This window comes from Paraburkholderia translucens (assembly GCF_020881035.1).
GTDB lineage: Bacteria > Pseudomonadota > Gammaproteobacteria > Burkholderiales > Burkholderiaceae > Paraburkholderia > Paraburkholderia translucens.
On the sequence record NZ_JAJITC010000001.1, the window covers coordinates 1 to 115,343 of the forward strand.

At 65.0% G+C, this 115,343-nt stretch carries 101 protein-coding genes and 2 pseudogenes (1 of these 103 running past the window's edge); 59 read left to right on the forward strand and 44 right to left on the reverse strand.

Annotated features, from left to right (window positions below):
- Positions 1–459: 459 nt before the first annotated feature.
- Positions 460–8,805: a hemagglutinin repeat-containing protein gene (locus LJ655_RS00005; RefSeq protein ID WP_230559208.1), complete on the reverse strand. Its 8,346-nt coding sequence runs from the start codon at positions 8,803–8,805 to the stop codon at positions 460–462.
- A gap of 532 nt (positions 8,806–9,337) precedes the next feature.
- Positions 9,338–10,024, reverse strand: a complete 687-nt coding sequence (locus tag LJ655_RS00010) for an HAD family hydrolase (protein ID WP_230559209.1) — start codon at positions 10,022–10,024, stop codon at positions 9,338–9,340.
- 202 nt (positions 10,025–10,226) lie between these two features.
- On the opposite strand from LJ655_RS00010, the gene LJ655_RS00015 reads away from it, so the two are divergent.
- The 6 genes and pseudogenes from LJ655_RS00015 to LJ655_RS00040 all read left to right on the forward strand — a co-directional run bounded on the left by LJ655_RS00015 (position 10,227) and on the right by LJ655_RS00040 (position 15,029).
- Positions 10,227–10,544, forward strand: coding sequence for a YXWGXW repeat-containing protein (locus LJ655_RS00015; protein WP_230559210.1), 318 nt, complete (start codon positions 10,227–10,229; stop codon positions 10,542–10,544).
- A 250-nt stretch (positions 10,545–10,794) separates the two neighbouring features.
- A pseudogene (locus LJ655_RS00020) lies at positions 10,795–11,373 on the forward strand (RNA polymerase sigma factor); the annotation flags it as partial.
- A complete protein-coding gene (locus tag LJ655_RS00025; protein ID WP_230559212.1) occupies positions 11,370–11,786 on the forward strand; it encodes a hypothetical protein in 417 nt (138 codons plus the stop codon). The pseudogene LJ655_RS00020 and the gene LJ655_RS00025, both read left to right, overlap by 4 nt.
- Positions 11,783–12,295: a periplasmic heavy metal sensor gene (locus LJ655_RS00030; RefSeq protein WP_230559213.1), complete on the forward strand. Its 513-nt coding sequence runs from the start codon at positions 11,783–11,785 to the stop codon at positions 12,293–12,295. The genes LJ655_RS00025 and LJ655_RS00030 overlap by 4 nt, the downstream gene beginning before the upstream one ends.
- Before the next feature lie 83 nt (positions 12,296–12,378).
- A complete protein-coding gene (locus LJ655_RS00035) occupies positions 12,379–13,875 on the forward strand; it encodes a DUF1800 domain-containing protein (RefSeq protein WP_230559214.1) in 1,497 nt (498 codons plus the stop codon).
- A 5-nt stretch (positions 13,876–13,880) separates the two neighbouring features.
- Positions 13,881–15,029 (forward strand): DUF1501 domain-containing protein, encoded by a 1,149-nt coding sequence (locus LJ655_RS00040; RefSeq protein ID WP_230559215.1) that lies wholly within the window; start codon positions 13,881–13,883, stop codon positions 15,027–15,029.
- 141 nt (positions 15,030–15,170) lie between these two features.
- Here LJ655_RS00040 and LJ655_RS00045 read toward each other — a convergent pair whose 3' ends face one another.
- The 3 genes from LJ655_RS00045 to LJ655_RS00055 form a co-directional block, all read right to left on the reverse strand.
- Entirely contained in the window at positions 15,171–15,551 is a 381-nt protein-coding gene (locus LJ655_RS00045) for a BON domain-containing protein (protein ID WP_230559216.1), read from the reverse strand.
- A gap of 688 nt (positions 15,552–16,239) precedes the next feature.
- Positions 16,240–17,445, reverse strand: coding sequence for a DUF6402 family protein (locus LJ655_RS00050; RefSeq protein ID WP_230559217.1), 1,206 nt, complete (start codon positions 17,443–17,445; stop codon positions 16,240–16,242).
- A gap of 397 nt (positions 17,446–17,842) precedes the next feature.
- On the reverse strand, positions 17,843–18,202 hold the full coding sequence (locus LJ655_RS00055) for an acyl-CoA dehydrogenase C-terminal domain-containing protein (RefSeq protein ID WP_230559218.1): 360 nt from the start codon (positions 18,200–18,202) through the stop codon (positions 17,843–17,845).
- Positions 18,203–18,234: 32 nt separating this feature from the next.
- Between LJ655_RS00055 and LJ655_RS00060 the strand changes: the two genes are divergently transcribed.
- Positions 18,235–18,384, forward strand: coding sequence for a hypothetical protein (locus LJ655_RS00060; protein WP_230559219.1), 150 nt, complete (start codon positions 18,235–18,237; stop codon positions 18,382–18,384).
- Positions 18,385–18,463: 79 nt separating this feature from the next.
- Here the strand turns inward: LJ655_RS00060 and LJ655_RS30030 are convergent, their stop codons facing one another.
- A complete protein-coding gene (locus LJ655_RS30030) occupies positions 18,464–18,598 on the reverse strand; it encodes a hypothetical protein (RefSeq protein WP_268991283.1) in 135 nt (44 codons plus the stop codon).
- Between the two features lie 344 nt (positions 18,599–18,942).
- Between LJ655_RS30030 and LJ655_RS00065 the strand changes: the two genes are divergently transcribed.
- The 4 genes from LJ655_RS00065 to LJ655_RS00080 all read left to right on the forward strand — a co-directional run bounded on the left by LJ655_RS00065 (position 18,943) and on the right by LJ655_RS00080 (position 23,401).
- Complete coding sequence (locus LJ655_RS00065; protein WP_230559220.1) at positions 18,943–20,070, forward strand: VIT1/CCC1 transporter family protein; 1,128 nt, start codon at positions 18,943–18,945, stop codon at positions 20,068–20,070.
- 256 nt (positions 20,071–20,326) lie between these two features.
- The gene (locus LJ655_RS00070; protein ID WP_230559221.1) at positions 20,327–21,502 is read left to right on the forward strand and encodes a quaternary amine ABC transporter ATP-binding protein; all 1,176 of its coding nucleotides are present in this window, start codon (positions 20,327–20,329) and stop codon (positions 21,500–21,502) included.
- Complete coding sequence (choW, locus tag LJ655_RS00075) at positions 21,495–22,397, forward strand: choline ABC transporter permease subunit (RefSeq protein WP_230559222.1); 903 nt, start codon at positions 21,495–21,497, stop codon at positions 22,395–22,397. Before LJ655_RS00070 ends, choW begins: the two co-directional genes overlap by 8 nt.
- Before the next feature lie 11 nt (positions 22,398–22,408).
- Positions 22,409–23,401: a GlxA family transcriptional regulator gene (locus tag LJ655_RS00080; protein ID WP_230559223.1), complete on the forward strand. Its 993-nt coding sequence runs from the start codon at positions 22,409–22,411 to the stop codon at positions 23,399–23,401.
- A gap of 9 nt (positions 23,402–23,410) precedes the next feature.
- On the opposite strand, the gene LJ655_RS00085 is transcribed toward LJ655_RS00080, so the two are convergent.
- A complete protein-coding gene (locus LJ655_RS00085; RefSeq protein ID WP_230559224.1) occupies positions 23,411–24,493 on the reverse strand; it encodes a GlxA family transcriptional regulator in 1,083 nt (360 codons plus the stop codon).
- A 310-nt stretch (positions 24,494–24,803) separates the two neighbouring features.
- Here LJ655_RS00085 and LJ655_RS00090 point away from each other — a divergent pair, with 310 nt between their 5' ends.
- Genes LJ655_RS00090 through LJ655_RS00115 form a run of 6 tightly spaced genes read left to right on the forward strand, consistent with a single transcriptional unit; the run spans position 24,804 to position 31,783 of the window.
- Positions 24,804–26,198 (forward strand): L-serine ammonia-lyase, encoded by a 1,395-nt coding sequence (locus LJ655_RS00090; protein ID WP_230559225.1) that lies wholly within the window; start codon positions 24,804–24,806, stop codon positions 26,196–26,198.
- Between the two features lie 38 nt (positions 26,199–26,236).
- A complete protein-coding gene (locus tag LJ655_RS00095) occupies positions 26,237–27,481 on the forward strand; it encodes a sarcosine oxidase subunit beta family protein (RefSeq protein WP_230559226.1) in 1,245 nt (414 codons plus the stop codon).
- A gap of 17 nt (positions 27,482–27,498) precedes the next feature.
- Positions 27,499–27,843 carry a sarcosine oxidase subunit delta gene (locus LJ655_RS00100; protein WP_230559227.1) on the forward strand — a complete coding sequence of 115 codons (345 nt, stop codon included), beginning with the start codon at positions 27,499–27,501 and terminating at the stop codon, positions 27,841–27,843.
- Positions 27,840–30,842, forward strand: a complete 3,003-nt coding sequence (locus LJ655_RS00105) for a sarcosine oxidase subunit alpha family protein (protein ID WP_230559228.1) — start codon at positions 27,840–27,842, stop codon at positions 30,840–30,842. The genes LJ655_RS00100 and LJ655_RS00105 overlap by 4 nt, the downstream gene beginning before the upstream one ends.
- Positions 30,832–31,488, forward strand: a complete 657-nt coding sequence (locus tag LJ655_RS00110; RefSeq protein ID WP_230559229.1) for a sarcosine oxidase subunit gamma — start codon at positions 30,832–30,834, stop codon at positions 31,486–31,488. The genes LJ655_RS00105 and LJ655_RS00110 overlap by 11 nt, the downstream gene beginning before the upstream one ends.
- 31 nt (positions 31,489–31,519) lie before the next feature.
- Positions 31,520–31,783 carry a hypothetical protein gene (locus LJ655_RS00115; protein ID WP_230559230.1) on the forward strand — a complete coding sequence of 88 codons (264 nt, stop codon included), beginning with the start codon at positions 31,520–31,522 and terminating at the stop codon, positions 31,781–31,783.
- Positions 31,784–31,795: 12 nt separating this feature from the next.
- On the opposite strand, the gene ampC is transcribed toward LJ655_RS00115, so the two are convergent.
- A complete protein-coding gene (gene ampC, locus LJ655_RS00120; protein WP_230559231.1) occupies positions 31,796–32,977 on the reverse strand; it encodes a class C beta-lactamase in 1,182 nt (393 codons plus the stop codon).
- Positions 32,978–33,249: 272 nt separating this feature from the next.
- On the opposite strand from ampC, the gene fdhA reads away from it, so the two are divergent.
- Positions 33,250–34,449: a formaldehyde dehydrogenase, glutathione-independent gene (gene fdhA, locus LJ655_RS00125; RefSeq protein ID WP_230559232.1), complete on the forward strand. Its 1,200-nt coding sequence runs from the start codon at positions 33,250–33,252 to the stop codon at positions 34,447–34,449.
- 66 nt (positions 34,450–34,515) lie between these two features.
- Here the strand turns inward: fdhA and LJ655_RS00130 are convergent, their stop codons facing one another.
- Positions 34,516–35,511, reverse strand: coding sequence for a GlxA family transcriptional regulator (locus LJ655_RS00130; RefSeq protein WP_230559233.1), 996 nt, complete (start codon positions 35,509–35,511; stop codon positions 34,516–34,518).
- 77 nt (positions 35,512–35,588) lie between these two features.
- Positions 35,589–35,951, reverse strand: coding sequence for a hypothetical protein (locus tag LJ655_RS00135; protein ID WP_230559234.1), 363 nt, complete (start codon positions 35,949–35,951; stop codon positions 35,589–35,591).
- On the opposite strand from LJ655_RS00135, the gene LJ655_RS00140 reads away from it, so the two are divergent.
- The 10 genes from LJ655_RS00140 (at position 35,933) to LJ655_RS00185 (ending at position 48,330) form a co-directional block, all read left to right on the forward strand.
- Positions 35,933–37,207, forward strand: a complete 1,275-nt coding sequence (locus LJ655_RS00140; protein ID WP_230559235.1) for a serine hydroxymethyltransferase — start codon at positions 35,933–35,935, stop codon at positions 37,205–37,207. The two genes, LJ655_RS00135 and LJ655_RS00140, sit on opposite strands and share 19 nt — an antisense overlap.
- Before the next feature lie 18 nt (positions 37,208–37,225).
- Positions 37,226–38,197, forward strand: a complete 972-nt coding sequence (locus tag LJ655_RS00145; RefSeq protein ID WP_230559236.1) for a dipeptidase — start codon at positions 37,226–37,228, stop codon at positions 38,195–38,197.
- 44 nt (positions 38,198–38,241) lie between these two features.
- Positions 38,242–38,781, forward strand: coding sequence for a DUF5943 domain-containing protein (locus LJ655_RS00150; protein WP_230559237.1), 540 nt, complete (start codon positions 38,242–38,244; stop codon positions 38,779–38,781).
- Positions 38,782–38,806: 25 nt separating this feature from the next.
- Positions 38,807–40,870, forward strand: a complete 2,064-nt coding sequence (locus LJ655_RS00155) for an NADH:flavin oxidoreductase (RefSeq protein ID WP_230559238.1) — start codon at positions 38,807–38,809, stop codon at positions 40,868–40,870.
- Between the two features lie 2 nt (positions 40,871–40,872).
- Positions 40,873–42,789, forward strand: a complete 1,917-nt coding sequence (locus LJ655_RS00160) for a (Fe-S)-binding protein (RefSeq protein WP_230559239.1) — start codon at positions 40,873–40,875, stop codon at positions 42,787–42,789.
- Between the two features lie 4 nt (positions 42,790–42,793).
- Positions 42,794–43,990, forward strand: a complete 1,197-nt coding sequence (locus tag LJ655_RS00165; protein ID WP_230559240.1) for an electron transfer flavoprotein subunit alpha/FixB family protein — start codon at positions 42,794–42,796, stop codon at positions 43,988–43,990.
- A complete protein-coding gene (locus LJ655_RS00170; protein ID WP_230559241.1) occupies positions 43,987–44,763 on the forward strand; it encodes an adenine nucleotide alpha hydrolase family protein in 777 nt (258 codons plus the stop codon). The genes LJ655_RS00165 and LJ655_RS00170 overlap by 4 nt, the downstream gene beginning before the upstream one ends.
- Before the next feature lie 73 nt (positions 44,764–44,836).
- Positions 44,837–46,123, forward strand: a complete 1,287-nt coding sequence (locus LJ655_RS00175) for an aromatic ring-hydroxylating oxygenase subunit alpha (RefSeq protein ID WP_230559242.1) — start codon at positions 44,837–44,839, stop codon at positions 46,121–46,123.
- A 34-nt stretch (positions 46,124–46,157) separates the two neighbouring features.
- Complete coding sequence (locus LJ655_RS00180) at positions 46,158–47,291, forward strand: FAD-binding oxidoreductase (protein ID WP_230559243.1); 1,134 nt, start codon at positions 46,158–46,160, stop codon at positions 47,289–47,291.
- Between the two features lie 181 nt (positions 47,292–47,472).
- On the forward strand, positions 47,473–48,330 hold the full coding sequence (locus LJ655_RS00185; RefSeq protein WP_230559244.1) for a glycine betaine ABC transporter substrate-binding protein: 858 nt from the start codon (positions 47,473–47,475) through the stop codon (positions 48,328–48,330).
- A 57-nt stretch (positions 48,331–48,387) separates the two neighbouring features.
- Here the strand turns inward: LJ655_RS00185 and LJ655_RS00190 are convergent, their stop codons facing one another.
- On the reverse strand, positions 48,388–49,290 hold the full coding sequence (locus LJ655_RS00190; protein ID WP_230559245.1) for a LysR family transcriptional regulator: 903 nt from the start codon (positions 49,288–49,290) through the stop codon (positions 48,388–48,390).
- Positions 49,291–49,399: 109 nt separating this feature from the next.
- On the opposite strand from LJ655_RS00190, the gene LJ655_RS00195 reads away from it, so the two are divergent.
- Together LJ655_RS00195 and LJ655_RS00200 are read left to right on the forward strand one after the other, a co-directional pair.
- A complete protein-coding gene (locus LJ655_RS00195) occupies positions 49,400–50,041 on the forward strand; it encodes a glutathione S-transferase family protein (RefSeq protein ID WP_230559246.1) in 642 nt (213 codons plus the stop codon).
- Between the two features lie 41 nt (positions 50,042–50,082).
- A pseudogene (locus tag LJ655_RS00200) lies at positions 50,083–51,039 on the forward strand (pyridoxamine 5'-phosphate oxidase family protein); the annotation flags it as partial.
- Positions 51,040–51,109: 70 nt separating this feature from the next.
- Here LJ655_RS00200 and LJ655_RS00205 read toward each other — a convergent pair.
- On the reverse strand, positions 51,110–51,514 hold the full coding sequence (locus LJ655_RS00205) for a helix-turn-helix domain-containing protein (RefSeq protein ID WP_230559248.1): 405 nt from the start codon (positions 51,512–51,514) through the stop codon (positions 51,110–51,112).
- Between the two features lie 657 nt (positions 51,515–52,171).
- Between LJ655_RS00205 and LJ655_RS00210 the strand changes: the two genes are divergently transcribed.
- From LJ655_RS00210 to LJ655_RS00220, 3 genes are all read left to right on the forward strand, one after another.
- A complete protein-coding gene (locus LJ655_RS00210; protein ID WP_230559249.1) occupies positions 52,172–52,627 on the forward strand; it encodes a hypothetical protein in 456 nt (151 codons plus the stop codon).
- A 712-nt stretch (positions 52,628–53,339) separates the two neighbouring features.
- Complete coding sequence (locus LJ655_RS00215; protein ID WP_230559250.1) at positions 53,340–53,999, forward strand: hypothetical protein; 660 nt, start codon at positions 53,340–53,342, stop codon at positions 53,997–53,999.
- A gap of 301 nt (positions 54,000–54,300) precedes the next feature.
- A complete protein-coding gene (locus tag LJ655_RS00220) occupies positions 54,301–55,767 on the forward strand; it encodes an amino acid permease (protein WP_230559251.1) in 1,467 nt (488 codons plus the stop codon).
- A 117-nt stretch (positions 55,768–55,884) separates the two neighbouring features.
- Here the strand turns inward: LJ655_RS00220 and glnA are convergent, their stop codons facing one another.
- Both glnA and LJ655_RS00230 read right to left on the reverse strand, forming a co-directional pair.
- The gene (gene glnA / locus LJ655_RS00225; RefSeq protein ID WP_230559252.1) at positions 55,885–57,390 is read right to left on the reverse strand and encodes a type I glutamate--ammonia ligase; all 1,506 of its coding nucleotides are present in this window, start codon (positions 57,388–57,390) and stop codon (positions 55,885–55,887) included.
- Positions 57,391–57,471: 81 nt separating this feature from the next.
- The gene (locus LJ655_RS00230) at positions 57,472–57,675 is read right to left on the reverse strand and encodes a hypothetical protein (RefSeq protein ID WP_230559253.1); all 204 of its coding nucleotides are present in this window, start codon (positions 57,673–57,675) and stop codon (positions 57,472–57,474) included.
- Between the two features lie 556 nt (positions 57,676–58,231).
- Here LJ655_RS00230 and LJ655_RS00235 point away from each other — a divergent pair.
- The 3 genes from LJ655_RS00235 to LJ655_RS00245 are packed head-to-tail and all read left to right on the forward strand — an operon-like array spanning position 58,232 to position 64,120.
- Entirely contained in the window at positions 58,232–59,440 is a 1,209-nt protein-coding gene (locus tag LJ655_RS00235; protein WP_230559254.1) for an efflux RND transporter periplasmic adaptor subunit, read from the forward strand.
- Between the two features lie 11 nt (positions 59,441–59,451).
- Positions 59,452–62,646: a multidrug efflux RND transporter permease subunit gene (locus LJ655_RS00240; protein ID WP_230559255.1), complete on the forward strand. Its 3,195-nt coding sequence runs from the start codon at positions 59,452–59,454 to the stop codon at positions 62,644–62,646.
- On the forward strand, positions 62,639–64,120 hold the full coding sequence (locus LJ655_RS00245) for an efflux transporter outer membrane subunit (RefSeq protein WP_230559256.1): 1,482 nt from the start codon (positions 62,639–62,641) through the stop codon (positions 64,118–64,120). The genes LJ655_RS00240 and LJ655_RS00245 overlap by 8 nt, the downstream gene beginning before the upstream one ends.
- Positions 64,121–64,183: 63 nt before the next feature.
- On the opposite strand, the gene LJ655_RS00250 is transcribed toward LJ655_RS00245, so the two are convergent.
- Positions 64,184–65,602 (reverse strand): trypsin-like peptidase domain-containing protein, encoded by a 1,419-nt coding sequence (locus LJ655_RS00250; protein WP_230559257.1) that lies wholly within the window; start codon positions 65,600–65,602, stop codon positions 64,184–64,186.
- 311 nt (positions 65,603–65,913) lie between these two features.
- Between LJ655_RS00250 and LJ655_RS00255 the strand changes: the two genes are divergently transcribed.
- From LJ655_RS00255 to LJ655_RS00280, 6 genes are all read left to right on the forward strand, one after another.
- Positions 65,914–66,435 carry a 2,4'-dihydroxyacetophenone dioxygenase family protein gene (locus tag LJ655_RS00255; RefSeq protein ID WP_230559258.1) on the forward strand — a complete coding sequence of 174 codons (522 nt, stop codon included), beginning with the start codon at positions 65,914–65,916 and terminating at the stop codon, positions 66,433–66,435.
- 106 nt (positions 66,436–66,541) lie between these two features.
- On the forward strand, positions 66,542–67,843 hold the full coding sequence (locus LJ655_RS00260) for an MFS transporter (protein WP_230559259.1): 1,302 nt from the start codon (positions 66,542–66,544) through the stop codon (positions 67,841–67,843).
- Between the two features lie 13 nt (positions 67,844–67,856).
- Positions 67,857–68,585 (forward strand): SDR family NAD(P)-dependent oxidoreductase, encoded by a 729-nt coding sequence (locus LJ655_RS00265; RefSeq protein ID WP_230559260.1) that lies wholly within the window; start codon positions 67,857–67,859, stop codon positions 68,583–68,585.
- A gap of 50 nt (positions 68,586–68,635) precedes the next feature.
- Positions 68,636–69,484 carry an IclR family transcriptional regulator gene (locus LJ655_RS00270; RefSeq protein WP_230559261.1) on the forward strand — a complete coding sequence of 283 codons (849 nt, stop codon included), beginning with the start codon at positions 68,636–68,638 and terminating at the stop codon, positions 69,482–69,484.
- A 154-nt stretch (positions 69,485–69,638) separates the two neighbouring features.
- The gene (locus tag LJ655_RS00275) at positions 69,639–70,682 is read left to right on the forward strand and encodes a rod shape-determining protein (RefSeq protein ID WP_230559262.1); all 1,044 of its coding nucleotides are present in this window, start codon (positions 69,639–69,641) and stop codon (positions 70,680–70,682) included.
- A 22-nt stretch (positions 70,683–70,704) separates the two neighbouring features.
- Positions 70,705–71,223 carry an SLATT domain-containing protein gene (locus LJ655_RS00280; RefSeq protein ID WP_230559263.1) on the forward strand — a complete coding sequence of 173 codons (519 nt, stop codon included), beginning with the start codon at positions 70,705–70,707 and terminating at the stop codon, positions 71,221–71,223.
- A 16-nt stretch (positions 71,224–71,239) separates the two neighbouring features.
- Here LJ655_RS00280 and LJ655_RS00285 read toward each other — a convergent pair whose 3' ends face one another.
- Positions 71,240–71,935: a YceH family protein gene (locus LJ655_RS00285; protein ID WP_230559264.1), complete on the reverse strand. Its 696-nt coding sequence runs from the start codon at positions 71,933–71,935 to the stop codon at positions 71,240–71,242.
- Positions 71,936–72,129: 194 nt separating this feature from the next.
- Here LJ655_RS00285 and LJ655_RS00290 point away from each other — a divergent pair, with 194 nt between their 5' ends.
- Both LJ655_RS00290 and LJ655_RS30035 read left to right on the forward strand, forming a co-directional pair.
- Entirely contained in the window at positions 72,130–72,360 is a 231-nt protein-coding gene (locus LJ655_RS00290) for a BON domain-containing protein (protein ID WP_230559265.1), read from the forward strand.
- An 85-nt stretch (positions 72,361–72,445) separates the two neighbouring features.
- The gene (locus LJ655_RS30035; RefSeq protein ID WP_268991284.1) at positions 72,446–72,574 is read left to right on the forward strand and encodes a hypothetical protein; all 129 of its coding nucleotides are present in this window, start codon (positions 72,446–72,448) and stop codon (positions 72,572–72,574) included.
- A gap of 60 nt (positions 72,575–72,634) precedes the next feature.
- Here the strand turns inward: LJ655_RS30035 and LJ655_RS00295 are convergent, their stop codons facing one another.
- From LJ655_RS00295 to LJ655_RS00310, 4 genes are all read right to left on the reverse strand, one after another.
- On the reverse strand, positions 72,635–73,333 hold the full coding sequence (locus tag LJ655_RS00295; RefSeq protein WP_230559266.1) for an HAD family hydrolase: 699 nt from the start codon (positions 73,331–73,333) through the stop codon (positions 72,635–72,637).
- Positions 73,334–73,425: 92 nt separating this feature from the next.
- Positions 73,426–74,454, reverse strand: coding sequence for a phosphogluconate dehydrogenase (NAD(+)-dependent, decarboxylating) (gene gnd, locus LJ655_RS00300; protein ID WP_230559267.1), 1,029 nt, complete (start codon positions 74,452–74,454; stop codon positions 73,426–73,428).
- 225 nt (positions 74,455–74,679) lie between these two features.
- The gene (locus tag LJ655_RS00305) at positions 74,680–76,023 is read right to left on the reverse strand and encodes a sugar efflux transporter (protein ID WP_230559268.1); all 1,344 of its coding nucleotides are present in this window, start codon (positions 76,021–76,023) and stop codon (positions 74,680–74,682) included.
- A gap of 234 nt (positions 76,024–76,257) precedes the next feature.
- Positions 76,258–76,554: a DUF2628 domain-containing protein gene (locus LJ655_RS00310; RefSeq protein ID WP_230559269.1), complete on the reverse strand. Its 297-nt coding sequence runs from the start codon at positions 76,552–76,554 to the stop codon at positions 76,258–76,260.
- A gap of 215 nt (positions 76,555–76,769) precedes the next feature.
- On the opposite strand from LJ655_RS00310, the gene LJ655_RS00315 reads away from it, so the two are divergent.
- From LJ655_RS00315 to LJ655_RS00325, 3 genes are all read left to right on the forward strand, one after another.
- Positions 76,770–77,090, forward strand: coding sequence for a thioredoxin family protein (locus LJ655_RS00315; protein WP_230559270.1), 321 nt, complete (start codon positions 76,770–76,772; stop codon positions 77,088–77,090).
- Between the two features lie 56 nt (positions 77,091–77,146).
- Positions 77,147–77,566, forward strand: coding sequence for a secondary thiamine-phosphate synthase enzyme YjbQ (locus LJ655_RS00320; protein WP_230559271.1), 420 nt, complete (start codon positions 77,147–77,149; stop codon positions 77,564–77,566).
- Between the two features lie 98 nt (positions 77,567–77,664).
- The gene (locus LJ655_RS00325; protein WP_230559272.1) at positions 77,665–78,684 is read left to right on the forward strand and encodes a class I fructose-bisphosphate aldolase; all 1,020 of its coding nucleotides are present in this window, start codon (positions 77,665–77,667) and stop codon (positions 78,682–78,684) included.
- A gap of 108 nt (positions 78,685–78,792) precedes the next feature.
- On the opposite strand, the gene LJ655_RS00330 is transcribed toward LJ655_RS00325, so the two are convergent.
- A complete protein-coding gene (locus LJ655_RS00330; RefSeq protein ID WP_230559273.1) occupies positions 78,793–79,074 on the reverse strand; it encodes a hypothetical protein in 282 nt (93 codons plus the stop codon).
- Positions 79,075–79,228: 154 nt separating this feature from the next.
- Positions 79,229–81,373, reverse strand: coding sequence for a hybrid sensor histidine kinase/response regulator (locus LJ655_RS00335; protein WP_230559274.1), 2,145 nt, complete (start codon positions 81,371–81,373; stop codon positions 79,229–79,231).
- 202 nt (positions 81,374–81,575) lie between these two features.
- Here LJ655_RS00335 and LJ655_RS00340 point away from each other — a divergent pair, with 202 nt between their 5' ends.
- Positions 81,576–83,186, forward strand: a complete 1,611-nt coding sequence (locus tag LJ655_RS00340) for an FAD-dependent oxidoreductase (RefSeq protein ID WP_230559275.1) — start codon at positions 81,576–81,578, stop codon at positions 83,184–83,186.
- Between the two features lie 28 nt (positions 83,187–83,214).
- Here the strand turns inward: LJ655_RS00340 and glgX are convergent, their stop codons facing one another.
- Entirely contained in the window at positions 83,215–85,431 is a 2,217-nt protein-coding gene (glgX, locus tag LJ655_RS00345) for a glycogen debranching protein GlgX (RefSeq protein WP_230559276.1), read from the reverse strand.
- A gap of 163 nt (positions 85,432–85,594) precedes the next feature.
- The gene (locus LJ655_RS00350; protein WP_230559277.1) at positions 85,595–86,056 is read right to left on the reverse strand and encodes a response regulator; all 462 of its coding nucleotides are present in this window, start codon (positions 86,054–86,056) and stop codon (positions 85,595–85,597) included.
- Between the two features lie 625 nt (positions 86,057–86,681).
- Here LJ655_RS00350 and LJ655_RS00355 point away from each other — a divergent pair.
- From LJ655_RS00355 to LJ655_RS00365, 3 genes are all read left to right on the forward strand, one after another.
- Entirely contained in the window at positions 86,682–87,584 is a 903-nt protein-coding gene (locus tag LJ655_RS00355) for a YihY/virulence factor BrkB family protein (RefSeq protein ID WP_230559278.1), read from the forward strand.
- 212 nt (positions 87,585–87,796) lie between these two features.
- Positions 87,797–88,879 carry a cell division protein ZapE gene (gene zapE, locus LJ655_RS00360; RefSeq protein ID WP_230559279.1) on the forward strand — a complete coding sequence of 361 codons (1,083 nt, stop codon included), beginning with the start codon at positions 87,797–87,799 and terminating at the stop codon, positions 88,877–88,879.
- Positions 88,880–88,940: 61 nt separating this feature from the next.
- On the forward strand, positions 88,941–89,336 hold the full coding sequence (locus LJ655_RS00365; RefSeq protein WP_230559280.1) for a tautomerase family protein: 396 nt from the start codon (positions 88,941–88,943) through the stop codon (positions 89,334–89,336).
- 59 nt (positions 89,337–89,395) lie between these two features.
- Here LJ655_RS00365 and tkt read toward each other — a convergent pair whose 3' ends face one another.
- The 4 genes from tkt to LJ655_RS00385 all read right to left on the reverse strand — a co-directional run bounded on the left by tkt (position 89,396) and on the right by LJ655_RS00385 (position 92,949).
- Positions 89,396–91,474, reverse strand: a complete 2,079-nt coding sequence (gene tkt / locus LJ655_RS00370) for a transketolase (protein WP_230559281.1) — start codon at positions 91,472–91,474, stop codon at positions 89,396–89,398.
- A 152-nt stretch (positions 91,475–91,626) separates the two neighbouring features.
- The gene (locus tag LJ655_RS00375; protein ID WP_230559282.1) at positions 91,627–92,172 is read right to left on the reverse strand and encodes a cupin; all 546 of its coding nucleotides are present in this window, start codon (positions 92,170–92,172) and stop codon (positions 91,627–91,629) included.
- A gap of 59 nt (positions 92,173–92,231) precedes the next feature.
- A complete protein-coding gene (locus tag LJ655_RS00380; protein ID WP_230559283.1) occupies positions 92,232–92,558 on the reverse strand; it encodes a hypothetical protein in 327 nt (108 codons plus the stop codon).
- A gap of 145 nt (positions 92,559–92,703) precedes the next feature.
- Complete coding sequence (locus tag LJ655_RS00385) at positions 92,704–92,949, reverse strand: DUF6723 family protein (RefSeq protein ID WP_230559284.1); 246 nt, start codon at positions 92,947–92,949, stop codon at positions 92,704–92,706.
- 177 nt (positions 92,950–93,126) lie between these two features.
- Between LJ655_RS00385 and LJ655_RS00390 the strand changes: the two genes are divergently transcribed.
- Positions 93,127–93,411 (forward strand): hypothetical protein, encoded by a 285-nt coding sequence (locus LJ655_RS00390; RefSeq protein WP_230559285.1) that lies wholly within the window; start codon positions 93,127–93,129, stop codon positions 93,409–93,411.
- Here LJ655_RS00390 and LJ655_RS00395 read toward each other — a convergent pair.
- The gene (locus LJ655_RS00395; protein WP_230559286.1) at positions 93,408–94,085 is read right to left on the reverse strand and encodes a MarC family protein; all 678 of its coding nucleotides are present in this window, start codon (positions 94,083–94,085) and stop codon (positions 93,408–93,410) included. The two genes, LJ655_RS00390 and LJ655_RS00395, sit on opposite strands and share 4 nt — an antisense overlap.
- Before the next feature lie 277 nt (positions 94,086–94,362).
- On the opposite strand from LJ655_RS00395, the gene LJ655_RS00400 reads away from it, so the two are divergent.
- The gene (locus LJ655_RS00400) at positions 94,363–94,578 is read left to right on the forward strand and encodes a DUF3311 domain-containing protein (protein ID WP_230559798.1); all 216 of its coding nucleotides are present in this window, start codon (positions 94,363–94,365) and stop codon (positions 94,576–94,578) included.
- The gene (locus LJ655_RS00405; RefSeq protein ID WP_230559287.1) at positions 94,575–96,050 is read left to right on the forward strand and encodes a sodium:solute symporter family protein; all 1,476 of its coding nucleotides are present in this window, start codon (positions 94,575–94,577) and stop codon (positions 96,048–96,050) included. Before LJ655_RS00400 ends, LJ655_RS00405 begins: the two co-directional genes overlap by 4 nt.
- A gap of 66 nt (positions 96,051–96,116) precedes the next feature.
- On the opposite strand, the gene LJ655_RS00410 is transcribed toward LJ655_RS00405, so the two are convergent.
- Both LJ655_RS00410 and LJ655_RS00415 read right to left on the reverse strand, forming a co-directional pair.
- A complete protein-coding gene (locus LJ655_RS00410; protein WP_230559288.1) occupies positions 96,117–97,298 on the reverse strand; it encodes a GGDEF domain-containing protein in 1,182 nt (393 codons plus the stop codon).
- A complete protein-coding gene (locus tag LJ655_RS00415) occupies positions 97,255–98,085 on the reverse strand; it encodes a hypothetical protein (protein WP_230559289.1) in 831 nt (276 codons plus the stop codon). The genes LJ655_RS00410 and LJ655_RS00415 overlap by 44 nt, the downstream gene beginning before the upstream one ends.
- Positions 98,086–98,544: 459 nt before the next feature.
- Here LJ655_RS00415 and LJ655_RS00420 point away from each other — a divergent pair, with 459 nt between their 5' ends.
- The gene (locus LJ655_RS00420; protein ID WP_230559290.1) at positions 98,545–99,612 is read left to right on the forward strand and encodes an aromatic acid exporter family protein; all 1,068 of its coding nucleotides are present in this window, start codon (positions 98,545–98,547) and stop codon (positions 99,610–99,612) included.
- Positions 99,613–99,634: 22 nt separating this feature from the next.
- Here LJ655_RS00420 and LJ655_RS00425 read toward each other — a convergent pair whose 3' ends face one another.
- The 13 genes from LJ655_RS00425 to cbiE all read right to left on the reverse strand — a co-directional run bounded on the left by LJ655_RS00425 (position 99,635) and on the right by cbiE (position 111,295).
- Positions 99,635–100,033, reverse strand: coding sequence for a cupredoxin domain-containing protein (locus tag LJ655_RS00425; RefSeq protein ID WP_230559291.1), 399 nt, complete (start codon positions 100,031–100,033; stop codon positions 99,635–99,637).
- A gap of 36 nt (positions 100,034–100,069) precedes the next feature.
- Complete coding sequence (locus LJ655_RS00430) at positions 100,070–101,014, reverse strand: metallophosphoesterase family protein (protein ID WP_230559292.1); 945 nt, start codon at positions 101,012–101,014, stop codon at positions 100,070–100,072.
- A 172-nt stretch (positions 101,015–101,186) separates the two neighbouring features.
- Positions 101,187–102,128: an aldo/keto reductase gene (locus LJ655_RS00435; RefSeq protein WP_230559293.1), complete on the reverse strand. Its 942-nt coding sequence runs from the start codon at positions 102,126–102,128 to the stop codon at positions 101,187–101,189.
- Positions 102,129–102,175: 47 nt separating this feature from the next.
- On the reverse strand, positions 102,176–102,790 hold the full coding sequence (locus LJ655_RS00440; protein WP_230559294.1) for an HAD family hydrolase: 615 nt from the start codon (positions 102,788–102,790) through the stop codon (positions 102,176–102,178).
- A 56-nt stretch (positions 102,791–102,846) separates the two neighbouring features.
- Positions 102,847–104,022, reverse strand: coding sequence for an epoxide hydrolase family protein (locus tag LJ655_RS00445; RefSeq protein ID WP_230559295.1), 1,176 nt, complete (start codon positions 104,020–104,022; stop codon positions 102,847–102,849).
- 100 nt (positions 104,023–104,122) lie between these two features.
- Entirely contained in the window at positions 104,123–104,950 is an 828-nt protein-coding gene (locus LJ655_RS00450; protein WP_230559296.1) for a DUF4148 domain-containing protein, read from the reverse strand.
- 199 nt (positions 104,951–105,149) lie between these two features.
- Positions 105,150–105,566 (reverse strand): DUF4279 domain-containing protein, encoded by a 417-nt coding sequence (locus LJ655_RS00455; protein WP_230559297.1) that lies wholly within the window; start codon positions 105,564–105,566, stop codon positions 105,150–105,152.
- A 424-nt stretch (positions 105,567–105,990) separates the two neighbouring features.
- Positions 105,991–106,626 carry a carbonic anhydrase gene (locus LJ655_RS00460; protein ID WP_230559298.1) on the reverse strand — a complete coding sequence of 212 codons (636 nt, stop codon included), beginning with the start codon at positions 106,624–106,626 and terminating at the stop codon, positions 105,991–105,993.
- Positions 106,627–106,958: 332 nt separating this feature from the next.
- Entirely contained in the window at positions 106,959–107,234 is a 276-nt protein-coding gene (locus LJ655_RS00465) for a DUF1488 family protein (RefSeq protein ID WP_013091756.1), read from the reverse strand.
- Positions 107,235–107,486: 252 nt separating this feature from the next.
- Positions 107,487–108,215 carry a precorrin-4 C(11)-methyltransferase gene (cobM, locus tag LJ655_RS00470; protein WP_230559299.1) on the reverse strand — a complete coding sequence of 243 codons (729 nt, stop codon included), beginning with the start codon at positions 108,213–108,215 and terminating at the stop codon, positions 107,487–107,489.
- A gap of 19 nt (positions 108,216–108,234) precedes the next feature.
- Entirely contained in the window at positions 108,235–108,975 is a 741-nt protein-coding gene (locus LJ655_RS00475) for a cobalt-precorrin-6A reductase (protein ID WP_230559300.1), read from the reverse strand.
- A complete protein-coding gene (locus LJ655_RS00480) occupies positions 108,972–110,072 on the reverse strand; it encodes a cobalt-precorrin-5B (C(1))-methyltransferase (RefSeq protein WP_230559301.1) in 1,101 nt (366 codons plus the stop codon). The genes LJ655_RS00475 and LJ655_RS00480 overlap by 4 nt, the downstream gene beginning before the upstream one ends.
- Positions 110,072–111,295 carry a precorrin-6y C5,15-methyltransferase (decarboxylating) subunit CbiE gene (gene cbiE, locus LJ655_RS00485; RefSeq protein WP_230559302.1) on the reverse strand — a complete coding sequence of 408 codons (1,224 nt, stop codon included), beginning with the start codon at positions 111,293–111,295 and terminating at the stop codon, positions 110,072–110,074. The genes LJ655_RS00480 and cbiE overlap by 1 nt, the downstream gene beginning before the upstream one ends.
- Positions 111,296–111,609: 314 nt before the next feature.
- Here cbiE and cobG point away from each other — a divergent pair, with 314 nt between their 5' ends.
- The 4 genes in view from cobG to cobJ are tightly spaced (at most 12 nt apart) and all read left to right on the forward strand, a layout consistent with a single transcriptional unit that may run on beyond the window.
- Positions 111,610–113,055 (forward strand): precorrin-3B synthase, encoded by a 1,446-nt coding sequence (gene cobG, locus LJ655_RS00490; protein WP_329959667.1) that lies wholly within the window; start codon positions 111,610–111,612, stop codon positions 113,053–113,055.
- Complete coding sequence (locus LJ655_RS00495; protein ID WP_230559303.1) at positions 113,048–113,674, forward strand: precorrin-8X methylmutase; 627 nt, start codon at positions 113,048–113,050, stop codon at positions 113,672–113,674. Before cobG ends, LJ655_RS00495 begins: the two co-directional genes overlap by 8 nt.
- 12 nt (positions 113,675–113,686) lie before the next feature.
- Complete coding sequence (locus LJ655_RS00500; protein WP_230559800.1) at positions 113,687–114,418, forward strand: precorrin-2 C(20)-methyltransferase; 732 nt, start codon at positions 113,687–113,689, stop codon at positions 114,416–114,418.
- Positions 114,415–115,343: the 5' portion of a precorrin-3B C(17)-methyltransferase gene (gene cobJ / locus LJ655_RS00505; RefSeq protein WP_230559304.1), read on the forward strand. 844 nt of this gene lie beyond the right edge of the window; the window shows 929 of its 1,773 coding nt (coding positions 1–929); the start codon lies at positions 114,415–114,417; its stop codon lies off the right edge, out of view. The genes LJ655_RS00500 and cobJ overlap by 4 nt, the downstream gene beginning before the upstream one ends.

Genomic DNA, 115,343 nt, shown 5'->3' on the forward strand with positions numbered 1-115,343 from the left:
GCGAACCGCCTCAACCTTGAATTCCAGCGTGTACCGCGCCCTCGGGTTACCCATTGCTCAATCCTCCGTCACTGAAGTTTTACACACTCTCAGTAACGGATACGTTTTTTGAGGGCAAGGTCATAGCTCGATTCATCTTTCGTTGGACAAACAATGTGTCTTAGTCCATATACACCTTCATGTTCGCGTGGAAACCATCCATAGTTGTCCGACACGATTTCTCCGCCGCATAGAAAGCATCGGTCCGGCCAGCCATGTGCTCGCCACCTAGCTAACACCTCGAAAGGTGCGCCGTGTGCGTGCGCGGTCCACTCCTTCCTTGAAAATCCCAACATCTCAACGACGGGAGGGTCGGCTGCGGTTAGCCTGTCCATGTACCAGTCATAGACTTGCTCTGCCTCGTCAGGCGTTAGCCGACGGGCGATCAGATCATCAAGCAGGTCGCGCTTTTTCAATTGATCACCGATTCAATCTTCTGCCTGGGACGGCAGGTTTATACAGGTCACCGGTAACAGGGTCTGCTGACCCTAAGTGACGTCCTCGTTTGTCATAGACTTCAATGTCGTTGTGAGTGTAGTCCCACTCGTAAAACCGAACGCCATCCGTTTTGACGCCATTCCCAGCAGGTCGCAAGTCCTGCCATACGGGACTATCCGCTTTCGAGGGATTCGACTGACGAGCGCTGTCGCCGTTTCCGCCAATCGCCGTAACGACATAGTCAACCAGCCCCTCAGCCACGTCCACAACCGGCGGCGTCTTGAAAATGTCGTCGATCACACTCGATCCCGAGGGCGTCGCTGTCGGCGTACCCGCCTTGATGGTCGGATCAAGCTCGGTGGCAGGATCGGCGATCACTCCATCGCCCTTGCTAGCCGTTTCGGCCCTGAAGCCAGCCAGCTTGCCAAGTGCCTCCAGCCACCCAGGCAATAGCGAAGTCGACGGGGCTACCACAGAGAACTGATTGTTTTCCCCTTCGATCTGCCCCGCACCAGTCGCCGTCGCCGCATTCGTCCCCGACGCCGTTGCTATCCCGGCAACCAGACTCGTCACCAGATTCTCGCGCGCCTGACGGTCTTCCGCCGACATCCCGTCTGTTGGCCCGAGCAACGTGCCGAGCAGCGAACTCGCCGCCGCCCCCATCGCGCCAGCACCGCAACTCTGGCTGCTCGCCGCGGCACCCGCGCAACCGACGATTGCATGCAGCGCAGCACGTGCTGTTTCGCCATCAACCGTGCTGTCCTTGGCCAGATAGTCCGCAATCTGCTTGACCCCGCCCGCACCGAGCTCCTGCAGATACGCCACCGTTGCACTCTGCGCAAACTGCCCGATACTACCGGTCACATTCCCACCCGCCGCCACACTCAGCGCCGTCAGCACCTGACGATACGGTCCACCCGGCCCCCACTCGGCATTGAGCTGATCGGCCTGCTGCTGCGCCGCCGCGCGCTGCTCCGGCGTCAGATTCGGATCGTTCGCGGCAGCCTTCGCCGCATCCGCTTCCTTCGCGCGATTCGTGACGAACGTCCCCACCTGATTGATGAACTGGCTCGTGATATCGAACCCGGCCTCGATCTTATCCTTATCGAAGATCGGTGCGACCGACCCCAACGTGTCCGACGTATCCCGGCTGATGCCGGCCACCGCTTCCTCGGCCGTCTGCCTGGTCAGCTGCTGCTGTTTCGCGCCATCGGTAATCGTGATCGCGCCGCCGCTGATCGCGCTCTTCGTCGTGCCGCTCGCGTCGCCGGAGGCGCTCATCACGATCGGCGGCGCCATCGAAAGGCCGCCGCTCTTCGGCAGCGTCGTGCCCGGCACCGGGTTGACGTTGTTGGCCGTCCCGCTCTGGCTCTTGCCGATGTCGCCACCATAGCCGCCGCTGATGCCCACCGACTGTCCGCTGTATTCAGCCGTATTCTCGATGTCGCTATGCGTAAGCGTCGCAGTCGTCAGACTGTTGACGCCGCTCTGGACCGCCGCATCGCTGCTGGAAATCACAGCGCCCTTGAGGTCCGTATTCCCCTTCACATTGATCTGGAACCCGCCGTCGCCCGCACCAATGCCGGATTGCTCGGTCACGCTCGCATAGTTGCTGTTCAGCTTCTGCTGGCTGACGCTGCCCGCCACGCTCGATGCGCCATAGCAGATCGGCGGCACGCACACGCTCACCGACACGCCGCCGCTCTGTTGTTTCGAGTTATAGGTGCTCGTGTCCTGCAGGCTCTCGATGTTCAGGTTCCCGCCAACGTTGGCCACCACCTGCTGGCCGTCAGCCGCCGCACCCTTCAGGTTGGTGTCTCCGCCCGATTGAAGCGTTAGCGTATTGCCCGCGGTGACGTGCGTGTTGGTCCACGTCGAATCGCTACCATTGTGATTGCCCTTCGTACCTGATACGCCGGCCTGGAACGAGATGCCATTCGATTTGCCAACACCGAACGTCACGCCGATACTCGCGCTCGATCCGCTGTTGCTACTCTGCTGGCTATCAGTGTTCTGCGCGGCCTGCAGGTTGATGGCGCCTTCGGCATTCAGGGTGGCGTTGTTGCCCGCACTGAGACTGCTACCAACGACGTTGACATCACTGGCCGCACCCGCGCCGGCTGCCGCGATGTTGAGGTTATGACCCGCCGATACCGTGCTGCCAACCGCGGTACTGGACGACGCAGTCGAACTGCTGTTGCTATGGCTCGTACCGAGCGACACGTTGATGCCAACGCCGCCGATCGCCGTCGGATCAGTCACGACTGCGTCATAGGCATTCTTCGCAGCAAGTCCCGTGGTCGCCGCAGCGAGCGCATCGAGCCGCGCGTCGCCGTTCGTCTGCTTCACGTCCTTGCGCATCTGATTGGCGGTCTGCACCGCCGCGATGACCGGATTGCCGATGCCCGCGGAAATTGCAGTCTGTTTGAACGACTGCTGCTCGTTCTGCGTGGCGGTGTCGTATGCGGCATCGATCGTTACGCTCTTGCCGGCGAGGTTCAGATCGTTGGCGGCATGCAGCGTGCTACCGGTCGCATGCAGGTCGTTGCCCGCCGTGATATTGAGGTTACCGGTCAGCGAGCCGACCATGCTGCCCGTGTTCGCCACCTGGCTTGCCTGCTGCGCGTCGGTGGTCGTGCGCGTGCCGATGGTGTACCCCTGCAAACCGCCGTCGAGCTGGTTCAAGGGATTGAGGCCCGACAGGAAGCCGTACTCCTTCTTCTGGGAACTGCTCTGCGACTGGAGGGTGTCCTGCGAGGTCGTGATGTTGACGTTGCCTGTCGCCGCAAGCGTCACGTCGTTTGTGCCGACCACATTGCTGCCCTGGATGGTCAGGTCGCGACCCGCCTTGACGGTCACCGTATCACCCGACACCACACTCGCCACGCCAATATTCGCCTGCGTGGCCTGCATCGTGTCGGTGGTCGAACCGCTGACGAAACTGCCGCGCTTCGATTGCACAGCCTGATAGCTGTCGTGTTCTTCGCGCGCCTCGTTGATCGTCACGTTGCCGGTGGCCGCGATCGTTGCCGTACCCGTGCCGTTATCCACGCCGTTCGTCATGCCCGCTGTCAGGCTCGATCCGGTGAGAGTTACATTACCGCTGCCCGCATTCGTGCTGACCGCGCCAAGCGTGGCGTTGCCGCCCGCTGTGAAGGTCGTGCCGACCGCGTGCTCGTCGTACGTATTGTCGACTTCCTTGCGGGTCTTGTCGTCAGTAGCGACGTTGTCGTAATTCGCGGTATCGGTGACAGTGGTCGCCGTCAGGTTGCCGCCCGCGACGACCGCCATGTCGCCGCCTGCCGTCACCGTCGCGCCCTTGAACACCGCATCGTTGCCGCTTTGCATGGCGAGGTCGCCGCCAGCGGTAATCGCGCTGGTCTCGTTGGTGAGGCTGTTCTCTTCCCAATGATGCTGATCATTCTGCGTCACCGATTGCAACGTGGCGGACTGCACCGCGTCGACGGTAATGTCATGGCCCGCGCTGATCTGCGCATTACCGCCCGCACTGATATTCGCACCACGCACCGTCAGGTCATTGCCCGCCGCAATCACCATCTCGCCGGTCGACGCGATCGTGCCCTGCGCACCGAGCAGGGTCTGACTGACCTTGCTGTCGCCAGCCGCCGAGCTGCTGACGCCGTTGACATCGACCAGCGTCGTATTGACGATGTCGTTGCCCGCCAGCACCGCGACGCGGTTTCCGCTGATCATGCCCGAGGCATTCACGACATCGTGCGCCGCGGAGAGAACCGTCGTTCCGTCCGCTTCGCTGCTGCCGATCGAGCCGCCACGGTTCAGGATGTCGGTGGCGCTCACCACCGTCTGCGCGCCGCCCTTGATCACACCCGAGTTGGCCGCACTGCCGGTAGCGTGAATCTGCACGTCATCCGCCGCAATCAGCGCACCGGTGGGTTGCAGGTCATTTGCGTGGGTCTGCGCGAGATAGACGACAGGCGCCAGCACCTGCTGTGTCGTACCATCGGGCAAGGTCACGGTCTGGTTCACCAGCCACACGATATCGCTCGTGAGCGCATCCATCTGCGCTGCCGTCAGCGCAATGCCAGGTTCCAGCCCGAACTGCTGCGCAACGTTCACGCCGTTCGTCATCAGCGCCCGGTATTCGTCGAGGTTGCTCGTGTAGCCCTGCAGATAGACGCGACCAGTCAACTGTGTGATCTGCTCACGCACGAGCTGCTCCTCATACATGCCGTCACCGAGCCGCTTCTCCACGGTCTGCGGATTGAGCCCAAGCTGCTGGAGCATGTAGTCGCTGGAGATGAAGCTCGTATAGCTCGTCAACCGCGGATCGGTCACGACCAGGTACGGCGCACCGGGCGCAGCCTGGTACGTGTACAGCCCGCTCGTTGGCAGTTTGATGTCGAGCGCGCCGTTGTTCGCGACGGTCTGCGGTGCGTCGACCTTTGTGCCCGTCATCAGCTGATTGGCGCCCAGCGTTCCGCCGGTCGCGCCGGTCGCGGAGTCTGCCGCCGCGACATTCGTGTTGTTGACGTTCGTCGCGCTGATCTGCACCGCGTTGTTCGCGATGATCGTGCCGCCCGTGCCGCCGATCGCCACGGGCGCGAGCACGACCGACGGCTCGACGACGGTGCCCACATCCTGCGTGATGTCCTCGTTCCACGCGTAGGTGGATACGATGTCCTGACGCTGGTACTGGTATAGCGTCTGCCCGGTGTTGTTGACCGTGGTGCCGCCGTAGTTGCCAGTCCCATTGCCGATTTCACCGTCCTGCTGGCTCGAGCCGATCTGGATCGAGCCGCCCGCTGCAATTGCGCTGTGGCTATTGTTGATCGTGCCGACATTCGCGAGCGTCATGTTGCCGCCCGCGAGCAGTTGCGCCTGCCGTGCCTGTCGTCCCGTCACCTGGTCCTGCTGCGTCGTGGTGGTCGTATCGCGCGCGATCTCGACGCGCTGATAGCCCTTATGCCCATCGCTGCGTGTCGCGTACTCGGTGGACGGGAGGTAATTGACGTTCGGGTTGTAGCCGTCCCAGTAGTTGACGGTGACCGATCCGTCGCTGTTCGTCGTCAGCGTGTTGTACCAGATCGTCTGCTGCTGGCCATTGACGCTGACGACCAGCACGTTGTCGGCCGCGTTCGGGCCGGCGGTCTGCGAGACGATCTGCGAGGCGGAATAGGTCGCGTCGATTGGCGCGCTGTAGCCGTTGTCCCACATCTGCTGCGTGCAGTACCCCTTGTCGCTATTGCCTGTCGCGCAGGCCATGTACTTGTCGCGCTTGGTCTGATGGACGGTCTCGACGCCGGTCGTCACGGTTTCGACGGTGGGAGCGGGGCGCGTGTTGGTCAGCGTCTGGGTGGCGACTTCGAGGTTGCCCTGGGCTTCGATGGTGGACTGGTCGTTGGTGACCGAATGGCTGCGGTTCGCGAGTAGCCCATTCGCATCGCGTGTCGTGTCGGCGGCGATGTGGATATCGCCAAGGCTGAACATGTTCGCGCCGGCCGAATTCGCAATGTCGCCGGGCGAGTAGAGGTTCAGGTCCGAGGCGGCGGCCATGATGGCGGCCGCGCCAGTGTTCACGATGGAGCGGCTCCCGGTCAGCGTGACCGTATTGCCGATGATCGCCGCGGTATTGGTCAGCGTCGCGCTATTCGTCGTGACGCTATCGCCTTCGATGCGGCCTTCGTTCGTGATGGCATTCGCTGCGTTCACGATAGTGCTAGCCGAGTTGAGGTCAGCGCCGGCCTGGTTGTCCACGTTTGCAGCGTTGACCGTCAGCGCATGGACGGCGCCGAGGCTGCCCTGATTCGTGAAGTTGCCGGTGGTGGTCAGCGTGAGGTCATGGTTCGCCTGAACCCGGGTTGCCGATCCTTGCAGGTAGTCGCCATTGACGGTGATCGCGCCATCGTTGCCCGCGACGATGCTACCGTCGCCGGTGAGCTGATTCGTCGTGACGCTCAGGTTCTGGTCACTGCCGATGGCGCCGCCCTGGTTCGCGAGCGTGCCTGCGGCGATCGCGACGCTGCCCCCGCTGCCCGCGTCGTTGCCGATACGGCCGGCCGCATTGTCGAGCGACGCGACATTCAGTGCGAGCCCGCCATTGGCATGCAGCGAACCGTTCTGATTGACAAGCACCGCGCCGGCCCCCTCGAACGTGAGGTCGTTCGCGCCCGAGAGCGAGCCGCCGCTGTTGTCGGCCGATTGCGCGACGTTCAGCTTCAGGTCATGCCCCGACACGATCTGCGCGCCGGCGGTGTTCGACAACGTTCGCGCATCGATCGTCACATCGCCATTGCCGCCGATCAGGCCCGCGCCGGCAACGCCAATCGTGTTGGCGTTCGTCACCGTCGTCGCATTGACGCTCGTCGCGCCGGTGCCGATGTTGGCGATGCGCCCGTTGGTGTTGTCGATCGATGCACCAGAGACGTTCAGTGTCGCCGCCGTGTCGTTCGCTTCGATCTGGCCGCCGGTATTGTCGAGCACGCCCTGTGCAAAAACGTTGACCGCGCTGTTGCCCTGGATGAATCCGGCGCGGTTGTCGAGCGACGCTACCGTGAGCGCGGCCGTGGACCGGCCCGCGAGCGTGCCGCCCCGGTTCGACACCGCAGCCGCGTGGATATCCAGCGCGCCGTTCGTCGCCAGCGTGCCGCCGCTGTTCGACAGCACGCCGGTGTCGACCGACAACGTGCCGTTGCCGGAGCTCGTGATCGTGCCGTGGTCGTTGATCAACGCGGCGGGGCCGAGCGCGAGATTCGCGCTATTGGTCTGGAGCTTGCCGCCCGTGTTGTCGAGTGTGCCGGAGACGTGGACGCTCGTCGCGCCCGTGCCGGTCTGCGTGATCGTGCCGTTGCGGTTCGTGAGATTTGCGGCCTCGATGCCGAGTTGAGCGGCGTCAAGCGTCGCGAAACCGGTGTCGAGCGTGCCTGCTGCGCGGGCCGTCAGCGCATTGCCGACTCGGATCTTCGCACCCGATGCATTCAGGTCGCCACCAGTCGCCGTCAGCGCGAGATCGCCATTCGCCGCCGTGCTGCTGCCCGCGAGACTGATCGCGGCGCCCCGAAGCGTAGCGTTGCCGCCGGCGGCATTGGCCCCGGTCGCCGACAACGTGCCTGTCGTACTCAGGTTCAGGTCTCCCGACTGGGCAATCGAACCATCACTGTTGATGCCCGCACCGAACGTTCCATTCGCCGCGATGCTGCCAGCGCTCACGTTCAGATTCTGCTGCGCCGCCAATGTGCCGCTATTGGTCAGCACCCCCGGCGTACTGACGGACACCGACTGCTGCGCATACGTTGTCCCGCTGTTATCGACACCGCCCGCCGCCGACACCGCCAGATTACCGCTCGCGCTCGTCTGTCCCGCGAGAACCAGCTTCCCCTGCGTGGTCAGGGTGAGATCGCCGGCTTGCGCCGCAATGACGCCCGCATTCGAAACGCCCACGCCGTTCTCGGTGCCGACGAGCTTGATCCGGTTCGCGTACATGCCGCCGAGCTGACTCACGTCGATCGACACGTCCGGCGCCGCGCCACTGCCCGCGATAGGTGTCGCGCCCAGGGTGTCATGGTCGACCTGGTTCGCACCCGCGACGACATCCAGCGTATTGGCATAGATGGATGCGTTCGCCTGCACCGCTCGCGCAATCAGATCGACCTGATCGACGTTGCTCGCGTTCAACCCCGCGCCCTGCACGGTGATGTTGCCGCCGGTGACGCTGAATCCCTTCAGATTGCCGCTCGCGTCGAGCAGGGGCGTGCCGGTGGTGAGGATGCCGCGCGTGGTGTTGATGAACCCGCCGCCATCCACCACGATTCCCGAACCATTGGAAAGCACGACCTCCGCCTTGCTGCCCGCCACCTCGAGATAGCCGCGCAGCTGGCTCGGTGAAATGCTGTTGACCTGGTTGAGAATGATCCGCGCGGATTGTCCCGGCGCGAGATTCGCATTGCCATCGATCATGCCCGCTTGCTGCGTCTGCACGATGGTCGGTGAATTGTTCAGGATGACACCGGGCGTCTGTACATCGAACTGCGAATACGTATTGACCGACACCCCCGCGCCGCTGGGGGTGTTGATGTTCACCTGAGGCAATCCATTGGCCGTACTGATGATATTGGGCGCGTGCGCACCGCCCCCGACCACCTGTGCATCGACGAGCGAAGGCACGACGCCGAGCGTCAGCAGGGCGGCAAAGGCCGCAGGTCGCATTGAAAACAGCGAGAGGAGGGTCGCGGAGCGCGAGGCAGTGGTCTCGCCCGCATTGTTTTTGCCTGTGGTGCTTGCGGTTTCCGCAACTGCAACGAGCATCTCGCGGCACCGGCTGTAGACCAGCCGGAACATCTTCGTATTCATTGTCCGTCGCGATGATTTTTTGATCGGACGGGAAGTTATCGCGGAAGAGAATTGGACAGGGTTAAATATTGTTAGCTTGATGCCGGGTCGCTACAGTAAAACGCAATTCGGATTGATCCGATAGACGGATATGTCTTCTTCAATACCACCGAAACGGGCGAGCACCACACGGCCGCGGCGTGCCGCGGTGGCTTGACAGACGAAACGTTGGGCAAGCGAATGGAAATCGTCGGGATGGCTAATGAAACGAACCGGACCGCATCGATTACAACGCCGTCGTACGCGACGGCGCAGGGCCAGTTGCTTACAGCGGCACGATTTTGACCGGCTCCGGATGGCAGACCGGAATGTAGACCGGCTCGCAGCCGTAATGTACCGGCTGGCAGGGGTTGTAGTACGGCGGGCTGCAAAGCGGCGGCTTGTCGCCGTAGCACGAAGGCGGGTGTTCGCGCCATCTTCATACCCGCAAACTGGTCGCCCTCAGCCAACTTGCGACAGACCGGTGTCGTTCACGCTCCAACACGTCGGCCGCTCAGCGCGTGACCCATCCCGCGAGCAATTCCGGTAACTCGGCCATCTCCCTGAACACATGCACCGCGCCCGCTCCATGCAACGCGGTCGCGCTGCTATGCCCGAGGTGGTGCGGGCAATAGCCGAACACGGTCGCGCCAGCCGCGACGCCCGCGGTCGCGCCGGTCACCGTGTCCTCGATCACCGCGCAGCGCGCCGGCGCGACGCCGAGTCCGGCGGCCGCAGCGAGGTAGACGTCGGGAAACGGTTTGCTCCGGGGCATCTCGTGGCCACTGAAGATCTGTCCGTCGAAGCAGTCGAGGATGCCCGCCTTCACGAGCTGCAATTCGATCTTCACGCGATCCGCGCCCGACGCCACCGCAATGCGTCCGTTCAACGTACGCTGCAGCGCGCGCACCGCGGCAGGCGCGCCGTCGATAGCGCATAACTCGTTGTCGAGCGCCACGTTGCGCCGCTCGCGGAATTGGGTCAGCCACTCGGCCGTGATCGCGAATCCGGTGCGTGCCTCGATCAGCGCAGCCTCGTCCTTGACCATCTTGCCGACGAAAATGCGCATCGTCTCTTCGACGCTCAAATGCCAGCCGAGCTCGCCGAGCATTTCGGTGAGCACGCGGTTCGTGATGGGTTCTGAATCGACGAGCACGCCGTCGCAGTCGAAGAGTACGGCGTCGAAAGGAAAATCGGCCATCGGGCAGGGTACAGAGGAGGTTCGCGAAGCGGGAAAGCATACCGCATCGTGCGGGTCCGTCGCCGGGCGGGTGAGCGGCAAGCTATTCTCGTGCTCATTTTTTTTGGAGCCAGCGACGGATTTTTCTCACTGCCGCGTTCAAGTGGAAACGGAGCCGTTCGTGGCTATGACCTGTTCCAGCTTTGAAAGGGAGAAAACCCACATGAACACCAACCGCATGATTCGACTACTGGGTCCCACGCTCGCTGCCGCCCTGTGTTGCGCGGGCACACTGACGGCCGTGCCCGCTGCCGCGCAAGTGATGATCGCGCCGATGGCGCCACCGCCGCCGCGCATCGAAGTCCTGCCCGCGCCGCGGGACGGCTATGTGTGGGATCAGGGCCGCTGGCGCTGGGATCACGGCCGCTACGAGTGGGTGCCGGGTCACTGGCAGCCGGTGCGCGTCGGTTATCACTGGGTGCCGGGGCATTGGGCGCAACGCGGGCCGCACTGGCGCTGGATCGAAGGACATTGGGCGTAAGCGAGGTTCGCCATGAAAACACTCGTGATGATCCTGCTGGCGGCATCGCTCGCCGGCTGTGTAGTCTATCCGGCACGTCCGGCCGTGTACCGCCCGGCGGTCGTCGTATATTGATCGCGCACGTGACCCCAGCCCGGGGCGAGGCGTAGCGGCACGAAACCATAACGACACAACGGTTTAAGGAGCGGTGGCGAGTGAACGATGTTGATCCCGTGATGCGGTCGTCACGCGCGCGTGCGATGTCGCAACGGAGCCGCGCGTCTTGAGCGAAGCCCCGCCCGATCCGGACGCCGAGCTGATCGCGCAGGTGGGCCGCGAGGAGCCCGGCGCGGTGCGCTCGCTGGTCGCGCGCAAGCTGCCGCGGCTGCTCGCACTCGCCACCCGCATGCTCGGCGATCGCATGGAAGCGGAGGACGTCGCGCAGGAGGTATTCGTGCGAATCTGGAAACAGGCGGCGCGCTGGCGTGAAGGCAAAGCAAAGTTCGACACGTGGATGCATCGGGTCGCGCTCAATCTTTGCTATGACCGTCTGCGCGGCCAGCGCGAAGACCCGTGCGACGAGCTGCCCGATTTCGTTGATCCCGCCGCGCCACCCGATGCGCGGCTCGAAGCAAGCGCCGAGCACGCGCGCGTGCGCGCGGCGCTCGCCGCATTGCCGGTGCGGCAGCGCGAAGCGCTCGTGCTGACCTATTACCAGGAGATGTCGAACCTCGACGCTGCCGCCTTGATGGGCGTCAGCGTCGATGCGCTGGAAAGTCTGCTGACCCGCGCGCGCCGCAGTCTGCGCGCTCAGCTGGCCGGCAGCGGCCTTAGCAAGGACAAGTCATGACGCCCGAAAGATTCCATCAGATCGTTGCAGCGTACGGCGCTGACGCGCGCCGCTGGCCGGAGCGGGAACGCGAGGCCGCGCAGGCATGGGCGCGCGCGCATCGCGTCGAAGCCGACGCGGTGCTGAGCGACGCGGCCGACCTCGACGCATGGCTCGGCGTTGATCATATCGAGCCGCCGAGCCTCGCACTGCAGCGCCGCATCATCGACGCCGCGCCGTCGCGGCGCCGGGCCGCGCGCTGGCGCCTGTGGTGGTCGGGCGCGGCGGTGGCGGGCGTCGGGCTGATCGGCGGCGTGGCCGGTGCGCTCGCGGTGTCGTTTTTCGTGCTGACCGAAACCGCGCCGGTCGTGCATGAACCCTCGTATCTGACATCGAGCTTCGGCGGCACCACCACCGATTGGAGCGGCGAATGAACGGACGGTCGTGGAAACTTGCGCTGCTGGGCTCCGCGGCGCTCAACGTGTTTCTGCTCGGCGGAATTGCCGGCGGCGCGTATCAATGGTTCGCCGCGCACGGCGCGAATCAGCCGGCAGCGGCGCAGGAGCAGCGCGCGCTGCGTTTCGCTGCGAAGCCACTGCCGGCCGAGCGGCAGCAGGCGTTTCTCGACGCCCTGAAGAACGCGCGTCGCGAAGGGCGGCAGTATGCGCGCGAGGGGCGCGAGGGGCGTCGCGAGGTGCTGCGTCTGCTGGCCGCGCCGCAGCTCGATCGCGCGGCGCTCGATGCCGCGCTCGCGCGCACGCGCGCGGCAGACAGCAGCCTGCGCGCGATGGTCGAAGCGAGCGTTGCCGATTTCGCGGCCACGTTGACGCCCGAAGAGCGCGTCGAGTTCGCCGACAGTCTGAAGCTGCGTGGGCAATGGCGCGAACCGCAGCCGGCGCCGAACGCGAAGACGCCGGCGGCGAATGCCGCATCGGGGGAATAAGACAATGCATGCGATTGCGACGGGTTCCGGCGTGTCGGCCGTTTAACGGATAGGCAGGCGTCTTACACGTCGACGAGGATCGTATGGCCAACTCTCCGAACTTGAATGCCGCGGCGGTCGCACTGAACCGCTTCGGTCTCGGCGCGCGCGCCGACGAGACGCCGCCCGCCGAGCCGAAGGGCTGGCTGCTCGCGCAATTCGAGCAGTACCAGCCGCGGCCGGCCGCGTGGGCGCACCAGCCCGATTCGATCGCGTTGTCGACCGAGCTTTTGCGGCAGCGCATGCAGATCGAGCAGCAGGCGAAACAGACGGCGGCCGAGGGGACCCACGCGGGCAGTGCCGCGATCGACACCGCAGCCGCCAGCCAGAGCGGCGCACAAGCTGCCAGACAATCCGAACGAAAGGCGCTGCGCGTCGAAATCCTCGACATGTACCGCTCGTCCGTCAATGCGCGCGTCGCCAGCGCGCTGACCACGCCGACGCCGTTCATCGAACGGCTCGTGCATTTCTGGGCAAATCACTTTGCGGTCTCGACCGAAAAGCCTGGCGTCGCGGCGCTCGCCGGGTCGTTCGAAGCGGAAGCGATTCGCCCGCACGTGCTCGGCCGTTTCGAGGACATGCTGGTGGCCGTCGAGCGTCATCCGGCGATGCAGTTGTTCCTCGACCAAACCCGCTCGGTCGGCCCCGACAGCATGGCCGCGCTGCGCGCCGCGCAACGCAATCCGGACAACCGACGCGGACTGAACGAGAACCTCGCGCGCGAGATCATGGAACTGCATACGCTCGGCGTGCGCAGCGGCTATAGGCAAAACGACGTGACCGAGTTCGCGCGCGCCCTGACCGGCTGGAGCCTCGTCGGCAATCCGGGCAGCGGCGGAGCCAACGCGAACCGCCGCGCGCTGGAGCAGACCGGCGAACCCGGCAGTTTCGTGTTTCGCCCCGCGCTGCACGAGCCCGGCTCGCGCACGATCATGGGACGCAGCTACGACGAAGCCGGGGAACAGCAGGCGCTCGCGATCCTGCACGACCTCGCGCACGCACCGGCCACCGCGCGGCACATCGGCACGAAGCTCGCCCGTCATTTCGTCGCCGACAATCCGCCGCCCGGTGTGAGCGATCGTCTCGCCGATGCGTTCGTGCGTAGTGACGGCGATCTGCCGGCCGTCTATCGCGCGTTGATCGACACGCCGCAAGCGTGGTCGCCGGGCGCGGTGAAGTTCAAGACACCGTGGGAGTGGACCATTTCGTCGATGCGCGGACTCGGCTGGCACGACCTCGGCAACCTGCAGAGCGCGCCGATTCTCACGCAACTCGGCCAGCCGGTCTGGCGTCCCGGTTCGCCCGCCGGCTACGACGATCTTGCCGCGAGCTGGGCCGCGCCCGACGCGCTCGTGCGCCGCGTCGAAGTCGCGCAGCGCTTCGCCGCGCGCGTCGGCGACCGGCTCGATGCGCGCTCGCTCGGCCAGACCTTGCTGGCAGGCTCGCTCAGCGAGCCGACGGCGACCGCGGTGTCGCGCGCGGAAAGCGCGTCGACGGCGATCGCGCTGCTGCTCGTATCGCCCGATTTCCAACGGAGATGAATGCCATGCTGTCACGCCGCCGGTTTCTGAGCGTCGCCGCCGCTGGCGCCGGCGCTCTGCTTGTGTCGCCGCGTATTGCGTTCGCGCACGTCGCGACCGACCGCCGCTTCGTGTTCGTGATCCAGCGTGGCGCGGCCGATGGCCTGAACATCGTCGTGCCGTACGCCGACCCAGCGTATGCGACGCTGCGCGGGCCGCTCACGATCGATGCCTCGGCCGCGCCGCATCTGGATGGCACGTTCGCGTTGCATCCCGCGCTCGCGCAAGTGGCGAAGCTGTACGCGGATCGCGAAGCGCTGTTCGTGCATGCGGTCGCCTCGCCCTACCGCGACCGCTCGCATTTCGACGGACAGAACGTGCTGGAAACGGGCGGGACGTCGCCGTATCAGATGCGGGACGGTTGGCTCAACCGGCTCGCCGCGCAACTGCCCGCCACCCGCGAGAACGCCATCGCGTTCGCGCCGACCGTGCCGATGGCGTTGCGCGGGCCGGCCGCGGTGACGTCGTATGCACCGTCGGCGTTGCCGCAGGCGCCTGACGATCTGCTCGCGCGCGTGTCGCAGTTGTACGAGCAGGATGCGCAGTTGCGTCCGCTGTGGGAATCGGCGATGGCGGCGCGCGGCCTCGCGGGCGATGCAGGCGCGCGTCAGGACCCGGCGAGCCTTGGCAAGCTCGCGGCGACTTTTATGGCGCGCGACGACGGTCCGCGTATCGCGATGATCGAAACGGGCGGGTGGGACACGCACAGTGGGCAGAACGCGCGGCTTGCCAATCAGCTGAAGGCGCTCGACACGATGCTCGCGGCGTTGCGCGACGGTATGGGGTCATCGTGGAGCAAGACCACAGTGCTGGTCGCGACGGAATTCGGCCGGACCGCGGCCGCGAACGGCACGGGCGGCACCGATCACGGCACCGGCTCGGTCGCGATGGTGCTCGGGGGCGCCGTGCAGGGTGGCCGCGTGATCGCGGATTGGCCGGGCCTCGCGCCGCATCAGCTTCACCAGTCGCGTGACCTGAAGCCGACCGCTTCGCTCGATGCGCTGATCTCCGGCACGGCGAGCGAAAGTCTCGGACTCGATCCCGAACGCACCGCGGCGGCGCTGTTTGGCCGGACCGCTGCTGGCAAGCCGATGAGTGGCGTCGTGCGAGCGTGATGCTCTAATCCCACGCAAGGGTGCGTACGCGCAGGTGTGCAGAGATGTGGTGGGATGGGGGCGGCGTCGAGGTGCATTGACGGGAGACGCCGCAAGTAGCGCATGTGCGCGGCGCTCCCTTAGCGAGCCAAAGGCCGACGTTCAGCCTCCTCCGCCTCCGCCGCCGGCCGGAACGACCAGCGTGAGCCTGTTGGTCACCGAGGTCACGCCCGGAACGCCTTTTGCGATGTCGGCCGCCTGCTGGATCATGCTGCCATCCGGCACCGAGCCCGTCAAAGTCACCGCGCCGCTGCGCGCCCGCACGAACACGTTCGACACGTTGAAGCCCTGCGCCCTCGCGAGCGCGCGCCGCACATCGCGGCCGAGCTTGCGATCCGCCGCGCGGTTCGACGTGGCATTCGTGGCTGGCGCGGCCGTCGTGGCGGCGGGCGCCTGATCATTGGTTGCCTGGGCATACGCGCTGGATGCGCTCGCCACGCACAAGGCAATACCGAGCGCCTTGAAAAGATTGAGTGTTTTCACGTTTTCACCATCCTCGAAAAGTTGATGTCGCTTCGTTGCATGTTAGAAACACCGCGCTTTGCCGAGCTGGCCTGGACTCTGGGAAGCGCGCGTCTTATTGGGGAGTTCGGGATTTGGCGCTTCCGGCGCGCTTAAACAATACTCCACGCGAGACGCGCATGCCAAAAATGGCGCGCGCCGCCAAACTGCTCAATGACGGATGGAGGTTCGCATTGCGCTGATTTGGTCACGGCGAGGCACTCGTGCGAGCGAGTGTATGACCCGGCCGGCTATAGGTGCGGGCGAGCGGCCACCAGCCTGTCCCACGTCGACGGAGGTAAGGGAACGCTCGAGTCTCCTTCACCGCCATCTCCGCTGGAAAATTCGACGGACGGACCGAGATAACGGGGCGGCGAATACGGACTCAGGGAATATCGCAGTCCCGTTGACCAGAAAAGATCGGGGACGGGTGTGCGAAAAGTGCGTTGTGCGAGCAGCTTCCCGGTCTTTCCATCGAATACTCGGCCGACATACTCAGCGCTTCCCCTGCCGGCCGGAATCCATCGCAACAGGCAAAGCTCTGCCGTGTAAGCGCCGTTGACAGGTGCCGATTTCCGACACTCGCTTCCTTGCGGGGTATGGTCGAACAGACCGCTATAAAACAAGGCGATGACGCCAACCAGCAATGCAACGCGCCAGGAGATTCGTTTCATAGGTAGAGCACGATCGGCGGAAAGAGGGGAACGAAACGACGGTCGGAGTAGATGATGAAGTCGCCGCCGCGCTGATGCTTAGCCGCCCAGCGTCGGAAGTCGCTGTTATGGATGGGATAGTAAACCTGTCCTTTGATAACCGGATCGCCAAGTGTAACCGGCGATTCCACGTAGGGAATGTAAGGGGATGCAGCCCCCACGCCATCAAGCGGCATTACGATCACGCCATTACCGCTCCAATGCCCCAGATACTGCGACCGTTCCGTGGGTTCATCGGTAAACGTGAAGTTATCTTTTACGTAAGTCCATACACCTGTCACCTCGGCAGTCGTCCTTTGCGTATCAAGGGGGTCTCTCGACAGGCGGACATGACCAACAGCGGCATAGATGACGAACGAGCCAAGCGCCGCAGTCAAATCGTCGGGGACACCTGTTCGCGCGACATCTGCCATCAGTTGCAGCTTGATTTTTTCCGCGAATGTACCGTCAACTTCGACATGTTGAAACTGGAAAAACCGATGCAGGCGTTGAGGGTCATCGCGACTGATATCGCGCGTTGATAGCTCGCTTCTGTGCTTGTAAAAGTGAAGCTTCTTGTGAAGTACCCGAAGTGCCGCGGGCGAGCGGATTGCGTCGTTGACCAGGTAGTCGTATTTGTGTCTGGCACGAGGGAACTTTAGTACCCAGTCCATTTTTACCGTGGTCGTGTCGTACATATCAGGTGGATATGGTTTGCCATGCTGATTGATTTCATTAAATTCGTCACTGGGGCTAGGCGAATAGTTCAAGCGGCCAGCAAACCATCGCTCCATTAGCTTCGCGCCGATAGGCATCATTTCCTTGCGGAGGGCGTTCGGAATTTCCTGGATATCGAATGGTGGCACTGTCTTTTTCGGGGCAGGGGACTTCGCCGGTTTGGTTAGCTTGGGCGGCGCTGGAGTGTCCAACCACTCCCTGAAACGGGAAACCGAATGAGCGACCTTGAGAAGGTCGTCAATCATTTTTACTGTTGGATCAGGTTTAGGAAGCTTGAGTGGGCTCGGGGCGGATTTCGCCGCGGCGACAGGCGCGGGCGGAAGCGGAGGCGGAGCGCTGTCCGTGGAAAGCGAGACCTCATGCACGGCACGAGCTCCATCCTGCTTCTTCCAACGCCATAGCAGCTTGTTGATCTTGAAATAAGCAAATTCGTCGTCGTGTTTCATGGGCGTTTGTGGCTAGTAAAGCGGGGCTCATGAGAACCTGCTCGCCTCAAACGTTCGAGTTCGAGCATTGGGAATCGAGCGTGGCCGCGATGCAGCCGATCCGCGCCACTATTATTCGCGAGTGAACTCGACGAGAAAGCCGGAGGATTCTGAAAACGAGGCTGTCGGGGCGTTCCGCTGTCCAGAGGCCAGCGCCGAGCGGCCTGCTGCATTGCGCGCGCCTTTTAGCCGGCGGCGAGTGCCAATCATGGCGATCAATGTGAGTGGGCCGTCGTTCAAGCTCTCGAACGAGTTTCTGCTCGAAGAGGTTTGGCCGCGCCTGATCGGCGTGGTCACAGAACAGGAAATCGCCTGTCGCATTGCGCGGCAGCGCGATTCATTTCTATCGCGCGCTCGGTCAGAACCACTGCGGCGCCATGCCGAACGTTGTATCGTCGAGCGTGCGCAACAGCGCCAGCATTGGCGGCACGCGCGGCAGCTCGCAACGGAAGAACCACTGGCACGCGTGCAGATTGCCGGGATAGAAATCCTCATCCGCCGCGCCGTTCGCGCGCGGCAGCGCGTCATTGACCACCAGCGCCTGCCGCAGCCAGGTCCACGCCAACACGACATGTCCTAATGCTTCGAGGAACACGTTCGCGTTGGCGAGCGTGCGGTCTTTATCGCTTGCGGGCGCGGGCAGCAGCGCTTCGAGCGTGCCGCTCAAATCGCGCCAGGCGGCGCTGAGCGCATCGGCGTGGGGCCTGTAGCGGTGCATACTCGCGCGCGGCGTCGATCGTTTGCAGCACCTTGCGGGGCAAGCAGCTTCAGCACCGCGCCCTGTTTCATCGTGACCTTGCGGCCGAGCCGGTCGATCGCCTGAATGCCGTGCGTGCCTTCGTGAATCATGTTCAGGGGATTGTCGCGATAGAACTGCTCGACCCGGATTCGCGCGTGTAGCCGAAGCCGTCGTGGATCTGGATCGCGAGGCTGTCTGCTTCGAGACACCATTGCGACGGCCACAACTTGACGACCGGCGTCAGCAGATCGAGCAGCAGCCAGCTTCGGCGCGCGCGCTGTCGCTTTCGACGGTGCTCTGTTCATCGACGAGCCGCGCCGTGCAAAAGCTCAACGCGCAAGCTCTTTCCACATAGGCCATTTGCGCGAGCAGCATGCGGCGCACGTGCGCATGCTCGATGATGATCAGGCGTCCTGCATCGATGAAAGCTCGTTTAAAGGTATGCCGCTGTGCACAATGGCATCGCGAAGCGCACCAGTTTATACCCGTGGTGTTCCTCGCGAGCGAGGCCGCCCGGCACATCACCGGTCAGTATCTGGCGGTGGATGGCGGTCGATCGTCGTCTGAGCCGGCAGCTTGTTCTGGCGCCGCGCCCAGCGTGAGCGGCTGTCCATAAACAGTATTGCTTCTCGCTCACCTCGCGCTTCCGGGCCTTTGGCTCCCGCGGCCGGATCGGTTACGCTTTGTCATCAGCAACGCGACCGGCAGGGCACGTGATCATGGCCACGAAGCACGAAGTCAGGCGTTACAAGGCAAATTTCTTCGACGAACTGCACAGCGCCGCCCTCTACGAGACGCTCGCGAGCGTCGAGAAAGACGAGACCCGCAAGCAGGTCTATCAGGACCTCGCGCAATCCGAACACAGTCACGCCCAGGTGTGGGCCGACAAGCTCAGGGCCAACGGTATCGAACCGAAGGGCCGTGGTCATGCGGTCAAAACGCGTCTGATGAAGGGGCTCGTGCGCCTGTGCGGCGCGGACTTCGTGCTGCCGACGCTGGCTGCCGCCGAATACGCGGACCGCAACAAATACCGGGGCCAACTCGACGCGGGCCGCATGTCCGCCGACGAACATCATCACGCGGCCGTCGTGCAGACGCTCGCAGGTACCCATGATTCGAACCTGTCGCCCGGCAGCCGTATCGCGGCCGCCGAGTCGTGGCACAAGGGCGCCGCGTCGGGCAACGATCTGCGCGCGGCCGTGCTCGGCGCGAACGATGGCCTCGTGTCCAACTTCTGTCTGATCATGGGCGTCGCCGGCGCGGGCACGGACAACAAGGCGATCCTGCTGACCGGCCTCGCCGGGTTGATCGCCGGGGCCTGTTCGATGGCGCTCGGCGAATGGCTGTCGGTCACCAATGCGCGCGAACTCGCCAGCACCCAGATCGCCAAGGAAGCCGAGGAAATCGAGGAGCAACCCGAAGCGGAAGAACACGAGCTTGCGCTGATCTACCGCGCGAAAGGCCTTGACGCGAACGAGGCGAAACGCGTCGCCGCGCAGATGATGCGCGACAAGGACAAGGCGCTCGACACCCTCACGCGCGAGGAGCTCGGTCTCGATCCGGCGGAGATGGGCGGCAATCCGTGGTCGGCGGCCGGCGTCTCGTTCTGTCTGTTCTCGGTCGGCGCGATCTTTCCGGTGATGCCTTTTCTGTGGACGAATGGCACCCGTGCGATCGTGCAGTGCGTCGTGCTGAGCATGCTCGCGCTCGCGTCGATCGGCGTGTTCACGTCGTTGTTCAACGGCCGCAGCGCGGGGTTTTCGGCGTTGCGCCAGATCGTCATCGGGCTGATCGCGGCGGGCTTTACGTTCGGCGTCGGGCGCTTGCTCGGCGTGTCGATTTCCTGAACGGACCGGTTCGCCAGCGCCGGGCGGCCGCGGCCGTTCGCCAGCGCCGCCTTCTCTGTCGCGCAGCCCGCCCGCGGCTTGATTCGCGCCAACCCTTTGTTCCGCAAGGCTTTTCTCGCCGCGTCGCGTGCTTACGGTGCACGCGGGTGTCGCATTTCCTCATGTGCTTGTCGGAATTAGTCGGCTAGCCGCACTTTTTTCTGGCAACTATGTAGGCACAGCGCGGACGGACGTCCGCACGCGAGGAGAGCATTCGATGAATTCCCCCAAGGTGGTGGTCGAAGGGCTGTGCAAGGTGTTCGGCAGCAACCCGAAACAGGCGCTCGCGATGCTGGCGAGCGGCGCCACGAAAGAGGAGGTGTTTGCCCGCACCGGTCAGATCGTCGGCGTGCACAACGCGTCGTTCGAGGTTCGGGAGGGCGAGATCTTCGTGCTGATGGGCCTGTCCGGCTCGGGCAAGTCGACGCTGATTCGCCTCATCAATCGGCTCGTCGAGCCAAGCGCCGGAAAGGTGCTGATCGACGGCCGCGATGTCGCGAGCGTGCCGCGCGCCGAGTTGACCGCGCTGCGCCGCAAGGACATGAGCATGGTGTTCCAGTCCTTCGCGCTGATGCCGCAGCGCAGCGTGCTGGCCAACGCGGCGTTCGGGCTCGAGGTCGCGGGCGTTGGCCGCAGGCAGCGCGAGGCGCGGGCGCTGACGGTGCTCGAACAGGTCGGCCTGGCACCGTTCGCGCAGAAACTGCCCGCCGAGCTGTCGGGCGGCATGCAGCAGCGCGTCGGGCTTGCGCGCGCGCTCGCGGTCAACCCATCGCTGATGATCATGGACGAGGCGTTCTCCGCGCTCGATCCGCTCAAGCGCAAGGAGATGCAGAACGTGCTGCTCGACCTGCAACGCGAGCAGCAGCGCACGATCCTGTTCGTGTCGCACGATCTGGAGGAGGCGATGCGCATCGGCACGCGCATCGCGATCATGGAAGGCGGCCGCGTCGTGCAGATCGGCACCCCGCAGGAAATCATCAAGAACCCGGCCGACGATTACGTGCGCGCGTTCTTCGACGGCATCGACACGAGCCGTTATCTGACGGCCGGCGACCTGATGCAAACCGACGACGTGCCGCTCATGCACGCGCCGCAGATCGACGCGTCGAGCGTGGCCGCGATGCTCAACGGCAGCGCCGACTACGCGTTCGTGCTCGACAGCGAGCGCCGGATTCGCGGCTTCGTGTGCCGCGACGCGACCGGCAGCGCCTCGCCGCAGCTCAACCAGATCGAATGCATTCGCCGCAGCACGCCGCTCAACGACGTGGTCGAGCGCGTGGTGGCGAGCCGCGCGCCGCTGCCGGTGGTCGAAGCGGACGGTTCCTACTGCGGTTCGGTCAACAAGACGAACGTGCTGAACGTTCTCACGCGCCATCGAGGTTCCCATGTCTGAAGTCATTCCACTTGGCGCCTGGGTCGATCACGGCGTTCACTATCTGCTCGATCACGACGCGAAGGCCTTCGACACGATCGGCAAGGTCATCGAGAGTTTCGCCGCGGCGGTCGAGCACGGCTTGCAGGCCGTGCCGATGTGGGCGCTGATGGCGTTTTTCGTCGGCATCGGCTTGTGGCGCGTCGGCTGGCGCTTCGCGGTGTTTACGCTGGCGGCGCTGCTGCTGATCTACGGCACCGGCTTCTGGGATCAGATGGTGATCACGCTCGGCCTCACGCTGTCGTCGACGGTGATCAGCCTCGTGCTCGGCGTGCCGCTCGGCATCTGGATGGCGAAGAGCCGCACCGTCGAGATGATCGTGCGCCCGGTGCTCGATCTGATGCAGACGATGCCCGCGTTCGTCTATCTGATTCCGGCCGCGATGCTGTTCGGTCTCGGCCGCGTGCCGGGCATCCTCTCGACGGTGATCTTCGCGATGCCGCCCGCTGTGCGCCTGACCGCGCTCGGCATCAAGCACGTGAATCACGAAATCGTCGAAGCGGGACAGGCGTTCGGCTGCACGCCGTGGCAACTGTTGTACAAGGTGCAGTTTCCGAATGCGCTGCCGTCGATCATGACCGGCGTGAATCAGACCATCATGATGGCGCTATCGATGGTGATCATCGCGTCGATGGTCGGCGCGGGCGGCCTCGGCAACGACGTGCTCGCCAGTATCCAGCGGCTCGATATCGGGCTCGGCTTCGAAAGCGGGATGTCGGTCGTGATGCTGGCGATCATTCTGGACCGCATCACGGAGAGCTTCGGCCGCGCGCCGGGCAAGGCACGCGCACCGCTGTTCGCGGGCTTGCGCCAGGCGATGAGAGTGCGTCGCGCGCCGGCGGCGCAACACGGCTGACCGATCGGCCCATGAAGCGTGACGCCATCGCCGCCCCCGAAGCCGATGCCCGGCTCGCCACCGTCGCGCACGTCGGCTTCCTGACGCTGCCGAACTTCTCGATGATCGCGTTCACGAGCGCGGTCGAGGTGCTGCGCATGGCGAACTACGTGGGCCGTGCACAGCACTACCGGTGGTCGGTGATCACGCCGGACGGCGAGCCCGCGCGCGCCAGCAACGGCATCGCGGTGAAGCCCACCACCACGCTCGCCGAGGCCGGTATGCCGGACCTGCTGTTCGTGTGCGCGGGCTGGCACGTGTGCGACTACGTGAACGACGAGGTCATCGCGCTGCTGCGCGAGGTGGCCGCCCAATGCGTACCGCTCGGCGGCATCTGCACGGGTCCGTACGCACTGCTCGCGGCCGGGCTGCTCGACGGCTATCGCGCGACCGTTCATTGGGAAGACATGTCGCCGTTGCATCGACGCTATCCGCACGTGCATTTCGACGACGAACTGTTCGTGATCGACCGCGACCGGCTGACCTGCACCGGCGGTACCGCGCCGCTCGATCTGATGCTGCACCTGGTCGGCCTGCGGCTCGGGGCGGCGGTGGCCGCGCAGGTGTCGGAGCAGTTCATCGTCGAGCGGATTCGCGGGTCAACCGACTACCAGCACATCCCGGTCGACGCGCGGGTCGGCCTGTCGCGCGCCGAACTGATCGAAGTGGTGCGGCTGATGGAAGCGAACATCGAGGAGCCGCTGTCGCTCGACGAACTCGCGCGGCTCGTCAAGCTGTCGCAGCGGCATTTGCAGCGAATGTTCAAGCTCTTCCTGAACGTGTCGCCGACGCATTACTACCTGAGCTTGCGGCTGCGCCGCGCGCGCGATCTGCTGCGCAATACCGACGCATCGATCGCGCTCGTCACCACGGTGTGCGGCTTTCACTCGCCGTGTCATTTCAGCAAGGCATATCGCGCGCAGTTCGGACATGCGCCGAGCGTCGAGCGTCGGCTGCCGGTGTAGCGGCCGAATTCAGACCGCCTGCGCGCGGCCCGGAAACGTTTCGTCGTAGCACGAGCCATCGTCGGCTTGCGCCGCCGTGCCGCGCTGCTCGCGATACATCATCGGCGGCAGGCCGAACTGCTTGCGAAATTCGCGTCCCAGGTGCGAGGCGTCGGAAAAGCCGCAACTCGATGCGATATCGGCGACGGTCTTGTCCGAACTCGTCAACAGCCACGCGGCGGTGCGCAGGCGCACCTGCTTCGCGTAGGCCTGCGGCGCCTTGCCGGTTTGCGCCTTGAAGAGCCGCTCGAGCTGACGCGGCGACAGATCGAGCTTGCGCGCCAGTTCGTCGAGCGGCAGTGCGCGTCCCACGTGCTGCTCCATCAGCAGGATCGCGCGCTTGACCTTCGGATGCGAGGCCGGAGCGAGTCCCGGCGGATGCGGCTGCGGCGCATTGCCTTTCTGCAGATCGTCGACGAGCAGGATGCGCAGCGCCTTCTGCACCGTGGCGGTTTCGAAATGACGCAGCAGGATCGCGGCGGCGACGTCGATCGATGCGCGCCCGCCCGAGCAGGTAATGCGCCGCCGGTCGATCACGAACAGCCGGTCGGCGACCAGCATCTCTTCGTCGACCGACGGAAAGCGCTCGATGAAGTCCCAGTAGTGAAACCAGCTCACGCAGATGCGATGGCCGTTGAGCACGCCCGCGCGCATCAGCGAGAACACGCCGGTACACATGCCGACCAGCGTCGCGTCGCTCGCTGCCGCGCGGCGGATGAACGCGAGCGTCGCCTCGCTCGCGGCCGGACCCGAGTGCAGCAGTCCGCCAACCACCACCACGTAGTCGAAGGCTTCCGCGGTCTCGAAGGTTTCCCACGGTGTGATCTGGATGCCGCAACTCGCGCGCACCGGAGCAAGGGTTTCCCCGATCACGCTCCACGAACAGCGCACCGGCTTGCTGAAGTCGCCTTCGTCGGCGGAAAGACGCAGCAGATCGACGAAACCCGAGAACGCCGTCAGCGTGAAGTTCGGCAGCAGGATGATGCCGAAGCGGATGCGCTGCCTGGCAGCTGCGTCGAGCGATGGAGGCGGAAGCGGTTCAGCGGAATTCATGCGCGCGGCAGGTAGGCGAAAAGAAACGGCGAAAGTAGAACGAACGTTGACCGCAAGGGTGAAAACAAGCATAGCACCGCGGCCCTTCAGCATCGCGGGTCACGTTCGCGGCGCTTGTCGCAAATGCGTCGGAAGTCATCGCAAATGCGTCGTGAGGCTTGTGGGGCGGGCCGTTTGCTGGCTCACTTGACGAAGGTATCCCACGGCGATGCCGTTTTTGTTCTATCGGTCTGGCCCGGCGTGCGGTGCAATAGGCGCACATTCCATCCCGGCCATCGCAACTCGCAAGGCACAACGCAGAAGGTACGCCATGAACGTCAGCGTCTTCGATCTGTTCAAGATCGGCATCGGTCCATCGAGTTCGCACACGGTCGGACCGATGATCGCCGCGTGCCGTTTCGCGTCGCATATCGAGGACGCGAATCTGCTCGGCTTCGTGCGTCGCGTGCGCGCCGAACTGTTCGGCTCGCTCGGCGCGACCGGCAAGGGTCACGGCACCGACAAGGCGGTGCTGCTCGGCCTCGAAGGCAATCTGCCCGACAGGCTCGATCCCGACCTGATCGAGCCGCGGCTGCGCGCGATTCGTGAGAGCAAACAGCTCGTGCTGCTCGGCAAGCACCCGGTCGCATTCGACGCGCGCGAACATCTCGGCTTCTTCCGCAAGCTGATGCCGGGTGCGCCGGGCTCGAGCGTCGTGCATCCGAACGGCATGCGCTTTCAGGCTTTCGACGAAAACGCGCAATTGCTCGTCGAGAAAGAGTATTACTCGATCGGCGGCGGCTTCGTCGTCAATCGCGAAGGCGATCGCGTGAACGGCCAGCGCGCGAGTGCGCAGGTGCCGTACCCGTTTCGCACCGGCGAGGATCTGATGCGCGTGTGCCGCGAAAGCGGTCTGTCGATCGCCGAAGTGACGTTGCGCAACGAATGCGCGACGCGGCCCGAGCACGAAGTGCGCGAAGGCCTGCTGGCGATCTGGCGCACCATGGCCGCGTGCGTCGACCGCGGCTGCAAGGAGCGCGGCGAATTGCCCGGCCCGATGCACGTGAAGCGCCGCGCGGCCGAGTTGTGCGAGCGTCTGCGGGCACGCTCGGAAGAGTCGCTGCGCGACCCGCTGTCGATGCTCGACTGGGTCAACCTGTACGCGATGGCGGTCAACGAGGAGAACGCGGCGGGCGGCCGGGTCGTCACCGCGCCGACCAACGGCGCGGCCGGCGTGATTCCGGCCGTGCTGCACTACTACGTGAAGTTCATGCATGCGGCGAACGATGCCGGCATCGTCGATTTTCTGCTGACCGCCGCGGCGATCGGCATCATCTACAAGGAAACCGCCTCGATTTCCGGCGCCGAAGTGGGCTGCCAGGGCGAAGTGGGCGTGGCCTGCTCGATGGCCGCCGCGGCGCTCGCAGCCGTGATGGGCGGCACACCTGCCCAGGTCGAGAACGCCGCCGAAATCGGCATGGAACACAACCTCGGCATGACGTGCGACCCGGTCGGCGGGCTCGTGCAGATTCCGTGCATCGAGCGCAACGCGATGGGCGCGATCAAGGCGATCAACGCGGCGCGCCTCGCGATGAAGGGCGACGGCAAGCACGTGGTCTCGCTCGACAGCGTGATCCGGACGATGCGCGAGACCGGCGCCGACATGAAGACGAAATACAAGGAGACGTCGCGCGGCGGACTGGCCGTGAACGTCATCGAGTGCTGAACCGCTGCACCGCACAGCAAAACCGCAAAGGACCGACGATGAGCCGCTATTCGATATTCAGCCTGCTGCGCAACGGGATGTCGTATCACGAGAACTGGGAGCGGCAATGGCGCAGCCCCGAGCCTAAGCGTGAGTACGACGTCGTGATCGTCGGCGGCGGCGGGCATGGTCTCGCGACCGCTTACTACCTCGCGAAGGAGCATGGCGTGCGCAACGTCGCCGTGCTCGAGAAGAACTGGATCGGCGGCGGCAATACGGCGCGCAATACGACGATCGTGCGTTCGAACTACCTGTGGGACGAATCGGCCGCGCTCTACGAAAAGGCGATGAAGCTGTGGGAAGGACTCGCGCAGGATCTGAACTACAACGTGATGTTCAGTCAGCGCGGCGTGATGAATCTCGCGCACACGCTGCAGGACGTGCGCGATACCGAACGCCGCGTGAACGCGAACCGCCTGAACGGCATCGACGCCGAATTCCTCACGCCCGCGCAGATCAAGGAACTCGAGCCGACCATCAATCTGAACAGCCGCTACCCGGTGCTCGGCGCATCGATCCAGCGGCGCGGCGGCGTGGCCCGGCACGATGCGGTGGCGTGGGGCTTCGCGCGTGGCGCGGATCAGGCGGGCGTCGATATCGTGCAGAACTGCCAGGTCGTCGGGATTCGCCGCAGCGGCAGTCAGGTGACGGGCGTCGACACGACCAAGGGCTTCATCAAGGCGAAGAAGGTCGCGGTGGTCGCGGCCGGCAATACGTCGACGCTCGCCGACATGGCCGGCGTGCGGCTGCCGCTCGAAAGCCACCCGTTGCAGGCGCTGGTGTCGGAGCCGATCAAGCCGGTCGTCAACACGGTCGTGATGTCGAACGCGGTGCACGCCTATATCAGCCAGTCCGACAAGGGCGATCTCGTGATCGGCGCGGGCGTCGATCAGTACACGGGCTTTGGGCAGCGCGGCAGCTTCCAGATCATCGAGGGCACGCTCGAGGCGATCGTCGAAATGTTCCCGGTGTTTTCTCGCGTGCGGATGAACCGGCAGTGGGGCGGCATCGTCGATGTGTCGCCGGACGCCTGCCCGATCATCGGCAAGACCGACGTGAAGGGGCTGTATTTCAACTGCGGTTGGGGCACGGGCGGCTTCAAGGCGACGCCCGGCTCGGGATGGGTCTTCGCGCACACGATCGCGCAGGACGAACCGCATCAATTGAATGCGCCGTTCTCGCTGGATCGGTTCTACACCGGTCGTCTGATCGATGAGCATGGCGCCGCCGCCGTGGCCCACTAGCCGACAAGGAGATACACATGCTGCTGATCGAATGCCCGTGGTGCGGTCCCCGCGCCGAAACCGAATTCTCCTGCGGCGGCGAAGCGGATATCGCCCGTCCGCTCGACACCGAATCGCTTACCGACAAGGAATGGGGCGACTACCTGTTCATGCGCAAGAACCCGCGCGGCGTGCATCACGAGCAATGGCTGCACGCGCAAGGCTGCCGCCGCTGGTTCAAGGCGCAGCGCGACACCGTCAGTTACGCGTTCCAGGGTTACGAAACGTTCGAGAGACCGCTGCTCGCGCTGGGCAGCAGCGACGCAGCGGCGGCCAACGCAACGACGGCACAGGCAAAGGCACGAGAGGGCAACGCATCATGAGCCAGAAAGACCGACTCCCGACCGGCGGACGCATCAACCGCGCGATCGCGCTCAACTTCACGTTCAACGGCGTGCAGTATCAGGGTTATCAGGGCGATACGCTCGCGTCCGCATTGCTCGCCAACGGCGTGCATTTCGTCGCGCGCAGCTGGAAATATCACCGGCCGCGCGGCATCGTGACGGCGGGCGTCGAAGAACCGAACGCGGTCGTGCAACTAGAGACGGGCGCCTACACGGTGCCGAACGCTCGGGCCACCGAAGTGGAGCTGTATCAGGGACTCGTCGCGGCGAGCGTGAACGCGAAGCCGAGCATCGAAAAGGACCGCATGGCGATCAACCAGAAGATCGCGCGCTTCATTCCTGCGGGCTTCTACTACAAGACTTTCATGTGGCCGCGCAAATTCTGGCCGAAGTACGAGGAAGCGATTCGCGATGCGGCCGGCCTCGGCACCGCGCCGCAACAGCGCGATGCGGACCGCTACGACAAGTGCTTCGCGCATTGCGACGTGCTGGTGGTCGGCGGCGGCCCGAGCGGGCTCGCGGCCGCGCATGCGGCCGCCTTGTCGGGGGCGCGCGTGACGCTCGTCGACGATCAGCCCGAGCTCGGCGGCTCGCTGCTGTCGTGTGACGCGCAGATCGACGGCAAGCCCGCGCTGCAATGGGTGCAGAAAATCGAGGACGAATTGCGGCAGTGGCCCGACGTAAAGATCCTGTGCCGCAGCACCGCGTTCGGCTACCAGGACCACAATCTCGTCACGGTCACGCAGCGCCTGACCGATCATCTGCCCGTGTCGCAACGCAAAGGCACGCGCGAACTGCTGTGGAAGATCCGGGCGAAACGCGTGATTCTGGCGACCGGCGCGCATGAACGCCCGATCGTGTTCGGCAATAACGATCTGCCCGGCGTGATGCTCGCGTCGGCGGTGTCGACCTATCTGCATCGTTATGCGGTGCTGCCGGGGCGCAACGCGGTCGTGTTCACGAACAACGACGACGGCTATCAATGCGCGCTCGACCTCAAAGCCGCCGGCGCGCAAGTCACCGTGATCGATCCGCGCACGGCTGAATCGACGGGGACGCTGCCCGCGCTCGCGCGTCGTCATGGCATAAAAATGATGAGCGGAACGGTCGTCACGGCGGCGCACGGCAAACTGCGCGTCGCGTCGGTGACGCTCGCCTCGTACGCGAAAGGGCAGGTCGGCGCGCAACAGGGGCAGTTGCCGTGTGATCTGCTCGCGATGTCGGGCGGCTGGAGCCCGGTGCTGCATCTGTTCGCGCAGTCGGGCGGCAAGGCGCACTGGCATGACGACAAGGCCTGCTTCGTGCCGGGCAAGGCGGTCCAGGCGGAGACCAGCGTCGGCGCGTGCGCGGGTGACTTCACGCTCGGGCAGGGGATCCGCTTTGCTGTGGATGCCGGTGTCGAAGCGGCCCGCGCGGCCGGGCACATCGTCGCGCGGCCTGCATCGCCGCAGGTCGCCGGCTTCAGCGAAACGAAGCTGGAGCCGCTGTGGCTCGTCGGCGGACGCGAGATGGCCACGCGCGGGCCCAAGCAGTTCGTCGATTTCCAGAACGACGTCGCCGCGGCAGATATTTTCCTCGCCGCACGCGAAGGCTTCGAATCGGTCGAACACGTGAAGCGCTACACCGCGATGGGCTTCGGCACCGACCAGGGCAAGCTCGGCAACATCAATGGCATGGCGATTCTCGCGCAGGCGCTCGGCAAGACCATTCCGGAGACCGGTACGACGACGTTCCGGCCGAACTACACGCCGGTCACGTTCGGCGCCTTCGCCGGCCGCGAACTCGGTGAATGGCTCGACCCGGTGCGCAAGACGGCGGTGCATGAATGGCACGTGGAACACGGCGCGGCATTCGAGGACGTCGGCAACTGGAAGCGTCCGTGGTACTACCCGAAGGCGGGCGAGGACATGCACGCGGCGGTCGCGCGCGAAGCGCTCGCGGTGCGCACGAGCGTCGGCATTCTCGATGCGTCGACGCTCGGCAAGATCGACATTCAGGGCCCCGATTCCGCCAAGCTGTTGAACTGGGTCTACACGAATCCGTGGACCAAGCTCGAAGTCGGCAAGTGCCGCTACGGCCTGATGCTCGATGAAAACGGCATGATCTTCGACGACGGCGTAACCGTGCGCCTCGCCGAGCACCACTACATGATGACGACCACGACCGGCGGTGCGGCGCGCGTGCTCACCTGGCTCGAACGCTGGCTGCAAACCGAATGGCCCGACCTGCGCGTGCGGCTTGCGTCGGTCACCGACCACTGGGCGACGTTCGCGGTGGTCGGTCCGATGAGCCGCAAGGTGCTGCAAAGGGTCTGCGACGACATCGACTTCGCCAACGCGGCGTTCCCGTTCATGACGTATCGCGAAGGCACGGTGGCGGGCGCGGCGGCGCGCGTGATGCGCATCAGCTTCTCGGGCGAACTCGCTTATGAGGTGAACGTGCCGGCGAACGTCGGGCGTGCGGTGTGGGAAGCGCTGATGGCCGCGGGCGCGGAGTTCGACATCACGCCGTACGGCACCGAGACGATGCATGTGCTGCGCGCGGAGAAGGGCTACATCATCGTCGGCCAGGATACGGACGGCTCGATGACGCCGCATGATATCGGCATGGGCGGGCTCGTCGCGAAGTCGAAGGACTTCCTCGGCAAGCGCTCGCTCGCCCGCTCGGACACCACGAAAGCCGGGCGCAAGCAACTGGTCGGGCTGCTTGCGGACGATGCGTCGTTCGTGATACCGGAGGGCTCGCAGATCGTCGCCGGTCCGTTCCAGGGGGACACCGCGCCGATGCTCGGGCACGTCACCTCGAGTTACTACAGCCCGATCCTACGGCGCTCGATCGCAATGGCGGTCATCAAGGGCGGTCTCGACAAGATCGGCACGCCCGTCACGATTCCGCTCGCGAGCGGCAAACAGATCGCGGCGAAGATCGCGAGTCCGGTGTTCTACGACAGCGAAGGAGCACGTCAACATGTGGAATGAAACAGGCGGAACGGTGTCGATCGTGGATCGCACGTTCGGGCGGCAAAGCGGCGCTTGGCAAGAGTCGCCGCTGGTCGGCGCTCAGGCGTTGCTCAAGCACCATCAGGCCAACGCAACGGCCGCGTTCCGGCTCGGCGAGCGGCCGTTTCTCGAACTCGTGAACGTGCGCGGCGATACGCGCGACGCGGCGTTCGTTCGCGCGGTGGAAGCCGTGATCGGCTGCAAGCCGCCGGAAAAGGCGAATACGGTCGCCCGCGGCAATGGCTACGACATGGCATGGCTCGGCCCGGACGAATGGCTCGTGCGCTCCGAGGCCGCTCACGACGCGACTCGCACGGCGCCGTTGCAGGCGAAGCTCGGCGCGGCGTTCACGGGCGTGTTCGCATCGGCGGTCGATGTCGGCAGCGGTTATACCGTGCTCGAAATCAGCGGCACGCGTGTGCGCGACGTGCTCGCGCGCGGCTGTCCGCTCGATCTGCATCCCAAACTATTCGGCGTGGGGCAATGCGCGCAGAGCCACTATTTCAAGGCGTCGATTGCGTTGCTGCCGACTGGCGCGGACAGCTTCGATATCGTCGTGCGCCGCAGCTTCGCGGATTATTTCGTCAGGATCATGCTCGACGCCGCCGAGCCGCTGATGTCCTGAGCGACGCGCGGTTTGCCTTGCTGACTTCATCATGACGTCGACACGTGCGGCCACCGCGCGTCTCACGGCGCGCGCATGCGACGAGCGCGACGCCAGCGCCGCACTCGCGCTGCTCGACCAAAGCATTGCGCTGCGTCACCGGCGTATTGCGCTGATCCGTTATCTGCTCGCGCGGCAGCTCGGCGCGCCGCTCGAAGCACGCCATCACGCCTACGTCGAAAAAATCGCGGCCCGCCTGAGCACGGATGCGCTCGTGCGCATCGCCGGCGCCGCGCGTGCCCGGCTCGGCCCATAACCGCACGGCGTATCAGTGGCCGCCGCCATCGAGCGCGGTGAGGATCTGATGCGCGGCGCTCACGCGCGCCTCGTTGGGGAAATTGCGGTTGGCGAGCATCACGATGCCGATGCGCTTTTGCGGCACGAACGCGACATACGCGCCGAAGCCGTTCGTCGAACCGGTTTTGTTGATCCAGACGTTCTGCTGCGGCGGCAGCGGCGGTTTGATTTCGGTCGCCGGCGTCCCGTTGAGGACCATCTCCGGCGAATTGCCCGCCTGCAACGTGCGCAATTCGACCGGATACGGGTACTGCTCCCAGATCAGATCCTGAGTCAGCACGCCGGCCTGGAAGTAGCCGGTATGCGTGTCCGTGATCGCGCGCTGGATCTGACTGTCGAGCGGAATCAGGTTCATGTTCGCCTGCACGTAACGCAGCATGTCGGCGGCGGTCGACTTCACCCCGTAGGCTTCGGCGGAAATCACGCCGCCCGTCAGGCGGATCGGCTCACCGTCTTTCGTATAGCCCTGCGCGTAGTCCGCCATTTTCGCGGCGGGGACCTGAATGTAGGTGCTCTTCATGCCGAGCGCCGGAAACACGCGTTGCTGCATCAGCGCGGTGAAGTCCTGTCCCATGGCCTTCGCGGTGATCAGGCCGAGCGTGCCGATACCGGGATTGGAGTAGGTGCGGAACGTGCCGGGCGCATGAGCGGGCTGCCAGTCGTGGAAGTACTGCAACAATTGCGCGTCGTTATGGATGTCGTCCGGCACCTGCAAGGGCAAACCGCCAGGCGTATGCGTGCCGAGGTTCAGCAAGCTGACTTTGCCGAACGGGCGGCCGCGCAGCGTCGGCAGATAGCGCTCCGTGCCGTCCGACAACGACAGCTTGCCGTCGAGCTGCGCATACGACGCGAGCGTCGCCGTGAAGGTCTTGCTGACCGAGCCGAGTTCGAACAGCGTATCGCTCGTGACCGGCTTGCCGGTTTGCGTCGACGCGACGCCGTAGTTGTACACGTAGGGCTTGCCGTCTTCGATCACCCCGACCGCCATCCCGGCGATATGGTACTTCGCCATCAGCGGCCGGATCGCGGCATCGACGGTGGGCTTGAGTTGCGCGGCGAGGGGCTCGGCCGCGTGGCTCGCGGGGGAGGTCGCACACAGCGTGAACAGTGCGAACGTGGCGGTTGAGACGAAATTGAGCGCGCGGGTTTTCATTGCAGACGGGTCCTGGGTTCTGGGTCGTGGTTCGGCGATCTGGCTGAGGCCGCCACTATCGGGCCTTTGCGAACGGCTCGCAAACGAGGATAAGTTGAGCGAGGGTAAAGAAAAAGTTGTGGGCGCCGACTCGCGCGAGGCCAATGTTGTCGGTTCAAGCCAAACGCGTGTCGCGTCCGGCACAGGTGCCGGTCCGGGCGGGCGCTACGCTCGTGGAACGGTGCGCCGCGCGGCGTGCATGGCGTGCCGCTCACGGACATGGAGACGAGACAATGAGCAGCAATCGCGGCGTCGTGTATCTGGGGCAGGGCAAGGTCGAAGTGCAGTCCATCGATTATCCGAAGATGGTCGATCCACGTGGCCGTTCGATCGGCCACGGCGTGATCCTGAAGGTGGTGAGCACGAATATTTGCGGCTCCGATCAGCACATGGTGCGCGGCCGCACGACGGCCGAGGTCGGCCTCGTGCTCGGTCACGAGATTACCGGAGAAGTCATCGAGGTGGGGCGCGACGTCGAAACCCTGCACGTCGGCGATCTGGTGTCGGTGCCGTTCAACGTCGCCTGTGGACGCTGTCCGACCTGCAAGGCGCAGCATACGGGAGTGTGTCTGAACGTTAATCCGTCGCGTGCGGGCGGCGCGTATGGCTATGTCGATATGGGCGGCTGGATCGGCGGCCAGGCCGAATACGTGATGGTGCCGTACGCGGACTTCAATCTGCTGAAATTTCCGGACCGCGCGCAGGCGATGGCGAAGATCCGCGACCTGACCTGCCTGTCCGACATTTTGCCGACCGGCTATCACGGCGCGGTGATGGCCGGCGTGAAGCCTGGCGCGACCGTTTATATCGCGGGCGCGGGACCAGTCGGCATGGCGGCGGCCGCATCGGCGCGCCTGCTCGGCGCGGCCTGCACGATCGTCGGCGACATGAACGAGGCGCGCCTCGCGCATGCGCGCAAGATGGGCTTTGAGACCATCGACCTGTCGAAAGACGCGACGCTCGGCGAGCAGATCGAGCAGATGCTCGGCAAGCCCGAAGTGGATTGCGCGGTGGATTGCGTCGGCTTCGAAGCGCACGGTCATGGCAGCAGCGGCTCGCATGAGGAAGCCCCTGCCACGGTGCTCAATTCGCTAATGGAAATCACCCGCGCGGCCGGCGCGATCGGTATTCCCGGTCTCTACGTGACTGACGATCCGGGCTCGGCCGATGCAGCCGCGCGCAAGGGTAGCCTCAGTCTGCGATTCGGGCTCGGGTGGGCCAAGTCGCATTCGTTCCATACCGGCCAGACGCCCGTCATGAAGTACAACCACAACCTGATGCAGGCGATTCTGTGGGATCGTCTACCGATCGCCGATATCGTCAACGTGACGGTGGTGTCGCTCGATGATGCGCCCGAGGGCTATCGGCAATTTGACGGCGGCGCGCCCAAGAAGTTTGTGATCGACCCGCATGGCTTGCTGAAGGCGGCCTGAGGTTCGTGGGCCGCTACGCGAGAGCGCTGTGTGCACTGCTGGGCACGCAGCGCGTGCGTGCATCGATCAAGCCGCCAGCACCGGCGCACTCGATAGTGAGGGCGCCTGGTTGCGACGCTCGCGCGTCGGCGCGGTGCCGAACGCGTCGCGATAGCTCTTCGAGAAGTGGCAGGCCGACTGGAAGCCGCACGCCATCGTGATGTGCATGATCGACATGTCGGTCTGCAACAGCAGCTCGCGCGCGCGCCGCAAGCGCAGTGTCAGATAGTAGTGCGTGGGCGTCATGCCCAGGTGCTCGCGAAAGAGCCGCTGCAACTGCCGTTGCGACATGCCGGCGAGCCGCGCGAGTTCTTCGCGCGACAGCGGCTCTTCGATGTTGTTCTCCATCAGCGAGATCACTTCGAACAGCGACTTGTTGGCCGAGCCGAGCCGCGCGACGAGCGGCATCTTCTGCTGCGCGGTGGTGTCGCGCACGTGTTCGACGATGAACTGCTCGGCGATCTGCGTGACGCGCGCGGTACCGACGCGCGGCCCGATCAGGTTCAGCATCATGTCGAGCGGCGCGACGCCGCCGGTACAGGTCACGCGGTCGCGATCGATCACGAACAGCTCTTTCAGAAAGCGCGTATCGGGAAACTCCTCCTTCAGCGCCGACATGTTTTCCCAATGAATCGCACATGCGTAACCGGCCAGCAGACCGGCGCGCGCGAGCGCATAGGTGCCCGTGCACAGACTGCCGAGCATGCAGCCCATGCGCGCGAAACGGCGCAGTGCGGACAGATGCTCGGCTGTGGTGGAACGCTGCACGTCGATGCCGCCGATCACGAACACGACATCCGGTTGACCGACGCATTCGACCGGGCCCGTATCGACGGACAACCCGTTGCTCGCCATGACCGGCCCGCCGGAGGGACTCACGATCGACCAGCGGTAAAGCGACTGGCCCGTCAGATAGTTCGCCATCCGTAGCACTTCGATCGCATTGCTGAAGGCGATCATCGTGAAGTTGGGGAGCGGCATGAATGCGAAGTGCGCCAGCGATGCCGTCCGATCGGTAGACATGAAAACCGCCATTTCTGAAATGAATTTCGCGCCGCTGTGAGGGAAGGCGGCACTGTTGATTCTGAAGATTAGGGCAACTACCGTGCCATCAGGCCAAACCCTTTGATGCTTCGCACAAAACCTGCAATAGCTGGAGCAATCGACTGATGAAAGGCTGCCCGCGCGGCACCATAACGGCGCCACCACGCCTGCGGCGCACCTGATCGGCGCAGAAAAACGGCCTGGTTGTGCAGCCCCGCGCGGACGAGCCAGGCCGACTTGTCGAAAAAGGACTCGCATGGCGGAAAAGGCAAAGAACGCGTCTGAATTGGTAAATCGACGCGCTGGCCGACCGTCAAGAATAGACGCAAGGCGAAGCGGTGGCGCTGCCCACCCCCGCAGGCCCCAGCGGCCTTCCCGTCAACGATCTCACGGACCTTCCATGTCGAACCCGAATCCATTTTTCGAAGACTCGCTAGCGGCGCGCGATCCGGCGGTGCGCGGCGCCATTCTGAAAGAACTCGAGCGCCAGCAGTCGCAAGTCGAGCTGATCGCGTCGGAAAACATCGTGTCGCGTGCGGTCCTCGACGCGCAGGGCTCCGTGCTGACCAACAAGTACGCGGAAGGCTATCCGGGCAAGCGCTACTACGGCGGCTGCGAATACGTCGATGCGATCGAGACGCTCGCGCTCGATCGCATCAAACAGCTTTTCAACGCGAACTTCGCCAACGTGCAGCCGCATTCCGGCGCGCAGGCCAACGGTGCGGTGATGCTCGCGCTGACCAGGCCGGGCGACACGGTGCTCGGCATGTCGCTCGACGCAGGCGGCCATCTGACCCACGGCGCGAAGCCGGCGCTGTCGGGCAAGTGGTTCAACGCAGTGCAGTACGGCGTGCGGCGCGACACGATGTTGATCGACTACGAGCAGATCGAGGAGTTGGCGCAACGACACAAGCCCACGCTGCTGATCGCCGGCTTTTCCGCCTATCCGCGCGCACTGGATTTCGCGCGGCTACGGGCGATCGCCGATGGCGCCGGTGCGAAGCTGATGGTGGACATGGCGCATATCGCGGGCGTGATCGCTGCGGGCCGTCATGACAATCCGGTCCCGCATGCGCACGTGGTCACGTCGACCACCCATAAGACCTTGCGCGGTCCGCGCGGCGGCTTCGTGCTGACGAACGACGAGGAGATCGCGAAGAAGATCAACTCCGCCGTGTTTCCGGGCTTGCAGGGCGGCCCGCTGATGCACGTGATCGCCGGCAAGGCGGTCGCGTTCGGCGAGGCGCTGCAGCCGGGCTTCCGAACTTATATCGACAACGTGCTGGCGAACGCGCGGGCGCTGGGCGAGGTGCTGAAAGCAGGCGGCGTCGACCTGGTGACGGGCGGCACCGACAACCATCTGCTGCTGGTCGATCTGCGGCCGAAGGGGCTCAAGGGCAACCAGGTGGAACAGGCGCTGGAGCGCGCGGGCATCACCTGCAACAAGAACGGCATTCCGTTCGACACGGAAAAGCCGACGGTCACCTCCGGCATTCGTCTCGGCACGCCGGCGGCCACCACACGCGGCTTCGGCGTCGGCGAGTTCCGCGAAGTCGGGCGGCTGATCGTCGAGGTGCTCGATGCGCTGCGCGCGTCTCCCGAGGGCGATGCCGCAACCGAACAACGCGTGCGCCGCGAGATTTTCGCGCTGTGCGAGCGCTTTCCCATCTATTGAGTACGCGCGGAGCAAACGATGAGTCAACTGCACGAGAACAGCATCATCATCGACGGGCTGAACATTTCGAAGTTCGAGCGCTCGGTGTTCGAGGACATGCGCCGGGGCGGCGTGACCGCGGTGAACTGCACGGTCTCGGTCTGGGAGAGCTTTCAGAAGACCGTCGACAACATCGCCGAAATGAAGCAGCAGATCCGCGAGTACAGCGAGATCCTCACGCTGGTGCGCACCACCGACGATATCTACCGCGCGAAGAAAGAGAACAGGACCGGCATCATCTTCGGCTTCCAGAACGCGCATGCATTCGAGGACAACCTCGGCTATATCGAAGCGTTCAAGGACCTCGGCGTCAACGTGGTGCAGCTTTGCTACAACACGCAGAACCTCGTCGGCACCGGTTGCTACGAGCGCGACGGCGGCCTGTCCGGCTATGGGCGCGAAGTGATTCAGGAGATGAACCGCGTCGGCATCATGGTCGACCTGTCGCATGTGGGCGGCAAGACTTCCTCGGAGGCGATCGCGGCGTCGAACAAGCCGGTCTGCTATTCGCATTGTTGCCCGTCCGGCCTCAAGGAGCATCCGCGCAACAAGACCGACGAGCAGTTGAAGGAGATCGCCGATGCAGGCGGCTTCGTCGGCGTGACGATGTTCGCGCCGTTTTTGAAGCGCGGCCCTGATGCGACCGTCGACGACTATATCGAGGCGATCGACTACGTGGTGAACCTGATCGGCGAGGACCAGGTGGGGATCGGCACGGATTTCACCCAAGGCTATAGCACCGAGTTCTTCGACTGGATCACGCACGACAAGGGCCGCTACCGCCAATTGACGAACTTCGGCAAGGTCGTGAATCCCGAAGGCATTCGCACGATCGGCGAGTTTCCGAACCTGACGGCCGCGATGGAACGCGCGGGCTGGAGCGAGACACGCATCCGCAAGATCATGGGCGAAAACTGGGTCCGGGTGTTCGGCGAAGTCTGGAAGGTGTGAGCGTTACCCCTGATTTTCATTGCGGATAAAAACGGAGCCTCTCCATGCAACCCCAACTGCCTATCGACGTGAATCCCGACACCGGCGTCTGGACGACCGACGCGCTGCCGATGCTCTACGTGCCGCGTCACTTCTTCACGAACAACCACGTCGCCGTCGAAGAAGCGCTCGGCCGCGACAGGTACGAAGAGATTCTCTACAAGGCCGGCTACAAGTCCGCGTATTTCTGGTGCGACAAGGAAGCGAAACAGCACGGCCTCGAAGGCATGGCGGTGTTCGAGCACTACCTGAACCGTCTGTCGCAGCGCGGCTGGGGGCTGTTCAGGATCATCGAAGCCGATCCCGCAAGTTCACATGCGCGCATCGAATTGCGTCATTCGTCGTTCGTGCTCGCGCAGCCAGGCAGGACCGGCAAGCTTTGCTACATGTTCGCAGGCTGGTTCGCGGGCGCGATGGACTGGGTCAACGATACCGCCGCCGACGGCGCGCGCAAGGGGCCGCCCTCGCAATCGGAAGAAGCGCGCTGCGCAGCGGAGGGGCACGAGCACTGCGTGTTCGAAGTCTCGCCGCAGCCGTCAAACTAATCCGGGCATTCTGAGGTCGATCGCAATGCGTTACCCGAACCTTTTCAAGCCGCTCACGTTGAACAAGCTGACGCTGCGCAACCGCATCGTCAGTACCGCGCATGCGGAGGTCTATGCGGAGCCGGGCGGGCTGCCCGGCGACCGTTATATCCGCTACTACGAAGAAAAGGCGAAGGGCGGCGTCGGGCTTGCCGTGTGCGGCGGTTCGAGCCCGGTGTCGATCGACAGTCCGCAAGGCTGGTGGAAATCGGTGAATCTCGCCACGGATCGAATCGTCGATCCGCTCGCACGGCTCGCCGAGGCGATGCACGCGCATGGCGCGAAGATCATGATTCAGGCCACTCACATGGGACGCCGCTCGGCGTTTCACGGCGAGCACTGGCCGCATCTGATGTCGCCGTCCGGCGTGCGCGAGCCGGTGCATCGCGGCAACGCGAAGATCATCGAGGTTGAAGAGATCAGCCGCATCATCGGCGACTTCGCGGCGGCCGCGAAGCGCGTGAAGGATGCGGGCATGGATGGTATCGAGATCTCGGCCGCGCACCAGCATCTGATCGATCAGTTCTGGAGCCCGCGCACCAACTTTCGCACGGACGAATGGGGCGGCTCGCTCGAAAACCGCCTGCGTTTCGGCATCGAAGTGTTGCAGGCGGTGCGCGCGGCGGTGGGCGCCGACTTCTGCGTCGGCCTGCGCATGTGCGGCGACGAGTTCCACGAAGACGGGCTCGATCACGAACAGCTGAAGGAAATCGCACAGGCGATGAGCGAGAGCGGCCTGATCGACTATCTCGGCGTGATCGGTTCCGGGGCGGACACCCACAATACGCTCGCCAACTGCATGCCGCCGATGGCGCTGCCGCCCGAGCCGTTCGTGCATCTCGCGGCGGGTATCAAGCAGGTCGTGAAAGTACCGGTGATGCACGCGCAAAGTATTCGCGACGCGGGCCAGGCCGAGCGGCTGCTCGCGAGCGGCATGGTCGACCTCGTGGGCATGACGCGCGCGCAGATCGCCGACCCGCATATGGTCATCAAGATCCGCGATGGACGCGAGGACGAAATCAAACAGTGCGTCGGCGCGAACTACTGCATCGACCGCCAGTACAACGGGCTCGACGTGCTGTGCGTGCAGAACGCGGCGACCTCGCGCGAAGCGACGATGCCGCACGTGATCGCGAAGTCGCGCGCACCGAAGCGTAAGGTCGTCGTGGTCGGCGCGGGTCCAGCGGGCCTCGAAGCGGCGCGCGTCGCCAGGTCGCGCGGTCATGACGTCGTGCTGTTCGAGAAGAACGACTACGTGGGCGGCCAGATCATGCTGGCGGCGAAGGCGCCGCAGCGCGAACAGATGGCGGGCATCGTGCGCTGGTTCGACATGGAGACGAAGCGCCTCGGCGTGGATCGCCGTCTCGGTGTCGCGGCCGACGAGCACGTCATCATGGCCGAGAAGCCGGACATCGTAGTGCTTGCCACGGGCGGTTCGGCCTTCACGTCGCAGGTTCCGGCGTGGGGTGTCGATACCGGGCTCGCGGTCAGTTCGTGGGACGTGCTCGCCGGCAAGGTCGAGCCCGGCAGGAACGTGCTCGTGTACGACGGCGTCAGCACGCATGCGGGCGCGGGCGTGGCCGATTTCCTTGCGAGCCGCGGCGCGAACGTGGAGATCGTCACGCCCGACGTGAAGGTCGCCGACGACGTCGGCGGCACGACCTTCCCGATCTTCTATCGCCGCCTCTACGCGCAAGGCGTGATCCACACGCCGAACTACTGGCTCGACAAGGTGTACGAAGAGGACGGCAAGAAGATCGCCGTGATCCGCAACGAGTACACGGAAGAGCAGGAAGAGCGCGCGGTCGATCAGGTGGTGATCGAAAACGGCAGTACGCCGAACGACCAGCTTTACTGGAAGTTGAAGCCGGAATCGGTCAATCGCGGCCAGGTGGACGTACACAAGCTGTTCGCAGCGCAACCGCAACCGTGTCTCGACGAGACACTCGGTAATGGCCGTTTTCTCCTGTTCAGGGTCGGCGACTGCATCTCGATGCACAACATTCACGGCGCGATCTACGACGCACTGCGCCTTTGCAAGGATTTCTGACGATGAGCCCCGTGTTTGTCATCACCGTCCTGCTGTGGGTGTCGGTGGCCGGTCTCGCGTTCGCGCTCGCGCGCCGCGCCGCCTACTGGCGCGAAGGCCGCGCGAGCACCGCGGGCGCTTATGGCTGGACCAATCTGCTCGCGATCCCAAAGCGTTACTTCGTCGACCTGCATCATGTGGTCGCACGCGATCCGTATATCGCTCGCACGCACGTGGCCACGGCTGGGGGCGCGATTCTCGCAATGGCCCTCGTGTTCATCAACTACGGGCTCGCGATTTACTCGCCGTGGCTGGACAAGCTGATTTTTCTCGCCGCGCTGGCAATGCTGATCGGCACGGTGTTCGTGTGGCGCCGCCGGCATGGCGCGAAGGCGGTTCCCGCACGGCTCTCGCGCGGACCGTGGGATCAGCTGCCGCTGCTGCTCGGCTCGTTCGCACTTGGTCTTCTGCTGTTCAGCGTGCTGCCCGCGACCGCAATGTCCGGTGCGCTCGCCGTGGCCGTCGCGCTGCTGATCGCGGCGGGCGCATTCGCCATGACGTTCGGCGCGGCGCGTGGCGGTCCGATGAAACATGCGTTGGCAGGGCTCCTGCATCTTGCGTTTCATCCGCGTCAGGAGCGCTTTGCCGATTTCGCCGCAACTCGCGACGCCGTGCCGCCCACCGCGCTGAATACGCCGCAGCTCGACGCGAAAGAATACGGTGTCGGCAAACCGGTCGAATTCCGCTGGAACCAGTTGCTGAGCTTCGACGCCTGCGTGCAATGCGGCAAGTGTGAAGCGGCGTGCCCCGCGTTCGCGGCCGGTCAGCCGCTCAATCCGAAGAAGCTGATTCAGGATCTCGTGACCGGCATGGTCGGCGGCAGCGACGCACACTACGCGGGCAGCCCGACGCCCGGCATTCCGGTGGGCACGCACGCGGGCGCGCCCGGCAAGCCGCTGGTCTCGACTCTGATCGAGGCGGACACGCTGTGGTCCTGCACGACCTGCCGCGCCTGTGTGCAGGAGTGCCCAATGCTGATCGAGCATGTCGACGCGATCGTGGACATGCGCCGCAATCAGACGCTCGTCGAAGGCCGCGTGCCGGGCAAGGGTCCGGCGACGCTCGCGAATCTGCGCGAAACCGGCAGCGTGAACGGTTACGACATCGGCGCGCGTTACGACTGGGCCGTCGATCTGCAGGTGCAGGTCGCGCAGCCGGGGCGTCACGTGGACGTGCTGCTGATCGCCGGCGAGGGCGCGTTCGACATGCGCTATCAGCGCACGCTGCGCGCGCTCGTCAAGGTACTGAACCGCGCTGGCGTCGATTACGCGGTGCTGGGCGCCGTCGAAACCGATACCGGCGACACCGCGCGGCGGCTCGGCGACGAAGCGACGTTCCAGCAACTCGCCCGCACGCTGATCGGCACGCTCGCGCAGTATTCGTTCACGCGTATCGTCACCGCCGATCCGCATGTGCTGCACAGTCTGCGCAACGAATATCGCGCGCTGGGCGGCTTCTATCAGGTGCAGCATCACACGGCCCTGATCGATGAGTTGATCGCGGGCGGCAAGCTGTCGCCGCGCGCGGCCGCCGCGCTCGCGGAGCGCGACATCACGTATCACGACCCGTGCTATCTGGGCCGCTACAACGGCGAGACGGAAGCGCCGCGCCGCGTGCTGAAGAGCATCGGCATCAAGGTGGTCGAGATGGAGCGTCACGGCTTGCGCGGGCGCTGCTGTGGCGGCGGCGGCGGCGCTCCGCTCACGGATATTCCCGGCAAACGGCGGATTCCCGACATCCGTATCGACGACGCGCGCGCGAGCGGCGCGGAGATCGTCGCGGTCGGCTGCCCGAATTGCACGGCGATGCTCGAAGGGGTAGTGGGGCCGCGTCCGGAAGTGCTGGACGTGGCCGAACTGGTCGCGGCGGCGCTGGAGTAACGCGATGACGGATACGCTCAAACGAATCGATCCGCGCCGCCCGTTCACGCTGACGGCGCAGGGACTCAAACGCATTACGCTCGGCGCCGTGCGGGATGTTGGCGAGGCGAACGCGGGCAGTGTCTTGCCATTGGATGCGCGTCACGCCGCGCGTCTCGATCAGCCAAAGCCGCGCCGCACGACGGCCACGCCGCACCATGTGCTGCTGGTCGCCGCCCATGCGGACCGCGGGGCACTCGATGACCACGCGCGCCAGACGCTGGCCGGCGCCGCGCTGATCGCGAACGCTGATACCGAGGTCGTGCTGCTCGTATTCGGCGAATTCACCGGCGATGCCGCCGCGCTCGGTGCCGACAAGCTGATCGAATTGCCGATGTTCGATCGGCTCACCTATGCGCCCGACGATGAACTGAACGCGCTGGCCGCCTGCGTCGCGGCCTACGCGCCAGCTCATGTCTTTCTGCCCGACAACGCGACGGGCGATGGCGAACTCGGCCGCCGCTATGCGGCGGCGGCCAATGCAAGCGTCGCGACGCATGTCGTCGAAATCGATGCCGCGCACGTCTGCTCCTATATTCGTGCGAACACGGCGCTGGCGAGCCGGACGCTGCCCGATGTCGTGCTGCTCGCGCCGAATGCGGTCGATCCAAAGCTGCCGTTCGTCGGCGCGGGCGAGCGGGTCGCCTGGCGCTTCGACCGCGAGGCCGACGGCACTGTTGCTCAAAGCGTGGTACGCGATCTCGGCATCGACGAAATCGACGCCGCGCGAGTCGCGCTGGAAGAAGCGGACTTCATCGTGTCGGCGGGCAACGGCGTGAGCGACGTGCCCGCGTTCGAGCTGCTCGCGGCCACGCTCGGCGCGGCGATCGGCGCGAGCCGGGTCGCCGTCGACGACGGCAAGTTCACGCGCGACAAACAGATCGGCGCGACCGGCAAGACCGTCGAGGCGAGTGTGTACATCGCGTTCGGCATTTCGGGCGCGGTGCAGCACTTGCAGGGCATCAAGGATTGCCGCCACGTGATCGCGGTGAATCTCGACGCGAGCGCGCCGATCGCCAGGCGCGCGAATCTGACCGTGGTCGCGGACGCGCAGGAAACCATCGCGGCGCTCAACGAAGCGGCGGCCGCGGCGCGCGCCTCGCGCGCCACTGCGGCCACGCTGTTGCAGCCGGGCAAGCTCGCCGAAGGAGTGCTCGCATGAAGATCGCCGTGCTGGTTTCGATCGGACGTCATCCGGTCAGTGGCGTCGCGCGCTACAGCCGCAACGACGCGGCCGCGTTGACGCTGGCGCTCCCGCTCGCCACAACGCATGGCGCGACGCTCGACGTGCTGCACGCGGGCGATCCGTCGAACGCCGCGTTGAAGGAGTATCTGGCGCTCGGCGCGCGTTCGGTCGAGGTGATCGACATGCCGCCCGACGCCGACCCGGCGCCGCAACTCGCCGCGCGTTTGCGTGGCTACGAACTGGTGCTGACCGGCACGCGTGGCGAAGGCGGTTTCGATAGCGGCATGCTGCCGTATTGCGTCGCGCACGCGCTGGGGGTGCCGCTCGTGAGCTCCGCCGTCGATCTGAGTCTGAGCGGTGCTTGCGCGCAGGTCCGGCAGTTCATGCCGAAGGGCCTGCGACGGCGCCTCGAAGTGCGGCTGCCCGCGTTGATCGCCGTGCATCCGCTCGCGAACGCTGCGACCTCGTACGCGTATGCGCGGCTGCGCGAAGGCACGATCGAGTGCGCCGCGCCAGCCGCGAACGGCCAGCACGGTACCGCTGCCGACCAGTCCGCATGGACCATCCGGCCCGCAACCGCCAAACCGGTGCGGCTCGCCGCGGCCGAAAAGCGCTCGGGCCACGCGCGCATGCTTTCGGCGACGACGACCGAGAGCCGCGGCGGCAGCGTCGTAATTGAAGGGAGTTCCGTCGAAAAAGCACAAGTGATCCTCGCGTATTTGCGCGAGCATCAACTGGTGGATTACTGAATTCCGGTTCGGGCCCGCATGCGACCAGGAGGACCTGGCGCGGCGCCAGACGTGATACGTAACGGAGCACACAATGAAAGTTTCCGCAGACGTTCGCACAATGATCGAACGCCGCAAGCCGAATTACACGCTCGAAGCGCCGTTCTATACGAGCGAGGAGATTTTCGCGCTCGACCTCGATGCGATTTTCCGCCGGCACTGGATTCAGGTCGCGGTCGAGCCCGATGTGCCCGAGCCCGGCGACTACGTGACGGTCGAGATCGGTAACGATTCGATCCTGATCGTGCGCGACGACGACATGCGCGTGCGCGCGTTTCACAACGTATGCCGCCATCGCGGCGCGCGTCTGTGCAATACGGGCAAGGGCTCGCTCGGCAATATCGTCTGTCCGTATCACAGCTGGACGTATAGCTTGAATGGCGACCTGATGTTCGCCGAGCACATGGGCGAACAGTTCGACCGCTGCAAGCATAGTCTGAAAGCCGTGCATGTCGAGAATCTTGCCGGGCTGATTTTCATCTGCCTCGCCGAGCAGCCGCCCGCCGATTTCTCCGTGATGCGCGCCGCGATGGAGCCGTATCTGTTGCCGCACGACCTGGCCGGCTGCAAGATCGCCGCGTCGATCGACATCATCGAAGAGGGCAACTGGAAGCTCACGATGGAGAACAATCGCGAGTGCTATCACTGCGTCGCGAACCATCCCGAGCTGACCATCTCGCTGTACGAATACGGCTTCGGCTATCAGCGCACGCCGGCGAACGAGGACGGCATGGCCGCGTTCGAGGCGACGGTCGCGCGCCGCACCGCGCAATGGGAGGCGATGCAGTTGCCGTCGGCCGAAATCGACCGGCTCGCCGATCTCGTCACCGGGTTTCGCACGCAGCGTCTGCCGCTCGATCGCGACGGCGAATCGCAGACGCTCGACGCCAAGGTCGCGTCGAAGAAACTGCTCGGCGGCTTCGAGCTGGCCGATCTCGGCGGACTGTCGTTCTGGACCCAGCCGAATTCGTGGCATCACTTCATGAGCGACCATATCGTCAGTTTCTCGGTGATTCCGCTGTCGGCCGGCAAGACGCTCGTGCGAACCAAATGGCTCGTGCACAAGGATGCGCGCGAGGGCATCGATTACGACCTCGACAATCTGACGGCCGTGTGGCGCGCGACGAACGACCAGGATCGCGCGCTCGTCGAATATTCGCAGCGCGGCGCGATGAGCAGCGCGTACGAGCCGGGTCCGTACTCGCCGTTCACCGAAGGGCTCGTCGAAAAGTTCTGCGAATGGTACATCGGCCGTCTCGCGGATTACGACGCGAACCCGCAGGCGCCACGCGGCGAGAAAGTCGTGTCGTTCGTGCGCTGAGCCCAACACCGCAATGAGGAGCGCGGAGACAACCATGATGCGCGATCAGGCCATGTTTCAGGCGGGCGTCGAGCAGCATTCCAGCGACGCGCCGAGCCGCGTCACGCAGCCGAGCTTCTGGGACGCGCTGCCCGCGCGCTGGAACAGCGACGCCGACGACACGCTGGTGTGCTGCCAGGTACGCAACGAAACGCACGACGTGAAGAGCTTTTTCTTTCGCGCGGGATCGGGCCGGGCGTTCGTGTTCGAGCCGGGGCAGTTCATCACGCTGGAGCTGGAGATCAACGGTGAGACGGTCAATCGCTGCTATACGATCTCGTCGCCGCCCACGCGGCCGCATACGATTTCGATTACGGTGAAGCGGGTGCCGGGCGGCACGGTGTCCAACTGGCTGCACGATCATCTGCATGCGGGCATGCTGGTGCGCGTGCTGGGCCCGGCCGGCGAATTCACCTGCGCGCGGCATCCGGCCCGCAAGTTTCTGTTTCTGTCGGCGGGGTCGGGCATCACGCCGCTGATGTCGATGAGCCGCGCGCATCACGAACTCGGCGAGGACAGCGACATCGTGTTCGTGCATAGCGCGCGCACGCCGGACGACATCATCTTCGCGCGCGAGCTCGATCTGATCGCGGCGAATCAGGCGCATTTTCGCACCGCGTTCGTCTGCGAGCGCGTGGGCGCGCGCACCAATTGGACTGGCATCACTGGTTTTCTGACTCTGCCGCTGCTAAGACTGATCGCGCCGGATTTCCTGGAGCGCGAGGTCTTTACCTGCGGCCCCGCGCCGTATATGCAGGCCGTGCGCAATCTGCTCGATGAGGGCGGTTTCGATCGCAAGCATTATCACGAGGAAAGCTTTTCGTTCGAGACCGTCAGCGAGGCGGCCGCGCCGGTCGAAACCGCAACGCGTTTCAAGGTGAGCTTTACCCGCAGTCATCGCGAGATCGAGTGCGGCGGCGCCCAACATGTGCTCGATGCCGCGAAGCAGGCAGGCGTGCGATTGCCTGCTTCGTGTACGCAAGGCATGTGCGGTACCTGCAAGGTGAAGCTCGTATCCGGTGAAGTGGCGATGAAGCACGCGGGCGGTATCCGTCAGCGCGAGATCGATCAGGGCATGGTGCTGCTGTGCTGTAGCAAGCCCCTGACCGATCTCGTCATCGAGAAGTAGCACTGCTGGTCACAACAAGAATGATGCATGCACTGGGCGGAATGACGTGGAAGTCGCTTCCGGACAACTGCATGTCGCAAAACGACGCGACCCGGCAATTCTGGTTGGCGATTCTGGATACGCGATGACCGCTTCGACGGCAAACGCGTCAATGGGCAAATGGATCAACGGGAGGACTGCGATGAGACTGATCGGAAGGTTAGTGGTGGCAAGCGCGTTGGGGGCGATGCTGGCGGCGGGCAGTGTGAGCGTGTCGGCCGATTCAAAGCCGACCATCAAGATCGGCTACGTGGAGGGCTGGGACGATAGCGTCGCGACCTCGAACGTGGCTGCCGAGGTGATCGAAAAACGCCTCGGTTATCAGGTGCAGCTGGTGCCGGTCGCGGCCGGCGTGATGTGGCAGGGCGTGGCGCGCGGCGATCTCGACGCGACGCTGTCCGCGTGGCTCCCCGTGACGCATGGCGCGTACTGGAACAACTTCAAGGACAAGGTGGTCGATCTCGGACCGAACTTCACCGACGCGAAGATCGGATTGATCGTGCCCGATAACGTGGACGTGAAGAGCGTCGGCGATCTGCAGGCGAAGAAGGCGGAATTCGGCGCGCGCATCGTCGGCATCGACGCCGGCGCGGGCGTGATGCAAAAAACCAGCGAGGCGATCAAGGCCTATGGACTCGACTATCAGCTGATGCCCAGTTCAGGCAGTGCGATGACCGCGGAACTGGCGCGCTCGGAGGCGGCCAGCAAGCCGATCATCGTGACCGGCTGGAAGCCGCACTGGATGTTCGCGAAGTACAAGCTGAAATTCCTCGACGATCCGAAGAAGGTATTCGGTGAGGCGGAGCACGTGGATAGCGTGGTGAATCCCGAGCTCGAGAAAAAGGCCCCGACGGTGGTCGCGTTTCTGAAGAAGTTTCAATGGAAGCCCGGCGAGATCGACACGGTGATGCTGGCCACGCAAAATGGCGAGAAGCCGGCCGCGGCCGCCGATGCGTGGGTCAGCGCGCATTCGGATCGCGTGGACAGTTGGGTGAAGTGAGTCGGCCTGCGTCGACGCAGCACGCGAAAACGCCGCTTTCGTGCGGCGTTTTTCTGTTTACCGCAGGATGAGCCTCTTGAGCGTATCGATCAGCGCGCGCACTTTTGCCGGCGGGTGGCTCGTGGGCGGAAACACGGCCTGGATGCTCGCGGGGGCGGTCGCCCACTGCGGCAGCAGCCGGATCAGCCGCCCGGCCTCGACGTCTTCGCCGATCGAAAACTCCGTCAACAGACCGATGCCGCCGCCGGCAAGCGTCGCCGAGCGGCAGGCATTGGCGGTGTCGACGCGCAATGCGGATGCGCAGCGCACACTGGCCGTGTTGCCATCGACGTGCCGCAGATCGAGCGTCAACGGATGCGGCAGCACCGACAACGCGCAATAGGGCAGCGCCGCCAACTCGGCCGGCGTGCGCGGCACGCCCCAGGTCCGGACGAACTCCGGACTCGCGACGACCCATTTGACGAAGCTCCCGAGCTTCACCGCGCGATAGTTGGAATCCGCGAGACGTCCAAGCCGGATCGCGACGTCGATGCCGTCGGCAATCAGATCGACGTACCGGTCACTGCTGAGCAGCTCGACGTCGAGCCGCGGATGCGTGCGGCGCAATTCGACCAGCGCGGGGGCGACGACGAGCGTCCCATAGTCGTTGGGCGCAGTGACGCGCAGCGTCCCGCTGACAGGCGACGCTTCCGCGCCGAGCGCGTTCAGCGCGTCTTCCGCGGCGCGCAGGATCTTCACGCTCGCCTCGTAGAACGCCCGTCCCGCTTCGGTGACGCTGAGCCGCCGCGTGGTGCGCACGAGCAGGCTCGCGCCGACCTCGGCCTCGAGCCGCTGGATGTGCGTGCTGACCATTGTTTTGGTGAGGCCGAGCCGCTCGGCGGCGGCGCTCAGCGAGCCCGCGTCGATGACCGCGACGAAGATCGCGAGGCGGTTCAGGTTCACGTTGCGCAGATCGGCCATGTTCGATTGTTCATCTTCGCTTGACTGTGTTTCCCGGATTATCAGGCTTCCGCGCGACAGTGCCTACGCCGTATTCTCGGCCTGTCCCTCATCGCAAACGGAGCCCGCCATGCCTGCCGCCAGACCCGCCGAGCCCATCAAGCTCTATACGACACTGTTCTCAGGCCACGGTCATCGCGTGAAGCTGTTTCTGACACTGCTCGATCTGCCGTTCGAAGTCATCGAGTTGAACATGTTGGCAGGAGAGAACCGCAAGCCTGAATATCTCGCGCTCAATCCGTTCGGCCAGGTGCCGACGATCCAGGACGGCGAACTGACGCTGTTCGATTCGAATGCGATTCTCGTCTATCTGGCGAAGCGCTATGGCGACGAGTCGTGGCTCCCGGAGGACCCGCGCGGCGCCGCGGCGGTGCAGCGCTGGCTGTCGCTCGCGGCTGGGCAGATCGCATACGGGCCGTGCGCGGCGCGGCTCGTCACCGTGTTCGGCGCGCCACTCCATCACGAGGACGCGAAGCGGATCGCCGTCAAGCTGTTCGACGTGATCGACGCGGAGCTCGCCGGCAAGCCGTTCGCCGCCGGCGCGCACGTGACGATCGCCGATATTGCCGCGCACACGTATATCGCTCACGCGCCCGAGGGTGGCGTGTCGTTGCAGCCTTATCCGAACATTCGCGCATGGCTGCGTCGCGTGGAGGCATTGCCGCGTTTCATCGCGATGCCTTCGACGAAGGCTGGCTTGCTGGCGGCCTGATTCGGATTTTGAGCCGGTAGATTTTGCATCGGAGTCCAACCATGTCTGAGTTCGTTTCACTGAACAACTGGGCGACCGGCGAGTCGCCGTTTCACGCCGGCGAGCAGGCCGTGCAGCAGCGCGCGGGTGTGCGTGAGGTGGCGGAATCGATGGGGCGTCGCGGGATTCGCCGCTTCATGCCGGAGCAGCATCGCGAATTTTTCTCGGCGCAGCCGTTCGTCGTGATCGGCGGCGTCGATGCGAGCGCTCAGCCATGGGCAACGCTGCGTGCGGGTGCGCCGGGTTTTGTCTCATCACCCGATGCGAAGACGCTGCGTATCGAAGATGGCGTGTTGGCCGGCGACCCGCTTGCCGCGGGTTGGCGCGAAGGCGCGCTACTCGGTGCGCTCGGCATCGAGCCGCGCACGCGGCGCCGCAATCGCGTCAATGGCGTCGTAAGGGCGGTGGAAGGCGAGACCTTGCAGATCGAAGTGATGCAGAGCTTCGGCAATTGCCCGAAGTACATACAGAGCCGCACGCCGTCTTTCATCGCGCGGGACGCGGCCGCGACGCGCGCGCAGCCCGAGATCGCCACGCATCTGGGCGCGGCCGAGCGCGACTTGCTCGCGAGCGCGGACACGTTCTTTATCGCCAGTGCGAATCTGAGCGAGGCGGCGGGGCCGGGGAGGGGCGTCGACGTTTCGCACCGCGGCGGTGCGGCCGGCTTCGTGCGCGTGGACGGCGCCAATACGCTGACCACGCCCGACTACAGCGGCAACCGTTTTTTCAACACGCTCGGCAATCTCGCACACGATCCACGCGCGGGACTGCTATTCATCGACTTCGCAAACGGTGATCTGCTCTATTTGGCGGTGCAAGCGGAGATCATCTGGGACGGCGGCGAAGTCGCGGCATTCGCAGGCGCGCAGCGGCTGGTGCGGTTCCATGTGAACCAGGTACGGCGCAGCCGCGGTGCGTTGCCGTTTCGATGGTCGGAAGTCGAACTGGCGCCGCAATTTCTGCCGAAAGTTCACGAACGCGCATGAGCCGGCGCGGATGCGCGCCCTTTAGCGCGGTACGGCCACCGCTCTAATGCGCATTCCTGCCGAGCCGATAAGACACGCCGAGCCGGGTAGCGAGTTGCCACACATACACCCGCGAATACGAAATACCGAACTGACGGCTTATCAGCTCGCGCATGCGTGTATTGCTCCAGCCGTCCGCGTCGAAGCCATAGTCGCGCGGCGAGGCCTTCAGCGCCTGCTCGAGCCAGTCGAGATCGGCCATGGCGAGCGCAGAATGTCGGCCGCCGACGCTCATGTTTCTGAGCGCGTCGAGCCCGCCTTGCTCCAATAGCCGTCGATATCGCTCGACTGTAGTCTTTGCCATGCCCATTTCTTTCGCGACCTCGGTTGCCGCGGCGCCGTCGAGAAGTTTCTTTCCCGCCGCGAGACGCCGTGCAACGGTCGGCAAATCGTCATTCGGTCGATGCATCGGAGAACTCCGTCGTAGGGTTCAATCACCGGACTGCAAGCAGTTACTGGGTAGACAGAGAACACGTACAACTTACAGATAATCGAAAATTCCTCATCCGTGTCCAAAAGAATAAAAAATCAATCACGTCTTCTATCTGATAGGAAAGAGGGGAACCTGCGAAAGTGGGTAATTCGACTTTTTCTTTCGAAAAATCAAGGATTTTCTTGCGATTGAATTTAACGTTTGCTAACCTGACTGAAACGATTTAAACGAAGGTATCAAACCCCGTCGGGCTTCAACAGGCAGCGTGACCCACGCGCCGAGGGCATTTCCAGGCATGGCTTCCAGTTTTGCGAATGTCTTTTAATGCATTTTCGATCGGCCCGCTAGCGTCGTCGGAAACCTGCGAAGCACTGGTGCACAGGACGGAAAATCATTTCGCATCGCTTTTTCAGCAGGATTATAGACAATCCTGGCATTCGTACAGGGTGTCGCCGGAAAATACTGCATTGGTTAACAATCTGCTTAGTCCGGTTTCGTCGTTTAACGCGCCGGTTTACCTCTGCACGGGCACTTTTTGATTCGATTCGCATAACAGCAATAAAAATGGCGCCACTTTTCCACGGTTGCCATTGCCCGCCGCGGGCGTTGCAAGTGGACGGTAAGGAGAGCGACATGGACACGAATAGAACCCGCCATATCGCCGCGATGCTAATGGACGCAGCGAGGCGCAAAAGGCTCGTCACGTACCAGGAACTGCATGCGCTTTTCGGCCGGGACGAACCGCTGCAAAGCCGCTATCGCGCGTTGGAGGACGCGGCGCGCTCGTTGAGTGATTGCGCCTCGCTCGACTATCGTTGCCTGATGAGTCTCGATAATGGTCTGCCTGGCGATGACTTCTTCAACCGTTTTCGGCACGGCAGGCCGCGTGAATACGAAGAGGTGATGGGCTTCGGCTCGGCGGGACGCTCGACGACCAGAAAACGGTTGATTGCGGACGCCGAGCGTCGCCGCGTGTTCGAACACGCTTCACAGATGGCGGCAAGTGGCAGCGCGACGGGCGCGGTGCGTCCTTACCGCCATGCCACGAGAGAAAGGCCGGTCACGAAAAATGCGCCGCAACGGCAATAACAATGTTGAATTCTCCGCGAGACTTATTGGCTGGGCATACGGAAGAAATTTAACGATCGGTAATTTCGGCACATGGCGTGCATGAATTTAACGGACAGGGAAAAACGGGGTGTAATACGCCACGGCTCGTAATTGAGTTGAGCCGCAATTGGTATTTAATTGTCCGGGCACTTTTCGTATTGATTACCGCGGAGGCCAGCGCTCGGTGTGAGCTGTGACAACGAAGGAAGCGCGGTTCGGGCAATGCGTGATCGCCACCGCATATCGGCGGACACCAGGACTAACAAGGGCTCGCGCGACAGATGCAAGGCCTTCGCGAGCGCTTGGATTCACACAGGGGCGCAATTCTGAAAAAATTCGGCATTTGACATAATGTAATTTATCACCCACTTGTATGTATGTAGATCCCAGCCCGCCCGTGATGCGCACTTTGCGCCGTGTTTCGCCACAAATCGACACGGTCTCGGCAATGTCAATCGACCCGTAAATTGTCTGCGAACGGTTGAAAGAAAATCGGCTTATGATTTGATGATCGGCTTCAATCGCCTGATCGCTCTATGTACGGTAGCGCACATTGCGTGTGACTCGTACAGCATATTTTTCTTTACGGTCGCAGAAGAAAAAAGCAATTGGAATTTGGGCTATGGGCACCCTGACAGACGTACGCGGGCATTCCGAGACTAATCGAATTCGAATCGACAAAAGTGTCGCTTTGAAGTCGTTCGATGACGTGGTTCCGCTGGAGACGATCAGCCAGATCAACCACCTGATCGATCAAATGTTCGGCGAGACGCCGCAGCGTTCGCTGTCCGGCGACAAGATCGCCGAGATACTGCGTCAAGGGGAGGCTTTTCGAGAGCTCGAGCGCTCGATCTGCGCGAACGCGCGGGCGATGGCTGCGAACTACGGCCTGACAAATCTACCGCCCGAGCCGTATCACGTACTGCGTTGTGCGAGCAGGTCGGCGCTGGTGGAGAGCCATTGCCGCCATTACGACTCGCATCTGCTGACGCTGCTGATTCCCCTGCAACTCGCACCCGATGGCGTTCACAACGGCGACCTCGTGATGTATCGCAAGCCGCGGCTGTCCGTGACCACGGTGAGCAACGTGATCTGCAAGCTCCGTCACGGCTTCCTGCACAGCCTGCCGCTTAGTTGGCGCAGCTGGCACACCTTGCATGATCTGCGCGTCGGCAACTGCAAGCGCATTCCCGTCAAACCCGGCAGCGTGTACGAATTCAACGGCTTCGCGCTCCAGCACGCGAATCTCGACGTACAGAACGGACAGCGGCGCACGCTACTGATTCACTACTACGACCCCGGCCACTCGCTCGGCCTGAGTGCGGTGCTGCGACGCGGGCGCAACGCCTGACCCCCGCCTTGCAAGCCTGAAACCGCTCCACTGTTCATTACCTTTTTCGCAAACGCACATTGCAAACCGTCCTGAATCGGACCGGATGCCTCGTGCGCGATCGCCATGCGCAAGGCAAGCAGATTTCACTTTGCCGTTGGTCCGGCATAGACTGAATTCAGACTTTTTCCGCTAGCCGCTTTTCCGCACCTGTCGTGACCCTTGCCGTGCGTGGCGGCGGACGTCTTTTTGTCGTGCTCCGCGAGCCGATGCCAGCCGTGCCGGTTCGTGCCTGATCACCATTCGAAAGGGACGACTCATCATGGCCGCGACCGGTTACATGGCACGCAAGACCGTTGCCGATATCGTCGGCAGCGCCGACGTCGAAGAAGGCCGCAAGCTGTCCAAAACGCTGGGCGCGACGAGTATCACCGCGATGGGCATCGGCGCGATCATCGGCGCCGGCATCTTCGTGCTGACCGGCACCGCCGCGGCGCGGTTCGCGGGACCGGCCATCACGCTGTCGTTCGTGCTGGGCGGCGTCGCGTGCGCGTTCGTCGGCCTGTGCTATTCGGAGCTCGCGGCAATGCTGCCCGTGTGCGGCAGCAGCTACACCTATACGTATGCGACGCTTGGTGAAATCTTCGCGTGGATCATCGGCTGGGACCTGATCCTCGAATACGCGATGGGCGCGGCGACCGTCGCGGTCGGCTGGTCCGGCTACATCGTGAGCCTGTTGCGCAATGCCGGCATCGAGATTCCCCCCACCCTCGCCGCCGCACCCGGCACCGTCGTCAAACTGCCCGATGGCTCGACGATCACTGGCGTCATCAACCTGCCAGCGGTGGTGATCGTTGCGATCCTGACCACGATGCTCGTGTTGGGTACGAAGGAATCGGCGCGTCTGAACAACGTAATGGTTGCGATCAAGCTGACCGTGGTCGTCGCGTTCATCGCCATCGGGATGTTTTTCATCAAGCCGGAACACTGGCATCCCTACCTGCCTGCCAACACCGGCCAGTTCGGCAGTTTCGGGATGAGCGGCATTCTGCGCGGCTCGGCCGTGGTGTTCTTCGCGTTCATCGGCTTCGATGCAGTGTCGACCGCCGCGCAGGAAGCGCGGCGGCCCCAGCGCGACATGCCGATCGGCATTCTCGGTTCGCTGATCATCTGTACGGTGCTGTATATCTTCGTCGCGGCCGTCCTGACCGGACTCGTTCCCTACACCGAGCTGAACGTCCCCGATCCGATCGCCAAAGGCGTCGACGCGATCGGGATGACCTGGTTCGCGATCCTGATCAAAATCGGCGCGCTGACGGGGCTGACCACCGTGATCCTCGTGCTGCTCTACGGACAAAGCCGCATTTTCTTCACGATGTCGCAGGACGGTTTGTTGCCGCCGATGTTCGCGCGTGTGCATTCCCGGCTGCACACGCCGTATCTGAGCCAGATGCTGATCGGCACCGTCGTCGCGATCGTCTCTGCGCTGACGCCGATCGGCGTGCTCGGCGAGATGGTCAGCATCGGCACGCTGTTCGCGTTCATCCTCGTGTGCGGCGCGGTGATCTATCTGCGGCGCAGCGACTCCGAAGCGTTGCGTCCGTTCCGCGCGCCCGGCGTGCCGGTCGTGCCGGTGCTCGGCATCCTGCTCTGCCTGCTGCTGATGCTTGGCTTGCCGCTCGTCACCTGGATGCGGCTCGTCGTCTGGCTCGTGATCGGCATGACAATCTATCTGTCGTACGGGCGCAATCATTCGGTATTGCGGCATCCGGAGTTGCGCAAGTGGTGAGTGAATCAAGGCCGCGCGATCGAGCGACTTCAGCGCCCGGCCCTTCCCGTTCGCGGGACACTGTATAGCGGATATGAAAGCTGCCCTTCGTGGCGGGTGACAGCCTGTGTCGTTCTTCTAGGTATCGAAGTACAGGTAAAACTCCCACGGATGCGGGCGCAGTTTGAGTGTGTCGACCTCTCGTTTTCGCTTGTATTCGATCCAGGTCTGGATCACGTCGTCGGTGAACACGTCGCCTTGACGCAGGAACGCGTGGTCGGCTTCGAGCGCGGCCAGCGCAGCTTCGAGGGAACCCGGCACCTGCCGTATGGCGCTGGCTTCTTCGGGCGGCAGGTCGTATATGTTGCGGTCAAGCGGATCGCCCGGGTCCATCTTGTTCTCGATGCCGTCGAGGCCCGCCATCATCATCGCCGCGAACGCCAGGTACGGATTCGCGGACGGGTCCGGACAGCGAAACTCGACGCGCCGCGCATTGGGCGAATCCGAATACATCGGGATGCGCGCCGCAGCCGAACGGTTGCGCTGGGACATCGCCAGATTGACGGGCGCCTCATACCCCGGCACCAAACGCTTGTAGGAATTCGTCGTCGGCGCGCAGAACGCCATGAGCGCGGGCGCATGCTGAAGCAGTCCGCCGATGTACCAGCGGCACAGGTCGGAAGTCAGGGCCCAGCCGCCCGCGTCGTAAAAGAGATTCAGGTCGTCTTTCCACAAACTCTGATGACAATGCATGCCGCTCGCGTTGTCGGCAAACAGCGGTTTCGGCATGAAGGTGGCCACCTTGCCGTGCCGGCGCGCGACGTTCTTGCAGATGTACTTGTAGATCATCACGTTGTCGGCCATGCGGTTGAGCGTCGCAAAGCGCATGTCGATCTCATTCTGTCCCGCGGTCGCGACTTCGTGGTGATGCACTTCGATCTGGACGCCCGCCTGCTGCAGCGTCAGCGCGATCTGCGAGCGGATCTCCTGCAGCGTGTCATGGGGCGGTACCGGGAAGTAGCCCTCCTTGTAGCGTTGCTTGTAGCCGAGATTGCCACCGCCGTATGCGCCGTCGTCCCGTCCGGTGGTCCAGTCGCCTTCGGCCGATTCGACATAGTAGTAGCCGCTGTGCTGGTCCTGTCCGAAGCGGATCGAATCGAATATGAAGAATTCCAGCTCCGGCCCGAAATAACAGGTGGTCGCGATGCCCGTCTGACGCAGATAGTTCTCAGCTTTCTTCGCGATGTAGCGCGGATCGCGCGAATACGGCTGCCGCAGTACCGGATCGACTACGTCGCAAATCATCGACAGGGTCGGGGTGTCACACACCGGGTCGACGAAGGCAGTTGCCGGGTCGGGCAGGAGCAGCATGTCGGACTCATGTATCTCCTGGAAGCCGCGGATCGACGAACCGTCGAAGCCGATGCCGGCGCTGAAGAGATCGTCGTGAACCTCGGGGAGCGTGATCGAGAAATGCTGCCAGAGTCCGGGCAAGTCGGTGAACTTCAGATCGACGATCTGGATGCCTTGCTTTTGCAGCAGGTCGGTCACGTCGCCTGCGTTTCGTGGGCGCGTGACGCGATAGCTGCCCGCCTCGACGGACACCGCAAACGGCGATCCGTTGGTTCCTTGCGCACTGGCCATAACTGTGTCCTCTTCCGCCCCTCGACGTATAGACCAACGTTAGTACGTCTACGTGCGAAAACAAGGCAGAAGTGAGCGGCTCTAGCGGTCTTCCGCCAGCGCCTTCAGATGGGCTTCCCCGGCATCTTTAGCAGCGGCGTGAGTCGCATATGTCTCGTCCGAAACGAGCGAGCGTTTGACCTCGCGAGCCCCGAAGTCGACGAGCGTGATTACCCAGACATGCTCGCCACCCTGCTCGGCCGTTTGCACGAACGCGCGCACGTCGCCCTTGTCGTCTGATTTCATCGTGACCTCCTTGTGGAAAAGTCGCGCGCGCAAGTGTTGCGCGATGACAAGCTGCTCGCGAGCCGGCGAGCCGGTGTCACCGAAACTGCTGCGCGCGTAAGTCGATCTTAGGCGATGGAATCGCACCAATGACGGTTTTCTCGTGCGAGAGCTGCCATGCCGGTGGCTTGGCACGAGAGTTGAAGCGTTCCCTTAGAGGTCTTGCAGTTTGCCGTTCACAATTAATTGTGAAATCAGACAGATCAATTTGATTTCAAAAAAACGAATGCGAATCGACTGTCAATTCCATTGAAATCGAAAGAAAACTCCGTTTGTCACCTGCCCCGGGCGAGGTCCCGTTAGGGCGTCCGCGGGCGCGTGCGCGCCATTGCGAGTCCATTCCACTCGCATCGGGCAGGAATGAATTGACAAGTCACCCAGACACGGTAGGATCAACGGAAATCTCTTCCGGGCATCATTCCGCCTCCCATTTCCAAATAGTTAAACCGACCGCAAACCGTTATACCGTCACTGATCTCGCGTGCAAAAAAGACTGCCTTGATCAAAGGAGTTTCTCTTGCCTAGCTCCGCATTCCGCCTGCGTAGTCGTGCCGCATCGCTGCTGATCATCGGTTTGCCGTTCCTGCTTGCCGCCTGCAACGAACGGCAGAACACGCCCACCGCCGCATCCATGCCGCCGGTTCCCGTGCTGGTCGAAACGGTTTCCACTACCGCTGTCGCCGATGTCGTCGAGTTGCCGGGCCGCATCGAGGCCGTGCGCAGCGCCGAGATTCGCGCGCGCGTCGATGGCATCGTCGAGCGCACGCTCTATCAGGAAGGCACGGATCTGCCGGCCAACGCCCCGCTCTTCCAGATCGACCCGCGCGACTATCGCGCACAGTTGGAGCAGGCCAAGGCGGCGCTGGCACGCGCGACCTCCGTGCGCGACAACGCGGCCTCGGTGGTGGACCGATTCAAGCCGCTCGTCGGCCGTCGCGCGGTCAGCGCTCAGGAATACGACGCCGCGCTCGCGACGATGCAGCAGGCCCAGGCCAACGTCGCCGACGCGCAGGCCGCCGTGTCACTCGCGCAACTGCGGCTCGATCGCTGCATCGTGCGCACGCCCATCGCCGGGCGCGCGGGCCGCGCGCTCGTCACTGAAGGCGCGCTCGTCAGCGCCGGCGCGGCGACGCTGCTCGCCCAGGTCAACCAGCTGACGCCCATCAACGCGGTGTTCACGCAGTCGAACACCGCGATGCTCGACATCGAGCAGCAGATCCAGTCGGGCACGCGCAAGCCGACCAGCATGAAGCACGTCGAGGTGCAGCTGATCCTCGCGAACGGCCAGCTCTACAACGAGCCGGGCTTTCTGGACTTCGCCGATCTCGTCGTCGATCCGTCCACCGGCACGCAGACGGTGCGCGCGCGGTTCGCGAATCCGGACCGCACGCTATTGCCGGGGCAGTTCGTGCGTGGGCGCATCATCGGGACGGGCAATCTGCAGGGCATTCGCATTCCCGAGCGGGCGGTGCAGATCGAGCACGGCGTAGCCAGCGTCGCGCTGGTCGCCGAGGACGGCACCGTGGTCCGCCGTAACATCGATCTCGGCGAACAGGGCGAAGGACGCTGGACCGTGCGCGCTGGTCTGAAGGCCGGTGAGCGGCTGATCGTCGATGGGTGGCAGAAAGTGCAGCCGGGTCAGCATGTCGACGCGAGGCCCGCGCCCAATGCGCCGCCGGCGGCGCAGCCGTCCGCCTCCCCCGCCACCGCATCGGCCGCGCACTGACGGGCTCGCCGATGAATCGATTCTTCGTCGCCCGGCCGGTTTTCGCGTGGGTCATTGCCCTTTTCATCGTGCTGTTCGGCGCGATCGCGCTTTCACTGCTGCCGGTCGAGCAGTATCCCGACGTCGCTCCGCCGTCGCTCAGCATCTCCGCAGTCTTCAGCGGCGCGGACGCGAGCACGCTCGAGCGCACCGTCACGTCGATCGTCGAAGACGAGATGAACGGCATCGAGAATTTCCTGTACATGTCGTCGGTGAGCCGCGCGAACGGCACGATGCAGATCACCGTGGTGCTGAAGCCCGGCACCAATCTCGACATCGCGCGCACCCAGGTGCAGGACCGGCTGAGCCGCGTCGAACCGCGCCTGCCGCTCGAAGTCCGCCAGATCGGCTTGAGCGTGACGAAGGCGTCGTCGGGCTTTCTGATGCTGGTTGCGCTGCAGGCGACCGACGCCACCACCAGCGCCGTCGCAATGGGCAACTTCGCGTCGAACAACATCATCAACGAACTGCGCCGTATCGACGGCGTCGGCGACGTGCAATTGTTCGGCTCGTCGTACGCGATGCGCATCTGGCTCGATCCGCGCAAGCTCGCGGGCTTCGGCCTGTCGGCGAGCGAGGTGCTGCAGGCGATCCAGGAGCAGAACAGTCAGACCGCGGGCGGCGGCCTCGGCGACCAGCCGATCGCGCCGGGCGCCGAATTCAATGCGCAGATCGTCACGCAAAGCCGCTTCTCGACGCCCGAGCAGTTCCGCGAAATCATCGTGCACGCGAATCCGGACGGCTCGACCGTGCGAGTCGGCGACGTCGCGCGAGTCGAGCTAGGCAACGACAGCTACGGCAACCGGCTGACCGTCAACGGCAAGGTGTCGGCCGGCATCGCGATCCAGCTCGCGAGCGGTGCGAACGCGCTCGCGGTCGCCAGGGCGGTACGCCAGCGAATGAACGAATTGCAGCCGATTTTCCCGCGCGGCGTCACATGGACCGTGCCGTTCGACACCACGCCGTTCATCACGACCTCGGTGAACGGTGTGCTCCGCACGATGGTCGAGGCGCTGCTGCTCGTGACCGTCGTGGTGTTCCTGTTCCTGCAGGACTGGCGCGCCACCGTGATTCCGACGATCGTCGTGCCGATCGCGCTGATCGGCACCTGTGCGGGGCTCTATCTGTTCGGGCTATCGATCAACATTCTGTCGCTGTTCGGCATGGTGGTCGCGATCGGTATTCTCAACGACGATGCGATCGTCGTCGTCGAAAACGTCGCGCGCGTCATGCGCGAGGACGGGCTCAGCGCGCCGCGCGCAACGGTCAAGGCGGTCGGGCAGATTTCGGGCGCGGCGATCGCGAGTACGCTGGTGCTCGTCGCGGTGTTCATTCCGATGGCGTTTTTCCCGGGATCGACGGGCGGCATCTACCGGCAGTTCTCGGTCACGCTGGCGGTGTCGATCACGCTGTCGACGCTGCTGGCGCTGACGCTCGGCGCGGCCATGTGCGCGGCGCTGTTGCGCAGCGAGGCGGCCGCCGGCGAGCGGCCGAAGAATGCGGCTTCGCGTCTGCTGCATCGCGTGTTCGACGGCTTCAATCGCGGGCTCGACGCGGGCACCACGCGCTATGTCGGCGGCGTCGACGCGATGTTGCGCTCGCCGTTGCGCTGGCTGCTGGTGTTCGTCGCGGCCTGCGCGATCACCGCGTTCTTCTTCCTGCGACTGCCGACCGGCTTTCTGCCGACCGAAGATCAGGGGCATATCTTCATCACGTACACGAGCGCGCCGGGTTCGACCGAACAGCGCACGCAGCACGCGATCGACCAGGTCGAGGCATTTCTGCGGCAGCAGCCGCAGGTGCGCAACATCGCGTCGGTAACGGGCTTCAGCTTCTTCGGCCAGGGACAATCGGCGGCACTGTCGTTCGTCGATCTGAAGCCGTGGGACGAGCGCCCGGGCGAGGCGAATTCGGCGAGCGCGCTGGTGCGTCGCGCGAACGGCGCATTCCAGCAGATTCCCGAGGCGTTCATTTTTGCGCTCGACCCGCCGGCGATTCCCTCGCTCGGTAACGCGACCGGCTTCACGATGAAGATCCAGGATCGCAGCGGCGTCGGTGGCGAAGCGCTTCAGCAGGCCGCGCGGCGCATGATGATCGAGGCGTCACAAAGTCCTGTGCTCGCTGGCGTGCGTGCCGAGGGCATGCCGGAGGCGCCGCAGCTCTACGTCGAGATCGACCGCGTGAAGGCCCGCGCGCTCGGCCTGCAGATCGGTCAGGTCAATCAGGCGCTGGCGTTGACGTTCGGCGCGAACTACGTGAACGACTTCGTGTTCGAGGGCAACGTGCTGCGTGTGCTACTGCAGGCGGATGCCGAACAGCGCATGCGCGCCGAGGACGTGACCTCGCTGCGCCTGCGCAACAACCGCGGCGAGATGGTGCCGTTCTCGACCTTCACGCGCGTGCGCTGGATTTCCGGGCCGCAGCAGCTCGAACGCTATAACGGCTTTCCGTCCGCGACGCTATCGGGCCAGGCCGCGCCCGGCCGCTCGAGCGGCGCGGCGATCGCCGAGATGGAGCGCATCGCGTCGCACGTGTTGACCGGCAACCTGAGCTACGAATGGACCGGCACCGCGCTCGAGGAAAAGCAGGCGGCCGGCCAGATCGGCTTGCTGCTGGGGCTGTCGCTCGTGGTCGTGTTCCTGCTGCTCGCGGCGCTGTACGAGAGCTGGGCGATTCCGGTGGCGGTGCTGCTGATCATTCCGTTCGGCGTGATCGGCGCGGTGGTGCTGACGATGCTGCGTGGACTGTCCGCGGACGTGTACTTCAACATCGGCCTCGTGACGATCATCGGCCTCGCGGCGAAAAACGCGATCCTGATCGTCGAGTTCGCGATCAAGGAGGAGTCGGAAGGAAAAGACGCGCTGGCCGCGGCGAGGAGCGGCGCGCAGCAGCGCCTGCGCCCTATTCTGATGACCAGCGTCACGTTCGTGTTGGGCATGATGCCGCTCGTGCTCGCAACCGGCGCGGGCGCCGCGAGCCGGCGCGCGGTCGGCACCGGCGTGATGGGCAGCATGCTGACCGCCACATTGTTCGGGATCTTCTTTACGCCGCTGTTCTACGTGGCCGCGCGGCGCTGGCTCAGCCGCAGGAAGCGCAGCGTCGATCTCGACGATGACGATTCGACGGCTGCGCCAGGGGAATTGGGTGGAGGACAGCGCGATGCGTAAGAGCCTGCTGTTGCCCCTCCTCTCGTGCTCGCTCGCTGCCTGCAATTTTGCGCCGAAGTATCAGCAGCCCCCACTGCCGATCGCCGATCGCTTCGACATGGCGGAGACGGCCAATCCGGCCACCGCGCGTCTGGCAAAGCAGGTCGACTGGCAGACGTTCTTCGCCGATCCGAAACTGAAGGCGCTCATCGAGAGGGCGCTCGAACACAACCGCGATCTCGCCGCGTCGATCGCGCGTATCGAGCAGGCACGCGCGTTTTATCGCATCCAGAACGCCGCGCGTTTGCCGCAGGTCAATGTGAACGGGAGCGCGACCCGCACGAAAACGCCGCTGGGTTCGATCGAACCCCAGTTCGAGAATACCGACGTCTCGGTCCAGTTCAACCAGTACAACGTGCAGGCCGCGGTGACGTCGTTCGAGCTCGACTTCTGGGGACGCGTGCGCAACGCCAGCGAAGCGGCGCGGCGCCGCTATCTCGCGAGCGTCGACGCACAGCATGCGTTCAGGTTGTCACTGATCGGCAATGTCGCGTCGAACTACTACGCGATCCGCTCGGGCGAGGAAGGCATCGAGCTCGCCCAACGGACGCTCGACAGCCGTCGCTACGCGCTCGAAGTCGCCAGGCTGCGGCTCGACGCGGGCGTCACCTCGACCGTCGATTACGACCAGGCCGCCATTCTTGTCACGCAGGCGCAGACGCAACTCGCGGAGCTGCAAAGGACTACCGCGCAGCAACGCCATCTGCTCGAAGTGCTGATCGGCGGGCCGCTGACCGAGCCGCTGACCGAGCCGCTACCGCAAGCGCCGCCGATCGCCGACGCCGCGCAGTTCCGCGAGCTCGATGCAGGCTTGCCCTCCGCGTTGCTGATCGATCGGCCGGACATCCAGCAGGCCGAGCAGCAGCTGCGCGCGGCCGATGCCGACATCGGCGTGGCGCGCGCGGACTTCTTTCCGCGCATCGCGCTGACGGGCAGCTTCGGTTATGTGTCGCCGGAACTCGGCGATCTGTTCGAGCCGGCCAAGCAGGCGTGGACGTTCGGCGCGCTGGTGGGCATGCCGATCTTCGATGCGGGTCAGCGCCGGGCGCAACTCGCCGCGACGCGCGCGCGGCGCGACGAACTGGTCGCCGATTATCAGCGCACCGTGCAGAACGCGTTTCGTGAGGTCTCCGATGCACTGGTCGCGCGGCAACGCTACAAGGAGCAGATCGCGGCCCAGGAACAGGCGGTGCAGGCGCAGCGGCAACTGGCCGAGACGGCCGAGCTGCGCTACGAAAACGGAATCTCGATCTATCTCGAGGTGGTGGATGCGCGACGCAATCAGTTTGCCGCCGAGCAGCAATTGATCCAGCTTCGGGCGACCGCGTTGCAAAACGGGGTGTCGCTTTACGTCGCGTTGGGGGGCGGCCCCGACGAACCGCAGGACGCTTCGCAAAGCACGTCGCAAGCGGAGCCGGGCCAGCCTTCCAACTGAGGCACGCGCGCTACATCAGCGCGCCGTGCCGGCCGCCGGCATTGCACCGGCGGGCTCAACTCATCAGCCAAGCGTCACGTTGACCGACGCTTGCGCACCATCGCGCACCACGGTGACGGACACGCTGTCGTCCGCCTGGGCGATCATGCGGCGCAGCTGCTCGACGCCGCGAACCACCTTGCCGTCGACGGCAACGATGATGTCGCCTGCCTGAATGCCGGCTTCGGCGGCCGGACCGGTGGCCTGCTGCACCACCACGCCGCCCGGCAACTGCGCTTCCTGCTGCTCGTCCTCGGTCAACGGACGCACGGCGACGCCGAGACGCGGTCGGTTTTGCTGCTGCGGCTGTTCCTGCTGCTGTTCACGCGGTTCAGCCGAGGCCAAATCCGACGCTTGCTGGCCGCCCACCGTCACCGTCAGCTTGCGCTCGCCGCCGTTACGCCACACGCTGATCGTCGCTTCACTGCCCGGCGAGAGCTGCGCGACCTGCCCGACCAGTTCGGCCGTATTGTTGATGTGCTTACCGTTCACGCCGACGATCACGTCACCCTGGCGCAGACCGGCCGCTTGCGCGGGGCCGCTCGGATCGACCGAGCCGACCAGTGCGCCGCCCGTCGAATCGAGGCCGAGCGCCTTCGCCTTGTCGGCGCTGAGCGGCTGCACGCCCACGCCGATGCGGCCTCGGCTCACGTGGCCCGTGCGCACGAGCTGATCTTTCACATGCATCGCCGCGTCGATCGGAATCGCGAACGACAGGCCCTGGAAGCCGCCGGTGCGCGAGTAGATCATCGAGTTGATGCCGATCACTTCGCCGTTCAGGTTGAACAGCGGACCACCCGAGTTGCCCGGGTTGACCGGCACGTCGGTCTGGATGAACGGGATCGGGCTGTCGTCGGACATCGAGCGCGATTTCGCGCTGATGATGCCCGAGGTCACCGTGCTGTCGAAGCCGTACGGCGAACCGATCGCCACGACCCATTCGCCGACCTTGCTGTTGTCCGGATTGCCGATCTTCACGGTCGGCAGATTCGTCGCGTCGATCTTCACGACGGCCACGTCGCTGGCCTTGTCCTTGCCGATCACGCGGGCGCGGAATTCGCGGCCGTCGGTGAGCTTCACACTCACGCTGGTCGCGCCGTCGACGACGTGATTGTTGGTCAGGATGTAACCGTCCTGGCTGATGATGAAGCCCGAGCCGAGTGCTTCGCCGCCGCTCTTGCGCTGACCGTTTTCATCGATGGAGGCGGCTTCTTTCACGCCGATATGCACGACCGCCGGGCCATAGCGCGACACGATGCCGGAGAAGTCCGGCGCCGACGAGCGCGAGCCGGCGATATCCGCCGTCGCGCGCAGTGCCGACGCCGGGCCCTGCGCGTCGTTCACGGACGCATCGGCATTGCGATGGCTGAGCGCGTACGCACCACCGATTGCGAGTGCAACGCAGATCGCAGCGCTACCGCGCCAATAGTTTTTCGTGGTCATAGTCCTATGGTGTTGCCGATGGTTACGTGATGGGTGCGTAATGTAGTGGCCTCCACTTAAAGCAGGCTTAAAGATGGTGTTCGATCAGGACAAGCGCGCGAGCCTTGATTGACGGGCTATCCGCGTGTCGGGCGCGGACGCGGCGACCGGTGCACGCGCATCTTTCGCGCGATCTGCGGATGAGTCGCGACCCGTAATTTCCCCAGGATTGACCTCACCGAACCCGGTTCCGATAATAACCATATGGTGGACTCAAAATCCACAATGTGGACATTCGGTTTTTTTCAGCACAATTATGCGAGGAATTTCCCATGCCCGCGGCCGATCAACCCGACCTGACGCCGTACCAGTTGCCGTTCCCCAAGGAAGCGCAAAAGGAAATCGTGGTGCCCTGCGCGATTCCGGCCGACGAGCGCCTGTGGGTTCCACAGGCCGAAAACGTGTCGTTCCGCCCGCTATGCCTGAATGTGTCGCAGGGATACTGGATGAATCTGCTGCGCGTGCGCCGCTCGGGCGTGCTGAGCCGGCACCGTCATCCGCAAGGCGTGCATGGCATGGTGCTCAAGGGCCGCTGGCGCTATCTCGAGCATGACTGGGTCGCAACCGAAGGCAGCTACGTCTACGAACCGCCCGGCGAAACGCATACGTTGTACGTGCCCGAAGACGTCGAGGAAATGATCACGTACTTTCAGGTCAACGGCGTGATGTTCTATTGCGATCCCTACGGCAACTACACCGGCTACGAAGATGTCTTCACGAAGATCGACATGTGCCGCAAGCACTACGTGGCGGTCGGCCTGGGCGAAGACTACGTCGAGCAGTTCATCCGGTAAAAGGCCGCAACCGGCCCCGCAAAACAACAGCGGCAACACCGCAATACCGAGAGGCACGGCAGCACCATTCCCACACCAGCAGGACACATTGCGCAGGAGACAAAACATGCTTCAGAAGTCGCAGCGTCTGAAACGTATCCAGGTGGTCGCCGTCGTCTTCCTGACGGTCGCGGGCATCGTCAACTATCTCGACCGCAGCACGTTGTCGATCGCGAATCATCTCGTCAGCGAGGAATTGCATCTATCGGCTTCGCAGATGGGGCTTCTGCTGTCCGCTTTCTCCCTGTCGTACGCGTTCGCGCAGTTGCCGGTCGGCGCGCTGCTCGACCGCTTCGGTTCGCGCGTGATGCTCGGGTTCGGCATGCTCGTATGGTCGATCGCGCAAGTTGCGGGCGGCTTCATCCAGACGCTCAATCAGTTTCTGAGCGCGCGCGTCGTGCTCGGCATCGCCGAGGCGCCGCTGTTTCCGGCCGGCGCAAAGGTCGTCAGCGAATGGTTCGCGGTACGCGAGCGCGGCACGCCGATCGGCACGTTCATCTCGTCATCGACCATCGCGCCGATGATCGCGCCGCCGCTGCTCACGGTGCTGATGCTTTCCTTCGGCTGGCGCACGATGTTCGTGATCATGGGCGTGATCGGCATCGCCGTCGCGCTCGCCTGGTACGTCGTTTACCGCAATCGCAGCGAAATCGCGCTGAGCGCGGAAGAAACCGCGCATCTGAACGAAGGCGCGACCACCCAGGAAAACCCGCCGGGCTTGAGCTTGTCCGAATGGGGCGCGCTGTTCAAGCTGCGTAACACGTGGGGCATGATTTTCGGCTTCATGGGCGTGATCTACATGGTGTGGCTCTATCTGACCTGGCTGCCCGGCTACCTGGAGCGCGAGCGTCATCTGAGCATCGCGCATACCGGCTGGGTCGTCGCGATTCCGTATGTGTTCGGTACGATCGGCATGGCGAGCAGCGGCCTGATCGCCGACTATCTGTTCAAGCGCGGCATGGCGCCGATCCGCAGCCGCAAGTGGCCGCTGTGTGTCGGCCTCGTCGGTGCGGCCGCGTTCACGGTGCCGGCCGCCTATACGCCGAGCACGACGCTCGCGATCGTCTATGTGTCGCTCGCGATGCTGTTCGTGAACCTCTCCAGCGGCAGTGCGTGGGCGCTCGTCAGCGTCGCCGCGCCTCGGCACCTGGTGGCGTCGCTCGGCAGCATGCAGAACTTCGGCGGCTATCTGGGCGGCTCGTTCGCGCCGGTCATCACCGGCATCGTGGTCGATCAGACGCATTCGTTCGTCGACGCGCTCCTGATCAGCGCCGCCGTCGCGTTCGCGGCGGCGCTCGTCTATCTGTTCGTCGTCAAGGAAGTGGCGCCCGCGCCGCTCGCGAGTTCGGTCGAGCCTCAACCCACCTGATGCGGTTTCCCCCATGACATTCCAGAACCAGCTACTCGAAGGCAAGGCCGCGCTCGTGACCGGCGGCTGGTCCGGGATCGGCGCGGCGATCGCCAACGCGCTCGCGCAACTCGGCGCGCACACGGTGGCGGCTGGCCTGCCGCTGCCCGAGGGCGCGCCTGATACGCTGAATCGCGAGATCCCGCGCGTCGTGCTCGATGTGCGTTCGGGCGACGCTGTCACCGCCGCGGTGAGCGCGTTCGAGCGTCTCGACATCGTGGTCAACTGCGCGGGCGTGATCAGCCGCGCCGAAGAGCACCGGCTCGACGTGTTCGAACGCGTGATGGATATCAACCTGAACGGCACGATGCGCGTGTGTGCGGCCGCGCGTTCCTTGCTGAAGGCGTCAGCGGGCTGCATCGTTAATACGGCGTCGATGCTGAGTTTTTTCGGCGGTGGTCTGGTGCCGGCGTATAGCGCGAGCAAGGGCGCGGTCGCGCAGTTGACGAAGTCGCTCGCGCTCGCGTACGCGGCCGACGGTGTTCGTGTCAATGCGATCGCCCCGGGCTGGATCGCGACGCCGCTCACGCAGGCGTTGCAGGATGACGATGACCGCTCGCAGGCGATTCTGAAGCGCACGCCCCTGCGCCGCTGGGGTACGCCCGAGGAAGTCGCGCAAGTCGCGGTGTTTCTGTGCACGCCGGCGGCATCGTTCATGACGGGCGCGATCGTGCCGGTCGACGGCGGGTATCTCGTCGCGTGATCGAGCCGCGTGAAGGCATAATTGCGTACCCCCTCCGCTGCCTCCATGTGATGTCGAGTTCCGCTTCCAAACCCGCTTCTCGCGCTCGCGCTGTTGGTGTCGGGCACACCGATCATAAAACCGGCAACAAGGCCGTCGCTGGCGCCGCCGCATTCTCGAAGTTCATCGCGGTACTGCAACTAATCGCCGATGCGCAAACGCCGCCCAACGTCGCGAAGCTGAGCGCGGCGAGCGGTTATCCGCGCCCGACCGTGCATCGCATCGTTGCCGCGTTACAAGCCGAAGGGCTGATCGTCGCAACCGGTGGCGGCAGCACCTTTGGCCTTGGGCCTCGGCTGATCAATCTCGCCAGTCATAGCTGGGAGCGTTCGGACCTGCGGCTCGCGGCCGTCGACGTCTTGCAGGAACTGCGCGACTTCACCTCGGAGACGATTCACCTCGCGGTGCCGAGCCAGGGCCAGATGGTCTACATCGAGAAGCTGGAGAGCCCGCACGCGGTGCGCATGGCCTCGCGCATCGGCACGCGGGTGTCGTTGACGTCGAGTTCGGTCGGCAAGGCGTATCTGGCGACGCTCACGGAGTCCGAGCGCGAGGCGCTGCTGAAGGACGCGCCGCTCGAACGTTTCACCGAGCACACATTGACCGATCTCGACGCCGTGCGCCGGGAACTCGAGGCGACCGCGCAACGCGGCCACGCGCAGGATCGCGAGGAGAACGAAGCATCGATCTGCTGCTACGGCGCGGCGATTCGCGGCGCGGACGGCCGGGCGGTCGGCTGCGTGAGCATCAGCATACCGACCTTCCGCCATCGCGACGATGTGCAAATCGCTTACATCGATCCGCTGCTGGCGGCGTGCCGCACGATCGCGGCGCGGCTCGGGCCAGCGAGCGAAAGATAGCGGAGAGTCCTGCCGCCGCGCGGCCGCGCGCGTCGATAAACTGCTATTCTTTCTGTCGCGCGGCCGCTCCTGCCGCGCGCCGCGTGCAAGCGGCAGACCCCGACAGCCTCCGGGCGGCGCTCACGCGCCCGACTACGCAAAGACAGGAATACGCATGTTCGGTTTTCTGCGCGGCTACTTTTCAAACGATCTCGCGATCGACCTCGGCACGTCGAACACGCTGATCTACATGCGCGGCAAGGGCATCGTGCTCGACGAGCCCTCGGTCGTGTCGATCCGCCAGGAAGGCGGCCCGAACGGCAAGAAGATCATTCTCGCCGTCGGCCGTGAAGCGAAGCAGATGCTCGGCAAGGTGCCGGGCAACATCGAAGCGATCCGCCCGATGAAAGACGGCGTGATCGCCGATTTCAACATCACCCAGCAGATGATCAAGCGCTTCATCCAGATGGCGCACGAGTCGCGGCTGTTCGCACCGTCGCCGCGCATCATCATCTGCGTGCCGTGCGGCTCGACCCAGGTCGAGCGCCGCGCGATCAAGGAAGCCGCGCATAGCGCGGGCGCCTCGCAGGTCTATCTGATCGAGGAACCGATGGCCGCCGCGACGGGCGCGGGCCTGCCGGTGTCGGAGGCGACGGGTTCGATGGTCGTCGATATCGGCGGCGGCACGACCGAGGTCGGCGTGGTCTCGCTCGGCGGGATCGTCTACAAGGGTTCGGTGCGCGTCGGCGGCGACAAGTTCGACGACGCGATCGTCAACTACATCCGCCGCAACTACGGCATGCTGATCGGCGAGCAGACAGCCGAGGCGATCAAGAAGGAAATCGGCTCCGCCTTTCCGGGCTCCGAGGTCATGGAGATGGAAGTGAAAGGCCGCAACATGTCCGAGGGCATTCCGCGCAGCTTTACGGTGTCGAGCAACGAGATCCTCGAAGCGCTGACCGATCCGCTGAACCAGATCGTGTCGTCGGTGAAGATCGCGCTCGAACAGACACCGCCCGAACTCGGCGCGGACATCGCCGAGCGCGGCATCATGCTCGCGGGCGGCGGCGCGCTGCTGCGCGATCTGGACCGCCTGCTGGCCGAAGAAACGGGTCTGCCGGTGTTCGTCGCCGAAGGGCCGCTCACCTGCGTCGTGCGCGGCTCGGGCATGGCGCTCGAGCGGATCGAAAAATTCGGCAGTTCGTTTTCCTACGACTGACGCGCGTGCCGAACACTGAGCGATGACGCCCCTGCCCGCCTACGAGCCGCCTCTCGATGAAACCGAGTTGCTGTTGAAATGGATCCGCCGCGCGCGCGAATCGCAGATGAGCCATTACGACATGGCGGACCTGCTGTCGGCGCGCGAGCGCGGCATGGGCTGGCTCGTGACCGCGCTGAGCGCGTTCGTCGGCACGGCGGTGTTCGCGTCGCTGAGCGCGGCACCGATATCGACCGAGATGCGGATTTTCGTTGGACTCGTCAGCGTGGCGGCGGCGCTATCGGCCGCGCTGCAGACGTTCCTGCGCTATGCCGAGCGTGCCGAGAAGCATCGCGCGGCCGGTGCGCGCTATGGCGCGGTGCGCCGGCGGCTCGAAGCGGTGTTTGCCGGCGACGCCGATGCGCGCGAAGCGCACTACCTCACCTCGATCCGCATCGAGCTCGACCGGCTCGCCGAAGACTCTCCGAACGTGCCGCCGCATATCTTCTATCGCACGCAGCGCAACCTGCGGGTCGACAGGCCACGCCGGCGGGATACGTAAACGAGCGGGCTGCCGATCACAAATCGTCCGTGCTGATCCCCAACTCTGTTGCCATGCGCCGCACGACGGCCTGCAGCCGCGTGAGTTCGTCGGCGAGACGCTTCTGCTCCGCTTTCAGCGCCTCGTATGCGGACGGCGGCACGCTGTCGTCGGAGGCGGCCGCGGACTGGGCCGTCTCGTTGATGCTGACCTCGCCGCACAGCAGATGCATCCAGCGAGGCTCGCGCTCGCCCGCCATGCGCGGCAGCCGGATGACGCGTGGCGGCTCGCTCGCGGCAAGCTCATCGAGAAACGCCTCGACCGACGAAATATCGGCGAATCCATGCAGGCGCGCGCTGTTCAGGCGCAATTCGGCGGCCGTTTGCGGGCCGCGCAACAGCAGCGTGGTCAACAGTGCGATCGACTGGGCCGGCAGGCCGAGCACGCGATTCATGTTGTGCTCGAAGCGCGGCACCCGGCTGCTGCTGCCTTCGAACACGAGGCTCAGGCGTTTCAATCCGTCGATCGCGGTCAGCACCTCGGCCTCGCTCGCGTTCATCACCGGCGAGCGGCCGGTCTTCTGATTGCAGCCGAGCGTCAGCGCGTTCAGCGACAACGGATAACTATCAGGCACGGTGTGCTGTTTCTCGACGAGCACGCCGAGAACACGTCCTTCGAGCACGGTCAGCGCGCGCAGCGAGGGTCGGGAAGGAGCGTCAGGAGTCGTATTCATGGGGCGGCCAGGTCTCGTGGAGAATGCGCGCGCCGTTCGCAGGAGAAGGCGCGTTCTGTCAGGTGGGCATTATGACAAACGTGGCAAGTTCTGCGCGGGGGGAATCCGCCCTCTCCCGGCTAGCGTTCACGCGGCCAAAATCCGCCGCATCTGGTAGTGTGAACGGATCAGCATTGCGTTTGCTGGGGGAACCCGTGGCATCCAGCCGCCTGACCGACACGCAGATCGCAGCCGAAGCGGCGCGCCGCCTTGCGTGGGACGCGGCCGTTCCGCCGGGCGCCGTGCGTGTGAAAGTCGCGCGGGGGCGCATCACGCTGTCGGGCGAGCTTCGGAGCGAAGCACAGCGCGCCGCGATGCTCGAAGACGTGACGCGGCTGTTCGGCGTGACCGGCGTCGCGGACCGCACTGTCGTGAGGATGGGCTGACGCGGTTCAGCCCAAGCCTGCCTGCTGCAGCAGCACCGGTGCGGAATTTCCCTTTCGTGTTCCTTGTCCCGGATCAATGGCCGCCATGTCGACATCGCCCCGTGCGCTCAAAGTGCTCAAGACTTTGGTCCTGACGTTCGTATTCCTTTGCCTGGGCATCGCCGTGCCAGTCGGCGTATTCGGGCTGCTCGTGAAGCTGTTCGGCCACGGTTAGCGCAGCGGCGTGGCTGCCCGTGTGCCGATGCTCGCGCCGCGCGATGTGTATGCCCGCGAGCTAATCGCCCCTCGCGCGACGCAACAGACTTTCCACGTCGATCGCCGCCAACTCGCCAATCCGCTCCACTGTCACGTCGGCGGGCGGATTGCTGGCGATTTCCTTCGGGTCCAAGGCATAGTGCCCCTGGCGCGGAAACACGGTCGTCAGCCGCGCGCCCCATGACTTCTTCATCGCGCTCAGAATCCGCAGCTTGTCGTCGACCATCACGTAATGGCGCGCCGGATAGCACTCCATCACCTGATCGAGCATCAACTCCTTGTGGATATAGATCAGCACGCGCCCGCCGACTTCGTCCCACAGACCCGAGCGCGAAATCTTGCGCGGCTGGAACACGACGTCGCCATCGGACAGGATCACCGTAGGCCCGTATTGGCCGACATGCCGCAGCGCGTCGAGCGCTCCCGGATAGAGCCGGTTCGCAAACGGATACCCGATCAGGAACGACGACATCAACAGCAGGCGCGTGTCGCGTGGATGCTCGGTCCGGTAGCGTTGCAGCGCGCCGAGGTAGTCGGCGTAGCCAAGCTCGACGCGCAGGTTCTCGAAGATTTCCCAGTAGCGCGCACTGTTCTCCTCGCCGAACTGGCCCATCATATGCGCGCGCAGATCCTGCAACACGTGATCATTGTCGAGCAGCGTGTTGTCGCAATCGAATAGAAACACGACGTCGTGCGGCGTGGCGGTGGTGTGTGGCATCGAAGCTCCTTAGGGCGGTTCGCGGGGACGATTCGCCGGACCGCCGGACCGGCGTGAAAACGGGCTTGGGCTCGCGGCTGGCCTGACCTGTTTCAGCCGCCGCCCGCCGCGGCCGGTTTTTCCGCGTGGCCGCCGAAATCGTGCCGCATCGCGGACAGCACGCGGTTCGCGAAATCGGCCTCGCCGCGCGAACTGAAGCGCGCGAACAACGCCGCGCTGAGCACGGGCGTCGGCACGCCTTCATCGATGGCCGCGGCGAGGGTCCAGCGGCCCTCGCCCGAATCCGACACGCGGCCCGTGTAGTCTTTCAATTCGGTGTCGCTGGCGAGCGACCCGGCAATCAGATCGAGCAGCCAGGAGCCGATCACGCTGCCGCGGCGCCACACCTCGGTGATATCGGCCAGGTTCAGATCGTACTGGTAGAACTCGGGACGCCGCAGGGGCGACGTTTCGGCATCGGCTGCGCGCCCGTGCTGACCGGCGTCGGCGTGGCGCAGCACGTTCAGACCCTCGGCATACGCGGCCATCAGGCCGTACTCGATGCCGTTATGGACCATCTTGACAAAGTGCCCCGCGCCTTGGGGGCCGCAGTGCAGAAAGCCCTGCTCGGCGGTACTCGCGCCCGCCGGGCGGCCCGGCGTCGCGCTCGCCGCGCCCGCACCCGGCGCGAGCGTCGAGAAGATCGGTTCGAGCCGTTTCACGACTTCGGCCTCGCCCCCGATCATCAAACAATAGCCGCGTTCGCGCCCCGCCACGCCGCCGCTCGTGCCCACGTCCACATAGTGAAGCTGACGCGCGCCGAGTTGCTGGCTGCGGCGGATGTCGTCGTGATAGTAGGAGTTGCCGCCGTCGATCACGATGTCGCCCGGTTCGAGCAGCGGCACGAGTTTGTCGAGCGTCGCGTCGACCACCGCCGCGGGCACCATCAGCCACACGGCGCGGGGCTTGTCGAGTTGCGCGACGAGGTCTTCGAGCGAACTCGCGCCGGCTATGCCCTCCTGCTTCAGCCGGTCGACCGCCGCGGGCTGCACGTCATACACGATGCATTGCTGAGCGCCTCTCGTCAGGCGCCGCACCATGTCGGCACCCATCCGTCCCAATCCAATCATCCCTAGCTGCATGGCTCGCTCCCGAAGATGCTGCGTTGCGCCGTCTGATTTTATGGTCGCCGTGTTGCGTGTGCGTGGCTGCCCTTAAGCATAGGCGCTGTGTCGAGAATTGCGCCGATGGGGTCGAACCGAGCCGCCTCTTTTTGCAGAGGCGGGGTACGGTTCGAAGTTTCGCGAGTTCCGCGCGGCTCCAAGGGCGGCGCGTACGGACGAACGGGAGCGCGACGGACTCCCCCGCTATTCGCTACGCTCCGTCACGCGCGCGCCGCGTCGCGCGGCCAGCTTCGCGTATTGCGCTGCCGCCAGTCGCTTCACCGCGCGCCACATCACCGGATAGCGATAGCCGGGCACCGCGAACAGTACCAGCGCGCCCAGCGCGAGCAGCCCGCAGACCAGGAACGTGCCGCGATAGCTGAACGCTTGCACGAGCAGCCCCGACAGCACGCCCGACAGGATCGAGCCGACCCGCGCCGCATTGAAGAACAGCGCGGTCGCGCGGCCGGGCGAATGCGGCATCAGATCCTGCACGTAGGTCATGCCGAGGCACGAGGTCACGGCGACCACGAACGCGTTGAGCATCTGCATCGGGATCAGCACGTTGACGGTGCCTGCCAGCGACATCGCGACGAAGTACACCGCATGCACGGCGGCGCACGCGGCCAGCCAGTTCGGTTTGTGCAGCGACGACGACTTCGCGCCGAGCGCGAGCATCATTGGGATTTCGGTCAGCGCGCCGAGGCCGAGCATCACCGACACATCGAGGTGTGTGCCGTTCAGCCCGTGCACGATGTAAAGCGGCAGCACGATCATCGTCGCGTTCGCGGCGAGGCCGAGCAGCGTCAGCGCGGTCACCGAGCGCAAGATGTCGTTCGCCGAGGCGCTCGGCAGTGTTTCGCGCGCGTCCTCGCTGGGCTGCCTCAGCGGCGGCACCGTGATCGACGCGGACGGCTCCGACGCGGTGTCCTCGACCGTGTGATCGCCGAGATGGCTGCGCGGCTCGCGCATGCGCCAGACGATGAAGCCGCAGATCGCGAAGCTCGTGGCCGCGAACAGGAACAAGCCCACGAAACTGCTGGCGGCGAGCACCAGCGCGCCGACCGACGGTCCGAACACCCACGCGGCAGACAGGATCGTACGCAGCGTCGCGCTCGCGAACGCGCGCTCGCCGGGGTCCGGCACCGGCAGCGCCGCGCGGCTGAACGAAAACACCATCGAGATCGCCGAGCCGCCCGCGCCGATGAAGACGATGCCGACCACCAGCAGCAGCCGGTAATCGCGCACCACGCACAGACACAGATAACCGAGCGCGGCCGCGATCAGCGTCGCGAGCAGCAACGGCCGATGCTGCCCGCTCCTGTCGCTCCAGCGCCCGGCGAGCGTACTCGCGAGCACGCCGCTCGCGGCGATCGAAGTCATGAACACGCCAAGCCGGAACGGCGTCATGCCGGCGCGTTCGATGCCGAACAAAGACAGATACGGTGCGGTGAAGGACATCGCCACACCGAGCATGAGGGTGGCGGCGGCAAGCGGCTTGAAGCCAGGAATGCGAAGCAGGTCGAAAAATCGCGCAGTTTTCAACACGGGGATGGTGGCTGGAGTGGAGCGGGCCTCGTTGCGCATGAATCCGCAGCAAGGCACGATAGTCGCCGGGAGTTCGGGGCCGGAACGACCGGGGCATTATCGACCTGTGGCGCGGCTCGCGCAAACCCGCGAAGGGTTGTCCCAAATCCGTGAGCGGCGCCGTGCGGGGCGGATGCGTACCGTTACATGCAGTGAGCATGAAACGCCGCCATGACCGCTTGAATTCATCTTCGATCAGACCACGACGTAGCCACGCTGTTCGAGCGTCCAGCGATGCCACCGGTTGCCATACACGCCGCAGGCGAGCGCGAACACGATCGACAGCGCGAATCCGATCAGATCGGCCGTCTCGCCCCACAGGCCGATGCCGAGCAGGATCACGTTGATGCCGAGCATCACGAACGCGGCGAACCACATTCTTTTCGACAGCGCCCAGATGAAGCCGAGCAGACACGCCCCCCAGCTGAAGCCGGTCGCAACCGCGACAGGTTCCTTGTATTGCGGATGTTGCAAATAGATTCGCGGGTTCATTTTTGCCAGGTTCTTTGCAATGACGCGACGCGTCGATCGGCCGGGCACGCGCGCACCGCTTTTTAACACATCGCGGCGAAACTGCGCGCGCGGCAGCGCACGACCGCCTCGCTGACGATCCGCGGCATAGCTGCTACCCTTTGCACATACACTCGCGACACGCCGCGACCAGCCGGCACGACGCGCGCGACCGTCCAATCAGCCGCGGAGCCCGCATGACCACCCCGACAGCTTATTCCCCGCAAGCGTTGACACGCGCCGAGCTCGACGCGCTGCCCGGCGTTACCATCGTCGAGTTCGGCACCAACTGGTGCAGCATTTGCCAAGGCGCGCAGGCGACGATCAGGCAAGCGCTCGCGCCCCACGCGGGCCTGCGGCATCTGAAGATCGAGGACGGCCCCGGCCGGCCGCTCGGCCGTTCGTTCAAGATCAAGCTGTGGCCGACGCTCGTGCTGATGCGCGACGGCGCCGAGCTCGCGCGCGTGGTGCGGCCACGCAGCGCCGAGGATATCGAGGATGCATTCGCGTCGCTCTGATTCGCGCCGCGCGTAGGCGCCCGTCATCCACTACCTCATCGCGCTACCCATCCGACATGCGCCAAGCCATCCATCACCTGAGCGTCCAGACCCGTGGCCGCGGTCTCGTCGAATTTACCGACGACGCGCGCCGCTTCGTCGATGACACGGACATCCGTACGGGTCTGCTCACCGTATTTTGCCGGCACACGTCGGCGTCTCTGTTGATTCAGGAGAACGCCGACCCGTCGGTGCGGCGCGATCTGGAGCGCTACTTCGAGAGCATCGCGCCCGAAGACGTCGAGCGCTACGAGCACGACACCGAAGGACCCGACGACATGCCCGCGCATCTGCGCGCGGCGCTCACGCAGGTGCAACTGTCGGTGCCTGTCGAACATGGAAGGATGCTGCTCGGCACCTGGCAGGGGCTGTATCTGTTTGAACATCGGCGCCACGCGCAGCCTCGCGATCTCGTGCTGCATCTGCTCGGCGACTGACGCCGCACCGTTTCATCCACCGTCACGCGAAGGAATCCGTCACCGGCATCTCTTTCACTCACCGCATCGAACGGAGCCTACCAAAGGGAGCGCACCTCATGGACACCCGTAGCGAGCTGCAAGTCACAATCAACGCGATGGTTCAACCCGGCAAGGGCCTTCTCGCCGCCGACGAAAGCGGCCCGACCATCGCCAAACGCTTCAAGACGATCGGCCTCGAATCGACCGAGGAAAACCGCCGCGCCTATCGCAACCTGCTGCTGACGACACCGGGTCTCGGCGAGTTCGTGAGCGGCGTGATCCTCTACGAGGAAACGCTTCGCCAGAAGGCCGACGACGGCACGCCGTTCCCGCAGGCGGCCGCCGCGAACGGCGTCGTACCCGGCATCAAGGTCGACCTCGGCAAGGTGCCCCTCGCGCTCGCTCCGGGTGACGAAATAACCGAAGGCCTCGACGGCCTCGCCAAACGCTTCGTCGATTACAAGCGGCTAGGGGCGCGCTTCGCGAAGTGGCGCGCGGTCTACAACATCACGGCAAGCCTGCCGAGCCGGCTCGCCATAGAGGCGAATGCCGATTCGCTCGCGCGCTACGCGGCGATCAGCCAGGAGGCCGGCATCGTGCCGATCGTCGAACCCGAAGTGCTGATGGACGGCGATCATACGATCGAGCGTTGCGCCGAAGTGACCGAGGCCGTGTTGCACGAGGTGTTTCATGCGCTGCATAGGCATCGCGTGGTGCTCGAACATATCCTGCTGAAACCGAGCATGGTGCTGCCCGGCTCCGAGCATCAGCAGCAGTCGAGCACGGCGCATATCGCGGCGGCGACCGTGCGGGTGCTGAAGCGGACGGTGCCGGCGGCGGTGCCCGGTCTCGTGTTTCTGTCGGGCGGGCAATCGCCTGAAGAGGCGACCGTCAATCTCAATGCGATGAACCGGCTCGGTGCGCTGCCCTGGAATTTGAGCTTTTCGTACGGGCGCGCGTTGCAGGAGCCGCCGTTGCAGGCGTGGCGCGGCCAGCCGGGAAACGTCAAGGAAGCGCAGCAGGCGTTGCTCAAGCGCGCGCGTTTGAATGGGGCGGCCGCGCTCGGCAAGTATGAGGCGGCGATGGAGAAGGATTAAAGCCGCGCGGGCGGCAGGTTATTCGGGCGGGGGGAACGGCCGAAACCAACGCGCCGGACAATGCCCGACGCGTGGCGCCAGCCGCCCTGCCGCCACGAAAAGCGGTGCTTACTGCCCCTTCGTGTCGCTGCTCGCGTCCGCGCCCGGCATGTTCGTCGTGTCGTTCATGGGCTTCTTCGCCTTCGAATGCTTCTTCATGTGGTGTTGGGTCGACTGTCCGGTCGTGCCGGTCGCCCCCGCGTCGCCGCCCTCGCGTGACGAGGTTGCGGCATTGGTATTCGGATCGTTGCCGGCCGGGCCGCCGCCTCCGCCGCCGCCCGCGCCTGCGGCCATTGCGAGAGACGAAGCCGCGAGCAAGGCGGAAATGAGCATTGCGTGTCTGATCTTCATGGCGATTTCTCCTGGCTGTCGAGAGTGTGGAAAGGACGCGGGCTCATGGTAGCCGCACGCCGATACCTCGCGCACTGTGCAGCAAGCGCTGTGCCGCAGCACAACACGGCTGGGAAAACGCCCTAAACGCGACGCGCAAAACGGCGCCGCGGCTTCAGGCCCCGCAAGCCACCAGCGCATGCAGTTCGTCGATATCGAAAGGCTTTGCAAGAATCGCGATCCCGAGGCGCCGCGCGCGCTCGAGTTCGTCGGCGTAACCGGTCATCAGCGCGATCTTCTGCGACGGCCACGCGCTGCGAACCTTTTCCGCAAGGTCGATACCGTTCAGCTTGCCCGGCATCTGGATATCAGAGAGCACCAGCTCGAAGCGCTCGCCGGCGCTCAGCACGTCGAACGCCTGGTCGGCGGTCGGCTCGTGACGCACCTCGCAGCCGAAGGTTTCGAGCACCGCGGTCACGCCGGCCGCGACGTCCTCGTTGTCCTCGACCAGCAGTACGGCCCCGGCCGCCGTCGGCACCGGCTGCCGCGCGTCCGCGCCGGCCTGTGCGTCGCGCTCACGATGGCGCGGCAGAAGGAGCCGCACCGTGGTGCCAGTGCCCGGCACGCTGTCGATCTTCGCGGTGCCGCCCGCCTGCTCGGCGATCGACAGCACCTGCGCGAGCCCGAGGCCGGTGCCCGAGCCGCGCAGCTTGGTCGTGAAGAACGGCTCGAACGCGCGCCGCGCGACTGCGTCAGACATCCCCTCGCCGTCGTCGGAGCAGGCGATCAGCACGTACTCGCCGTCCGGCAACAGCGTATCGCTGCCCGCCAGCCGATTGTTCTGGCAACGGATCACGAAGTGGCCGCCGCGCGGCATTGCATCGCGCGCATTCATCGCGACGTTTACGATCGCGAACTCGAGATCGGTCGGATCGGCGAACACCTGCCATAGATTCTCCTGGACGCGCAGCTCCAGCTCGATCGTGTCGCCGAGCGCCGCGTTGATCAGCGGCGCGGCGGCCGTCAGCCAGCGTGCGAGATCGACAGGCTCCTGCTTCAGCGGCCGCTTGCGCGCGACGCTCAACAGACGCCGCGTCAGCGCTTCGGCCTTGGCGGTGGCGCGCTCGACCGCGAGCACCTCCTTCTCGAGATCGTTGAAATGCTTGAGTCGCGCGAGCTCGGTGTTCGCCGACACCACCATCAGCAGGTTGTTGAAATCGTGCGCGACGTTGGCGACCAGATTGCCGAGCGCACCCATGCGCTGCAGTTGCCGGCTCGACGCCTCCGCCGACAGCCGCATTGCGACCTCGCCCTGCCAGCGCTCCCACGCCCGTCGCTCCGCTTCGAGCTGACGCAGCGAATACAGCACTAACCCCCAGATCGCGATGCAGGGCAAGGCGGTCAACGCCGCGATCATGAGGATGTGGGTGCGCCAGGCAGCCACGATCGACGACGTCGCGTACGCGCTCGTCACATACAACGGATAGTCGCCGACGCGGCGAAACGCGAGCAGCCGCTCGACGCCGTCGACGCTCAAATTCAGACGCACGTGCCCAAACAGCTGTTTGTCGCGCATTGCGGACGTCAACGCGTTGTCCATGGACGGGCGCGCGCCGGCCGGCCAAGGCGGATAGCGCACCAGCAGATTGCCGTCCTGCCGATACAGCGCGAGCGCGAGCGACGGGTCACCGTTGGTCAGCTCGCTGTAGAAGCGCGAAAAGTATGCGTTGCGCAGCGCCACTGTGACCACACCGAGAAACTGCCCGTCCGCACTCGAGCGGCCGATCGCGGTCGTGAACACGTCGGCCTTCGCCAGCGTGCCAAAGAAAGGCAGCGAGAAATACGGCTGCGGCCGCATCGCCTTCGCGGCAAGAAAGTCGTCGCGCCGACCGATCGACATTGCCGGAGCCGGATAGGCGAGACTCGACGCGAGCAGCTCGCCTTTCACGCCGACCAACGCGATCGACGCCACCTGCGGAAAATCGCCGCCGATATTGCGCAGGCGTTCGTGCAGTTCGCGTTCGCGCGCGCGGATCTGCGCATCGTCCGAATCGCCGAGCAGCTCGATCACGCGCGAGGCCATCTGCCGGTTCAAATCCAGCACCTTGACGGCCTGCTCCTCGGCCACGCGCGCGAGGCGGTCGATCATATCGCTCGCATCGGCGATACGACGCTGATAGTCGAAGTAGCCGTACAGCGCGAGGCAGGCCAACGGCAACGCAATCGACACGGCCAGCACGATCAGCAGCATGCGCCGCGTCGCCGCGAAGTTGCGCGACGGCATCGCCACATCGTCTGCGATACGTTCTGCACGCTGCACGCTCGCCCGCTCCCTGAAAGTTCCTTCTCGAAATTTACTGCAACTCGGCCTATCTTCCCAATTGGATTGGCAGCACTTGGCCCGCGCCTTCGGGCACATCGATTGCTGCGTATCACTGCCTGATTGCAAGCCCACCCCTGTCGCCGCTCGCGCCCCGTTGCCGCTCGCGCCGCGTGAGCGCTTCCTTTCGCGAGGCCTCACCATGTCCACGACTGCCCGCCGCGTCGCGCGGCTATCGGAAGTACCGGCCGAGCGCGCCGTGCGCGTGAGTGTCGACGACACGCCGATCCTGCTCGTGCGTGATGGCGACACCGTGCACGCATATTCGGCGAATTGCCCGCATGCGGGAGGCCCCCTCGAAGAGGGCGCGCTGTGCCACGGCCGCATCATCTGTCCATGGCACAAGGGCACGTTCGATGTCGCCACGGGAGACGTGCTGGAGCCGCCCGCGCTGCTGCCGCTCGATCGCTATCCCGTCACGCTGGACGGCGACGACGTGCTGGTGTCGGCGGAAAAAATCGCGCGGCCCGAGCCGGCGGCGCCCACGCCGCCTGGCGATGCCGCCGCTCAACCGAAGCACTACGCCGTGATCGGCGCGGGCGCGGCAGGCGCCGCCGCGTGCGCCGCATTGCGCGAGTGCGGCTTCGAGGGCCGCATTACGCTGATCGGCGACGAAGCGCAAGCGCCCTACGATCGCACGTCGCTGAGCAAGTTCGTCCCGTCGTTCGAGATGGCGCCCGCCGACGTGCCGCCATTGCTGCCGCCCGACTGGGCGCACGCGCATGGCATCGAGCGGATCGTTGCGAAGGTCGCGCGGCTCGATGTGCCCGCGCACACGATCCATTTCGAAAGCGGCGCGGGGGGCAGCGGCCAAAGCATCGAGCCGCTGAAATACGACACCGCGCTGCTCGCGACCGGCGGCGTACCGAGAGTGCCCGACATCCCCGGCTGCGACCTCGGCGGCGTGCTCGTGCTGCGGCATCTCGACGATGCCAGCGCGCTCGTCGATGCGCTCGGCGACGATGCGTCGCAAACCCGCGTCGCGATCATCGGCAGCGGCTTCATCGGCCTCGAAGTCGCGTCCGCATTGCGCCAGCACGGCGTGCCCGTCAGCGTGATTTCGCGGGACGAGGTGCCGTTCGCGAAGCAGTTCGGCGAGCGCGCGGGCCGGATGTTACGCGCGCTGCACGAAAGCCACGGCGTGAGGTTTTATCCCGGCGCGAAGGTCGCTTCGCTCGAGGGCGAGGAAGGCAACGTGCATACGGTGATGCTCGACAGCGGGCAAGCCATCGCCGCCGACGTCGTGTTGCTCGGCACGGGGGTTGCGCCCGCCACCGGTTTCGTCGAAGGACTGCCGTTGCAGAAGGACGGCGGGGTGATCGTCAATGCGGGGATGCAAGCCGCATGTGGTCTGTATGCGGCTGGCGACATCGCCGTGTTCCCGCTGCACGAGAACCAGGAGCCGGTGCGTATCGAACATTGGCGCGTCGCGCAGCAGCATGCGCGTATCGCCGCGCAGAACATGTGCGGCGCGCGCAATCGCTATGCCGATGTGCCGTTTTTCTGGACCTATCACTACGGCAAGAACTTCGAGTACCTCGGCCACGCGGATGAGTGGGACGAGATCTTCATCGATGGCGATATCGATCATCACCGGTTCATCGCGCTATACGTGCGCGACGGCAACGTCGACGCGGTACTCGCCTGCGAGCGCGAAGCGCTGACTGCACGGCTCTCGGATGCGATGCGCGGCGGGCTGTCGCGCGCCGACGCGCTCGCCATCATCGGTGCGACGGCGCCGGCGACGCCCTGACCCGTCGTAAGCCGCCTCGGCGTGTCGCTTACGCGCCTGACGCAGAGTCGGCTTCGTCGGAAGTCAGTTGCTCTTCGAGGCTGTCGAACACGCGCTGCGTCGCGCGGCTCGGCGCTTCGAGCGCGAACAGCAGCAGCGAGCGGCCCGTCACCTGATAGGCTTCGCCCGCGTTGAATTGCGGCAACTCGGCGCGCACCGGCATGTTGGTGTCGACGAGGCAAGTCCAGCGCTGGCCCTCGGGAATCTCGGGCAGCGTGAAATTGACGACGTCGTGATACGCGTTGAACACCAGCAGCAAGGTCGCGTCCGCCGCGAGACGGCGGATGCCGCTCGCCTGCGCGCGCCCGTCGATCAACAGGCCGAAGCAGCGCATCGCCGGATCGGCCCACTGTTCCTCCGTGATGTCCGTGCCGTCGGGAGAGAGCCAGCGCGTGTCGGTCACATCGAGCGTCTCGTTGTATTCGCCAGTCAGGAAACGGCCGCGCCGCAGCACCGGCAAGCGGTGGCGCAGCGTGGTCAGATTGCGCACGAACTCGATCAGAGCGCGCCCGTCGTTGTCGATCGCCTCCCAATCGACCCAACTGATCTCATTGTCCTGGCAATACGCGTTGTTGTTGCCCTGCTGCGTACGGCCGAATTCGTCGCCGCCGAGCAGCATCGGCGTGCCTTGGGACAGCAGCAGCGTCGCGAGCAGATTGCGTTTCTGGCGCTCCCGTTGCTGGCGGATGTCGACGTCGTCGGTCGGTCCTTCGACGCCCATGTTCCACGACCTGTTATCCGAATGGCCGTCGCGGTTGTCCTCACCATTTGCTTCGTTATGCTTGTCGTTGTACGAAACCAGATCGTTGAGCGTGAAGCCGTCGTGCGCGGCGATGAAGTTCACGCTCGCCCACGGCCGGCGGCCGCGATGATTGAACTTGTCACCCGATGCGGTGAGTCGCGTAGCGAGATCGGCGGCGGTGCCCTCGTCACCCTTCCAGTACGCGCGCACGGTGTCGCGGAAGCGATCGTTCCACTCGGCCCAGCCCGGTGGAAAGCCACCGACCTGATAGCCGCCCGGGCCGCAATCCCACGGCTCGGCGATCAGCCGCACGCTGGCCAGCACCGGGTCCTGACGGCAACTGTCGAGAAAGCCACCGCCTTCGTCGAAGCCATGATCTTCGCGGCCGAGGATCGTCGCGAGATCGAAGCGGAAGCCGTCCACTTTCATTTCAGTGACCCAGTAGCGCAGGCTGTCGGTCACCATCTGCAGCACGCGCGGATGCGACAGGTTCAGCGTATTGCCAGTGCCGGTGTCGTTGATGTAGTAGCGCGGCTCGTCGCGCATCAGCCGGTAGTACGACGCGTTGTCGATGCCCTTGAACGAGATCGTCGGGCCGCGTTCGTTGCCTTCGGCCGTGTGGTTGTACACGACGTCGAGTATCACTTCGAGACCGGCTTGATGAAAGCGGTCGACCATTTCCTTGAACTCGCCCACCGAATCGGTCGACGACGCGAAGAAGCGCGGATCGGCCGCGAAAAAGCCGATCGTGTTGTAGCCCCAGTAGTTGGTCAGCCCCTTGTCGAGCAGATGGCTGTCGTTGACGAAGGTCTGGACCGGCATCAGTTCGACCGACGTCACGCCCAGCCCGCGGATGTGGTCGAGCACCGGCTGCTGCCCAAGTCCCGCGAACGTGCCGCGCAGACGCTCGGGCACATCCGGATGACGCATGGTGAAGCCACGCACATGCGCCTCGTAGAGAATCACGCGTTCCCACGGCAGCGCGTTGCGCTCCGGATGACTCCAGGAAAAATTCGCGTCGACGACCTTGCACTTCGGCACGAAAGCCGCGCTGTCGCGTTCGTCGAACGACAGATCGGCCTGTTCCGAATCGAGCGTATAGCCGAAGATTTCCGGCGCCCATTTCAGCTCGCCGATATGCGCCTTCGCGTATGGATCGAGCAGCAGCTTGTTCGGATTGAAACGATGCCCCTTCTCAGGCTCGTACGGGCCATGCACGCGATATCCATAGACGTCGCCCGGTTTCAGATTCGGCACGAACACATGCCATACCTCGTCGGTGTATTCGGGCAATTCGATCCGTTCGAGTTCATGCCGTCCGGTTTCATCGAACAGACATAATTCGACTTTCGTCGCGTGGGCGGAGAACAGCGCGAAGTTGACGCCGTTGCCATTCCATGTCGCCCCGAGCGGAAAAGGCGTGCCTTCGGAAATGCGCGTCGCGTAGCTGGTTAGGGATGGCATAGGTATTCTCTGTGGACGCAAGGAAGTGAGTATTTCAGTGTCGTGCAGGTGTTTTTTTCAATTGCCTGCGCATTACCCGGATGCAGGAATTCACAGCGCGCGCCGGGGCACGTTTTCGCTAACCACATGATTCAGATGATAGCGCTGCGGCAGCCGCACTGTCTCAAGACGGTGCCGACGCAGGCAACGCCGCCGCCGATTCGAGCAGGCGCAATAGCCGCTCAGGTGTCAACGGCTTCGCGCAATGCGCGTCGAAGCCGGCGGCCTTCGCGAGCGCGCGATCCTCACGCGACGCAAACGCGGTGCATGCAACGAGCAGCATGTGCGAAGTCTGCGGATGCGCGCGCAAACGGCGCGCCAGTTCGAGCCCGTCGAGCCCGGGCATCTTGATGTCGAGCACCACCGCGAACGGCTGCCATTCGCGCGCGGTATCGCACACGGCGAACGGATCGTCGAGTGCGCGGCAATCGAAGCCGTCCGCGGCGAGTAACATTTGCAGCGCGTCGGCGGCTTCGCGGTAGTCGTCGACCACCAGCACCCGACGATGCGCGGCCATCGCATAGCGGATCGGTCGCCATACGAGCACGTCGTCGCTGCTGTCCACGTTGTCGTTGAATACAGTCACTTTTCTCGCCCTTTTCCATTCGCCCTGAAGGGCATCCCGCGCGACGCGCGCAAGATTCGATCCTCATTGCGTCGCGCATTCCAGTTTGCAATGACCTGAAATGCGCAGTTTGCTGGGCCCATTCTTCACGGCGTCTGAATGACGGCGCTGACGATGCGCGCGCTGCGCAACATCGATTGACGCTCTGTTCTTGCGCAGTCCGCCTCGCTCAGGGGCAGCGCCGCACGATATCGGTATTTCACGAATTGGGATAACCACGCAATGCATGCCGCTAGCGCTCTTAATGGCGCAAATCGAGAACGCGGTCATAACCACAGAATATGCGACGATGCCGATAAAAAAATGCTCGACACATTAGGGGTTTGCGCTCTGCGGGTTATCCCGCACGATCGCCGTTGAATCCTTTCAGCGACCCAATCGCTCGCTTGCGGCGCGGTTTGGGTTTGGTATGGCGGCTGATCCGTCGGCTGTCCTTATGAATAAAACGCGATCTTCCGGACACAGCAAAAAGCAAACTGCATGCCGCGCGACGGATGGCCTCGTTTCTGCTTACGGTATATAAAGCACACAGGCGTGACGAGAGGGGCTGCCACCCGGCATTGCCCGGCGCGCGCAGCGAGGCCCCATGCAGATCCTGCTCGACCAGCATGCGCTGTATATCGTCAAACATCCCGGCCGCTTCCTGTTGCAAACGCTGAAGGCGTTTCGCGCCAACCAGGGGCTGCTGCTTGCGGGCGCGGTCGCGTACTACGCGTTGCTGTCGATCGTGCCGCTCCTGATCCTGATCGTGATCGTGCTGTCGCGCGTGGTGCCGCAGCAGTTGGTGCTCGATGCACTCGCGCACCTGCTGCGCTGGCTCGTGCCAGGGCAATCGGCCGCGCTCGTCCACGAACTGTCGAACTTCCTCGAGCATCGCGCGGTGATCAGCTGGGTGCTGTTGGTGACAATGATCTTCTTCAGTTCGCTCGCGTTCACCGTGCTCGAAAATGCGATGTCGCTGATCTTCGTGCATCGCGTCGTCGTGAAGCGGCGCCACTTCCTGATCTCGGCGCTGCTGCCCTACTGCTATATCCTGTTTCTCGGCGTCGGCTTGCTGCTCGTCACGATCGTGTCGAGCGCGCTCGATGCGCTCGGTGCCGAAGGCCTCCGGCTGTTCGGCCTGCATGTGCCGTTGCGGGGGTTCATGCGCGTCGTGTTGTATCTGTTCGGGCTCGGCGGCGAAATCTTCGTGCTGACCTCGGTGTATCTCGTGATGCCGGTCGGGCGCCCGTCGATCAAACATGCGCTGATCGGTGGCGTGGTGGCCGGCGTGTTGTGGGAGATCACACGGCACGTGCTGGTCTGGTATTTCGCCACGCTGTCGCAGGTCAGCATCGTCTATGGCTCGCTGACGATGGCGATCGTCATCCTGCTGAGCTTCGAATGGCTCGCGACGTTGCTGCTGTTCGGCGCGCAGGTGATATCGCAATACGAGCGCTTCGGCCGCGAACCGCTCGACGCGACGCAGCCGACGGTCAAGACCGGATAGCGTGCCGCCCGCGGTTCGGCAGTGGACGTGGCTGTTAAAATGGCGCGCGCTCCATGCACGCTCGTTGGGCCTGATTCATCGCAGGCCATCACGTCATCACGCCGGCCGTTATTTCATGCTCATCCAGCTCATCGCCGTTTTCGCGGCTGACCCCGCTGCACCATTCGCGCCAGTCATACCATTCGCGCAGTCAGGCATGGACGCTCTCGCCCATGCTTGACGAAACCCGCATCGCACGCGCGTTGAGCTCGCGCGGCATCACGCCCGACGCGCGCCAGCGCGAGGCCATCAGCGCACTCGTCACATTGTTCGGCGGTCAGCAGCGCGCGCGGCACGCATGGTCCACCGCCGCGTTCGCCCCGCAAGGCGTCTACTGTCACGGACTGCCGGGGCGCGGCAAGAGCCTCGTCGTCGATACGATGTTCGAGCTCGCGCCATGCCGCAAACGGCGCCTGCACTTCCACGAATTCCTGCGCGAGATGAACCGCCGGCTCGTTCACGCGCCGCGTGGCGACGACCGGCTCGGCGCCGTATCGCGGCAATGGCTCGACGGTATCGAGCTGTTGTGTTTCGACGAATTCCACGTGCACGATATCGCCGACACGTTCCTGATGGGCCGTTTTCTCGACACTGCGATCAACCTCGGCACGCGCATCGTGCTGACCTCGAACTACGCCCCGGACGATCTGCTGCCCGACCCCGAGTTTCACGAGCGCTTTCTTCCGACCGTCGCGCAGATCAATCGCTGCTTCACGGTGATCCATTTCGACGGCGCGCGTGACTATCGCTTTGGCGGCGAGGCGGCCGAGGCGCCGCGCTTTTTCTCGCCGCTCGATGCGTCGAGCGAGGCGGCGTTGCGCGACATCTTCACGAGCCATGAACACGGCGCGAGCCTCGCGCCGGTCAGGCTGAGCGCGGCGGGCCGCCCGCTCGAAGCGCGCGCGGCCGGCCACGCGCTGCTATGGGCGGACTTCGAGCATTTGTGCGTCGCAAGCCGCTCGCACCTCGACTACCTCGATCTCGCCGAGCAATGGCAAGGCCTGATCGTCGATCGTCTGCATACGGCAGCGCTGCGGCAGGCTCCTACGCTGCAGCGTCTCGTATGGCTGATCGACATCTTCTACGATCGCAAGCGGGCCCTGTTCGTCGCATCCGATCAGCCGCTGGAGACCGCGTTGATCGGCCTCGAAGGCGCGCACGACCTCTCGCGTACGCTGAGCCGGCTCGCCGAGATGCAGTCGCCTGCGTATCGCGGCACGCTTGAACGCGGCGGCGAGGACAACCCGCGGCTTTGATCGATCTCCGGCGCGGCATACACTTGGCGAATGGGAAACGCCTTCCTCGGAGATCGACGCCATGCCTTTTCTCCAGCTTGATGTAAACGATCACTACTCCGTGGAGAGTAAGAGACTGCTTGCCGCGAAGATGTGCGAGACGTATGCGCGAATCATGTCTGTCGATGTCAGGCGAATCACGGTTGCCATACGCGAACTCGGTCAAGGTAGCGTCTGGCGCATTACGGAGCAGGAAGGCGAACCGGTGCCGGTTGCGTTGATGATGCTGGACATCCGCAGAGGGCGGCCGCCGGAGCTACGCCTGGAACTGGCCAAAGCCCTTTGTGCACTCAGCGTTGAGATTCTCGGCTTGCGCGAGGACCGGCTCAACGTGGAGTTCACCCAGCACTCGGGCGATGAGATGTATCACCCGGCGCTCGGAGGCTACAGCCCTGAATGGGAGCCCGGTCAGCAATGAGGGCGCGCGGCGGGCGAGGTCGGCCCGCCAGTCCCACCCCAATGACTCGAGCCATCAACTCAAGCCCCCTTCCCCTTCACCCGCTCGATCTGTTGCTTCGCCGCGTCATACACGCGCTCCGGCGTAAAGCCGAACTTCTTCTTCAGATCGGCAATCGGCGCCGACGCGCCGAACGTCCGCATGACCACCTGGGCGCCGAGCCGCCCCGTATAGCGATCCCATCCCAGCGACGCAGCCTGTTCGACCGCGACGCGCGCTTCGACGTCCGCGGGCAGCACCGACTCCTGATACGCGCTGTCCTCGCGCTCGAAGATGTCCCACGAGGGCATCGACACGACGCGCGCCGCGATGCCCTCGCTCTTCAGCTTCTCGTACACGTCGACGCAGATCGACAGCTCGCTGCCGGTCGCCATCAGGATCACCTGCGGCTTCTGGCCATCGGGCGCATCGGCGAGCACATACGCGCCGCGCTTCACGCCGCTCGCCGGCGCATAACGGTTACGGTCGAGCGTCGGCAGCGGCTGGCGCGACACGACGATGCACGCCGGCCGACGCGGCTGCGTCAGCGCAACGCGCCACGCCTCGGCCGCTTCGTTCGCGTCGCCGGGACGCAGCACCGTGAGGCCCGGAACGCCGCGCAACGACGCGAGTTGCTCGATTGGCTGATGCGTCGGGCCGTCTTCACCCAAACCGATCGAATCGTGCGAGAACACCCAGATGGCCGGCACTTCCATGATCGCGGACAGGCGAATCGGCGGCTTCATGTAGTCGCTGAAGATCAGGAACGTCGAGCCGTACGCGCGCAGGTTCGACAGCGCAAGACCGTTGACCACCGCGCCCATCCCATGTTCGCGAATGCCGAAGTGCAGATTGCGCCCGCCGTAATCGTCCGCTTCGAAACTGCCGGCGCCTTCGAATTTCAGGTTGGTTTTCGTCGAAGGCGACAGGTCCGCCGCGCCGCCGATCATCCACGGCACCCGCTGGGCAATTGCGTTGAGCACCTTGCCCGACGATTCGCGCGTCGCGATGCCCTTCGCGTCCGCCTCGAAACTCGGGATGCCGCTGTCCCAGCCCTGCGGTAATTCGTGTGCTTCGATCTGCGCGAACTCGCGCGCGAGCTCGGGGTACTGCTTCTGATAGTGGTCGAACTTCGCCTGCCATTGTTCGCGCGCCGCCTTGCCGCGCGCGCCGATGCCCTGCGCGAAGCGTTCATGCACACCGTCGGGCACGTAGAAGAACTTGTCCTCGGGCCAACCGTAGACCTTCTTGGTCAGCGCGACTTCCTCGACGCCGAGCGCTTCACCATGCGCGGACGCGCTGTCCTGCTTGTTCGGCGAGCCCCAGCCGATGATGCTACGGACCACGATCAGCGTCGGCCGGTCAGTGACGCTCTTCGCTTCGACCAGCGCCTTTTCGAGCGCGGCGGCATCGTTCGCATCGTCGACGTGCAGCGTATGCCAGTTGTAGCCGCGAAAGCGGCTTTCGACATCGTCGCTATATGCGAGGTCCGTATGACCTTCGATCGTCACGCGATTGCTGTCGTAAATCCAGATCAGGTTCGACAGCTTCAGATGACCCGCGAGCGAAGCCGCTTCGTGCGAAACGCCTTCCATCATGTCGCCGTCGCCGCATAGCGCGTAGACGCGATAGTCGAACAGCGGCGCGTCCGCGCGGTTGAAGCGGCTCTCGTACCAGCGCGCGGCCATCGCCATGCCGACGCTATTGCCGAGCCCTTGTCCAAGCGGTCCCGTGGTGGTTTCGACGCCGGTCGTGATCCGGTACTCGGGGTGGCCCGGCGTGTTGCTGTCGATCTGGCGGAAGTGCTCGATGTCGTCGAGCGATACGGCGGGTGCCCCGGTCGGCTTGCGGTGTTCGTCGACGGCCTTCACGTTGGCCAGATGCAGCAGCGAATACAGCAGCATCGACGCATGCCCGACCGACAGCACGAAGCGGTCGCGATTCGGCCACAACGGCTCGTCGGGGTCGTAGCGCAGATGGTTTTGCCAGAGGTGGTAAGCGAGCGGCGCGAGCGCCATCGGCGTGCCGGGGTGGCCGGAATTCGCTTTCTGCACAGCGTCCATCGACAGCGTGCGGATCGTGTTGATACACAGCTGGTCGAGGGCGGGATCGTTTTGCATGGAACCCTCCTTGTTCGGCAATTCGGAAGATGGCCGGCGCGCGGCAAGGCGCGCGCCGCTGGGCGCGGCGAAGCTCACAGATGATGCGCCTAACCGCGCAACTCTGCACGCGCCGCCGCGCAGGGGATCAGCCGCTTCGCGAACGACGAAGCTCAAGCCGCATGCAGCCAAAGCTCGGTCACGGGACCATGCTTGCCGTCGACCGGATCGAGCGGCGGAAACGGCAGCGCCAGCATGCCGGCGAGTTCCTGGGGCGTCAGCGCTTCGCGCCGGATGTCCCACTGCTGCCCCGACGGATAGCCCGCCACCACCTGAAAATGCCGCTCGAACGATTGCAGACAGTGGCCGGTGCCGGCCGGCAGCAGCAGCACGTCGCCCGCGTGCAGCGTCACCAGGCGTCCGCCCGGCCCGCCGACGATCACCTCGGCGCTCGCGTCGGTTACGCCGAGCACCTCGTGCGCCGTCGCGTGAAAGTGATGGAAGTCGAAGATGCCGTTGCGCCATTGCGCGGGCCATGCATGGTGCTCGAACAGGATCTCGAACGCGGCGGCCAGATTGCCGCTGCCGGGTGACAGTGCGCGCCGGTACAGCACGACGGGCAACCTGCGGTTGTTCGGCACCCAGTCGTGCGGCTCCAGCATGAACGCTTCATATTCGGTCTGCGCGGCGTCGAAGCCGTGCCTGTACTCATTGAACATGGTTGGCTCCTGGCTTGTCTGCGCTTGCCGCGATCGTGCGCGGCCCGGCACGCGAACGCTCACTGCTCGCCCGGCTGCTTGTGGTGCGACTCGCGCCCGCCGCCGCCCGACGGCTCCGCGTGCTCGCCGGTGCCGAGCGGCACTTCGGCCGTCTGCCGTGGCCGCTCGCTCGAACGTGGCGGATTGGTTGCCTGGTCGACACCGGTCTGCTCGACCGGTTCGATACCGAGCGGACTCGGCTCGACGTAGTGCGCGCCACTCGGCTTGTTGCGGGCTCTGACTTCGTCGGACATCGCGGGCGCACCGCGGTTGTCCGGCCCGGCGGACTTGTCGCCGCCAGGCGTTGCGCCCTGCGGCCGGTTGTCTGTCGATTCGCGATCCTGCATGACGCCCTCCTCGGTTGTTCTGCCGTCTGGTTCACGCAGCAACTACCGCGCCTCGTCCTTGCAGCGGAGACGCGGGGCAACGGGCACGGCCATTGCGGTGCGCAATGCAGCCACGCCGCACCGCAAACGGGAGGCCGCTGCCCGCTCAGCTTTCCGGCACTGCGCGGTCGGCCGCGACGATCACGCGGCCATACGCGATCGCGGCGCGGCGCGCCTCGTCGGCCGTCGCATAGGGACCGAGTTGCGGAGCGCCGTCGAACGGGAACAGGACCTTCCGGTCCGTTTTTCTCACTACCTTCAGTCCACCTATGTAACGGCCGTCGCCCGTTCCGTGATAGCTGGCGAAAATCTCGAAGTCGTCATCTGTGACGTCGGCCTTGTGTCGCGCCATTTGCGTTCCTCGTCCTGTGCTTTGCGTGTGCCACGACCAATGAGATTCCGGCGCGCAGGGTCATCGCAATGCGGCGCGCGTGCTGGCCTGCAGCAATTGACGTACCACGCAAACCACGATCGCCATGCTGCGGCATGCGGGTTGCGCACCTCTACGAAGAACTCTGTGGAGAGCTTGATGGAATTACCCGACACGAGCCGAAGGGCACGCCGCGGAATCGGCGCCTTCGACGGGGATGCGCCAATCCATGCTGCGATTTCGCTGGCGTCGCCGCCGCGACGTCTGCATGTGCCGACGCCGCCCGAAACCGATCCCGACAATACGCCGCCGTACCCGCCGTCGCCGAACATCGACCCCGATCCGATTCCCGACGATCCGCTCGATGATCCTCACGGACCACCTGAAGGCGATCCGCCAGCGGCGCCGCCGCCCATGCACGCACCGAGAACGATGCGGCGCTAGCCCGCGGACGCGCGCATCGTCGCAATCGGAGTCAGGAATTCGGACACGCCGGTCAGGATGATCTGCACGCCGATGCAAAGCAGCAGGAACGCCGACACCCGCAAAGCGACCTTGGTGCCCTCGACGCCGAGGTAGCGCGCGAGAACGCTCGCGCGACTGTAGATCAGATAGACGCAGAGGGCCACCGCGAACGTGATCGCGACCGACGCAATGCTCGATATCACGAACGCCGACAGCTTGTGCGTGCGATTCGCGGAGAGCGCGATCGCGGTCGCGATCGAGCCGGGCCCGGTGGTCAGCGGCACGGTCAGCGGAAAAAACGCGCGCGACTTCGCGGTCTCGGCGTCGACGCGCTTGACTTCGGTCTGCTCGGCAGCCGATGTCTCGGGCGCGTTGAGCATCTGCCAGCCGCCCACGGCGAGCGTGAGCCCACCGCCGATGCGCAGCGCCTCCATCGAGATGCCGAAGAAACGCAGGACTGGTGTGCCGATAAAGAACGCGACCAGCAGCACGCAGGCAGCATAGATCGCGATCTTGCGGGCGAGCGCCTGGCGCTCGTCGCTGGTCAAGGGCGCGGTACGGTCCAGAAAAACGAATGCGCCGCCGAACGGATTGATGATGCTGATCAAGCCGATAAAGCCAAACATGATGTCCGAGATCAGACTTTCGACCATGTGCGTGTCCGTGTGGGCGGTCCGGAAAATGCTGCAATGCTCGCAGATGTTGTCGCGGCGCGCCAGTCACGCCGCAAAAATTCCGCCCGGCCCCCTGCGCGCCGCCGCGCATCCCGCCGTGCAGCGCAGCAATCGATGCCGGAACGATGCGCTTGCAACGGACGGGAAACTCACATTTATTTTGACCGGCTTTACGGCATCGAAGTATCCGTCATACAGTCGTCGGCGAAGCCGGAGTTTCAACGACACATACCTACTGTTTCGAGGAGATGCCCACATGCTGCTTCGTGTCCTTGCCGCTCTGCCGTTCATCGGCATCCTGGTCGGCATTTCGTTTGTCAATCGGGTCGAGCCGCTGGTGCTCGGCATGCCGTTCGTGCTGGCCTGGATCGTCATGTGGGTGGTGTTGAGCGCGATCATCATGGCGATCGTCTATCACCTCGATCCGTCCAACCGGCGCGTTGCCGCCGATGGCGAGGAGGTTCGCCCATGAGCGCACTCGTCATCATCGCCGCCGTCACGCTGTTCGCGCTGTTCCTCGGCGTGCGGGCCAAGCGCGGCCACGACATGAACCTCGAGCAGTGGAGCGTGGGGGGCCGCAGCTTTGGCACCGCGTTCGTGTTTCTGCTGATGGCCGGCGAGATCTATACGACCTTCACATTCCTCGGCGGCAGCGGTTTCGCTTATGGCAAAGGCGCGCCGGTCTACTACATCCTCGCGTACGGGACGCTCGCGTACATCCTGTCATATTGGATGCTGCCGCCGATCTGGCGCTACGCCAAGACGCACCGCCTCGTGTCGCAGCCGCACTTCTTCGCGCGCAAATACGAGAGCCCGGCGCTCGGCACGCTGGTCGCGCTGGTCGGCGTGGCCGCGCTGATTCCGTATCTGGTGCTGCAATTGAAGGGCCTTGGCATCATCGTCTCGACCGCGTCGTATGGGGCGATCTCGTCGACGGCCGCGATCTGGATCGGCGCGATCGTCGTGACCTCTTACGTGATCGTGTCGGGCGTGCGCGGCTCAGCGTGGAACTCGGTGGTCAAGGACCTGCTGATCCTCGCGATCGTGCTGTTCCTCGGCATCTATCTGCCGCTGCACTACTACGGCGGCTTCGCCGAGATGTTCCGCGCGATCGACGCCGCCCGTCCCGGCTTCCTGACCTTCCCGGCGCACGGCTCGAGCGTCGTGTGGTTCCAGTCGACCGTGCTGCTGACCGCGCTCGGCTTCTTCATGTGGCCGCATACGTTCGGCTCGATCTTCACGGCAAAGGACGAGCGCATCTTCCGCCGCAATGCCGCGATCCTGCCGCTCTATCAGCTGATCCTGCTGTTCGTGTTCTTCGTCGGCTTCGCGGCGACGCTGCGCGTGCCGGGTCTGAAAGGCGCCGACATCGACCTGTCGCTGTTCCGCCTGTCGCTGCAGACGTTCGATCCGTGGTTCGTCGGCGTGATCGGCGCGGCCGGCATCCTGACCGCGCTGGTGCCAGGCTCGATGATCCTGACCTCGGCCTCGACACTGCTCGCCAACGACGTCTATCGCGGCATGGTGAACCGCGACGCGTCGGATGCGTCGGTCGCGACGATCGCGCGCGTTCTCGTGCCGGTCGTGGCGCTGGTCGCCGTCAACTTCACGCTGAACGGCGGCGAAACCATCGTCGCGCTGCTGCTGATGGGCTACAGCTTCGTCACGCAACTGTTCCCGGCCGTGATCTGCAGCCTGTTGCCGCACAATCGCGCGACGAAGCAAGGCGCGTTCTGCGGCATCATCGCGGGTGTCGCCGTGGTCGCGCTGAGCAACATGCTGCACTGGAGCGTCGGCCAGCTCATGCCGTTCCTGCCCGATGCGCTGAAGGACGTCAACATCGGCTTCCTCGCGCTCGCGGTGAACCTGATCGTGTTCGTGAGCGTGAGCGCGATGACCCAGCCGAGCGCGGCCGAACAGGAGAAGCATGCGTCGGTGCATTGACGGGATCGACCAACGCGCCACAAGGAACCGGGTGGCGCAACGACCATCAATGACGTTCATGCCGGCTCACAACGCCGCCGCCCTGCCCGTCTGCGCCGCGAATGCAAAGCCGTTCTTGCCGTCGCGCTTGACCCGATACATCGCGGCATCGGCCGCGGCGACCAGCCGGCGGTGATCGTCGACGTCGTCGGGATAGCTCGCAATGCCCACGCTCGCGCGCACCCGCCCGGTCCCCAGTTGCGCGTCGGTGTCGACCACGCAGGCGATCAATCGCCGCGCGATCTCGGCCAGCTCCTCATCGCCCGCAAAATTGCGCACCAGCACCGCGAACTCGTCGCCGCCGATCCGCGCGACCAGATCGCCTCTGCGCACCGACGCGCGAAACCGCGCGGACACCGCGGCGAGGAACTCGTCGCCGGCGCGATGCCCGAACAGATCGTTGACCTGCTTGAAGCCGTCGAGATCGATATAGAGCACGGCGAGGCGTTGCTCGACCATCGCGGTGCGCGCGCTCTTCGCGGCCGCCTCGAGCGCGGCCAGCAGCTTGCGGCGGTTCGACAGGCCGGTCAGCGAATCGTGCAGCGACGCGTGCTCGAACTCGTGCGACTGTCCCGCGAGTTGCAGGTTGCGCTTCGCGTACATGCCGAGCGCCGTGATCAGCAGGCAGAACAGCAGCGCGGCGAGCGCGATCAGCGTGCGCGCGACGTGCGCGACGCGCAGCCGCACGTCGGCGCTCGACGCGTCACGTTGCGCGCGCCAGTAAGCCGTCACACTGGCGAGCACCGTCGCGACGGCCTCGGGTGTGACCTGCGTCGCGGACATCGGCGCAATGGGCGGCGCCGGCGACGGGCTCGCATTGACGAGCGCCACGAGCGACGCGAAGCGCCGCGAGAATTCGGCGCGCGCCGCCTCATAGGCGGGGACGAACGCCGCGTCGCGACTCGCCGGGCTATCGGCCATCCGCTGCCACACGGCCAGTTGCTCACGCGCGCTGTCGACGCGCGCGGCCGCTTCGAGCACGAGGCCCGCGTACTCCTGCTTCAATTGATCTGAGAACACCGTGCGGATCTGTATCGCCACGTACAGCAGCCCGAACAGCAGAAACAGCAGCGCGGCCACGGCGATGCTCGCCGGCCCGAGCCGCAAGCGCCGCACCCGTAGGCGCGTGGTGCCGCGCAGCCCCGCTTGCCCGTCGATGGCGCTCTCAGGGATGGGAGTAGGGATCTTGCTGCTGCCGGCCGTTCTCATGTTGACGATAGCTCACGCGTCGAAAGAACTGCCCGATCCGCGCAAACAGATTGTCCTTGTGCTTCGGCGACGCGCGCCGTTCCTGCTGCGCGAGGCGCGTGTCCTTTGCGCCATGAGCGGCCGCGGGCCGCGCGTTGGACGCGGCGGTATTGGCGCCGTGCTTCGTGGAACGCGGGCGAGGCGCGGGAGCGATGGGCGCCGCGGGCGTATCGGCCGGCGGAACGATCGAAGCATCGGGTGGTGTGTCGGCCGAGGTATCGGCCAGCGTGGGGGAGAGACTCGGGTCCGGCGAACGCGGGAGGACCGGACCGAACCAGACTGTCGCGTTGTTGGCGTTGAAGCCGCGAAACGCGCTGGTCGCTTCGAGCGCGACTTCAGGCGCCGTGGGCTGCGTGGCAAACGGTGCGGGTGACTGAGCGACTGACTGAGCGGCGGGCTGAGAGGCTGATTGAGAAACTGCCTGTGAGACTGGCTGAGCGACTGACTGGTCCGGCGCGTGCGCGACCGCGACCGTCGGCGCCCCACGCGATGCCGGCGAGCCGAGCGCCTCGCGCGCACCCGCGATGGCCTCCGTGTACGTCTGCTGGTCCTCGTTGAACCAGACGCCGTACGCGACGGTGCCCACCACGCCGAAGGTCAGCGCGCCCGCCGCCGCGAGGCACAGCGCCAGGCGGCCGAAGCGCGGCGGGGACGCGCCCGATTCGACCGGGCCGTCACGATCGAAGCCGGAGTGCCGCCCGTCCGCTGCGGATTGACGCAAGTCGGTATCGTCGAGATCGGTAGCCATCGCAATACGCTCCGGATACGTGCCACTTCAGGCCGAAAAACTGGCGAGCCGACGCACTCACAAGCGAGCCGGCAAACGGCGCCTGCAAACAGCGTCCGCACGCCTTGTCCGAGGAATGTAATCCTGCCGCGAACGGCCGACAACACACCGGCGTTGCGTTTCCGCTGCGTCCCTATCGTGCATTGAACGATTGCTCCCGGGTCGCTTCGGCCCGCAAATAAAGCGTGCAAATCTGGTAAAAACTGCAACCGGTTTGCAACCCGCCAGGCCGCCAGGCGCCGGCGGGCGGCCGCTCCGCTTGATGCGACGGGGGGTCTGCGAAACGCGCCAGCGCGGTCGCCGTGCTGGACGCAACAACCAGGCCTGGCGGCCGGCTCGCGTGATGGTAAGGTCAGGTCCGCACGGGTCGCGAACGCAGCGCCGTGCCGGGCCCAACCTCACCGGTCAGCAATAAAGATCATGTCCAACCCGTATCAACACAAGCCACTCACGCCTTTTCGCCGGGCACTTGCGCGTTTTTCTCTTTCGGAGACCGCCAAATACGCGAAGCTGACGCTCGGCCTGTGGATCGGTTTCGGCATTCCGTACCTGCTCGGCTACCCCGACGCGGCCGTGCCTCTTGCGGGTTCGGCGATGCTGACGCTGGCGCTCGGAAGCTCGATTTCGGCGGCCCGAAGCTACTTCTACAAGCGGGTATTTTCGAATGTGGTGGCCATGCCGATCGCCACGCTGCTGATCTGGCTGACCGCGCCCGATCTGTGGCTCGCCGCGGCGCTGCTGCCGGTCGTGATCTTCAGCATCGTCGCGCTGCGGCCGTCGCTGTTCCAGATGACCAGCATCACGGTGCCGATTACGCTCGTGCTCTATACCGGTGAACATATTCCGCTGCTCGAACTGCGCCTCATCGGTGTGGTGCTAGGGATGTTGCTCGGCTTCATCATCCAGCAGATCGCGTTTCCGCCCGATCACGGCTACTGGGCGAACACGCTCGTCAACGAAGGCAACGAGCAGGCCACCGGCGTTGTCTCTCAACTGGCCGCGGGTCAGTTCGACAAAGCGCAGATCAAGCCGGCGGCCTCGACACTGCGCGCGCTGAGCACGAACCTCAAGCAGGCCCACCAACTGCTGAAGACCGACCTCGAGCAGGCGTGGATGTCGCCGCATCTGAAGCGCAACGCGGCGCGGCTGCCGGTGTTCGCGTGCTATCAGGAGACCTTCGATTCACTCGTCAACTTTCTCGAAACGATGGACACCTTTCACGACCAGTTCGCCGCGCTCGACGCCGCGTGGCGCGAAGCGTTTCACGCGCGGCTCGCGAGGCTCGTGGACGCGCACCGTCAATTGGCCGAGGCAGCGGACCTGCGTGTCGAGCGGGCGCCGCTCGCCGCCCCGCCGCTGCAGATGGAGGACCTGCGCCAGCTGACCGAGGACCTGCCCGCGTCGAACGTGTTTACGAGCGTGTACCTCGGGCATCTGACCGGCTATGGGATCTTGTTGTGCCGGTTGAGTCAGATGCATACCGCGTGAGCGGCGGGGGGCGTTGCACCGGTCATTGCACCGTAATGGTCGCCCTCATGTTCGGATGAATGCCGCAAAAGATCTTGTACACCCCAGGCTTATCAAACTTGAATTGAAAGGTGTCGTTCTGATCGAGGGCGCCCGAGCGGAACAGGCCCGCTTCGTTGACCACGGTGTGCGGCTCGCCGTCCAGATTTTTCCATGTGACCGTCGTGCCCGCCTTGACGGCTAGATCCGTCGGAGCGAACGCGAAGTTCTTCATTACCATCTCGTTAGGGGCCAACGCGACGGTCTGTTTCTGCACTTTCATGGGCATCTGCATCTGCATCTGCATCGTCGTTTGCGCGAAGCCGAGTTCCGCCGACACCGCCAGTATGGCGAGACTGGCGGGCAGAATCACGAGCGCGCGGCCGATCCTGTTCGTGAGCATGACTGATCTCCTCAAGCGTTAAACAGTGACGCGCCATCAGGCGAGCGTCGTGTCATCGAGTGTCGCCTTCAGCGGTTTGCGCGCGATGCTGACGCTCGTCACACCGAGCATCTTCGGCAACTGGTCGCTCGCGACCTTCAGCGGCCCCGGGCCGTCGCCGTTGCCGGCGGTCGGCTGCGGATAGGCGGTCGAGCGCGCGGTGTGGAACGTCACGTTGCCCTCGACCTTCGTGACGATCTGATGAATGTGACCGTTCAGCACCGTTACCGAACCGAAGCGCTGCAGATAGCTCATCGCCTGTCCCGCGTCGCCGGTGCCCCAACCCCACGGCGCGTAGATCGTCCACATCGGCATGTGCGCGAACACGACGATCGGTGTGCTCGCCGAGCGCCCCTTCAGATCGTTTTCGAGCCACTCGAGCTGCTCGTCGCCGAACCCGCCGAGGCCATTCGGCTTGAAATGCATCACGTTGACGAGAGCGACGAAGTGCACGCCCTGGTGATCGAAGCTGTAATAGCCGCGGTTATCCGACGCCTTGCCGAAGCGGTTGAAGTACTCGGTGCCGGGGCCGTCGGTGACGTCATGCTCGCCGGGCACCGTGTGCAGTTCGGTGATTTTCAGGCCCGACATCAGTTGCGCGGCGAGATCGAACTCCGAGGGTTTCGACAGGTGCGTGATGTCGCCGGTGTGAATCGCGAGCGGCGGCCTCGCCGGCATCGCGTTGACGTATTCGATCGTCTGTTTCAGCGTGCCCGCGACATCGGGATTCGCTTCCTTGTTGAAGCCGATATGCGTGTCACTGATCTGCAGGAACAGCGGCACGCCGCCCATGGGTTGCGCGGTGTTCGTGTCGGCTGCGAGCGCGAGCTCGACCGGCGTCAACACGCCGCCGGACAACATGAATACGGTGCCGAGGCCACCGTACGCAAGACATTTCAGCGCGCCGCGGCGCGCCGGATCGAATGAATGATGTGACGACATGATGACCTCACAATAAGGATTCGCGGAACCGAACCCGGTTCGTGAGGCATGACCGGCGGGTTGCGGGTTTTATTCCCGCGTCGTGAGGAGATGGTGGGGAACGGTACTTGTATGCGGATCGAAAGCGGAAAGTAATCGCCGCGACGGCCTGCTCGCCGGGTTGCGCACCACCTCAGCCGCTCACCGCCGCGATGATCCGCGCGCGCATCGCTTGATCGGGCAGCGGTCCCGAACCCGCGCGAACGTTGTCCGCCATGTATTGCGGCCGACCGGTGCCGGGAATCACCACCGTCACCGCCGGCTGCGCGAGCACGAACTTCAACAGAATCTGCGCCCAGCTCGTGCAGCCGATTTCCCCTGCCCATGCCGGCAGCGGCGTCTTCATCACGCGGGCGATCAGCCCGCCGCCGCCGAACGGCTGATTGATCACGACGCCGATGCCGAGATCGGCCGCGAGCGGCAGGATGCGCTGCTCGGCCGCGCGATCGTCGGCGGCGTAGTTGACCTGCACGAAGTCGGGCTTCTCGCTGCGCATCACCGCGGCCACTTCATCGAATGCGCTCGACGTGTAATGCGTGATGCCGAGATAGCGAATCCGGCCGTGCGCTTTCCAGTCGCGCAACGTCGCGAGTTGCGTACGCCAGTCGAGCAGATTGTGAATCTGCATCAGATCGACACGCGGCTGCTGAAAGCGCCGCAGCGATTCCTCCATCTGTGCGATGCCGGCTTCGCGTCCCTCGGTCCATACCTTGGTCGCGACGAATGCCTTGCGATGCGCGTCGAGCTGCGTGAGCAGCGCGCCCGCGACCGCTTCCGACGACCCGTACATCGGCGAAGAATCGATCACCGAGCCGCCGGCTTCAAAGAGGACGCGCAGCACGTCGGCGAGTTGCGCCCGTGCAGCGGGATCGTCGCCGACGTCGAACGTGCGCCACGTGCCGCAGCCGATCACCGGCAGCGCTTCGCCGGTCGATGGGATCGCGCGGCGGCTCATGCGGGGTAAGGCGGTCCCGGTTTGCGCGGCCGCGACGCGCGACAATGCCAGCGAAGCCGGCAGCCCCAGCGCCGCGCGCAGAAAACGGCGGCGGCGATCGTGGTTCGACGCAGCAGTCATAACCTGAGGCGCCCTCGCACGCGGAAGTTCGATCGGCATCGCAACGGCTAAAGCACGCCGCGCCGCGCGAGTTCAGCCGACAAGGCCGCCGCGTCGACGAACCGGTAGCCCTGCAAGCCAGCCGCGAGTGCGCCGTCCACGTTGGCCTGGGTGTCGTCGATGAACAGCGTGTCGACTGCGGCCGCGCCGAGGCGCTCGACGCAGCGCAAATAGGTTTGCCTGGCAGGCTTGGCCGCGCCGAACGCCGCCGACGAATAGACGTGCGGCCCGAACAGCCGCGCCACGGGCGGATTCAGATAACCGATGTGATCGGTCAGCAGGTGGCAGTTGTTCGTCAGGATCGCGATGCGGCAGCGATGCGCCGCGCGCGACGCCAGCGCGAGCGCCGGATCGTTCGGTGTGATCGACGCGAGCCGCGCGTCGAGCCATTCGGCGCGGCTCACCGGATAGTTCAGCAGTGCGCCCAGCTCGCGCAAATATTCGTCGTCGCTGATCTCGCCGCCGTCGGCGCGCGCCTCGAGTCCCGAGCCCCAGATCGCATCGTGCACGGTCTGCTCCGTGCAGCCCGCAATCGCCGCGAGCCGTTGGACGCGCGCGGCGCGATCGTAGTGCGACAGGACACCTTCCAGGTCGAACAGTAGCAGCGTGACGGGTTCGCTCATGCTGTCGGTCTCGCGTGTCGAAGTTGGAGCACAGAGGTGATGCGCCCGGGCCGAGTCTAGCGCGACGCGCCGCGCAATGGCCTGAAGAACTTGCGAATCTCGGCCGCGAGCAACGCGGGCTTTTCCATTGCCGCGAAGTGCCCGCCGCCTTGCATTTCACTCCACTGCACGACGTTGAAGGTTCTTTCGAGCCAGCTACGCGGCGGATGATTGATCTCCTTCGGAAACACCGCGAAGCCGAGTGGCGTGTCGATACGCTGAGCGTTGGAGAAACGGATCGGCTGCAGGCGGTTTTCCCAATACATCTGCATCGCCGGGCCAATGCACTGCGTGAACCAATACAGCGAAATATTCGTCAGCAGGTCGTCTTTCGAGAACACGCTTTCCACCTCGCCTCCGCAGTCGCTCCACGCGCGAAACTTCTCGCTGATCCACGCGGCGAGTCCTATCGGCGAATCGTTCAATGACGCGGCCACGGTCAACGGCTTCGTGGAATGCAGATGCGCGTAGCCGCCTTCGAGCGCAAACCAGTCGTTCTTCTCGCGCAGATAGTCCTGCTCGGCCGGCGTCAGCGGCTGCCGTGCCGCGCCGATCGCGGGTTCGTAGGAGCTTGGCAGGAAGTTCAGATGAATGCCATCGACCGCCCGCGGATGACGCGCGGCCAGCGCGATCGACACGCCCGCGCCGAGATCGCCGCCCTGCGCGCCGAAGCGCTCGTAGCCGAGCCGGCGCATCAGCGACACCCACAGGTCCGCCACCTGGAACGAGGACATGCCGGCCTGCGCGGGCGCCGGCGAAAACGCGAAGCCCGGCAGCGACGGCGCGACGACGTCGAACGCATCGGCGGGATCGGCGCCGAACGCGGCCGGATCGCACAGATGATCGAGCAGCGCGTGAAGCTCGAAGAACGAGCCGGGCCAGCCGTGCGTGATCACGAGCGGATAAGCTTTGAAGCCGGGTGCGACGCTGGCCGCGCGCCGATGCGCGAAGTGCACGGTCTGCCCGTTCACGTCGGCGAGAAACTGCGGCAGCTGGTTGAGTCTGTGTTCGGCCGCGCGCCAGTCGAAATGCCCGGCCCAATACGTCGCGAGTTCGCGCAGCCATGCCGGGTCGGCGCCCTGCTGCCATGCGGGTGATGACGTCGCGGGCGCCCAGCGGGTGGCGCGGATGCGAAAGCGTAGATCGTCGATGTCCTGATCGGGGATCGCAATCTCAAACGGGTCAATCTGCATGGCGGATCGTCCTGCATCGGTTGGCGGGTTTTCGTCATCGTACCCGCCTCGGACGAAAGCGACCTTCGCGCGGCTCGCCGCATCTTTGCGCAGAAGCTCATCAGGGACGCGGTCCCATCGGCTCGGGATTGCCGAACGCCGGGAAGGTGCCGTTCTCACGCGCGCGCTCGAGTTCGGCGCGGACCTCGGCGCGGGTCCTGGGAGCGTCGCTGGCGATCGACTCGGGCTCGGCTTGCGAGGCCGCTTCCGCGCGCGATACCGATGCCGGCGAGTCGACGCCTTGCGACCCCGGCCACGCCTCTGGCGCCACGCTTGCTGCCTTCTTCGCGGACCGCTCGCCAGTAGAACTGCTCCTGTGGCTGCCGCCGCGTGCATGACTCGTGCCCGATGTCGTAGCAGCGCCTTGCGCCGAGCGCGGCTTTTTTGTGCCGCCGGACACGCCTCGTGGGTGCTCGCCATGCACACCGCGGCCATGGGGCGCGTGTTGGGGATTCGTCGCCGGCGATGTCTGCGGCAGGCTCGAATTCGGCGCTGACTGCAACGGCGCGTTCGTCGGTTGCCACGGGTTCGTCAACAGCGGCTGGCTCGTCTGTTGCTCGTTCGTCACCCGCGCGTACTGTAGCGCCGCGATGGCCAGAGCGTCGCCCGCCTGTGCTCCAATCGAAAGGTTTGACTGAGCCCGCAAGGCGGCCACGTCGTCGCGCAGCGCTCTGCGGCGCATTGCCTGCGCGCTCGCCGCTTCGTGGGTGCGGTCGTCACTCGGCTCCGCCACCGCGCCCGTCGCGCTGACGCCACGCTCGGCGTCGGCAGTGAGGCTCGCATTCTGACCGGACGACCAGTCGTTATCGAGCTGCGACACATAGGCGCCAATCGTCACCGCGCCGAAGACGAGGCCCGTCAACACGATCATTCTCGGTTCGCTATCCACTGCACGCTCTCCCTTCCCGCAGACCGACCGACGAAGTCGACGCACGCGCAACCGATCCACCCTACCTCTCAGAGTGTGAGCGTTCCGGATGACAATGTTTTTCTTTTAGGGCCGACGACTGACGAATCGGCGGATAGGGTCGGGGATGTGTCCGAAATCGCCGGGGATTACAGTGTGCCGCGCTCTTGCACGGGCCGCGCTATCGGTACTCGTCGATGTCGATAGTGCCGCCTATCGCTTCCATCAATGCGCGAATATCGTGGGGAATATCAGGTATGCGGTTGCCGGCTTCATTGCCCCAATAGCACCAGAATCGGGCCGTCACCCCTTCACGCGCCAGCGTCTCCCGGAGATCCGTTCGCGTGAGATTGAGTCGCTCGATGAGAAATCGCAGGTGGGGTTCGAGCGCGTCGCTGACAACGCGCCCCTCGCTGCCGAAGCCCCATAGCCCCACGCGGCCCGGCGTCCGGCTTACTCGCCCGGAAGGCGTGATAAACGGTTGGCCCTTGACAATGGCAACGTCGGGCTCCACTTCGAAAAACCTGGTCCAGAAGGCGGGATCGACGGAATCGCCCATTACGTGAAACGTGGCATACGCCAACTGTTGTTCAGACATTGATAATGGTCCCATCAGTCTGCCCAATCATGAAAATTGGCAACGAAGTTTCCCCGGAAGTAGGCCAGCTCAATTTCTCCGTATTCCTCTCGCGTCAGTTTCTTGATCGCGCTGTGCCAACGGAGGGCTGCGGAAAATCCCGATGCCTCCTTTATGTACATAATGTTCCGGCTAAAAAACATCTGGACTCCGCTTCCTTAACCCTTGCACGCGAAGCCCGCATCCTGGCAGCTCATCAGCGCCCATGAGCCCACCGGAACCAATCTTTACAAATATTTGACATCACTTAGGAATACTCTTGTCCGCCTCCAAAAAACGAACGCGGCGCACCAGAAAATCCGGTGCGCCGCGTTCGAGATAGACAAGCCTTTTACCGGGCCGCTGGGTCAGTTTCTCAAATCAAAGAATCGCTCAACCCGTCGCTTCAACCCGCGAAAATCTCCGGATTATCCGCAAGCGGCAAGAACTTGCCGCTCTGCCCATCGAGCGCGAGCATCTCGCCGCTTTCGATATTGAAGATCCACCCATGCAGCCGCAGCGTCTTGTTCACGAGCCCGACCGCCACCGACGGATGCGTGCGGATATTGCCGAGCTGCGCGATCACGTTGTCCTTGACCAGTGCCTCCAGACGCTCCGCGTCCGAGCAGTAGTGACGCGACGCGTTGATCGCCTTCGCCGCATCCGCGTGACGCAGCCAGCTCGCGACCGCCGGCATGTGTTCGAGATTCGTGCAGGACGAAATCGCCGTCATGGCGCCGCAGTTCGAATGGCCGCAGATCACGATGTCGCTCACGCCGAGCACTGCGATCGCATATTCGACCGTGGCCGACACGCCGCCCGGCTCCGGGCCGTACGACGGCACGATGTTGCCCGCGTTGCGGATTACGAAGAGCGAGCCCGGCTCGGTCTGCGTCAGCAGCTCCGGCACCACGCGGCTGTCCGAACAGGTCACGAACAACGTGCTGGGGTTCTGCGCGGTCGACAAACGCTTGAAGAGCGCGCTTTGCTGTGGAAAGACTTCGCGTTGAAAACGGATCAATCCTTCGATGATTTCCTGCACGATATTCTCCAGAGAATCGTAGAGACGGATTTTTAGATTGCCGCGACTATACCGCAGCCCTTCAATCGTCGCGCGAATCACCGTGCTAATCGTCGTGCGCGCCTGCCGCGAATTGCCGGCAAAAGAATGCTGTGCCTGCACTCGCCATAAAAAACCCGGCTGCCGGCAGCCGGGTCCAACTCTCTCGCTGACGCACCGCAAGCGCTGCCTGCATCAGCGCTGCGTGCATCACTTCTGTAGCCGCGCCGGCGTCGCGGATACGGATGCCGCGATGCAAGAGTCCTATCCATCGCGCCCGCCATTGCCTGAACCGATGCAATCAGGCAGGTCACTCAATCGAAGTCGCGTGTTTCGAGTTCCACGGACCGCCCGCCGTTTCGTTCCAGCACCCGCCGCGTCGCATTTTCAATGCGCGCGCGATTCGCCTCGAACGTTCCCACCAGATCGTGAGCCGACGGGGCGCCGTTGCCGAGGCTGCCATTGCCAAAATGGTCATTGAGCGCATCGAGCGACACGCTGCACCATACGTCCTTCCCGTCCACATTGGCCTCGTAGGCGACGCGCGCAGCAGCCACCACCTCCCGGCGTCCGGTGAATTCGATTCTCATGATCGTCCTCCATGTGTCAAAGGGAAACTCGATACGCAGCGGTCGCGCCCAAACCAGTTGGCCTGGCGGTTGCTCAGGCGCGAGCACGCATACTCCGCAAGGTGCACACTCCTGTCCGGCCGCCACATGCGGCCGCGCCGACGCGTCGCAGCAAGGCCTCCTCGGGGCCGTCGACGCGCTCGACATATCGATACTACGCTCTTCCACTTCGCGCTTTGCCGCGAGGACGGCTGCCCGGCTCGCCCTGTGCCGTCAACCGCCCTTCGCGTACAGCGTCGAATCGGCGAAACCTTCCGCGGCCAGCACCTGCCCGACCAGAATCAGTGCGGTCCGCTCGATTGCGCTGCCCTGCACTTTCGCGACGATATCGTCGAGCGTGCCGGTGATCTTCTCTTCGTCGGGCCAGCTTGCCCGATAGATCACCGCAATCGGACATGCGCCGCCGTAATGCGGCCGCAATTCATCGACGATGCGTGCGAGGTGCCGCACGCCGAGGTGAATCGCCAGCGTCGCACGATGCCGCGCGAGATCGGCCAGCTGCTCGCCTTCGGGCATCGACGTTTTGCTCGCATAGCGCGTGAGGATCAGCGTTTGTGACACGCCAGGCAGCGTCAGCTCGCAACCGAGCGCCGCCGCGCACGCGGCCGTCGCGGTCACACCGGGCACGATTTCATACGGAATGCCCAGCTCGCGCAAACGGCGGATCTGCTCGCCGATCGCACCGTACAGCGACGGATCGCCCGAATGCACGCGTGCGACGTGCTGACCTTTGGCGTGCGCCGCCGCGAGCAGCGCGACGATCTGGTCGAGATCGAGCTCGGCGGTGTTGATCACCTGCTCGGCGCGATGGCCTTCGAGCACCGCGGCCGGCACAAGCGACCCCGCGTACAGGATCACCGGGCAATCGCGCACGAGGCGTTGCCCTTTCACCGTAATCAGCTCCGGGTCGCCGGGACCGGCGCCGATAAAAAACACTGTCATTCAGCACTCCACTATTGGCTCAATTAGCCGGATCGGCGGCCGCCTGCCCGGGCAACGCATCGAGAAGATCGGCCACGGTGGCGAACTCGCGATCGACACCGGGCAACACCGGCCGGCGCAGCATGATCACCGGCAAGCCACGTTCGCGCGCGACCTCGAGCTTCGCCTCGGTCGCGCCGCCGCCGCTGTTCTTGCTGACGACGACATCGAACGCCTGCAGCGCGAACAGCGCGCGTTCGCCGTCGAGCGTGAACGGTCCGCGCGCGGCGAGCACGCGCGAGCGCGCGGTGTCCGGATGCGAATCGAGCATCCGCACGGTCCAGAACTGATGCGGCGGGATTTCGTCGAGATGCGCGAGCGGCTCGCGTCCGAGCGTGAAAAGCGGCCGCCTGAACGGCGCCAGCGCCGCGATCAGTTCGTTCCAGTCGCCGGCCATGCGCCAGTCGTCGCCGGCTTGCGGTTGCCACGCCGGACGACGCAGCGCCCAGCACGGCACCTTCGCCACCCGGCACGCCGCTACGGCGTTCGCGCTGATTTGCGCCGCGTACGGATGCGTCGCGTCGATCACGACGCCGATCCGCTCGGCCGCGAGGTAGCGCGCTAGCCCCTCGCCGCCACCGAAGCCGCCGACGCGCACCGCGCACTTCAGGTCGTCGGGCACTTTGCCGAGTCCCGCGAGGCTGTACACGTGCGCGGGACCGAGTTGGCGCGCGATCTTCAGCGCGTCTCCGGTGCCGCCGAGCAGCAGCATGCGCATCATCGCGCGGCTCCGACGAGCTTGCCTTGCCGGTCGATCGCGAACATTTCGACGCGGACCGCCGGCGGCACGATGTCGCGCGCAACGGCCAACGCATGGGCGCAGACGATATCGCCGAGCGGCACCTGCTGCGCGTGCGCGAGCGCGAGCGCCTGCTGGCTCGTGTTCGCCGCTCGCATCGCCGCTTGCAGCGCGGCGTCGGCGCCATGCGCGGCTGCCCACGCGGCGAGTTGTTCGAGGTCGATGCTCGAATTGCGGCTATGCAGATCGAGATGACCGGCCGCGAGCTTGCTGAGCTTGCCAAAGCCGCCGCACATGCTCAGACGCTCGACCGGCGCGCGCTTCATATGCTTGAGCACCGCGCCCGCGAAATCGCCCATTTCGATCAGTGCGATATCGGGCAGGCCGTAATGTGCGCGCATTGCGTCCTCGCTCGCGTTGCCGGTGCAGGCGGCCAGATGCGTATAACCGTTCGCCCGCGCGACGTCGATGCCCTGATGGATCGACGCGATATACGCCGAGCAGGAAAACGGCCGCACGATGCCGGTGGTGCCGAGTATCGACAGTCCACCGACAATGCCGAGACGCGGGTTCATCGTTTTCAGCGCGAGCGCTTCGCCGCCTTCGACGCCGATCGTCACTTCGAAGCCGCCGCGATACGCGTGGCGTGCGGCGAGTTCGCCGAGGTGTTGCGTCATCATCTGGCGCGGAACCGGATTGATTGCGGGCTCGCCGACCGGCAGCGTGAGCCCCGCGCGCGTGACGGTGCCGACGCCCGGCCCCGCACGAAAAATCACACCCGGCTCGGGCATGAGGCGCACACGCGCAAACACGAGCGCGCCGTGCGTCACGTCGGGATCGTCGCCCGCATCCTTGATCGTGCCGGCTTCGGCGATCCTCTCGCCGTCGGCGGTGGCGAGACGGCAGAACACGAGCCGCATCGGCACAAGCTGACCCTTCGGCAACACGATCTGCGCGACCTCGCTGATCTCGCCCGCGAGCAGCAGCCGCGCGGCCGCCAACGACGTCGCGGTGGCGCAGCTGCCGGTCGTATAACCGCTGCGCAGCGGCGCCGGTTGTTCGGGGGTCTCGTCGCGCATCACGAGTCGGACGACGGCTGCGGGTGCTTCGTCACATCGAGCAACGTGATCGGCAATGCCTGCCGCCACGTATCGAAGCCGCCGAGCGGTTGGGCGTGCGCTAGCGCGATGCGCGTCAGCGTGCCGCCATGCCGCTCGCGCCACGCCGCGAGCACCGCCTCGCCTTGCAGCGTCACCGCGTTGGCGACGAGCCGGCCGCCGTCGCGCAACTGCGACCAACAGGTGTCGAGCACGCCGGGCTCGGTGACGCCACCGCCGATGAATACCGCATGCGGCGCCGGCAGCCCCCGCAACGCTTCGGGAGCGCGGCCCGCCACCAGTTGCAGGCCGGGCACGCCCAACGCATCGCGATTCTGTCCGATGAAACGCTGCCGCGCCTCGTGCGCTTCGATCGCGATCGCGCGACAGCTGGGATGCGCGCGCATCCATTCGATGCCGATCGAACCGCTACCGGCGCCGACGTCCCATAGCAATTCCCCGGGCGCGGGCGCGAGGCGCGCGAGCGTGATTGCGCGGACGTCGCGTTTGGTCAACTGGCCGTCGTGGATGAAGGCGTCATCTGGCAAGCCGCAGGTCAGCGGCAGACGCGGCGCTTGCGGCGACGCGCGGCAGTCGAGCGCGATCAGATTGAGCGCCGCCATCTCGCCGGCCGGCCATTGATCCGCGCGGCCGTCGACACGCCGTTCGAGTTCGCCGCCCAGATGTTCGAGCACGGTCATGCAAGTTGCGCCGAATCCGCGCGCGTCGAGCGACGCGGCCAGCGCCGCGGGCGTGCGCCCGTCGGCGCTCAGCACGAACAGGCGCGCACCATCATGCAGATGCGCATTCAGCGCGGCGAGCGGCCGGCCGACCAGCGACACCGTCGCGACCTCCTGCAACGGCCAGCCGAGCCGCGCGGCCGCGAGCGACAACGACGACGGCGCTGGCAGCACGCGCAATTCGCCAGCCGGCAACTGCCGCGCGAGCGTCGCGCCGACGCCGAACAGCATCGGGTCACCGCTCGCGAGCACGCACACCGCGTGCGGACGTTCGGCGAGCAACGGCGCGAGATCGAATGGACGCGGCCACGCGGCACGGCGCGCGGCGAGCCGCGCGGGCAGCATCGCCAGATGGCGCTCGCCGCCGTACACGACCGACGCGCTCAGCAACGCACGCCGCGCGGGCCGCCCCAAACCGGCGAAGCCGTCGTCGCCAATGCCCACTACAGTCAGCCATGCCGGCATGCATCCATCCTCATCAGTTGCATCGATTCTCTAGCGTTTTGCGCCGCCCCGCGTCATGCATCCGGCTGTGCGCGGGCTCGGACGGCGGCTTACGAAAGTCCGCATGATACCGCCGCCGTACGGCCCGCGGGTACGCGGCGTGGCGCCATACCGTCGGGCTCGGCGGCATGGCGCGATGGCCGACAAACCGGCACTGCGGCCACAGCGTAAAGATATAATGGCCGCTTTCATTGCTCACGGTCAGCCCGAAGCGCTGGTCCGGCCGTATGGTTCACGCCGGCCCCCATCGGGCAGGATGCAGCGAGGCCGCAGCCATGCCGTCGCGCGACGCTAAACCCGGTGCCCTCTTGAATCGAGCTTCGCCTCCCCCCGTTCTGTCCAACGCGATCACGACACCGCGGCCCTCGGCATGTCCCGGGCTGCTGCGCATCGTCCCCGCGCTCGACGGCGGCATCTGCCGCATCAAACTGCCCGGCGGCGTACTGAGCGCAACGCAGGCGCACGCGATCGCCGACGCGAGCACCCGGTACGCGAACGGCGTCGCCGAGCTGACCAATCGCGCGAACCTGCAGCTGCGCGGTGTGCATCGCGCACACGAAGCGGCCTTGAGCGAGGCGCTGATTCACGCGGGTCTCGGGCCCGATTCAGCGCTCAGTTCCGCCGACGACGTCCGCAACGTGATGATCAGCCCAGCCGCCGGCCGCGATCCGTATGCGCTGATCGACACGACGCCGCTGTGCGCAGAATTGCTCGCGCTGCTGCAAAGCGACGCGCGCTTCGCGGCGTTGTCGCCGAAATTCGCGCTGCTGCTCGATGGCGGAGAACGGCTCGCGCGAGTCGATCATCCGCATGATGTATGGCTCGCGGCGTCGCCTGACGAAGGCGGCGTGCGCTTCGTGTTCGGCCTCGCGGGATGCCCGGCTTCCGCCCACCTGAACGCAAACGCGAACACCGGCGGCCCTCGCGACGCCAACGGCACGGGCGCGCTCGCAGCCGTGCCGCCGTCGCGCGTGCCCGCGCTCGTGCGCGCGTTGTTGCTCACGTTCCTCGACCTGGCCGCCGCCGACGCAACCCGCATGCGCGACCTGCTCGCCACGCACTGCGCCGATGCGCTGCTGCGGCACGCGCAACGCTACGTCGATTTTCCGCTCGCGCGCGACGCGTCGCTCGGCCATTGGCAACGACACATTCCCGCCGACGCGTCGCTGCGGCTCGGCGCGCACGCGCAGCGCGGCGACGGCACATCGCACGTCGGCGGCCAGCCGCCGCTCGGCCGCATCGACGCGGCCACGCTGCGCGGCCTGGCCCATCTGGCGGACAAGCACGGCAACGGCATGCTGCACGCAACGCCGTGGCAAAGCGTGCTGCTGCCCGATATCGCGACGCAGGCCGTGGCCGCCGTGCTCGCAAAACTGACCGCGCTCGGCCTCGCCTGCGATCCCGCGCAAGCCATCACGCATGTCATCGCGTGCGCCGGATCGGCCGGCTGCGCGAAGGGCCAGGCCGACACCAAGACCGACGCGCTGCAACTGGCCGAGCGCTTGCCCCCCGGCGTCGACGTGCATCTGACGGGCTGCCCGCGCTCGTGCGCGGCCGCGCATTGCGCGCCCTATACGCTGCTCGCCGCCGCGCCCGGCCTCTATGACCTTTATCGACGCGACGGCCGTCCCGGCTTCGGCCAATGCGTCGCACCCCAACTGACGATCGACGAGGCCGCCGCACTGCTCGCGCGCCTCGCCCGGAGTACCCCTCATGCTTGATTACATTCGCGACGGTCAGGAGATCTATCGCCAATCGTTCGCGACGATCCGCGCGGAGGCCGACCTCGCGCGCATCCCCGCCGACCTCGAAAAACTCGCGGTGCGCGTGATCCACGCGTGCGGCATGATCGACGTGATCGAAGACCTCGCGTTCTCCAATGGCGCGGGCAGCGCGGGCCGCATCGCGCTCGCGCAGGGCGCGCCGATCCTGTGCGACGCGGGCATGGTCGCGCAGGGCATCACGCGTGCGCGCCTGCCGGCGAACAACCAAGTGATCTGCACGCTCACGCATGCGGACGTGCCCGCGCTCGCGCGCGAGATCCGCAACACGCGCTCGGCCGCCGCGCTCGAATTGTGGCGGCCTCATCTGGCGGGCAGCGTCGTCGTGATCGGCAATGCGCCGACCGCGCTGTTTCATCTGCTCGACATGCTCGACGCCGGCGCGCCGAAGCCCGCGCTGATTCTCGGCTTTCCGGTCGGCTTCGTCGGCGCGGCGGAATCGAAGGCGGCACTCGCGCAAGACAGCCGCGGCGTGCCCTACGTGGTCGTGCACGGCCGGCGCGGGGGCAGCGCGATGGCCGCCGCCGCGGTCAACGCGCTCGCGACGGAGGTCGAATAAATGGCGAACCAGCTGACCAGCCGCGGGCGGCTGTACGGCATCGGCGTGGGCCCCGGCGATCCTGAACTGATCACGGTGAAGGCGCTGCGGCTGCTGAAAGCGGCGCCGGTGGTCGCTTATTTCGTTGCGAAGGGCAAGAAAGGCAACGCGTTCGGCATCGTCGAAGCGCATCTGCACGACGCTCAGCAGCATCTGCCGCTCGTCTATCCGGTCACGACCGAAGCGCTCGAACCGCCGCTCTCATACGAAGCGGTCATCGCGGACTTCTACGATACCGCCGCCGAGATCGTCGCGAGCCATCTCGACGCGGGTCGCGACGTCGCCGTGATCTGCGAGGGCGATCCGTTCTTCTACGGCTCGTACATGTATCTGCACGACCGGCTCGCCGCGCGCTACGACAGTGAGGTGGTGCCGGGCGTGTGCTCGATGCTCGGCGGCGCGGCGGTCCTCGGCGCACCGCTCGTGTATCGCAACCAGAGCCTGTCGGTGCTCTCGGGCGTGCTGCCCGAGGATGAACTGCGCCGCCGTCTCGCCGATGCGGACGCCGCGGTCATCATGAAGCTCGGCCGCAACTTCGACAAGGTGCGGCGTGTGCTCGACCAACTCGGACTCGCGCAGCGCGCGCTCTACGTCGAACGCGCGACGATGCGCAGTCAGCGCATCGTGCCGCTCGCCGAAGTCGATCCGATGGCGTCGCCGTATTTCTCGTTGCTGGTCGTGCCGGGGCAGAAATGGCAAGGATGAACGCGCCCGCCATCGTGATTCTCGGCGCGGGTGCGCTCGCCACCGCGCGACGGATTCAGGCGCTGTATGCCGAGCGTGGCGCCCATGCCGAGCCTCAGGTTGCCGCGAATTGCCAGGTCCATGCGCTGCAGGGCCGCGTCGAGGCCGACGTTTCGTACACCGAGCTCGGCGCGCATCTGCGTGAGCTGTATGCGCGCGGCACGCCGATCGTCGCGCTGTGCGCGGCCGGCATCGTGATCCGCTGCCTCGCGCCGCTGCTGTCGAACAAAGGCGCCGAGCCGCCCGTGCTCGCGGTCGCCGAGGACGGCAGCGCGGTCGTGCCGCTGCTGGGCGGCCTCGCGGGCGTCAACGTGATGGCGCGCGATATCGCTGCCGCGTTGAGCGTGCAACCCGCGATCACGACGAGCGGCGAACTGCGCTTCGGCACCTGCGTGCTCAATCCGCCCGATGGCTATGCGCTCGCCGACCTGGGCCAAGGCAAGCGCTTCGTGTCGGATCTGCTCGCGGGCGAAAGCACGCGCATCGAAGGCGACGCACCGTGGCTCGACGACGCGCAACTGCCGCGCTCGGCGTCGGCGCGTCTCGCGATTCGCGTGACGCCGCGCGCATGGGATGGGCGTCATGATGAACTCGTGATTCATCCGCGCTGTGTCGTGGCGGCCGTGGTCAGCGAGCATGGGGGCGCGCATGCCGGTACCGGTACCGCCGACGCAACCGTCGCGCGCGTGCGCGCGGCACTGAACGCGCACGGTCTCGCTCCGCTTTCGCTCGCGGCCATGCTCGCGCCATCGGCAAGCATGGCCGACCCGGCGCTCGCGCAAGCGGCCATGCTGCTCGGCGTGCCGCTGCGCTTCGCCGATGCCAGCGCCGAACCGGGAGAGCCGGGCGCCAAGGCGCTGCTACGCGCGGTGCTGCGCATCCCGCA

Coding starts and splice junctions, on each gene's coding strand:
- LJ655_RS00005 (WP_230559208.1), bottom strand. CDS start 8,805: ATGAATACGAAGATGTTCCGGCTGGTCTACAGCCGGTGCCGCGAGATG.
- LJ655_RS00010 (WP_230559209.1), bottom strand. CDS start 10,024: ATGGCCGATTTTCCTTTCGACGCCGTACTCTTCGACTGCGACGGCGTG.
- LJ655_RS00015 (WP_230559210.1), top strand. CDS start 10,227: ATGAACACCAACCGCATGATTCGACTACTGGGTCCCACGCTCGCTGCC.
- LJ655_RS00025 (WP_230559212.1), top strand. CDS start 11,370: ATGACGCCCGAAAGATTCCATCAGATCGTTGCAGCGTACGGCGCTGAC.
- LJ655_RS00030 (WP_230559213.1), top strand. CDS start 11,783: ATGAACGGACGGTCGTGGAAACTTGCGCTGCTGGGCTCCGCGGCGCTC.
- LJ655_RS00035 (WP_230559214.1), top strand. CDS start 12,379: ATGGCCAACTCTCCGAACTTGAATGCCGCGGCGGTCGCACTGAACCGC.
- LJ655_RS00040 (WP_230559215.1), top strand. CDS start 13,881: ATGCTGTCACGCCGCCGGTTTCTGAGCGTCGCCGCCGCTGGCGCCGGC.
- LJ655_RS00050 (WP_230559217.1), bottom strand. CDS start 17,445: ATGAAACACGACGACGAATTTGCTTATTTCAAGATCAACAAGCTGCTA.
- LJ655_RS00055 (WP_230559218.1), bottom strand. CDS start 18,202: ATGCACCGCTACAGGCCCCACGCCGATGCGCTCAGCGCCGCCTGGCGC.
- LJ655_RS30030 (WP_268991283.1), bottom strand. CDS start 18,598: ATGCTGCTCGCGCAAATGGCCTATGTGGAAAGAGCTTGCGCGTTGAGC.
- LJ655_RS00065 (WP_230559220.1), top strand. CDS start 18,943: ATGGCCACGAAGCACGAAGTCAGGCGTTACAAGGCAAATTTCTTCGAC.
- LJ655_RS00070 (WP_230559221.1), top strand. CDS start 20,327: ATGAATTCCCCCAAGGTGGTGGTCGAAGGGCTGTGCAAGGTGTTCGGC.
- choW (WP_230559222.1), top strand. CDS start 21,495: ATGTCTGAAGTCATTCCACTTGGCGCCTGGGTCGATCACGGCGTTCAC.
- LJ655_RS00080 (WP_230559223.1), top strand. CDS start 22,409: ATGAAGCGTGACGCCATCGCCGCCCCCGAAGCCGATGCCCGGCTCGCC.
- LJ655_RS00085 (WP_230559224.1), bottom strand. CDS start 24,493: ATGAATTCCGCTGAACCGCTTCCGCCTCCATCGCTCGACGCAGCTGCC.
- LJ655_RS00090 (WP_230559225.1), top strand. CDS start 24,804: ATGAACGTCAGCGTCTTCGATCTGTTCAAGATCGGCATCGGTCCATCG.
- LJ655_RS00095 (WP_230559226.1), top strand. CDS start 26,237: ATGAGCCGCTATTCGATATTCAGCCTGCTGCGCAACGGGATGTCGTAT.
- LJ655_RS00100 (WP_230559227.1), top strand. CDS start 27,499: ATGCTGCTGATCGAATGCCCGTGGTGCGGTCCCCGCGCCGAAACCGAA.
- LJ655_RS00105 (WP_230559228.1), top strand. CDS start 27,840: ATGAGCCAGAAAGACCGACTCCCGACCGGCGGACGCATCAACCGCGCG.
- LJ655_RS00110 (WP_230559229.1), top strand. CDS start 30,832: ATGTGGAATGAAACAGGCGGAACGGTGTCGATCGTGGATCGCACGTTC.
- LJ655_RS00115 (WP_230559230.1), top strand. CDS start 31,520: ATGACGTCGACACGTGCGGCCACCGCGCGTCTCACGGCGCGCGCATGC.
- ampC (WP_230559231.1), bottom strand. CDS start 32,977: ATGAAAACCCGCGCGCTCAATTTCGTCTCAACCGCCACGTTCGCACTG.
- fdhA (WP_230559232.1), top strand. CDS start 33,250: ATGAGCAGCAATCGCGGCGTCGTGTATCTGGGGCAGGGCAAGGTCGAA.
- LJ655_RS00130 (WP_230559233.1), bottom strand. CDS start 35,511: ATGTCTACCGATCGGACGGCATCGCTGGCGCACTTCGCATTCATGCCG.
- LJ655_RS00140 (WP_230559235.1), top strand. CDS start 35,933: ATGTCGAACCCGAATCCATTTTTCGAAGACTCGCTAGCGGCGCGCGAT.
- LJ655_RS00135 (WP_230559234.1), bottom strand. CDS start 35,951: ATGGATTCGGGTTCGACATGGAAGGTCCGTGAGATCGTTGACGGGAAG.
- LJ655_RS00145 (WP_230559236.1), top strand. CDS start 37,226: ATGAGTCAACTGCACGAGAACAGCATCATCATCGACGGGCTGAACATT.
- LJ655_RS00150 (WP_230559237.1), top strand. CDS start 38,242: ATGCAACCCCAACTGCCTATCGACGTGAATCCCGACACCGGCGTCTGG.
- LJ655_RS00155 (WP_230559238.1), top strand. CDS start 38,807: ATGCGTTACCCGAACCTTTTCAAGCCGCTCACGTTGAACAAGCTGACG.
- LJ655_RS00160 (WP_230559239.1), top strand. CDS start 40,873: ATGAGCCCCGTGTTTGTCATCACCGTCCTGCTGTGGGTGTCGGTGGCC.
- LJ655_RS00165 (WP_230559240.1), top strand. CDS start 42,794: ATGACGGATACGCTCAAACGAATCGATCCGCGCCGCCCGTTCACGCTG.
- LJ655_RS00170 (WP_230559241.1), top strand. CDS start 43,987: ATGAAGATCGCCGTGCTGGTTTCGATCGGACGTCATCCGGTCAGTGGC.
- LJ655_RS00175 (WP_230559242.1), top strand. CDS start 44,837: ATGAAAGTTTCCGCAGACGTTCGCACAATGATCGAACGCCGCAAGCCG.
- LJ655_RS00180 (WP_230559243.1), top strand. CDS start 46,158: ATGATGCGCGATCAGGCCATGTTTCAGGCGGGCGTCGAGCAGCATTCC.
- LJ655_RS00185 (WP_230559244.1), top strand. CDS start 47,473: ATGAGACTGATCGGAAGGTTAGTGGTGGCAAGCGCGTTGGGGGCGATG.
- LJ655_RS00190 (WP_230559245.1), bottom strand. CDS start 49,290: ATGGCCGATCTGCGCAACGTGAACCTGAACCGCCTCGCGATCTTCGTC.
- LJ655_RS00195 (WP_230559246.1), top strand. CDS start 49,400: ATGCCTGCCGCCAGACCCGCCGAGCCCATCAAGCTCTATACGACACTG.
- LJ655_RS00205 (WP_230559248.1), bottom strand. CDS start 51,514: ATGCATCGACCGAATGACGATTTGCCGACCGTTGCACGGCGTCTCGCG.
- LJ655_RS00210 (WP_230559249.1), top strand. CDS start 52,172: ATGGACACGAATAGAACCCGCCATATCGCCGCGATGCTAATGGACGCA.
- LJ655_RS00220 (WP_230559251.1), top strand. CDS start 54,301: ATGGCCGCGACCGGTTACATGGCACGCAAGACCGTTGCCGATATCGTC.
- glnA (WP_230559252.1), bottom strand. CDS start 57,390: ATGGCCAGTGCGCAAGGAACCAACGGATCGCCGTTTGCGGTGTCCGTC.
- LJ655_RS00230 (WP_230559253.1), bottom strand. CDS start 57,675: ATGAAATCAGACGACAAGGGCGACGTGCGCGCGTTCGTGCAAACGGCC.
- LJ655_RS00240 (WP_230559255.1), top strand. CDS start 59,452: ATGAATCGATTCTTCGTCGCCCGGCCGGTTTTCGCGTGGGTCATTGCC.
- LJ655_RS00245 (WP_230559256.1), top strand. CDS start 62,639: ATGCGTAAGAGCCTGCTGTTGCCCCTCCTCTCGTGCTCGCTCGCTGCC.
- LJ655_RS00250 (WP_230559257.1), bottom strand. CDS start 65,602: ATGACCACGAAAAACTATTGGCGCGGTAGCGCTGCGATCTGCGTTGCA.
- LJ655_RS00255 (WP_230559258.1), top strand. CDS start 65,914: ATGCCCGCGGCCGATCAACCCGACCTGACGCCGTACCAGTTGCCGTTC.
- LJ655_RS00260 (WP_230559259.1), top strand. CDS start 66,542: ATGCTTCAGAAGTCGCAGCGTCTGAAACGTATCCAGGTGGTCGCCGTC.
- LJ655_RS00265 (WP_230559260.1), top strand. CDS start 67,857: ATGACATTCCAGAACCAGCTACTCGAAGGCAAGGCCGCGCTCGTGACC.
- LJ655_RS00270 (WP_230559261.1), top strand. CDS start 68,636: ATGTCGAGTTCCGCTTCCAAACCCGCTTCTCGCGCTCGCGCTGTTGGT.
- LJ655_RS00275 (WP_230559262.1), top strand. CDS start 69,639: ATGTTCGGTTTTCTGCGCGGCTACTTTTCAAACGATCTCGCGATCGAC.
- LJ655_RS00280 (WP_230559263.1), top strand. CDS start 70,705: ATGACGCCCCTGCCCGCCTACGAGCCGCCTCTCGATGAAACCGAGTTG.
- LJ655_RS00285 (WP_230559264.1), bottom strand. CDS start 71,935: ATGAATACGACTCCTGACGCTCCTTCCCGACCCTCGCTGCGCGCGCTG.
- LJ655_RS30035 (WP_268991284.1), top strand. CDS start 72,446: ATGTCGACATCGCCCCGTGCGCTCAAAGTGCTCAAGACTTTGGTCCTG.
- LJ655_RS00295 (WP_230559266.1), bottom strand. CDS start 73,333: ATGCCACACACCACCGCCACGCCGCACGACGTCGTGTTTCTATTCGAT.
- gnd (WP_230559267.1), bottom strand. CDS start 74,454: ATGCAGCTAGGGATGATTGGATTGGGACGGATGGGTGCCGACATGGTG.
- LJ655_RS00310 (WP_230559269.1), bottom strand. CDS start 76,554: ATGAACCCGCGAATCTATTTGCAACATCCGCAATACAAGGAACCTGTC.
- LJ655_RS00315 (WP_230559270.1), top strand. CDS start 76,770: ATGACCACCCCGACAGCTTATTCCCCGCAAGCGTTGACACGCGCCGAG.
- LJ655_RS00320 (WP_230559271.1), top strand. CDS start 77,147: ATGCGCCAAGCCATCCATCACCTGAGCGTCCAGACCCGTGGCCGCGGT.
- LJ655_RS00325 (WP_230559272.1), top strand. CDS start 77,665: ATGGACACCCGTAGCGAGCTGCAAGTCACAATCAACGCGATGGTTCAA.
- LJ655_RS00330 (WP_230559273.1), bottom strand. CDS start 79,074: ATGAAGATCAGACACGCAATGCTCATTTCCGCCTTGCTCGCGGCTTCG.
- LJ655_RS00340 (WP_230559275.1), top strand. CDS start 81,576: ATGTCCACGACTGCCCGCCGCGTCGCGCGGCTATCGGAAGTACCGGCC.
- glgX (WP_230559276.1), bottom strand. CDS start 85,431: ATGCCATCCCTAACCAGCTACGCGACGCGCATTTCCGAAGGCACGCCT.
- LJ655_RS00355 (WP_230559278.1), top strand. CDS start 86,682: ATGCAGATCCTGCTCGACCAGCATGCGCTGTATATCGTCAAACATCCC.
- zapE (WP_230559279.1), top strand. CDS start 87,797: ATGCTTGACGAAACCCGCATCGCACGCGCGTTGAGCTCGCGCGGCATC.
- LJ655_RS00365 (WP_230559280.1), top strand. CDS start 88,941: ATGCCTTTTCTCCAGCTTGATGTAAACGATCACTACTCCGTGGAGAGT.
- tkt (WP_230559281.1), bottom strand. CDS start 91,474: ATGCAAAACGATCCCGCCCTCGACCAGCTGTGTATCAACACGATCCGC.
- LJ655_RS00375 (WP_230559282.1), bottom strand. CDS start 92,172: ATGTTCAATGAGTACAGGCACGGCTTCGACGCCGCGCAGACCGAATAT.
- LJ655_RS00380 (WP_230559283.1), bottom strand. CDS start 92,558: ATGCAGGATCGCGAATCGACAGACAACCGGCCGCAGGGCGCAACGCCT.
- LJ655_RS00385 (WP_230559284.1), bottom strand. CDS start 92,949: ATGGCGCGACACAAGGCCGACGTCACAGATGACGACTTCGAGATTTTC.
- LJ655_RS00390 (WP_230559285.1), top strand. CDS start 93,127: ATGGAATTACCCGACACGAGCCGAAGGGCACGCCGCGGAATCGGCGCC.
- LJ655_RS00395 (WP_230559286.1), bottom strand. CDS start 94,085: ATGGTCGAAAGTCTGATCTCGGACATCATGTTTGGCTTTATCGGCTTG.
- LJ655_RS00400 (WP_230559798.1), top strand. CDS start 94,363: ATGCTGCTTCGTGTCCTTGCCGCTCTGCCGTTCATCGGCATCCTGGTC.
- LJ655_RS00405 (WP_230559287.1), top strand. CDS start 94,575: ATGAGCGCACTCGTCATCATCGCCGCCGTCACGCTGTTCGCGCTGTTC.
- LJ655_RS00410 (WP_230559288.1), bottom strand. CDS start 97,298: ATGAGAACGGCCGGCAGCAGCAAGATCCCTACTCCCATCCCTGAGAGC.
- LJ655_RS00415 (WP_230559289.1), bottom strand. CDS start 98,085: ATGGCTACCGATCTCGACGATACCGACTTGCGTCAATCCGCAGCGGAC.
- LJ655_RS00420 (WP_230559290.1), top strand. CDS start 98,545: ATGTCCAACCCGTATCAACACAAGCCACTCACGCCTTTTCGCCGGGCA.
- LJ655_RS00425 (WP_230559291.1), bottom strand. CDS start 100,033: ATGCTCACGAACAGGATCGGCCGCGCGCTCGTGATTCTGCCCGCCAGT.
- LJ655_RS00430 (WP_230559292.1), bottom strand. CDS start 101,014: ATGTCGTCACATCATTCATTCGATCCGGCGCGCCGCGGCGCGCTGAAA.
- LJ655_RS00435 (WP_230559293.1), bottom strand. CDS start 102,128: ATGACTGCTGCGTCGAACCACGATCGCCGCCGCCGTTTTCTGCGCGCG.
- LJ655_RS00440 (WP_230559294.1), bottom strand. CDS start 102,790: ATGAGCGAACCCGTCACGCTGCTACTGTTCGACCTGGAAGGTGTCCTG.
- LJ655_RS00445 (WP_230559295.1), bottom strand. CDS start 104,022: ATGCAGATTGACCCGTTTGAGATTGCGATCCCCGATCAGGACATCGAC.
- LJ655_RS00455 (WP_230559297.1), bottom strand. CDS start 105,566: ATGTCTGAACAACAGTTGGCGTATGCCACGTTTCACGTAATGGGCGAT.
- LJ655_RS00465 (WP_013091756.1), bottom strand. CDS start 107,234: ATGAGAATCGAATTCACCGGACGCCGGGAGGTGGTGGCTGCTGCGCGC.
- cobM (WP_230559299.1), bottom strand. CDS start 108,215: ATGACAGTGTTTTTTATCGGCGCCGGTCCCGGCGACCCGGAGCTGATT.
- LJ655_RS00475 (WP_230559300.1), bottom strand. CDS start 108,975: ATGATGCGCATGCTGCTGCTCGGCGGCACCGGAGACGCGCTGAAGATC.
- LJ655_RS00480 (WP_230559301.1), bottom strand. CDS start 110,072: ATGCGCGACGAGACCCCCGAACAACCGGCGCCGCTGCGCAGCGGTTAT.
- cbiE (WP_230559302.1), bottom strand. CDS start 111,295: ATGCCGGCATGGCTGACTGTAGTGGGCATTGGCGACGACGGCTTCGCC.
- cobG (WP_329959667.1), top strand. CDS start 111,610: ATGCCGTCGCGCGACGCTAAACCCGGTGCCCTCTTGAATCGAGCTTCG.
- LJ655_RS00495 (WP_230559303.1), top strand. CDS start 113,048: ATGCTTGATTACATTCGCGACGGTCAGGAGATCTATCGCCAATCGTTC.